This is a genomic window from Mesorhizobium shangrilense, assembly GCF_040537815.1.
Lineage (GTDB): Bacteria > Pseudomonadota > Alphaproteobacteria > Rhizobiales > Rhizobiaceae > Mesorhizobium > Mesorhizobium shangrilense.
In genome coordinates this window covers 775,776-888,192 of record NZ_JBEWSZ010000001.1, presented here as the reverse complement: position 1 = coordinate 888,192, position 112,417 = coordinate 775,776, and the positions used below count along the sequence as shown (strand labels likewise).

General features: G+C 63.0%; 110 protein-coding genes, 2 tRNA genes, 1 pseudogene and 1 riboswitch (2 of these 114 only partly in view). Of the genes and pseudogenes, 46 read left to right on the top strand and 67 right to left on the bottom strand.

The features are described from left to right. Positions 1-871 carry the 3' portion of a GcvT family protein gene (locus ABVQ20_RS04625; protein WP_354458334.1) on the top strand. 1,580 nt of this gene lie to the left of the window's left edge, so 871 of the gene's 2,451 nt are visible here — the last part of the coding sequence; the start codon falls outside the window, past its left edge; its stop codon occupies positions 869-871. Between the two features lie 42 nt (positions 872-913). Here ABVQ20_RS04625 and ABVQ20_RS04620 read toward each other — a convergent pair whose 3' ends face one another. Genes ABVQ20_RS04620 through ABVQ20_RS04590 form a run of 7 tightly spaced genes read right to left on the bottom strand, consistent with a single transcriptional unit; the run spans position 914 to position 7,473 of the window. Beyond that, on the bottom strand, positions 914-1,501 hold the full coding sequence (locus ABVQ20_RS04620; protein ID WP_354458333.1) for an NAD(P)H-dependent oxidoreductase: 588 nt from the start codon (positions 1,499-1,501) through the stop codon (positions 914-916). Beyond that, positions 1,501-2,082, bottom strand: a complete 582-nt coding sequence (locus ABVQ20_RS04615; RefSeq protein WP_354458331.1) for an NAD(P)H-dependent oxidoreductase — start codon at positions 2,080-2,082, stop codon at positions 1,501-1,503. The genes ABVQ20_RS04620 and ABVQ20_RS04615 overlap by 1 nt, the downstream gene beginning before the upstream one ends. Then, positions 2,082-3,485, bottom strand: a complete 1,404-nt coding sequence (locus ABVQ20_RS04610) for an FAD-binding oxidoreductase (RefSeq protein ID WP_354462123.1) — start codon at positions 3,483-3,485, stop codon at positions 2,082-2,084. Before ABVQ20_RS04610 ends, ABVQ20_RS04615 begins: the two co-directional genes overlap by 1 nt. Beyond that, a complete protein-coding gene (locus tag ABVQ20_RS04605; protein ID WP_354458330.1) occupies positions 3,485-4,786 on the bottom strand; it encodes a cytosine deaminase in 1,302 nt (433 codons plus the stop codon). Before ABVQ20_RS04605 ends, ABVQ20_RS04610 begins: the two co-directional genes overlap by 1 nt. Positions 4,787-4,790: 4 nt before the next feature. Then, complete coding sequence (locus tag ABVQ20_RS04600) at positions 4,791-5,642, bottom strand: ABC transporter permease (protein ID WP_354458329.1); 852 nt, start codon at positions 5,640-5,642, stop codon at positions 4,791-4,793. After that, positions 5,629-6,456 (bottom strand): ABC transporter ATP-binding protein, encoded by an 828-nt coding sequence (locus ABVQ20_RS04595; RefSeq protein WP_354458328.1) that lies wholly within the window; start codon positions 6,454-6,456, stop codon positions 5,629-5,631. The genes ABVQ20_RS04600 and ABVQ20_RS04595 overlap by 14 nt, the downstream gene beginning before the upstream one ends. Positions 6,457-6,468: 12 nt before the next feature. Beyond that, complete coding sequence (locus ABVQ20_RS04590) at positions 6,469-7,473, bottom strand: ABC transporter substrate-binding protein (RefSeq protein ID WP_354458327.1); 1,005 nt, start codon at positions 7,471-7,473, stop codon at positions 6,469-6,471. Positions 7,474-7,738: 265 nt separating this feature from the next. Between ABVQ20_RS04590 and ABVQ20_RS04585 the strand changes: the two genes are divergently transcribed. Continuing rightward, complete coding sequence (locus ABVQ20_RS04585; protein WP_354458325.1) at positions 7,739-8,122, top strand: RidA family protein; 384 nt, start codon at positions 7,739-7,741, stop codon at positions 8,120-8,122. A 55-nt stretch (positions 8,123-8,177) separates the two neighbouring features. After that, entirely contained in the window at positions 8,178-8,981 is an 804-nt protein-coding gene (locus ABVQ20_RS04580) for a creatininase family protein (protein WP_354458323.1), read from the top strand. Here ABVQ20_RS04580 and ABVQ20_RS04575 read toward each other — a convergent pair. Then, a complete protein-coding gene (locus ABVQ20_RS04575) occupies positions 8,978-9,487 on the bottom strand; it encodes a tyrosine phosphatase family protein (RefSeq protein ID WP_354458322.1) in 510 nt (169 codons plus the stop codon). The two genes, ABVQ20_RS04580 and ABVQ20_RS04575, sit on opposite strands and share 4 nt — an antisense overlap. Further along, positions 9,484-10,539, bottom strand: a complete 1,056-nt coding sequence (gene cobD, locus ABVQ20_RS04570; RefSeq protein ID WP_354458320.1) for a threonine-phosphate decarboxylase CobD — start codon at positions 10,537-10,539, stop codon at positions 9,484-9,486. Before cobD ends, ABVQ20_RS04575 begins: the two co-directional genes overlap by 4 nt. Between cobD and cbiB the strand changes: the two genes are divergently transcribed. After that, positions 10,538-11,509, top strand: coding sequence for an adenosylcobinamide-phosphate synthase CbiB (gene cbiB, locus ABVQ20_RS04565; protein ID WP_354458319.1), 972 nt, complete (start codon positions 10,538-10,540; stop codon positions 11,507-11,509). The two genes, cobD and cbiB, sit on opposite strands and share 2 nt — an antisense overlap. Positions 11,510-11,521: 12 nt before the next feature. Here the strand turns inward: cbiB and cobO are convergent, their stop codons facing one another. Next, on the bottom strand, positions 11,522-12,151 hold the full coding sequence (cobO, locus tag ABVQ20_RS04560; protein ID WP_354458317.1) for a cob(I)yrinic acid a,c-diamide adenosyltransferase: 630 nt from the start codon (positions 12,149-12,151) through the stop codon (positions 11,522-11,524). A 1-nt stretch (position 12,152) separates the two neighbouring features. Beyond that, entirely contained in the window at positions 12,153-12,680 is a 528-nt protein-coding gene (gene cobU, locus ABVQ20_RS04555; RefSeq protein WP_354458316.1) for a bifunctional adenosylcobinamide kinase/adenosylcobinamide-phosphate guanylyltransferase, read from the bottom strand. A gap of 209 nt (positions 12,681-12,889) precedes the next feature. On the opposite strand from cobU, the gene ABVQ20_RS04550 reads away from it, so the two are divergent. Then, a complete protein-coding gene (locus tag ABVQ20_RS04550) occupies positions 12,890-14,071 on the top strand; it encodes an aromatic ring-hydroxylating oxygenase subunit alpha (RefSeq protein ID WP_354458314.1) in 1,182 nt (393 codons plus the stop codon). Positions 14,072-14,074: 3 nt separating this feature from the next. Here the strand turns inward: ABVQ20_RS04550 and ABVQ20_RS04545 are convergent, their stop codons facing one another. Further along, complete coding sequence (locus ABVQ20_RS04545; RefSeq protein ID WP_354458313.1) at positions 14,075-15,274, bottom strand: MFS transporter; 1,200 nt, start codon at positions 15,272-15,274, stop codon at positions 14,075-14,077. 284 nt (positions 15,275-15,558) lie between these two features. Between ABVQ20_RS04545 and ABVQ20_RS04540 the strand changes: the two genes are divergently transcribed. After that, positions 15,559-16,557: an acetyltransferase domain-containing protein gene (locus ABVQ20_RS04540; protein WP_354458312.1), complete on the top strand. Its 999-nt coding sequence runs from the start codon at positions 15,559-15,561 to the stop codon at positions 16,555-16,557. After that, positions 16,554-17,030: a methyltransferase family protein gene (locus ABVQ20_RS04535; protein ID WP_354458311.1), complete on the top strand. Its 477-nt coding sequence runs from the start codon at positions 16,554-16,556 to the stop codon at positions 17,028-17,030. Before ABVQ20_RS04540 ends, ABVQ20_RS04535 begins: the two co-directional genes overlap by 4 nt. Positions 17,031-17,131: 101 nt before the next feature. On the opposite strand, the gene ABVQ20_RS04530 is transcribed toward ABVQ20_RS04535, so the two are convergent. Continuing rightward, on the bottom strand, positions 17,132-17,518 hold the full coding sequence (locus ABVQ20_RS04530) for a MerR family transcriptional regulator (RefSeq protein WP_006203215.1): 387 nt from the start codon (positions 17,516-17,518) through the stop codon (positions 17,132-17,134). 285 nt (positions 17,519-17,803) lie between these two features. Here ABVQ20_RS04530 and ABVQ20_RS04525 point away from each other — a divergent pair, with 285 nt between their 5' ends. The 5 genes from ABVQ20_RS04525 (at position 17,804) to sucD (ending at position 22,863) form a co-directional block, all read left to right on the top strand. Then, complete coding sequence (locus ABVQ20_RS04525; RefSeq protein ID WP_354458309.1) at positions 17,804-18,457, top strand: LuxR C-terminal-related transcriptional regulator; 654 nt, start codon at positions 17,804-17,806, stop codon at positions 18,455-18,457. A gap of 127 nt (positions 18,458-18,584) precedes the next feature. After that, positions 18,585-19,775, top strand: a complete 1,191-nt coding sequence (locus ABVQ20_RS04520; RefSeq protein ID WP_354458308.1) for an aminotransferase class V-fold PLP-dependent enzyme — start codon at positions 18,585-18,587, stop codon at positions 19,773-19,775. A 10-nt stretch (positions 19,776-19,785) separates the two neighbouring features. Then, positions 19,786-20,748 (top strand): HpcH/HpaI aldolase/citrate lyase family protein, encoded by a 963-nt coding sequence (locus ABVQ20_RS04515; RefSeq protein WP_354458306.1) that lies wholly within the window; start codon positions 19,786-19,788, stop codon positions 20,746-20,748. An 18-nt stretch (positions 20,749-20,766) separates the two neighbouring features. Continuing rightward, positions 20,767-21,951: a malate--CoA ligase subunit beta gene (locus ABVQ20_RS04510; protein ID WP_354458304.1), complete on the top strand. Its 1,185-nt coding sequence runs from the start codon at positions 20,767-20,769 to the stop codon at positions 21,949-21,951. Between the two features lie 12 nt (positions 21,952-21,963). Continuing rightward, on the top strand, positions 21,964-22,863 hold the full coding sequence (sucD, locus tag ABVQ20_RS04505) for a succinate--CoA ligase subunit alpha (protein ID WP_354458302.1): 900 nt from the start codon (positions 21,964-21,966) through the stop codon (positions 22,861-22,863). A 346-nt stretch (positions 22,864-23,209) separates the two neighbouring features. Here sucD and ABVQ20_RS04500 read toward each other — a convergent pair whose 3' ends face one another. Both ABVQ20_RS04500 and ABVQ20_RS04490 read right to left on the bottom strand, forming a co-directional pair. Further along, the gene (locus ABVQ20_RS04500) at positions 23,210-23,878 is read right to left on the bottom strand and encodes an outer membrane protein (RefSeq protein ID WP_354458301.1); all 669 of its coding nucleotides are present in this window, start codon (positions 23,876-23,878) and stop codon (positions 23,210-23,212) included. Between the two features lie 490 nt (positions 23,879-24,368). Continuing rightward, positions 24,369-24,453: transfer RNA gene (locus ABVQ20_RS04490), tRNA-Leu, on the bottom strand. A 267-nt stretch (positions 24,454-24,720) separates the two neighbouring features. Between ABVQ20_RS04490 and lipB the strand changes: the two genes are divergently transcribed. Next, positions 24,721-25,464, top strand: coding sequence for a lipoyl(octanoyl) transferase LipB (lipB, locus tag ABVQ20_RS04485; RefSeq protein ID WP_354458300.1), 744 nt, complete (start codon positions 24,721-24,723; stop codon positions 25,462-25,464). Positions 25,465-25,482: 18 nt separating this feature from the next. Here lipB and ABVQ20_RS04480 read toward each other — a convergent pair whose 3' ends face one another. Next, complete coding sequence (locus tag ABVQ20_RS04480) at positions 25,483-26,733, bottom strand: site-2 protease family protein (RefSeq protein WP_354458298.1); 1,251 nt, start codon at positions 26,731-26,733, stop codon at positions 25,483-25,485. Positions 26,734-27,157: 424 nt separating this feature from the next. After that, a complete protein-coding gene (locus ABVQ20_RS04475; RefSeq protein ID WP_354458297.1) occupies positions 27,158-27,556 on the bottom strand; it encodes a nuclear transport factor 2 family protein in 399 nt (132 codons plus the stop codon). Between the two features lie 693 nt (positions 27,557-28,249). Between ABVQ20_RS04475 and ABVQ20_RS04470 the strand changes: the two genes are divergently transcribed. Beyond that, on the top strand, positions 28,250-29,020 hold the full coding sequence (locus tag ABVQ20_RS04470) for a tetratricopeptide repeat protein (protein ID WP_354458296.1): 771 nt from the start codon (positions 28,250-28,252) through the stop codon (positions 29,018-29,020). 75 nt (positions 29,021-29,095) lie between these two features. On the opposite strand, the gene ABVQ20_RS04465 is transcribed toward ABVQ20_RS04470, so the two are convergent. The 23 genes from ABVQ20_RS04465 to ABVQ20_RS04355 form a co-directional block, all read right to left on the bottom strand. Then, on the bottom strand, positions 29,096-29,788 hold the full coding sequence (locus ABVQ20_RS04465; RefSeq protein ID WP_354458295.1) for an ABC transporter ATP-binding protein: 693 nt from the start codon (positions 29,786-29,788) through the stop codon (positions 29,096-29,098). Beyond that, positions 29,785-31,071 carry a lipoprotein-releasing ABC transporter permease subunit gene (locus ABVQ20_RS04460; RefSeq protein ID WP_354458294.1) on the bottom strand — a complete coding sequence of 429 codons (1,287 nt, stop codon included), beginning with the start codon at positions 31,069-31,071 and terminating at the stop codon, positions 29,785-29,787. The genes ABVQ20_RS04465 and ABVQ20_RS04460 overlap by 4 nt, the downstream gene beginning before the upstream one ends. Beyond that, positions 31,068-32,396 carry a proline--tRNA ligase gene (gene proS, locus ABVQ20_RS04455; protein WP_354458293.1) on the bottom strand — a complete coding sequence of 443 codons (1,329 nt, stop codon included), beginning with the start codon at positions 32,394-32,396 and terminating at the stop codon, positions 31,068-31,070. Before proS ends, ABVQ20_RS04460 begins: the two co-directional genes overlap by 4 nt. A 631-nt stretch (positions 32,397-33,027) precedes the next feature. Further along, positions 33,028-33,312, bottom strand: a complete 285-nt coding sequence (locus ABVQ20_RS04450; protein WP_354458292.1) for a DUF1467 family protein — start codon at positions 33,310-33,312, stop codon at positions 33,028-33,030. Next, the gene (mce, locus tag ABVQ20_RS04445; protein WP_354458291.1) at positions 33,309-33,713 is read right to left on the bottom strand and encodes a methylmalonyl-CoA epimerase; all 405 of its coding nucleotides are present in this window, start codon (positions 33,711-33,713) and stop codon (positions 33,309-33,311) included. The genes ABVQ20_RS04450 and mce overlap by 4 nt, the downstream gene beginning before the upstream one ends. A gap of 158 nt (positions 33,714-33,871) precedes the next feature. Next, complete coding sequence (locus tag ABVQ20_RS04440; RefSeq protein WP_354458290.1) at positions 33,872-35,542, bottom strand: ribonuclease J; 1,671 nt, start codon at positions 35,540-35,542, stop codon at positions 33,872-33,874. Between the two features lie 48 nt (positions 35,543-35,590). Continuing rightward, positions 35,591-36,412, bottom strand: coding sequence for a biotin--[acetyl-CoA-carboxylase] ligase (locus tag ABVQ20_RS04435; protein ID WP_354458289.1), 822 nt, complete (start codon positions 36,410-36,412; stop codon positions 35,591-35,593). Between the two features lie 4 nt (positions 36,413-36,416). Continuing rightward, a complete protein-coding gene (gene nuoN, locus ABVQ20_RS04430) occupies positions 36,417-37,853 on the bottom strand; it encodes an NADH-quinone oxidoreductase subunit NuoN (RefSeq protein ID WP_354458287.1) in 1,437 nt (478 codons plus the stop codon). 18 nt (positions 37,854-37,871) lie between these two features. Beyond that, positions 37,872-39,377: an NADH-quinone oxidoreductase subunit M gene (locus ABVQ20_RS04425; RefSeq protein WP_354458286.1), complete on the bottom strand. Its 1,506-nt coding sequence runs from the start codon at positions 39,375-39,377 to the stop codon at positions 37,872-37,874. Beyond that, the gene (gene nuoL, locus ABVQ20_RS04420; protein WP_354458284.1) at positions 39,377-41,350 is read right to left on the bottom strand and encodes an NADH-quinone oxidoreductase subunit L; all 1,974 of its coding nucleotides are present in this window, start codon (positions 41,348-41,350) and stop codon (positions 39,377-39,379) included. Before nuoL ends, ABVQ20_RS04425 begins: the two co-directional genes overlap by 1 nt. A 10-nt stretch (positions 41,351-41,360) precedes the next feature. Further along, the gene (nuoK, locus tag ABVQ20_RS04415; RefSeq protein ID WP_227346766.1) at positions 41,361-41,669 is read right to left on the bottom strand and encodes an NADH-quinone oxidoreductase subunit NuoK; all 309 of its coding nucleotides are present in this window, start codon (positions 41,667-41,669) and stop codon (positions 41,361-41,363) included. Position 41,670: 1 nt separating this feature from the next. After that, positions 41,671-42,291, bottom strand: coding sequence for an NADH-quinone oxidoreductase subunit J (locus tag ABVQ20_RS04410; RefSeq protein WP_354458283.1), 621 nt, complete (start codon positions 42,289-42,291; stop codon positions 41,671-41,673). A 219-nt stretch (positions 42,292-42,510) separates the two neighbouring features. After that, on the bottom strand, positions 42,511-43,002 hold the full coding sequence (gene nuoI / locus ABVQ20_RS04405; RefSeq protein ID WP_354458282.1) for an NADH-quinone oxidoreductase subunit NuoI: 492 nt from the start codon (positions 43,000-43,002) through the stop codon (positions 42,511-42,513). After that, positions 43,002-44,045, bottom strand: a complete 1,044-nt coding sequence (nuoH, locus tag ABVQ20_RS04400) for an NADH-quinone oxidoreductase subunit NuoH (RefSeq protein WP_354458280.1) — start codon at positions 44,043-44,045, stop codon at positions 43,002-43,004. The genes nuoI and nuoH overlap by 1 nt, the downstream gene beginning before the upstream one ends. Before the next feature lie 2 nt (positions 44,046-44,047). Further along, positions 44,048-46,129, bottom strand: coding sequence for an NADH-quinone oxidoreductase subunit NuoG (gene nuoG, locus ABVQ20_RS04395; RefSeq protein ID WP_354458278.1), 2,082 nt, complete (start codon positions 46,127-46,129; stop codon positions 44,048-44,050). Beyond that, the gene (locus tag ABVQ20_RS04390; RefSeq protein ID WP_354458277.1) at positions 46,129-46,440 is read right to left on the bottom strand and encodes a pentapeptide repeat-containing protein; all 312 of its coding nucleotides are present in this window, start codon (positions 46,438-46,440) and stop codon (positions 46,129-46,131) included. Before ABVQ20_RS04390 ends, nuoG begins: the two co-directional genes overlap by 1 nt. Positions 46,441-46,449: 9 nt before the next feature. Then, complete coding sequence (locus ABVQ20_RS04385) at positions 46,450-47,163, bottom strand: helix-hairpin-helix domain-containing protein (protein WP_354458276.1); 714 nt, start codon at positions 47,161-47,163, stop codon at positions 46,450-46,452. Positions 47,164-47,240: 77 nt separating this feature from the next. Continuing rightward, positions 47,241-48,545 carry an NADH-quinone oxidoreductase subunit NuoF gene (gene nuoF / locus ABVQ20_RS04380; protein ID WP_354458274.1) on the bottom strand — a complete coding sequence of 435 codons (1,305 nt, stop codon included), beginning with the start codon at positions 48,543-48,545 and terminating at the stop codon, positions 47,241-47,243. A gap of 10 nt (positions 48,546-48,555) precedes the next feature. Further along, a complete protein-coding gene (gene nuoE, locus ABVQ20_RS04375; protein WP_354458272.1) occupies positions 48,556-49,635 on the bottom strand; it encodes an NADH-quinone oxidoreductase subunit NuoE in 1,080 nt (359 codons plus the stop codon). Then, complete coding sequence (locus ABVQ20_RS04370; RefSeq protein WP_354458271.1) at positions 49,636-50,826, bottom strand: NADH-quinone oxidoreductase subunit D; 1,191 nt, start codon at positions 50,824-50,826, stop codon at positions 49,636-49,638. A 9-nt stretch (positions 50,827-50,835) separates the two neighbouring features. Further along, complete coding sequence (locus ABVQ20_RS04365; protein WP_354458270.1) at positions 50,836-51,441, bottom strand: NADH-quinone oxidoreductase subunit C; 606 nt, start codon at positions 51,439-51,441, stop codon at positions 50,836-50,838. A 4-nt stretch (positions 51,442-51,445) separates the two neighbouring features. Next, positions 51,446-52,027 (bottom strand): NuoB/complex I 20 kDa subunit family protein, encoded by a 582-nt coding sequence (locus ABVQ20_RS04360; RefSeq protein WP_354458269.1) that lies wholly within the window; start codon positions 52,025-52,027, stop codon positions 51,446-51,448. Further along, the gene (locus tag ABVQ20_RS04355) at positions 52,018-52,383 is read right to left on the bottom strand and encodes an NADH-quinone oxidoreductase subunit A (RefSeq protein WP_095087214.1); all 366 of its coding nucleotides are present in this window, start codon (positions 52,381-52,383) and stop codon (positions 52,018-52,020) included. Before ABVQ20_RS04355 ends, ABVQ20_RS04360 begins: the two co-directional genes overlap by 10 nt. A gap of 332 nt (positions 52,384-52,715) precedes the next feature. On the opposite strand from ABVQ20_RS04355, the gene ABVQ20_RS04350 reads away from it, so the two are divergent. The 8 genes from ABVQ20_RS04350 (at position 52,716) to ABVQ20_RS04315 (ending at position 62,945) form a co-directional block, all read left to right on the top strand. Further along, a complete protein-coding gene (locus tag ABVQ20_RS04350; RefSeq protein ID WP_354458267.1) occupies positions 52,716-53,915 on the top strand; it encodes a winged helix-turn-helix domain-containing protein in 1,200 nt (399 codons plus the stop codon). A 29-nt stretch (positions 53,916-53,944) separates the two neighbouring features. Further along, positions 53,945-54,151, top strand: a riboswitch (cobalamin riboswitch). A 38-nt stretch (positions 54,152-54,189) separates the two neighbouring features. After that, complete coding sequence (locus ABVQ20_RS04345; RefSeq protein WP_354458265.1) at positions 54,190-54,618, top strand: DUF1636 family protein; 429 nt, start codon at positions 54,190-54,192, stop codon at positions 54,616-54,618. Positions 54,619-54,620: 2 nt separating this feature from the next. Continuing rightward, complete coding sequence (cobW, locus tag ABVQ20_RS04340; protein ID WP_354458264.1) at positions 54,621-55,658, top strand: cobalamin biosynthesis protein CobW; 1,038 nt, start codon at positions 54,621-54,623, stop codon at positions 55,656-55,658. Positions 55,659-55,677: 19 nt separating this feature from the next. Continuing rightward, entirely contained in the window at positions 55,678-59,316 is a 3,639-nt protein-coding gene (locus ABVQ20_RS04335; RefSeq protein WP_354458263.1) for a cobaltochelatase subunit CobN, read from the top strand. Next, positions 59,313-60,791 (top strand): precorrin-3B synthase, encoded by a 1,479-nt coding sequence (gene cobG, locus ABVQ20_RS04330; RefSeq protein WP_435528321.1) that lies wholly within the window; start codon positions 59,313-59,315, stop codon positions 60,789-60,791. The genes ABVQ20_RS04335 and cobG overlap by 4 nt, the downstream gene beginning before the upstream one ends. 2 nt (positions 60,792-60,793) lie before the next feature. Continuing rightward, a complete protein-coding gene (locus ABVQ20_RS04325; RefSeq protein ID WP_354458261.1) occupies positions 60,794-61,426 on the top strand; it encodes a precorrin-8X methylmutase in 633 nt (210 codons plus the stop codon). Beyond that, complete coding sequence (locus ABVQ20_RS04320) at positions 61,423-62,184, top strand: precorrin-2 C(20)-methyltransferase (RefSeq protein WP_354458259.1); 762 nt, start codon at positions 61,423-61,425, stop codon at positions 62,182-62,184. The genes ABVQ20_RS04325 and ABVQ20_RS04320 overlap by 4 nt, the downstream gene beginning before the upstream one ends. Next, a complete protein-coding gene (locus ABVQ20_RS04315; protein ID WP_354458258.1) occupies positions 62,181-62,945 on the top strand; it encodes a precorrin-3B C(17)-methyltransferase in 765 nt (254 codons plus the stop codon). The genes ABVQ20_RS04320 and ABVQ20_RS04315 overlap by 4 nt, the downstream gene beginning before the upstream one ends. On the opposite strand, the gene ABVQ20_RS04310 is transcribed toward ABVQ20_RS04315, so the two are convergent. After that, positions 62,909-63,688 (bottom strand): cobalt-precorrin-6A reductase, encoded by a 780-nt coding sequence (locus ABVQ20_RS04310; RefSeq protein ID WP_354458256.1) that lies wholly within the window; start codon positions 63,686-63,688, stop codon positions 62,909-62,911. The two genes, ABVQ20_RS04315 and ABVQ20_RS04310, sit on opposite strands and share 37 nt — an antisense overlap. Positions 63,689-63,800: 112 nt before the next feature. Between ABVQ20_RS04310 and cbiE the strand changes: the two genes are divergently transcribed. The 9 genes from cbiE to ABVQ20_RS04265 all read left to right on the top strand — a co-directional run bounded on the left by cbiE (position 63,801) and on the right by ABVQ20_RS04265 (position 71,012). After that, positions 63,801-65,030, top strand: coding sequence for a precorrin-6y C5,15-methyltransferase (decarboxylating) subunit CbiE (gene cbiE, locus ABVQ20_RS04305; RefSeq protein ID WP_354458255.1), 1,230 nt, complete (start codon positions 63,801-63,803; stop codon positions 65,028-65,030). Further along, entirely contained in the window at positions 65,027-65,413 is a 387-nt protein-coding gene (locus ABVQ20_RS04300) for a cobalamin biosynthesis protein (protein WP_354458254.1), read from the top strand. The genes cbiE and ABVQ20_RS04300 overlap by 4 nt, the downstream gene beginning before the upstream one ends. After that, positions 65,410-66,174: a precorrin-4 C(11)-methyltransferase gene (cobM, locus tag ABVQ20_RS04295; protein WP_354458253.1), complete on the top strand. Its 765-nt coding sequence runs from the start codon at positions 65,410-65,412 to the stop codon at positions 66,172-66,174. The genes ABVQ20_RS04300 and cobM overlap by 4 nt, the downstream gene beginning before the upstream one ends. After that, complete coding sequence (gene cobA, locus ABVQ20_RS04290; protein WP_354458251.1) at positions 66,171-66,983, top strand: uroporphyrinogen-III C-methyltransferase; 813 nt, start codon at positions 66,171-66,173, stop codon at positions 66,981-66,983. Before cobM ends, cobA begins: the two co-directional genes overlap by 4 nt. Beyond that, positions 66,980-68,290: a cobyrinic acid a,c-diamide synthase CobB gene (locus tag ABVQ20_RS04285; protein ID WP_354458250.1), complete on the top strand. Its 1,311-nt coding sequence runs from the start codon at positions 66,980-66,982 to the stop codon at positions 68,288-68,290. Before cobA ends, ABVQ20_RS04285 begins: the two co-directional genes overlap by 4 nt. Positions 68,291-68,332: 42 nt before the next feature. Further along, entirely contained in the window at positions 68,333-69,112 is a 780-nt protein-coding gene (locus ABVQ20_RS04280; RefSeq protein WP_354458249.1) for an adenosylcobinamide-GDP ribazoletransferase, read from the top strand. A gap of 37 nt (positions 69,113-69,149) precedes the next feature. After that, positions 69,150-70,160 carry a nicotinate-nucleotide--dimethylbenzimidazole phosphoribosyltransferase gene (gene cobT / locus ABVQ20_RS04275; protein ID WP_354458248.1) on the top strand — a complete coding sequence of 337 codons (1,011 nt, stop codon included), beginning with the start codon at positions 69,150-69,152 and terminating at the stop codon, positions 70,158-70,160. Positions 70,161-70,207: 47 nt separating this feature from the next. Then, positions 70,208-70,549: a hypothetical protein gene (locus ABVQ20_RS04270; RefSeq protein WP_354458247.1), complete on the top strand. Its 342-nt coding sequence runs from the start codon at positions 70,208-70,210 to the stop codon at positions 70,547-70,549. 70 nt (positions 70,550-70,619) lie between these two features. Then, positions 70,620-71,012, top strand: a complete 393-nt coding sequence (locus tag ABVQ20_RS04265; RefSeq protein ID WP_354458246.1) for a hypothetical protein — start codon at positions 70,620-70,622, stop codon at positions 71,010-71,012. 126 nt (positions 71,013-71,138) lie between these two features. Here ABVQ20_RS04265 and ABVQ20_RS04260 read toward each other — a convergent pair. Beyond that, positions 71,139-71,214, bottom strand: a tRNA-Lys gene (locus tag ABVQ20_RS04260). Between the two features lie 106 nt (positions 71,215-71,320). Next, positions 71,321-72,232: a PhzF family phenazine biosynthesis protein gene (locus tag ABVQ20_RS04255; protein ID WP_354458245.1), complete on the bottom strand. Its 912-nt coding sequence runs from the start codon at positions 72,230-72,232 to the stop codon at positions 71,321-71,323. 113 nt (positions 72,233-72,345) lie between these two features. On the opposite strand from ABVQ20_RS04255, the gene ABVQ20_RS04250 reads away from it, so the two are divergent. Genes ABVQ20_RS04250 through ABVQ20_RS04240 form a run of 3 tightly spaced genes read left to right on the top strand, consistent with a single transcriptional unit; the run spans position 72,346 to position 75,564 of the window. Beyond that, the gene (locus ABVQ20_RS04250) at positions 72,346-73,635 is read left to right on the top strand and encodes an efflux RND transporter periplasmic adaptor subunit (RefSeq protein ID WP_354458244.1); all 1,290 of its coding nucleotides are present in this window, start codon (positions 72,346-72,348) and stop codon (positions 73,633-73,635) included. A gap of 4 nt (positions 73,636-73,639) precedes the next feature. Then, on the top strand, positions 73,640-74,350 hold the full coding sequence (locus tag ABVQ20_RS04245; RefSeq protein WP_354458243.1) for an ABC transporter ATP-binding protein: 711 nt from the start codon (positions 73,640-73,642) through the stop codon (positions 74,348-74,350). Next, complete coding sequence (locus ABVQ20_RS04240; RefSeq protein WP_354458242.1) at positions 74,347-75,564, top strand: ABC transporter permease; 1,218 nt, start codon at positions 74,347-74,349, stop codon at positions 75,562-75,564. Before ABVQ20_RS04245 ends, ABVQ20_RS04240 begins: the two co-directional genes overlap by 4 nt. A gap of 57 nt (positions 75,565-75,621) precedes the next feature. Here the strand turns inward: ABVQ20_RS04240 and ABVQ20_RS04235 are convergent, their stop codons facing one another. From ABVQ20_RS04235 to ABVQ20_RS04225, 3 genes are all read right to left on the bottom strand, one after another. After that, positions 75,622-76,650, bottom strand: coding sequence for a DMT family transporter (locus tag ABVQ20_RS04235; RefSeq protein ID WP_354458241.1), 1,029 nt, complete (start codon positions 76,648-76,650; stop codon positions 75,622-75,624). 86 nt (positions 76,651-76,736) lie between these two features. Further along, entirely contained in the window at positions 76,737-77,453 is a 717-nt protein-coding gene (locus ABVQ20_RS04230) for a hypothetical protein (RefSeq protein WP_354458240.1), read from the bottom strand. A 20-nt stretch (positions 77,454-77,473) separates the two neighbouring features. Continuing rightward, positions 77,474-78,586 carry an endonuclease/exonuclease/phosphatase family protein gene (locus ABVQ20_RS04225; protein WP_354458239.1) on the bottom strand — a complete coding sequence of 371 codons (1,113 nt, stop codon included), beginning with the start codon at positions 78,584-78,586 and terminating at the stop codon, positions 77,474-77,476. Positions 78,587-78,781: 195 nt separating this feature from the next. Here ABVQ20_RS04225 and ABVQ20_RS04220 point away from each other — a divergent pair, with 195 nt between their 5' ends. From ABVQ20_RS04220 to ABVQ20_RS04210, 3 genes are read left to right on the top strand one after another with little or no spacing between them, the layout of a single operon-like run. Further along, a complete protein-coding gene (locus ABVQ20_RS04220) occupies positions 78,782-79,321 on the top strand; it encodes a BA14K family protein (protein ID WP_354458238.1) in 540 nt (179 codons plus the stop codon). Positions 79,322-79,330: 9 nt separating this feature from the next. Beyond that, a complete protein-coding gene (locus tag ABVQ20_RS04215; protein ID WP_354458237.1) occupies positions 79,331-79,507 on the top strand; it encodes a hypothetical protein in 177 nt (58 codons plus the stop codon). Continuing rightward, positions 79,497-79,781 (top strand): PilZ domain-containing protein, encoded by a 285-nt coding sequence (locus ABVQ20_RS04210; RefSeq protein WP_354458235.1) that lies wholly within the window; start codon positions 79,497-79,499, stop codon positions 79,779-79,781. The genes ABVQ20_RS04215 and ABVQ20_RS04210 overlap by 11 nt, the downstream gene beginning before the upstream one ends. A gap of 52 nt (positions 79,782-79,833) precedes the next feature. On the opposite strand, the gene ilvC is transcribed toward ABVQ20_RS04210, so the two are convergent. Then, positions 79,834-80,853 (bottom strand): ketol-acid reductoisomerase, encoded by a 1,020-nt coding sequence (ilvC, locus tag ABVQ20_RS04205; protein WP_354458234.1) that lies wholly within the window; start codon positions 80,851-80,853, stop codon positions 79,834-79,836. Between the two features lie 99 nt (positions 80,854-80,952). Continuing rightward, a complete protein-coding gene (locus ABVQ20_RS04200; protein ID WP_435528320.1) occupies positions 80,953-81,675 on the bottom strand; it encodes a TetR/AcrR family transcriptional regulator in 723 nt (240 codons plus the stop codon). A 165-nt stretch (positions 81,676-81,840) separates the two neighbouring features. Here ABVQ20_RS04200 and ABVQ20_RS04195 point away from each other — a divergent pair, with 165 nt between their 5' ends. From ABVQ20_RS04195 to ABVQ20_RS04185, 3 genes and pseudogenes are all read left to right on the top strand, one after another. Further along, complete coding sequence (locus ABVQ20_RS04195) at positions 81,841-82,410, top strand: DJ-1/PfpI family protein (RefSeq protein ID WP_354458233.1); 570 nt, start codon at positions 81,841-81,843, stop codon at positions 82,408-82,410. A gap of 47 nt (positions 82,411-82,457) precedes the next feature. Beyond that, positions 82,458-82,805 (top strand): annotated as a pseudogene (locus tag ABVQ20_RS04190) (ribbon-helix-helix domain-containing protein); the annotation flags it as partial. 284 nt (positions 82,806-83,089) lie between these two features. Further along, positions 83,090-83,770, top strand: coding sequence for a hypothetical protein (locus ABVQ20_RS04185; RefSeq protein WP_354458232.1), 681 nt, complete (start codon positions 83,090-83,092; stop codon positions 83,768-83,770). A 34-nt stretch (positions 83,771-83,804) separates the two neighbouring features. On the opposite strand, the gene ABVQ20_RS04180 is transcribed toward ABVQ20_RS04185, so the two are convergent. After that, the gene (locus ABVQ20_RS04180; RefSeq protein WP_354458231.1) at positions 83,805-85,076 is read right to left on the bottom strand and encodes an FAD-dependent oxidoreductase; all 1,272 of its coding nucleotides are present in this window, start codon (positions 85,074-85,076) and stop codon (positions 83,805-83,807) included. Between the two features lie 49 nt (positions 85,077-85,125). Further along, entirely contained in the window at positions 85,126-85,509 is a 384-nt protein-coding gene (locus tag ABVQ20_RS04175) for a winged helix-turn-helix transcriptional regulator (RefSeq protein WP_354458230.1), read from the bottom strand. 163 nt (positions 85,510-85,672) lie between these two features. Between ABVQ20_RS04175 and ABVQ20_RS04170 the strand changes: the two genes are divergently transcribed. Continuing rightward, a complete protein-coding gene (locus ABVQ20_RS04170) occupies positions 85,673-86,563 on the top strand; it encodes an SDR family oxidoreductase (protein ID WP_354458229.1) in 891 nt (296 codons plus the stop codon). Between the two features lie 42 nt (positions 86,564-86,605). Here ABVQ20_RS04170 and ABVQ20_RS04165 read toward each other — a convergent pair whose 3' ends face one another. From ABVQ20_RS04165 to ABVQ20_RS04155, 3 genes are all read right to left on the bottom strand, one after another. Then, positions 86,606-87,646, bottom strand: coding sequence for an SDR family oxidoreductase (locus ABVQ20_RS04165; protein WP_354458228.1), 1,041 nt, complete (start codon positions 87,644-87,646; stop codon positions 86,606-86,608). 31 nt (positions 87,647-87,677) lie between these two features. Then, positions 87,678-89,597: a potassium transporter Kup gene (locus tag ABVQ20_RS04160; protein WP_354458227.1), complete on the bottom strand. Its 1,920-nt coding sequence runs from the start codon at positions 89,595-89,597 to the stop codon at positions 87,678-87,680. A 103-nt stretch (positions 89,598-89,700) separates the two neighbouring features. After that, positions 89,701-90,441 carry a pyridoxine 5'-phosphate synthase gene (locus ABVQ20_RS04155; RefSeq protein ID WP_354458225.1) on the bottom strand — a complete coding sequence of 247 codons (741 nt, stop codon included), beginning with the start codon at positions 90,439-90,441 and terminating at the stop codon, positions 89,701-89,703. Positions 90,442-90,554: 113 nt separating this feature from the next. On the opposite strand from ABVQ20_RS04155, the gene ABVQ20_RS04150 reads away from it, so the two are divergent. Next, complete coding sequence (locus ABVQ20_RS04150) at positions 90,555-90,962, top strand: SpoIIAA family protein (RefSeq protein WP_354458224.1); 408 nt, start codon at positions 90,555-90,557, stop codon at positions 90,960-90,962. 6 nt (positions 90,963-90,968) lie between these two features. On the opposite strand, the gene ABVQ20_RS04145 is transcribed toward ABVQ20_RS04150, so the two are convergent. Continuing rightward, positions 90,969-92,096 carry an ATP-dependent DNA helicase gene (locus ABVQ20_RS04145; RefSeq protein ID WP_354462121.1) on the bottom strand — a complete coding sequence of 376 codons (1,128 nt, stop codon included), beginning with the start codon at positions 92,094-92,096 and terminating at the stop codon, positions 90,969-90,971. Between the two features lie 271 nt (positions 92,097-92,367). Here ABVQ20_RS04145 and ABVQ20_RS04140 point away from each other — a divergent pair, with 271 nt between their 5' ends. After that, complete coding sequence (locus tag ABVQ20_RS04140; RefSeq protein ID WP_354458223.1) at positions 92,368-92,919, top strand: GNAT family N-acetyltransferase; 552 nt, start codon at positions 92,368-92,370, stop codon at positions 92,917-92,919. 149 nt (positions 92,920-93,068) lie between these two features. Here ABVQ20_RS04140 and ABVQ20_RS04135 read toward each other — a convergent pair whose 3' ends face one another. The 8 genes from ABVQ20_RS04135 to ABVQ20_RS04100 all read right to left on the bottom strand — a co-directional run bounded on the left by ABVQ20_RS04135 (position 93,069) and on the right by ABVQ20_RS04100 (position 102,627). Beyond that, positions 93,069-93,425: a nitrile hydratase accessory protein gene (locus ABVQ20_RS04135; protein WP_354462120.1), complete on the bottom strand. Its 357-nt coding sequence runs from the start codon at positions 93,423-93,425 to the stop codon at positions 93,069-93,071. A 1-nt stretch (position 93,426) separates the two neighbouring features. Further along, positions 93,427-94,086: a nitrile hydratase subunit beta gene (nthB, locus tag ABVQ20_RS04130; protein ID WP_354458222.1), complete on the bottom strand. Its 660-nt coding sequence runs from the start codon at positions 94,084-94,086 to the stop codon at positions 93,427-93,429. Next, complete coding sequence (nthA, locus tag ABVQ20_RS04125; RefSeq protein ID WP_354462119.1) at positions 94,083-94,685, bottom strand: nitrile hydratase subunit alpha; 603 nt, start codon at positions 94,683-94,685, stop codon at positions 94,083-94,085. Before nthA ends, nthB begins: the two co-directional genes overlap by 4 nt. 79 nt (positions 94,686-94,764) lie before the next feature. Further along, positions 94,765-97,917: an efflux RND transporter permease subunit gene (locus tag ABVQ20_RS04120; RefSeq protein ID WP_354458221.1), complete on the bottom strand. Its 3,153-nt coding sequence runs from the start codon at positions 97,915-97,917 to the stop codon at positions 94,765-94,767. After that, positions 97,914-99,182: an efflux RND transporter periplasmic adaptor subunit gene (locus tag ABVQ20_RS04115; RefSeq protein ID WP_354458220.1), complete on the bottom strand. Its 1,269-nt coding sequence runs from the start codon at positions 99,180-99,182 to the stop codon at positions 97,914-97,916. The genes ABVQ20_RS04120 and ABVQ20_RS04115 overlap by 4 nt, the downstream gene beginning before the upstream one ends. Positions 99,183-99,482: 300 nt before the next feature. Next, complete coding sequence (locus ABVQ20_RS04110; RefSeq protein ID WP_354458219.1) at positions 99,483-100,079, bottom strand: LysE family translocator; 597 nt, start codon at positions 100,077-100,079, stop codon at positions 99,483-99,485. Positions 100,080-100,188: 109 nt separating this feature from the next. Continuing rightward, entirely contained in the window at positions 100,189-100,761 is a 573-nt protein-coding gene (gene ilvN / locus ABVQ20_RS04105; RefSeq protein ID WP_023668352.1) for an acetolactate synthase small subunit, read from the bottom strand. Between the two features lie 84 nt (positions 100,762-100,845). Further along, positions 100,846-102,627, bottom strand: a complete 1,782-nt coding sequence (locus ABVQ20_RS04100; protein WP_354458218.1) for an acetolactate synthase 3 large subunit — start codon at positions 102,625-102,627, stop codon at positions 100,846-100,848. Between the two features lie 347 nt (positions 102,628-102,974). On the opposite strand from ABVQ20_RS04100, the gene ABVQ20_RS04095 reads away from it, so the two are divergent. Continuing rightward, positions 102,975-104,897 (top strand): sigma-54-dependent Fis family transcriptional regulator, encoded by a 1,923-nt coding sequence (locus ABVQ20_RS04095; protein ID WP_354458217.1) that lies wholly within the window; start codon positions 102,975-102,977, stop codon positions 104,895-104,897. A gap of 200 nt (positions 104,898-105,097) precedes the next feature. After that, a complete protein-coding gene (locus ABVQ20_RS04090) occupies positions 105,098-106,906 on the top strand; it encodes an NAD(P)-binding domain-containing protein (RefSeq protein ID WP_354458216.1) in 1,809 nt (602 codons plus the stop codon). Positions 106,907-106,986: 80 nt separating this feature from the next. Here ABVQ20_RS04090 and ABVQ20_RS04085 read toward each other — a convergent pair whose 3' ends face one another. From ABVQ20_RS04085 to tmpA, 3 genes are all read right to left on the bottom strand, one after another. Beyond that, on the bottom strand, positions 106,987-108,147 hold the full coding sequence (locus ABVQ20_RS04085; RefSeq protein ID WP_354458215.1) for a PcfJ domain-containing protein: 1,161 nt from the start codon (positions 108,145-108,147) through the stop codon (positions 106,987-106,989). A gap of 738 nt (positions 108,148-108,885) precedes the next feature. After that, positions 108,886-109,476 carry a (R)-1-hydroxy-2-trimethylaminoethylphosphonate oxygenase gene (tmpB, locus tag ABVQ20_RS04080; protein WP_354458214.1) on the bottom strand — a complete coding sequence of 197 codons (591 nt, stop codon included), beginning with the start codon at positions 109,474-109,476 and terminating at the stop codon, positions 108,886-108,888. Next, entirely contained in the window at positions 109,473-110,624 is a 1,152-nt protein-coding gene (gene tmpA / locus ABVQ20_RS04075; RefSeq protein WP_354458213.1) for a 2-trimethylaminoethylphosphonate dioxygenase, read from the bottom strand. The genes tmpB and tmpA overlap by 4 nt, the downstream gene beginning before the upstream one ends. A 118-nt stretch (positions 110,625-110,742) precedes the next feature. On the opposite strand from tmpA, the gene ABVQ20_RS04070 reads away from it, so the two are divergent. Next, positions 110,743-111,630: a LysR family transcriptional regulator gene (locus tag ABVQ20_RS04070; RefSeq protein WP_354458212.1), complete on the top strand. Its 888-nt coding sequence runs from the start codon at positions 110,743-110,745 to the stop codon at positions 111,628-111,630. Between the two features lie 5 nt (positions 111,631-111,635). Here ABVQ20_RS04070 and ABVQ20_RS04065 read toward each other — a convergent pair whose 3' ends face one another. Together ABVQ20_RS04065 and ABVQ20_RS04060 are read right to left on the bottom strand one after the other, a co-directional pair. Beyond that, the gene (locus ABVQ20_RS04065; protein WP_354458211.1) at positions 111,636-112,160 is read right to left on the bottom strand and encodes a GNAT family N-acetyltransferase; all 525 of its coding nucleotides are present in this window, start codon (positions 112,158-112,160) and stop codon (positions 111,636-111,638) included. A gap of 55 nt (positions 112,161-112,215) precedes the next feature. After that, positions 112,216-112,417: the 3' portion of a hypothetical protein gene (locus ABVQ20_RS04060; protein ID WP_354458210.1), read on the bottom strand. 107 nt of this gene lie beyond the right edge of the window; only the last 202 of its 309 coding nucleotides appear in the window; its start codon lies off the right edge, out of view; the stop codon is at positions 112,216-112,218.

The following is a 112,417-nucleotide window of genomic DNA, read 5'->3' as shown; positions in this document are numbered from 1 at the left end:
GATGCTCAACCAGCGCGGCGGCATCGAGAGCGACCTCACCGTCTCGCGCCTGTCACAAACCGCCTACTTTCTCGTCGTCCCCGGCGCCACGCTGCAGCGCGATCTGGCCTGGCTGCGCAAGCATCTGACCGACGAATTCGTCGTCATCACCGACGTGACGGCCGCCGAAAGCGTGCTCTGCCTGATGGGGCCGGACGCCCGCAAACTCATCCAGAAGGTGAGCCCGAACGATTTCTCCAACGAAGCCCACCCATTCGGCACGTTCCAGGAGATCGAGATCGGCATGGGCCTGGCTCGCGCCCACCGCGTCACCTATGTCGGCGAACTCGGTTGGGAGCTCTATGTCTCGAGCGACCAGACAGCCCATGTCTTCGAGGCAATCGAGGAGGCCGGCGCCGATGTCGGCCTGAAACTCTGCGGCCTGCACACGCTGGATTCCTGCCGCATCGAAAAGGCCTTCCGGCATTTCGGCCACGACATCACCGACGAGGACAATGTCTTGGAAGCCGGCCTTGGTTTCGCGGTGAAGACCGCCAAGGGCGACTTCATCGGCCGCGACGCTGTGTTGAAGAAGAAGGAAGCTGGCCTGTCACGCCGTCTCGTGCAGTTCCGGCTGAAGAACCCGCAGCCCCTGCTCTTCCATAACGAGGCGATTCTGCGCGACGGCAAGATCGTCGGCCCGGTCACGTCAGGCAATTATGGCCATCATCTCGGCGGCGCCGTCGGGCTTGGCTATGTGCCGTGTGAGGGCGAAAGCGAGGCGGATGTGCTGGCCTCATCCTACGAGATCGAGATCGCCGGTGAACGTTTTGCGGCCGAAGCGTCGCTGAAGCCGATGTATGACCCGAAATCAGAGCGGACAAGGATGTAGCGCCGCTTCCTTCTCCCCAAGGGGAGAAGGAAAGGCCTGCGTTCAAAACCGCTCCAGCTTCGCACGCACCTTCGCCAGAAACGCCGCCCGGCTCTTTGGCGTCGAAGCGTCCATCAGATAATGCGCCAGGTAGAATGTCCGGCACCTGGTCGCGCACAACGCCCGCATGCCGCGCAGCAGGGTTTTCCGTCCGGGCTGGCCGACGACGACGCTCCACCATGTCGGCGCGCCGCAGGTGGTGATGACGCCGACCTTGGTCACATGCGTCATCAGCGACTTGATCCGCCCCTTGCCCGCCGGCAATTTGAAGGCGACGTCCGTTGCCCAGACCCGGTCGAGCCAGCCCTTCAGCATCGCCGGCAGCCCGTACCACCAGGTCGGATAGACGAACAGGATCGCTTCGGCCCAGCTGAGAAGCTCGAAATGCGGCTTCAATGCCGGGTCCTGCGGCGCCCGGTCATTGTAGGAGCGTCGCTCGTCGCAACCCATCACCGGGTTGAAATTCTCGGCATAGAGGTCGAGCAGCCGCACCTCCCAGCCTCCCGCCTTCAACACCTCGATGGCACTGTCCCGGATCGAAGCGCAGAAGCTTTCGGGCACCGGATGACAGTAGACCACCAGGACCCGCATCAGAACGCATCCATCCTGGCCGCGACCTTCGCCATGAAAGCCCTGCGCGTTTCATCGGTCGACAGGTTCATCGAATATTCAGCGATATAGGCCACCGGCGCGCCAGGTTTTACGGTGGCGCGCAGCATTCGCTTGATCAGCTTGCGCGGCGGATCGCCCATCAGTATGGCGCGGAACCGGCTGCCGCCATAGGTGGTGACCGCCGCGATCTTGCGGATGTTGTGCAGCGACGGCTGCACCTTGCCGTCGACCAGCTTGAACGACACACCGGGCAGGAAGACGCGATCGAAGAAACCCTTCAGGATCGCCGGAAAGCCGTAGTTCCAGACCGGATAGGAAAGCACCAGCGCATCGGCGCGCAGCAGGCGTTCGACATAGGGCGCCACGGCATCTTCGTCGCCGCGTTCGTTGTGGTAGCCGAGCCGTTCGGCTCGCGTCAGCCGGGGATCGAAACCCTCGGCGTAAAGGTCGCAGTCATCGACCGTATGGCCTCCCGTCGCCAGCCGCTCGACGATCATCCGGTGCAGGCCGGCGTTGAAGCTGTTCTCGACCGGATGGGCGTAGAGCACGAGGATGTTCATCAGCCTGCCTTTTGCAGCCCCTTGAACAGGAAAGTCCGGCCCGAACGGTAGTCATAGTCCGGGTTTTCCCAGGCGATCATCTTGCCGGGGTTGAGCAGCCCTTGCGGATCGGTCTCGCGCTTGAAGGCAAGTTGCACCGCGTCCGTCTGCTTCATGCCGCCCTCCTCCAGCGTGTAGCGGTGCGGGTTGAAGATCGGGCACCCATTGTCCTCGTGCAGGCGCACGATCTCGTCGAGCCGCGCTTCGGTGGTGAACTTCACCAGCGGCAGGCCGAAGCAGGTGATGTTGCCATCCAGCCGTACGAATTCGAGATGCGAAAAGACCTCGCCGGGAAACATTGCATCCATCTTCTCGACCAGCGCCAGCTGGTTGGGAAAGGGATAGAGCGACTGCAGATAGGTGATCGAAGGATCGACTCGCAGCGCCCGCAGCGTCGTGTGGTTCCAGGCAAGCTCATAGGCAGGCGGCAGACCCTTTTTCTCGTCCGGCGTCGCTGTCGCGGCATTGAAGATCACCTCGCCGCCGGCGCGGCGGGTGAAGGCAAGGAAAGCGTCGAGCCCGTGCGGCGCCACCATGACGACGCAGATGCTCTGCCCGTCCTTCAGGAATTTCTGGTGCCGCTTGAAATAGAGCTGCGGCACGGGGGCTGCGATCGGCGTGATCAGCTTGGTGAGGATGCCATCCTGGCAAGCCAGCGCATTGCCATAGCGGGCGGCATCCATGAAGGCATCGAAGCCGACGATGACGTCGACCCATTCATACGCGGCGGTCAATGGCATCTCGACTTCGGTGATGATGCCGTTGGTGCCATAGGCGTGGGTGACCTTATGCAGATCCTCGCCGGTGAGTTCGAGCACCTTCGGCTCGGCTTCCATGGTCACCACGCGCAGCCGCAGCACATTGCCGAAATCGCGCAGGCCACCGAAATTGATCGAGCCGACCCCGCCCGAACCACCGGCAATGAAGCCACCGATCGAGGCCGTATTGTAGGTGGAGGGCGACAGCCGCAGCTCCTGGCCCGAATGCGCCCGCGTCGCCTTGTCGATGTCAGCGAGAATCGCGCCCGGTCCGGTCACCACACGCCCTGGCGCGATCGACTTGATCTCGTTCATGTCGGCAAGGTTGAGCACCACGCCGCCCGAGAGCGGCATCGCCTGCCCGTAATTGCCGGTGCCGCTGCCGCGTGGCGTCACCGGGATGCCGTGCCGGTGGCAGGCGGCCAGCACGCGGATCACCTCGGCCTCGTTCCTGGGCGTCACGATCAGATCGCCAGTGACACGGTCGAGCTGCTGCTTCAGCACCGGGCTGTACCAGTAGAAGTCGCGGCTCTTCTGCTGGACGATGGCAGGATTGTCGTCGAGTTTTATCCCGTCGAGATCGCGTTTGAGCGCGGCGATATCCATCATTTCACCATCAGCTCGTCGAGTTCGGCATAATCAGGCAATTGCCGGTCGATCGCACGCCCTCCGCGCACGACGATGCGATCCGATTCGGGCCGCGACAGCAATTCCGTCCAGCTTCGACCTTTGAACAGGATGAAGTCGGCAGGCCCGCCGGCAGCAAGGATGCCGACACCATCGAGCCGCATCACCCTGGCCGGTGTCGCTGTCACCGCTTGCGGCCAGTCGGCGACCGGATGATCGAAATGCAGGATGCGCGTCGCCATGCGGTAGACTTCCAGCATGTCGAGATCGCCATAGGCATAGAACGGATCGCGCGTGTTGTCGGAGGCGACGGCAACCGGAATGCCCCGCGCCTTCATCTCGTGCAGCAACGTCACGCCGCGCCAGCGCGGCGTGGTGTGGTCAGCGCGCCGATCCTGAAGGTAGAGATTGCACATCGGCAGCGACACTACCGCCAGTCCGGCCTTGGCAACCTTGTCCAGCGTGGCGTGTACGTCGAGGTCGGGCTGGCGCGCCAGCGAGCAGCAATGGCCGACGAGGATATTGCCCTCGAAGCCATTCCAGAGCGCGGCCTCCGCGATCTTCTTCAGCGAGATCGCGGCGATGTCGTCGGTCTCGTCGGCATGGAAATCGAGATCGAGGCCGTGCTTGATCGCTTGCGCGAACACCTGGTCAAGAAGCGCCTCCAGGTCCGGCACCATATAGGTGACGACACCAAGCACGCCCTTGGCGGCCGCCACTCGGTTAGCCAGGCCCTCGAACCATGCCTTTTCGCGCACGCCTTCGATACCGATCAGGCAGGCCGCCTGCAGTTCGATGCGCCCACGCCATGTTTCGCGCATCGTCTCGAACACCGGCCAGGAGATTTCTTCCTGCGGCGCCACGCTGTCGAGATGGGTCCGCAACGCCTTCGTACCGTGCGCGTAGGCGCAGCGCAGCGAGAAATCCATGCGTCGAGCGACATCCTCCGCGCTCCAGCGCGCGGCGCGGTCAGCGCCGGTGGCGTTCAGCGCGCCCATGAACGTGCCGTCGGGATTGGGTTTTCTCGGCCAGATATGGCCCTTGTCGATATGGGTATGGCAGTCGACGAAGCACGGCAGCACGATGCGGCCGGCAAGGTCGACGGCGCCGGCCGGCGCCGCTGTGCGACTATGCGCCGAGAGACTGGAAATCCTGCCGTCAGCGACGGTGATATCGGCCAGCGCAAAGCCGTCGCCATCGAATGTCGCTGCAAGGCCTGGTGTCACGGACGCATGAAGCCGGACATTGGTGAGCCGGTATGAACCAGAATTGGGAATCAAGGACTTACCGCTCCTGCTTCAGTGCGCTTTCGTGCCAGCGCCTGAGAATGAAATGCGAAATCAGCGACAGCACAAGGAAGATCAGGATGCCGGTGAGCGAAATCAGGATCAGCGCCGCGAACAGGCGCGGCGCGTTGAGCCGGTAGCCGGCCTCGATGATGCGCGAGGCAAGCCCTGATGACTGCCCCTGCGCGCCGGCCACAAACTCCGCCACGACCGCACCGATCAGCGACAGGCCGCCGGCGATCTTCAATCCACCGAGGAAATAGGGCATCGCCGCCGGCAGCCGGAGGTAGCGCAACTGTTGCCATCGCGTCGCGCCGTTGAGCTTGAACATGTCCAGCAGGTTGCGGTCGACGGAATTGAGGCCAAGCGTGGTGTTGGACAGGATCGGGAAGAAGGCGACGATCCAGGCGCAGAGCAGCAGCTTGGTCGTCTGGTTGCCGACATAGATGTTGATCAGCGGGAAGATGGCGACGATCGGCGTCACCTGCAGGACGATGGCGAACGGGAAGAACGACATCTCAACCCATTTCGACTGCGCGAACAACACCGACAGTCCGACCCCGCCGATGACGGCGAGCGCAAGGCTGAGGAAGGTGATCCTGAGCGTCACCAACAGCGAGGAGAACAAGAGCCCGGCATCATCATGCAGCGTCTGCAGCACCACGCCGGGGCGCGGCAGGATGTATTTCGGGATGTCGTTCCAGACGCAGATGCGATCCCACAGCCAGATGGCCAGGATCATGATCGCCAGTGGCAGCACCCATCGACCTATGCGCTCCAGCCGGTCCTCGCGTACGCGGCGCGCCTCTTCGGGATCGAGCTTCACCGCACCGTCTTCAATGGCCGTCATGATGCGACCCCGCGGTTGAATTGATGGCGTTGACCAAAACGTCGGAGGCCTGGCGGCAGAGCGCTGCATAGTCGGGCGAGGTACGAAAGATCTCGTCGCGCGGATAGGCCGCCTCTACCGTGAGTTCATCGAACACCCTGCCCGGCCGCGCCGCCATGACGACGATCCGGTTGGACAGGAAAACGCTTTCGAACACGCTGTGGGTGACGAAGACGACGGTGAAGCGCTCGTCCTGCCACAGTTCCAAGAGATCGTTGTTCAGCTTGAAGCGGGTGATCTCGTCCAGCGCCGCGAACGGCTCATCCATCAAGAGCACGCGCGGCTTGGTTACCATGGCGCGGGCGATCGAGACGCGCATCTTCATGCCGCCGGAAAGCTCGCGCGGCACCGCCTTTTCAAAGCCCGTCAGGTGGACCCGCGCCAACATCTCGTTGACCGCCGGCGCCGCCTGTGTCCGCGAAATACCCTTGAGCCGCAGCGGCAGCCAGACATTGTCGAAGACATCGGCCCAGGGCAGCAGTGTCGGTTCCTGGAAGACGAAGCCGATGTTGGAGCGGTCAAGCGAGCCGCCGCCACGCCAGTCGAGCAGGCCGGAAGTCGGCGTCGACAGGCCGGCAATCAGCCGCAGCGCCGTCGACTTGCCGCATCCGGAAGGACCGAGAAGGCTGAGAAAATCGCCGTCCCGGATCGTCAGGTCGACATTGTCGAGCGCCGTCACGCCGTTGGAAAACACCTTGCCGACGCCGCGCAAGGCCAGCAACGTCGGGCGAGTTCCCCAGGCCGTTGGCGCTTGCGCCAATTTTTCCTGCATCATCAGCGACCCGGCCTATTTCTTCAGGTCGAGCCCGACACCCTTGTTGATGAAGGCCAGCGTGTAGGCCTTCTTGATATCGATGCCCGCGGGCGTGACCTTGGCCTTGACCATCTTGTCATAAAAACTCTGGATGCGCGCATCGGTCATGGCGCCAATGCCCAGCTTCTCGCTATCGCCGGAATCAACGATGCCGAATTTCTTCAGCTGTTCGATCGAGAAGGCGATCTGCTCATCCGTCATGTCCGGATTGTCCTTCTTGATCATGTCGTTGGCGGCCTTGTTGTCGCCGTAGAGATATTTGTACCAGCCCTTGGCCGAGCCATCGACGAAGCACTGGACGACCTCCGGGCGCTTGTCGATCGTGTCCTGCATGACCTCGACCGTCGTCGCGTAGGTGTCCCAACCATAGTCGGCCAGCAGGAACTGGTCGGGCATGAAACCGCCCGCCTTCTTGACCGCGAACGGCTCGGAGGTGACGTAGCCCTGCTGGATCGACTTCTTGTTGGCGATGAACGGCGCCGGATTGAAGGTGTAGGGCACGCGCTTGGTGGCGTCGAAGCCGAGATCGGTGATCATCCACTGGAAAAATGTCTGCGCGCCCTCGTCGCCCAGTATGTACTGGTCGGCGTTCTTCAGGTCGTCCCATGTGTCGAGCCCCTGGCCGGGCTGCGACATCATCACCTGCGGGTCCTTCTGGAAATCGGCGGCCACCACGCGCATCGGAATGCCCTGCTGCACGGCGTCGAAAGCCGAAAGCAGGTTGCCGCCCATGTAGAAGTCGATCTTTCCGGCAAGCAGCATCGGCCTGCCGCTGACCTGCGGACCGCCCTGCATGATGGTGACGTCGAGGCCACAGGCGGCATAGGTTCCGTCGGCAATGGCCTGATAGTATCCGCCATGCTCCGGCTCGGCCAGCCAGTTGGTGCCGAAGGTGACCTTCTCATTGGCGGCCGCTCCAAACGTGCTGGCCGCGAGCAGCGCGATCGCGCCCGCCGAAATCTTCCGTCTTCCGTACATCGAGACCACCCTCTGTTTGCTCCGGCACGTTCCACGCCGGGCTCGACACCATTGGTTCAAGAAGCAAGACACATGCCACCGGCCCCTCGTGCCGGGACCGCCCGCTTGCATCGCAGTCACGCGTCAAGGGCGAACGGGTCATGCTGTACGAAAGGCATCGTGCCTATTTTTTGAACTGCTGTCCACAATCGCGCCGACGACATGAACCGCCATCTTGAAGATGTCACCGCTACCGCCTTAGGCTGGCCTCGAAACGGAGATTGCCATGTTCAAATTCCTCACACCGAAGTCGATCAAGCCGCCCTTCGCCCACTACAGCCACGGCGTCGAGGTTCCCGCCGGCAAGCGGCTGGTGCTGTGTTCGGGCCAGGTCGCCATCACAGCGGATGACCGGATCCCCGAGGATGCCGGCGCTCAGGCCGAGCTTTGCTTTCAAAACATCGCCGCGGTTCTGGGCGAGGCTGGCCTCGGGCTTTCAGATATCGTGCGCATCAACGCCTATGTCACCGACCGGGCGCATCTGCGGCCCTATATGGACGTCCGCGACAGGCTGTTCTCCAGCCCCGCGCCGGCCTCGACGCTGATGATCGTCTCCGGCTTTGCCCGGCCGGAATTCAAGGTCGAGGTCGAGGCCATCGCGGCGGGGTGATCGACAGGCCGCGCTTCCCGCGCTAGGTCTGCCCCGACCATTCAAGAGGCACGATATGACTGTTGCGAAGAGACGCGTGTGGTGGGGCGACTACCGGACCACCGAATATGCCTCGATCGATCCCGAGGCGACCATCGCCGTGCTGCCGGTGGCGGCGATCGAACAGCACGGTCCGCACCTCCCCGTCTCGACCGACACATCGATCATGAACGGCATGCTCGACACGGTCATCGCCCGCTTGCCCGATGATCTCGACATCCGCATCCTGCCGGTGCAGGCGATCGGCAAGTCGAACGAGCACCTGCATGCGCCGGGCACCCTCACCTTGCCTGCAACGACATTGGTCGAGGCCTGGACGGAGCTTGGCCTGTCGATCGCGCGGGCCGGCGTGCGCAAGCTCATCGTCGTCAACTCGCATGGTGGCAATGAGGAGATCATGGGCATCATCACCCGCGAGTTGCGCGTGCGCGAAAGGATGCTGGCGGTGAAGACCAGCTGGCAGCGCTTCGGCCGGCCGGCCGGCATGTACACCGAACTCGAGGACCGCCACGGCATCCACGGCGGCGATGTCGAGACCTCGCTGATGCTGCATTTCCGGCCCGACCTCGTCGACATGGGCAAGGCCGACAATTTCGTCTCCAATGTCGCCAAGGCCGAAAAGGAATTCTCGCTGCTGCGCCACACCGGCACGCATGCCTTCGCCTGGATCGCAGGCGATCTCAACCCGAACGGCGTCGTCGGCGATGCCAGCATCGCCACGGCGGAAAAAGGCCGGCTGACCGCCGAGCATCAGGCCGATGGTTTCATCAGCCTGCTGAGGGATGTGCGCAAGGCAAAGCTCGCCGACTGGCTGAGCTAACCTTCGATCTTCAGTTCGAAAGGCGTGCCCTCGAAGGCATCGGCGCCACGGCCTATCGCCTGGATCGCCTCGACCATGCGGCCCTTGCGATCGAGCAGCGCGTCGGCGACCGCGATCAGGCGCGGATTGGGCGTCGCCGATGGCGATAATTGGCGCAGCGTCCTCGCCAGTTCCACCTCGTCGCGCTGCGGTGCCAGCGCGGCGGCGATAATGTAGGCCGAGGCTGTCGAACGGCTGATGCCCGCATAGCAATGTATGACCAGCGGTCGTGTGCGATCCCACTGGCGGCCAAAGTCGAGCATGTCGAGCACATGCTCTTCGCCCGGCATGGTCATGCCGTCCTGCGCCACCGCGATGTCATGCATGACAAGATGCAGGTGGTTTTCCCTGGCGATCGATGCCGGGCGCGTCACCTCCGTGCCGGCGGACAACAGCGAAAGCAACCGGGCGGCGCCGGTCCTTGCCACCGTCTCCTCGACCTTCGCCAGTGAACAGACATGGATCATCGTATCTTTTCCCTTGGCGGATCGTCGCGCCGTGACGCCCATTCGGCAAGAGCCGATTCGAGCCGCAGCCATTCCTCCTGACATCCCGGCAAACCAGCGCGCAGCACATGCGGACGGTCAGTGAAATGACGAAGCAGGATGCCGCGCTCACCGAGTGCTGAAAACAGCCCGGCGGCGTCCGTCAGGCGAAGATAGCGAAACAAGGTGGTGCCACCGGCGACGGAAACGCCGAAGCCGCCAAACAAGCCGTCCAGCCGTGCAGCGGCATCGGCCAGCGACGCTCGCATATCATCCTGCCAGCCGATGTCGGCGAGCGCCTTGATGCCATATTCCAGCGCCGGCCCGGCAACCGCCCAGGGGCCAAGCTGTGTCTCCAGCCGTTCGACCGTCAGGGCATCGGAGATCGCAAAACCCAGCCGCAGGCCGGCCAGGCCGAAGAACTTGCCGAAAGAGCGCAGCACTACGATGCCGCCCTGCCCAACATCTCCCGCTAGGCTCTCGGCGCGCGGGCCGACATCCATGAACGCCTCATCGACAACCAGCAACCCGCCCTTGGCGCGCAATACTGCGGCAAGCTCCAGCAGCTTCGCACGCGAGACGACGCGACCGTCCGGATTGTTGGGGTTGACGATCACGGCAAGGTCGGCCGCCGCAAGAACCTCGAAATCCTCGACCTCCGTCACCGCGTGACCTGCGATCGCTGCTGCCCGCGCATGCTCCGCATAGGTCGGCCCCAGCACCAACGCTCTGCCGGGCCTGACCAGGGAGGCAACGCGCGGCAACAGAATCTGCGTTCCCGGCCCCGCCGCGACATGCGCCGCGGAAGGCGCGCCATAGGCGCCCGCCGCGACTTCGGCCAGTTCACGCGCGCGCGTCTTTTCCGGCAGACGCCACAGGGCGGTGGCGGGCAGGTCGAAAAGCGGATAGGAGTGCGGATTGATCCCCGTCGAGAGATCAACGAAAGGCTGCGGTGCGTTGGGAAAGAGCGCCCTCGCCCGGCCAAGACTGCCGCCGTGATCCACTGTCGCAATCGCTCCATCAAGAAGCTTCATGTCCGTCCTGATCGCTTTCCTGTCCCTGGCCATCGAACTCGCACTGGGCTATCCGGACTGGCTCTTCCGCGCCATCGGCCATCCCGTGACGTGGTTTGGCAGGCTGATATCCTTTCTCGACCTCAGGCTCAACCGCGCCGCTGATTCCGACGTGCAGCGTCGCCGGCGAGGTGTTGTCGCGCTGCTGATCATTGTCCTGCTGCCTGCTGTGATCGCGCTTGGCATCGAAATCGCGCTCTGGCGGATGCTGCCCGCCGGATTGGTGATCACAGCGATCCTGGCAACCGCGCTGCTGTCGCAAAAGAGCCTGTACGAGCACGTCGAGGCCGTGGCCGACGCGCTCGAGACCGGCGGCCTGGCGATGGGCCGCATCGCCGTCTCGCAGATCGTTGGCCGCGACCCGGAAAGGCTCGACAAGGCCGGCGTCGGCCGCGCGGCGATCGAAAGCCTGGCCGAGAATTTTTCTGACGGCATCGTCGCACCCGCCTTCTGGATCGGCGTTGGCGGCCTGCCCGGCGGCGTCGCCTACAAGGCCGCCAACACCGCCGATTCGATGATCGGCCACCGCACACCGCGTCACGAGGCCTTCGGCTGGGCCGCCGCGCGTTTCGATGACCTGATCAACCTGCCGGCGTCGAGGCTGACAGCGCTGCTCATTGTGCTGGCGGCCTTCCTCGTCAGGGATGCGGACGCAGGCAACGCCTGGCGCGCCGTCTGGCGTGACGCCAGGAAGCATCGCTCGCCCAATGCCGGCTGGCCGGAAGCGGCCATGGCCGGAGCGCTCGGCCTCGCGCTTGCCGGCCCGCGCAGCTACGGCGGCGTCATGGTCGACGACGTGTTCATGGGCGAAGGCGGCCGCCGCGAAGTCGACAGCCTCGACATAAGGCGCGCCCTGAAACTCTATCGGGTCGCCGACTACCTGCTGATCGGGCTGTTCGGTCTGGTCGCGGTCGTCGTCATCGTCGCATGACGGGATCGGCGTTCAGAACTCGATCCCCTGCTGCGCTTTCACCCCAGCCGAAAAATGGTGCTTGGTCACGCCCATTTCGGTGACCAGATCGGCGGCCTCGACCAGCGCCGGCTTGGCATTGCGGCCGGTGACGACGACATGCAGCCCTTCGCGCCGCGCCTTCAGCGCGTTGACCACTTTTTCGAGATCGAGATAGTCGTAGCGCAAGGCGATATTCAACTCGTCGAGCACCAGCAGGCTGATCGACGGATCAGCCATCAGTTCGAGCACCTTGGCCCACGCAGCTTCAGCCGCCGCGATATCGCGCTTCAGGTCCTGCGTTTCCCAGGTAAACCCTTCGCCCATCGTGTGCCAGACGACGCGGTCGCCGAAGGCGGCGAAGGCGTCCTTCTCGCCGGTATGCCATTTGCCCTTGATGAACTGGACGACGCCGACGCGCTTCCCGTAGCCGAGCATCCGCAAGGCCAGACCGAAAGCGGCTGTGGTCTTGCCCTTGCCGGGTCCTGTGTTGACGATCAAAAGCCCCTTCTCGACCGTCTTGGCGGCCACCTCGGCGTCCTGCACCGCCTTGCGCTTGGCCATCTTGGCACGGTGGCGTTCCTCGTCCCTGTCGTCGACGATCTTGTGCTCGATATCGGTCATGTCACTTCACCTTCAGCGGCAGCCCCGCCACCATCAGCAACACTGTTTCGGCGACTGCCGCAACCTGCTGGTTGAGCCGGCCGGCGGCATCGCGAAAACGGCGAGCCAGCGCATTGTCAGGCACGATGCCCTGGCCGACCTCGTTGGAAACCACGAACCACGGCCCCCGCGGCCGCGACAGCACATCCGCCAATCGCCGGCATTCGGCCTCCACATCATGTTCGGCCAGCATATGGTTGGTCAGCCACAAGGTCAGGCAGTCTACCAGCAGCGGCCGGCCATCCGGCAGCGTCTCGATCGCACCGGCAAGGTCGAGCGGTGCGTCGATGGTCGCCCAGCCCTCGCCTCGGCGCGAGCGGTGCAAGGCGATACGCTCGCGCATCTCGTCGTCATAGGCTTGCGCGGTGGCAATGTAGGTCCACGGCGCCGGATGAGCGGTCGTCAGCACCTCGGCATGGCGGCTCTTGCCGGAGCGTGCGCCGCCGATGAGAAAGGTCAGCGTACCCTCATGTGCAACGGGATCAGCCATCAGTCAGATCAAGCGCCACGGAAGAAATCGGTTTTCATCCTATTGCCTCCAACCAGCAGGGTTGCAAGCCGGTTCTTGCTGCCCCTTGCCGGAATCGCCGCTGGCCAAGGAAAATCCTTCGCCTCGAAAGGCCGCCGGACCGGTGCGCCAATTGACAATTCTCATGGGTAGGTATTGGCTGAACGTTCAGCCAACTTAGGGAGCCAGCCATGCAACCCGACCCTAGCAAGCGCGCCACCTACAACGGACTGACCCGGGCTGAAGCGACGCTGCCGTCATCGGCCTATTGGGATATGTCGGCCTATCAGTGCGACCTCGACGCCATCTGGTATCGAAGCTGGCTGCTCGTCTGCCGCGAGACCGACCTCGCCGAGCCGCTGGCATTCAGGACGTTCAGGGTCGGCACGCAGGAAATCGTGGTGCTGCGCGACGAGACAGGCGTTCTCCGCGCGTTCCACAACACTTGCCGGCATCGCGGCTCGCAACTGTGCCAGGAAAGCGAGGGCCGGCTGAAGGCTCGGCTCCTCACCTGCCCCTATCATGCCTGGTCCTATTCGCTGCGCGGCGATCTTGTGCGCGTGCCGTCGAAATCGCTGCCCGAAGGTTTCGACAAGGCCGATCATCCGCTCTACCAGGTAGCGCTCTCGGTGTGGCGCGGCTTTGTTTTCATCAACCTGCGGGAAGACGCCGAAGGCTCAGCCGAAAACTCGTTCGATCCCGCATCCGGCAATCTCGGCAACTGGCCGCTGGAAACACTGGTGACCGGCCATGTGCTGCGCAAGGTGATGAACTGCAACTGGAAGATTTTTTGGGAAAACTTCAACGAGTGCCTGCACTGCCCGGGCGTCCACAAGGACCTGTCGCGACTGGTGCCGATCTACGGTCGTGGCCTGATGGGCCGGCATGACGACCCCGAATGGGCGCGCCATGCCGACAATGACGCGCCGGAATTTTCAGGCGGCCTGAGAAATGGAGCCGAAACATGGTCGAGCGACGGGCGCGCGCATGGGCCGGTCTTCGTCGGCCTGACGCCGGCCGAACGCTCCGCCGGTCAGACCTATGCCACCAACCTGCCGTCCATGTTCGTCGTCGGCCATGTCGACTATGTCCGCACCGTACGGCTTGCGCCGCTGGGTCCGGAGCAGACCGAACTGACCGCCGAATGGCTGTTTGCGCCGGAAGCCTTGAAGGCACCTCAAGCCGACATCGACAACATCGTCGCCTTCGGCAAGCAGGTGCTGGAGGAAGATGCGGCGATCTGCGAGGTCAATCAGAAAGGCCTGCACTCGATGCGCCACGAGGTCGGCGTTCTCATGCCCGAGGAGTATGAGCTGCACCGCTTCCACAACTGGATACGCGAGCGCCACGCAGCGGTTTCGCCCACGCCCTGAGGATCAGAGAGACTTCGGCAGGTACCGCCACGTCACGAAGCCGCAGATCGCGGCCAGGATGCCGAGCGTGGCGAAGACCGCCCCAAGGCCGAAAAACGCCAGCACCACGGAATAGACCAGCGGCGGCGTCAGCTCGGAAAAGTCGAGATAGGTGCGATAGACAGCCGCCATCTGCGCTCGCTCGTAGGAGCGCACCGAGCGCATGAAGGCGGTCGAGCCCAGCGCGTCGAGCGCGATGGTGAAGAAGGCGCCGCAAAGCAGGAAGGCGCCGGTCAGAAGCGGCACGGTCTCGCCAACGGCGCCAGCCGCCAGAAGCGTTGCCGACATGGCGAAATATGCAAATGTCATGGTGCGGCGGCCACCGAAGCGTTTTCCGGCCTTGCCCCAGAAGATCGCCATGAACAGAAGCGCATTGCCGGCGGAAACCAGCAGGCCGCCGGCCATGTCGCCTTGCCCGGTGATCACCATGAACAGCGGCCCATAGACGAAGAAGGTCGTCCAGAAGCATGAGCGGCCGAAGGCGATGAGCCAGGCCAGCCGCAGCCTCGGCTGGGCGATGAAGCGGCCGATATTGGCGAGCGGATTGGCTGGCCGCGTCTTGCCCGGGCGGATCAATTGGTTGTCGCTGAGCCGGTAGAACCAGAACAGCGCCAGCAGGATCATGGCGAAGACGGCGACCGCGCCATGCGCCGCATAGATGCCGAAACGCGTGTAGAGGAAGATGCCAAGCGTCGGACCTCCGGTCCACGCCACCATCGACCACGCCATGCGCAGCGATTCGGCCTGCATGAAATCGGTCTTGCGGATGTGATCCATGATGTAGAGGTTGAGCGTGATGCCCAGCGCGCTGGCGCCCATGACGCGGCACAGCATACCTGTCAATTGCCCGGCAAGCGTGTGCGTGACGAAGAACAGCGAGCCGATGGCGAGCAGGCAGGCGCCGGCGGTGTAGACCCAGCGCCGGGCAAAACGCCGGATCAGCATCGGCATGAACAGTGTCACCGACAGGCCGAGCATCGCCACGATGGTGTAGAGAATCGAGACGATCTGCTCATTGTGCAGGATCTCATAGGCCTGGATCGGGATGACGCTCGACACGATGGCGCGGGCGAAGGATTCGACCGCATAGAGCGAGGCAAAAGTGCGCGCATCCGCGGCCTTGAGGGCCGGAAGCCAGATCGGATGACGCACATGGGTGGACATCGCTTCCCCTGAAGCAGAATCGCAGACCCAAATCTGCAGGGAGCCTTCCCGGGCGAGTAACAGGAAACCGACGCATTCCCCGCAAAAGCGAAGCCGGCCAAAGGCTTTCCGGTGCTGGCCTAAAGCAGATCCTGATGCGATGCCGATCCAATACTCCATGGGGCAACAAGAGGCAGAATGTGCCCGTCGCCGCTAATCCACATTGAAGTCGCGCGTGGCCAGCTTCTTTTGTCCGGGGCAACCGTGATAGTCGTCTTGCAGGGGCCGATTCAGATCGCGAGACCATGAGCATCCATACGCCGACCGCACCCGTTCAGGATCAACCAAGGCGCATCGTCAGCATCGACGTGCTCCGTGGCATCGCGCTGCTTGCCATGGCGAGCTACCATTTCACCTGGGATCTCGAGTTCTTCGGCTATACCGATCCCGGCCTGACCGCCTTTGGCTGGTGGAAGATCTATGCGCGTTGCATCGCTTCGACCTTCCTGTTCCTGGTCGGCGTCAGCCTGTTCCTGGCCCATGGCAAGAAAATCCGCTGGAACGGCTTCTGGAAGCGCTTCGCCATGGTTGCCGTGGCGGCACTCGCCATATCGATCGTCACCCGGATCGCCACGCCGGACGGCTTCATCTTCTTCGGCATCCTGCATGAGATCGCACTGGCAAGCCTGCTCGGGCTGCTGTTCCTGCGGTTGCCGGCGTTGCTGATGCTTATCATCGCGGCGCTCGTCATTGCTGCGCCCTTTTACCTGCGTTCCGAGATTTTCGACCATCCTGCCCTATGGTGGGTCGGCCTGTCGGCGAACAATCCGCGCTCCAACGACTACGTTCCGCTGTTTCCATGGTTCGGTGCCGTGCTTGTGGGCATTGGCGTGACCAAGCTTGCCGCTGCCTCCGGCATCCTGACGCGCCTGGCCAGTGTCACGCCTGGACGCTGGGCAAACCCGCTGGTCTTCATCGGCCGCCACAGCCTGGCCTTCTACCTGATCCACCAACCCCTGCTTATCTCCTGCGTCTGGCTGTTTGCGCAGATTATGCCGGCGCCGGTCGAAACCAAGCAGGTCAATTTCCTGAAAGCCTGCCAGGTCTCTTGCGAGCAGCAGCGCGACAAGGCGTTCTGTACAGCCTATTGTGGGTGCATGCTCGATGCGCTGGAGAGCGAGACCACGCTCGACCGGCTCTACAGCAACGACCAGACCGCCGAATGGAAAGCGCATCTGGGCGACCTCGCCGACACCTGCACCGCCAAGGCCGAGGACAAGATGATGGAGGGAGGGGCGCAATGACCGACAACCAGCCAAAGCCGGGAATCATACCGTGGCCGCCGCTGATCTATATCGCGGCCATCGCCGTCAGCGTCGTGCTCGGGCTTCTCTATCCGTTGCCCTGGATCGGCGACCTGTTGGGCGACATCCTGTTCGCGGCCGGCTGGGTGGCGCTGCTCGGCGTCGCCGCGCTCTGGTTCACGGCGATCCGCACCATGATGCGGGCCAAGACCACGCTCAATCCCAATGCCGTGCCCGACCATCTGGTAACGAGCGGCCCGTTCGGCATTACCCGCAATCCAATGTACCTGGCCAACACGCTGCTGCTGATCGGCGTGGCCTTTGTCTCGGGAATAGCCTGGTTCCTGCCGCTGGCTTTCATCGCCGCCTTCGTTACGCAAAAAGTCGCGATCGAAGGCGAGGAGAAAATCCTTGCGGCCAAGTTCGGCAAGAAATACCGGGACTACGCAAAAAGAGTGCGGCGCTGGATTTAAGCCGCCGAAACGCTGGCAGCCGGGCAGTCGCTTCAAGCCAATGACAGTTTCCGACGTGTTGTCGATGTCGGCGCCCGGAAGCGATTGTGTTGAGAAGACCCTTACGTATTCACGCCAAGCTCCACGAGCCGCTCAACGCATGATTCCTCGGCCTGGTCGAGCTCAGCTAGCGTCTCTTCGAGGTCGCGCCGTTTCTGCCTGAGATCCTCGCGCTTCTCCTCGATGCGCTTGATCATCAGCTTGAGTTGGCCGACCTCGCCAGGCGGCTCCTTGTACATCTGGATGATTTCGCGGATCTCGTTGATCGAGAAGCCGAGCCTCTTTCCGCGCATGATCTGGCGGATGAGATGCCGGTCCGACGGACGGAACAGGCGGGTACGGCCGCGCCGCACCGGCTGCACCAGCCCCTCATCCTCGTAAAAGCGCAGCGTCCGCGTCGAAACGTCGAATTCGCGGGTCAGTTCGGTGATCGAATAATATTCCCGCATTGCCACTCCACATGCCGGGACCGGACACCCCTGCCGATTATCGGCCCCTTCCGTCCCACGCCGACCCATCTGGAATCGGCATGTTGCCCCAACACGCCGAGCCTCGCACGGCATTTACGTAAAAGTCAATTGAGGGCATGTGCCGGGTTCAAGCGACGCGACAGTGTATGTCGCTGGGGAAAGAGCACCCATTCGCGGATGGGACAAAATTGCCGTAGCGTGAGGTGAACAGAAACAACAGGATCGGCCTATACCCTCAAATCGGTCCAGAACAACCGGGAACCCTTGAACATCCAGTCGGAGAGAACAGACCAGGCAATTGAACAGCGCGTTCGCGTTCTCGTCGCCGAACGCAACCCGCTGGTGTTGTCGGCCCTGCGTGAAATGCTGGAATGCGACGGGCGTTTCGAGTTTTTCGGCTCGGTGCGCAGCGGCAAGCATTTCCTGGAACTCGCAACGGCGTCGCAATTCGATGTCGCCGTCATCGGCTGGAAACTCGTCGACATGGACGGCGCCGACCTCCTGGCGGAGATACAGAACCGCAAGCTCAACGTGCGCGTTACTGTCTTTTCGAACGAACACGATATCGGAATCCTGAAGCAATGCGTGCGCCTCGGGGCCCATGGCTACTGTTTCCAGTTCGACGAGCCCCAGATCATCTTCGAGACGATCCTCGCGGTCGCGCACGGCCGCATCTGCATCCCTTACATCGACATCAACAAGGTCAACGACACGCCGCTGTCGCGGCTCACGGTGCGGGAGCGGGAACTTCTGGCGGTGCTTGCCGACGGCTGGACCAACCTGCAGATCGCGACACGCACCGGTATCTCCGAGAATACCGTGAAGTATCATCTCAAGAATCTCTACGACAAGCTTGCCGTCCGCAATCGGGCAATGGCGGTCGCACTCTATTCGAGTGAGAAGCGTCGCGGCTCCTAGGTAGCCTTTCGGGTAGGCCTGGCCTACCCACACGCGGTGATATCTTACCCGCAAAGGTGTTGTTGCGAGCCGTCATCGAAACGAGACTTCCTCCACGATTGCTTCACGCATCAGAGGAGTTCGCACCATGGCTGGGTTCACCCATCTTTTCATTCCGGGGCCTACCAACATCCCCGAACAGGTCCGGCAAGCCATGAACCTTCCGATGGAGGACATGCGCGCGGGATCGTTCCCTGATTTCACATTGCCGCTGTTCGAGGATATCAAGCGCGTCTTCAAGAACGAAACCGGCCGCGTCTTCATCTACCCATCGTCCGGCACGGGCGCCTGGGAGGCGGCAATGACCAACGTGCTCAGCCCGGGCGATCGCGTGCTGATGTCGCGCTTTGGCCAGTTCTCGCATCTTTGGGTCGACATGGCCGAGCGCCTGGGCTTCGATGTCGAGGTGATCGACTGCGAGTGGGGAACCGGTGTCCCGCTCGACCTCTATGCGGAGCGGCTCAAGGCCGACAAGGCACACCGCATCAAGGCGATCTTCTGCACCCAGAACGAGACCGCGACCGGCGTCACCAGCGACGTCGCCGGCTGTCGTGCCGCGCTCGATGCGTCGAACCACCCTGCCCTGCTCTTCGTCGACGGCGTGTCGTCGATAGGGTCGATCGATTTCCGGCAGGAAGAATGGGGCGTCGACTGCGCCGTCAGCGGCTCGCAGAAAGGCTTCATGCTTCCGGCCGGTCTCGGCTTCCTGTCGGTCAGCAAGAAGGCGCTGGCCGCTTCGAGGACCGCGACCCACCGGCGCTGCTTCTTCTCGTTCGAGGACATGATCCGCGCCAACGACGCCGGCTATTTCCCCTACACGCCGGCGACGCAACTCCTGCGCGGCCTGCGCGCCTCGCTCGACCTGATTGCCGAAGAAGGGCTCGACGCCATCTTCGCCCGTCACCATCGCTTGGGCGAAGGCGTGCGCAAGGCCGTCGACGCCTGGGGCCTGAAGCTGTGCGCCAAGGCTCCGGAATGGCACTCCGACACGGTCAGCGCCATCCTTGTGCCGGAAGGCATCGACAGCGGCGATGTCGTCAAGCGTGCCTACCAGAAATACCAGACGTCGCTTGGCGGCGGTCTCAACAAGGTGTTCGGCAAGGTTTTCCGCATCGGCCACCTCGGCTGGCTGAACGAAGTGATGGTCTGCGCCTCGCTGTCGGCGGCGGAAATGGCGCTGCTCGACTGCGGCGTCCGGCTCGCGCCGGGGGCGGGCGTGGGTGCGGCGATGAAGCACTTCCGGGACTCGGGCGAAATGCTCGTCGCCAAGGCAGCGTGAGGACCGAACCATGAGCCACACCATCAACCATCTCAGGAAACTCCGCCTGCAACGCAGCGAACTGGCCGTTCCCGGTTCGAGCCCGGAAATGATCGACAAGGCGGCCAACAGCGCCGCCGACTTTGTCTTTCTCGATATCGAGGACGCGGTCGCCCCGCCCGACAAGGAGCGTGCACGCAAGAACATCATCCAGGCTCTCAATGACATCGACTGGCGCGCCAAGGGCAAGACCGTCTCGGTGCGCATCAATGGCCTCGACACGCATTACATGTACCGCGACGTCGTCGACGTGATGGAACAGGCCGGCGACCGGCTGGACACCATCCTGGTGCCGAAGGTCGGCGTTCCCGCCGATCTCTATATGGTCGAGGCCATGATCAACCAGATCGAGATGGCCAAGGGATATCAAACCCGCGTCGGTCTCGAAGCGCTGATCGAGACGGCGCTGGGCATGGCCAATGTCGAGGCGATCGCGGCTTTCCCCGGACGACTGGAGGCAATGCATTTCGGGGTCGCCGACTATGCCGCCAGTTGCAAGGCGCGCACCGTCAACATTGGCGGCCTCAACCCCGACTATCCTGGTGACCAGTGGCATTTTGCCTTGTCACGGATGACGGTCGCCTGCCGGGCCTATGGCCTGAGGGCCATCGATGGACCGTTCGGCGATTTCTCCGACCCGGAGGGCTATATCGCGGGCGCAAGGCGCGCGGCGGCACTCGGGATTGAAGGCAAATGGGCGATACACCCGTCGCAGATCGAGCTTGCCAACACCGTGTTCTCACCCCCGGAAAAAGAGGTCACCCGGGCCAGGCGCATCCTGGAGGTGCTCAAGGAGGCCGAGGCGCAGGGCAAGGGAGCGGCGGCGCTGGACGGCAAGATGATCGACGCGGCGTCGGAGCGCATGGCGCGCAACGTGCTGGTGGTCAACGAGGCAATCGAACGCGCAGGTCATGCGCGCGCCGCCGCGCATTGACGATACAGGGAGGACAAAATGGATATCCACGAATATCAGGCCAAGGAACTGCTGGCACGCCACGGGGTCCATGTCCCGCGCGGCGGGCTGGCCTACAGCCCTGAGCAGGCGACCTACCGCGCCCGCGAGATCGGCGGCGGCAAATGGGTCGTCAAGGCGCAGGTTCACTCCGGCGCGCGTGGCAAGGCTGGCGGTATCAAGCTCTGCGTCAATGACGAGGAAATCTCAAACGCCGCCGAGGCCATGCTGGGGCGCAAGCTGGTGACCCAGCAGACCGGGCCGCGCGGCAAGCTTGTATCGAGGCTCTATCTCGAGGAAGCCGTCGACATCGCACAGGAGCTGTATGTCGGCTTCGTCCTCGACCGCAAGGAAGAGCGCGTCATGATCGTCGCGTCCGCCGCCGGCGGCATGGAGATCGAGGACATCGTCCAGGACGCTCCCGATTCCATCATCCGGACCACGGTCGATCCCGGCGTCGGCATGCAGCGGTTCCAGGCGCGCGAGATCGCCTTCGGCCTCGGCCTGGATCAGAACCTGATCGGCAAGGCGACCGAAACAATCCTCGGCTGTTACCAGGTGTTCCGCGACTACGATGCCTCGATGCTCGAGATCAATCCGCTGGTGGTAACGCGCGACGGCAATCTCGTCGCGCTCGACGCCAAGATGTCGTTCGACGAGAACGCGCTGTTTCGCCGACCGGAAATCTCCGAATTGCGCGACAAGAGCCAGGAGGACCCGCGCGAGACCTTTGCCAGCGACCGTGGCCTTTCCTATGTCGGCCTCGACGGCAATATCGGCTGCATCATCAATGGCGCCGGCCTCGCCATGGCGACGATGGACATGATCAAGATCGCCGGGGGCGAGCCGGCCAACTTCCTCGACATCGGCGGTGGCGCCTCGCCCGAGCGGGTCGCGAAATCGTTCCGAGCCGTGCTTGGCGACAAGAATGTCGAGACCATCCTCGTCAACATTTTCGCCGGCATCAACCGCTGCGACTGGGTCGCCGAGGGTGTCGTCAAGGCGATCCGCGAAGTCGGCGTCAACGTGCCGTTGGTGGTACGGCTCGCCGGCACAAAGGTCGAGGAAGGACGTCGCATACTCGCCGATTCCGGCGAAGCGGTGATCGTTGCCGACACGCTGGCCGAAGCCGCCGAAAAAGCCGTCGCCGCCTGGCGCTCGGTGTCATTGAAAAAAGCAAGCTGAGGGAGCTCAAAAATGGCAATCCTGCTCAACCGCAGCACACGAGTTATCGTTCAGGGGTTCACCGGCAAGATCGGCAGCTTCCACGCCGAGGACATGAAGCGCTATGGCACCAAGCTCGTCGGCGGCGTGACGCCCGGCAAGGGCGGGCAGACGCATCTCGGCCTGCCGATCTTCAACACGGTGAAGGGCGCCGTGCGCGAGACCCGCGCGGAGGCCAGCATCGTTTTCGTGCCGCCGCCGTTTGCCGCTGACTCGATCATGGAAGCCGCGGATGCCGGCATAAAGCTCTGCGTCTGCATCACCGACGGCATTCCTTCGCAGGACATGATGCAGGTCAAGCGTTACATGCGCCGCTATCGCTTCGAGGACCGCATGCGGCTGATCGGACCGAACTGCGCCGGGGTCATCACCCCCGGACAGGCACTTATGGGCATCATGCCGGGCAGCATCTACCTTCCCGGCCGCGTCGGCATCGTCGGGCGCTCGGGCACGCTTGGCTACGAAGCCGCCTCGCAGATGAAGGCCCATGGCATCGGCGTGTCGACCAGCGTCGGCATCGGCGGCGATCCGATCAACGGTTCGTCGTTCAAGGACATGCTGAAGCTGTTCGAGCATGACGACGATACCGACGCCGTGGTGATGATCGGCGAGATCGGCGGCCCCCAGGAAGCCGAAGCCGCGATCTGGGCGCGCGACAACATGCGCAAGCCGCTGATCGCCTATATTGCCGGGCTTTCCGCTCCAAAAGGCAGGCGCATGGGCCATGCCGGCGCGATCATTTCTGCCTTTGGCGAGTCGGCGCAGGAAAAAGTCGAGATCCTCAAGGAAGCCGGCGTCGTCATCGTGCCGACACCCGCGTCCTTTGGTGAGGTCGTTGCCGATACGCTGGCCCGGATGAAGAAGGCGGCGTGATCGGCAAAGTCAAAGACAACGAGTAACGGCTGTAACGAATGCGGCGCGGTCTCTATCAGGCGGCGCCGCATTCATTTCCGATCGCAGGGATGTTTTGGTGCGGTCGAGAATTGTGCCACAATGAGGCCGCGCAAGGACTTGAGCAAGGTGCGGGCCAGGACCGACCTTTGATCTGACTGGTGCAGCGGATAGGCTGGATCTAGGCTACTCGTCCCACCAGATCACGCGACGCACAACGCGGATTTGAGCCAGGCGGCGATTGCGAACCTGGGACGACCTTCCAGATACTCCAACAACAAAAAGCCCTGGACGATGCCAGGGCCAAGAAATTCCATGGTGAAGCAGGTCAGAACTTGTAGTTCACACCGATTATAGCAGTGTGAATTTGTGTCTTCGCGCGAACAAACTCCCCATCGGTGAAGTAATCAGCTCTGCCGAGGTCAAAATATTTGTACTCACCCTTGACCGTCCAATGCTGATCAAGCGCATATTCAATGCCTGCTCCGGCCGTCCATCCCGCCCTTGTCTTCTTGGTTCCGAACACAGTTCCCGAAGAATTCACATCGGAGATATCTACCGTTCCATAGCCAAGGCCGCCAGTGCCATAGACCAACAACCTGTCCGCCGTCCATCCGAGGCGACCCCGCACAGAGCCGAGCATGCTCACCTTGGAATCGCACGAGAAAGTCGGGTTGGGGCATGCAGTTCCACCATGGATGTCCGCGGCGGAAATATCGGCCTCGATGCCGTAGACGATGTTATTGTTCTGAAAATTATACCCAATCTGCAAGCCGCCCAAAACGCCACTGCCGCTGTGGTTGGCAGGGTTTAGGGATGGCAGAAACGCCCAGTCGACATGGCTCCAGCCGCCGCCAATGTTCGCACCAGCGTAGAACCCACTCCAGTTGTACGTCGCAGCAACCGGTGCGGGCTCGGAAGCCACAACGTCGGCGGCCATTGCTCCTGTGGAGGTCAGAGCGGCGAGAACCGCAGCGGCAAGAAGCGTAGGTTTCATAACAAGCCCCTCATGAACTGCATGAGGTATAGAGGCAGCTTCTAATATTAGAAATGTCGCAGCGTGTTCCTTGGAAGGATTTCAATTTTATGTTGTAGTCTAGCAACAGGCGGATCGTCTGATGCGCGTATGGCCCCACCTGTTGCTGCTTCGACACGCCGGACTGTTCGCCGGCCGCCTGTCTACCCAGTCGAATGAATGTGGTCGCCCACACCTATCAATGCAGCCGGCGTGAAGGAGTTGGCACACGGAGTTCGCAAGATCGACGCGACAAAGGCGGCCGAATCCGGTGTCACTGTTGCAGAGCTTGAGGCTTTATTCGGCGGGACGAGAGGAACGATGGCGAGCCTCCACACGAAATCAGCCGATCGAAAGCGGCTGCAAAACAGGCTTCCGAAAAGATCGAGAACACCCAACGCCTGCACCATGAGATACGCGATGCGAGGGAAATCCGAGAAATCACAATGATTTCAATGGTCCGAAATTTGAATGGTGCGGTCGAGAAGACTCGAACTTCCACGGGTTGCCCCACAGCGACCTCAACGCTGCGCGTCTACCAATTCCGCCACGACCGCACGTGGTAGGAGCCGGAACCAACCGGCTCGCGGCGTGTAGCAAATCGTTTCCGGGGAAACAAGTGCGCGGCACGCAATAATCGCCAGTGATTTTGGCATAGTGGTCGAGAAGGTTGAAACGCGCTGTGAACTGGACGTTTTGGCCGATTGCCGCCATATGAAGGAATGTCGCCCAAGGCGCCGAGCGTTTGGGATCGTGACATGGACAAGACAAACACCCAGGGCGTGTCGTGCATTTGAAATGACGAGCCGTGGACGAGACCCGTGATGACAGAACGCAGCCAGATAGCCACGTCGTTCCTGCCCCTGCCCGGTTCCGCGCCGGTCGAATGGCGGATCGAACCCGGCCTCACCGCCTATCCCGATGCGCTTGCCTTCATGGAGGCGCGCGCCGAAGCGATCCGAAGCGGCGCTGCCGGCGAAATGGTCTGGCTGGTCGAGCATCCGCCGCTCTACACCGCCGGCACTTCCGCCCGAATCGAAGACCTCATCGAGCCGGACCGCTTCCCGGTGTTCGCGGCCGGACGCGGTGGCGAATACACCTATCACGGGCCGGGCCAGCGGGTTGCCTATGTCATGCTCGACCTGAAGCGCCGACGCGAGGATGTGCGCGCCTTCGTCGCCGCGCTCGAACAGTGGATCATCGGCACGCTTGCCGCCTTCAATGTGCTGGGCGAACGGCGTGAGGACCGCGTCGGCGTCTGGGTGGTGCGGCCGGATCGTCCCGCACTGCCGGACGGCTCACCCGCCGAGGACAAGATTGCCGCGATTGGCATAAGGCTGCGGCGCTGGGTGAGCTTTCACGGCATCGCCATCAATGTCGAGCCGGATCTCGCGCATTTCGGCGGCATCGTGCCCTGCGGCGTTCAGGACCACGGCGTCACCAGTCTTGTCGATCTCGGCCTGCCGGTGACGATGGCCGACCTCGACCATGCCTTGAAGTCGGCATTCGAGGATGTGTTCGGACCGGCGACCGCCCTGCAGGCGGAAGCCACGCGCAAGGCTGGCTGATTCTCTCTGGCAACCGGCTCAGATCAGCCGTGCCGAAGCCCACAACACCCCGTAGCCGTGGATGGCGAACACCGCCAGCAGCGCCGCCGCCATGACGAATCGGTCGAAGGTGCGGATCGGCTTCAGTTCATGGCGTGGTTTCACGCCACTGCGCATCGTCAGCAGGCTGAGGATTGCAAAGACGGCGCCGGTGCCAAGCAGGAAGTTGGATGAAAAGCCGGCGCGCGACCCGAGCGCCAGAAAGGCGGACAGCAGCGAAAACGAGGCCAGCGCCAGCACGATCGGGCCTGGACAGATCTGGCGCAACACCTGGCCACCATCGAACTTCCACACCGGCACCAGATTGGCGATGTTGAACAGCGCCGCGCAGCCGGCAAGCGTCGTCAGCAACGCTGCCGCGAGCCGATGCCCCTCGCCGCCGGCAAGGATGCTGGCAGCCATCAGCAACGGCACCAGGAAGGCTGAAAAGCCCGCGCCCATCAACGCCACGAACGCCACTTCGAAACGGCTGTCATAGGGCCGCCCGCCAATGGCGATGCCGCCCAGCAGCGGAATGAAGATCATCCGTGCCTTGCGATGTCCTGTCAGTCGGAACGCCGCCATGTGGCCGAGTTCGTGCAGGGCGACCACCGATGTCAGGATCGCGGCCAGTGCCAGGCCACCAAGGTTCAATCCGAAGAACGGCCACAGGATGAGTGCCGAAAGAATGGCAAAACCGACCTGGCTGAGCGGATGCTCGAACCAGCCGCCCTTGCGATACGCGCCGGTCCTGGCCCAGATCTCCAACTTGCCAAGCTCACGGCGCATGGCGAAGTAGCGGAAAACCAGAAAGGCCATGCCGCGGTAACGATCGGTCTGGCTGAGAATCACCCGCGTCCCAGCACCCTCGGAGACCAATTCGGTGGTTTCGCGATAGTCCGCCCAGAAGGACGAATCCAAAGCCGTGTCTTCGATAACGCGCATCGAGAAGCGGCTGTACTCCTCCACATCCTCGAGCATCACCGTGCGCTCGATGGGTTGGCCGTCGCGCCCCTCCCAGGAAAGTCTTATCCGGACCATGCCGCCAGCACCCAGCGATTCGGCGGAAAGGATCTCGCCGGACCAGCCGGCGTCGCTCCCAAGCGGCCACAGCGCCTGCCAGAGGCGTTGCCGGTCCATCTTCACCAGGCGGCTGATCCTGACCGTGCGCAAACCGAGCGGCACGGTCATCAGCAGAAAAATCAGCCCGAGATTGGCGGCCACGAGAATGGCCGTGACGATGGGCGACACCTAGTGCTACTCCCTGTCTTCAGGGCACCCTAGCGTCATGGCGGCAAGAAAGGCTTAACAGCGCAGCCTCCTCGCCAGCAGAAAACATCAGCGACGAGGCGCTGTTCCTCACATCGCTCCGATCCACATCGCCATGGAAATCAGAAACGCACTCATGCACACCAGAGACACAACATCCTGAACAAGATCGGTCATAACGCTCTCCTGTTGTCGATATGTTGCTAATTTGTTCTAATTTTGTTCTAAAGTCAATGACCGAATGGGTATGGAGATAGCCGCAGAAAACAGCTCGGTTAGCGAAAGGTTAACCGGGTCCCTGTCAAACGGCGTTGAAGATTGCCCCTTATCGGTGTGTAATATTCTCTGAGCACGCGGCCAAACCCAAGACCTCGTCAGGCCTCCACCATGGGGAAGCCATCCGCCATCATTCGGCCACGGTGTCGCCATGACGGTGGACGACTCTCCACTGGCCGTCCTCCCGGCGATAGACCTGAGTGACGCGCAACGTGTATGTGCGCGGCTTACCGTCGACCGAAACGGACGTGCGCTCCAGCCCAGCTGTGTAGGCCATGTCGCCGATTACTTCGTACGCCTGCACCTCGAAGACGAATGACGTGCAGTTCGAGAAGCTCTTTCCCAGATGGGCGAAGAGGTCATCAACCTCGGCTTGACCGTTGGCGTTGCGCCACGCACCGAGAACGCTGACCGGCTCACGATGGGACCAGAGCGCCCGGCGTGGCGCCGGGTCACCGTTGTGGAGGGCAAGCTCGGCTTGGTACAGCGAGGTCTTCACCCACGCCAGGAAGTCTTCCCGGTCCGTCATCTTCCTAGCGTCCTCCTTGTGCTGCGCCTTGTCACCATCCAGTAGATTGAATTTCGAAGCTCTTGGGCGTTCAGGATGATCGAGCCGCTATTCAGGCGCTCACGGATTCGAACTTCATATTAGGATGTAATCCTATCTAGATCAGAATGACCCTGAAGGGTCCTCATCCTGAATGGGAGGGGCCGGGTGAAGCTGCCATTGCCTACGCGAGATTCCAGGCCGTTCGCGACAGGAGCGCCGCGAAAGCTACGATTGCGGGCAGCCACAGACTTCCCGATTGAAGCCCTGCACGCACCGGTATGAACCGCCATGCGGGCAACCGAAGATCAAGGAATAGACGGTCGCCAGGATGGCCACCAAGAATAGCAACGCCCCAACCCCGAGAATGATCCTTTTCACGGTGGCCTCCGACCAGCGAGTGCCCAGGATCGTATCACACCGAAACGGTTCCGCGATCACGCCATTTCGCGAGTGCCTGGCCGGTTGCCAGGGTTTGGTGCAGTGGACCTGCTCTGCACCATGGCGGCCGTCCAACCCCAACGCCCCCGCCCGACGAGAGCGCCGGCCTTTACCTTGGTCGCTTGGTCATTTCCCAGGCGACTTTGGGGGTACGACGCATCCTTCTCATCAAGGCACCCTCGTCATCGGCAAATTTCTCGTGATACTTCGCCTGTGGCTGTGGGGAGTGTTGTGATGGCTTGGCGGTTTCTTGGAATTTTGGCGATAGGCCTGATCCCAGTCGCTTTCGTTAGTGGCATTTCGGACGCCGCCAACGCCGACGTGGAGCGCTGCATTCATTCGAAGACACCGAACGACAAGGTCTATTATTGCTCAATTGCATTGAGGGGTAGATCTGGCGGTGAGATGACGGACCGCCTTCTTCTTCGAAGGGGCAATGCGCTCATGCAACTCGGAATATTTTCCGAAGCTGTCAAAGATTTCTCACGTCTCATCGCAGCGAATCCGACTGTGGCTGGCTATGTTGACAATCGCATGGCCGCCCTACGATCCCTCGGCCTTCTTCAAGAGGCTCTCGCGGACGCCAATCACGCAGTAGACATGGCGCCGCACAAAGCCTTTGTCTATCACAGGCGTGGCCTTGTTTTTGAAGACCTGAAACAGTTTCCTGCGGCTTTGAGCGATTTCAACCAAGCAATCTCCCTCGACCCCAACAACGCGGGATTCATGGTTGAACGAGCAAGAATCAAAGTGGAAGCCGGCCGTACAAATGAGGCTATCGAGGACCTTTCTCGCGCCATTGCCCAAGACCCCGGCAATTTGGCCGCCCTCAAGCAGCGCGGTATGGCGCACCTCGCCCTTGGTGATCTCGACTCTGCGGCAAACGATCTTCTGGCCTACAGTCGGGCCGTTCCCGGTGATCCGGACGTCGCAACTGCGATTGCGACCATCAAGCCCGCTATGGGCAAGCCTTCAAGGCAGCTTGATGTCAGTCGCGGCGACTAGCCGGGACGGCATGGACGCCTGACGCAGCCACTACAGCTGCTCGAACGACCGGCTGCCCCTAGCCAAGATCTGAGGTCAGCCCGAGCCGAGAGGCACCACCTTGCCGTCTGCCAGCGTAACACGGCGGTCCATGCGCGAGGCCAGTTCGTGATTGTGGGTGGCGATCAGTGCCGCAAGGCCCGATTGCTTGACCAGCGCACCCAGCGCCTCGAACACATACAAAGCAGTGACAGGGTCGAGATTGCCTGTCGGCTCGTCGGCGAACAGGACCAGCGGCGCATTGGCAACCGCGCGTGCAATGGCGACGCGCTGTTGCTCGCCGCCGGACAATTCGGACGGGCGGTGCAGCGCGCGCTTGCCGATCTGCATATAGTCGAGCAGTTGCGCCGCGCGTTCAGAGGCTTCCTTGCGCGACAGCCCCTTGATCAGCTGCGGCATCATGATGTTTTCGAGCGCCGAGAATTCCGGCAGCAGATGATGGAACTGGTAGACGAAACCAATATCGTTGCGGCGGATCGCGGTACGCTCATCGTCGGAAAGACGCCCGCAGGCGCGGCCGGCCAGGATGACGTCGCCGGCATCGGGTCGCTCCAGCAAGCCGGCGGTGTGCAGGAGCGTCGACTTGCCGGTGCCGGATGGCGCCACCAGCGCCACCATCTCTCCGCGCTTCAGCGAAAAATCGACCCCGTTGAGGATGGTGAGCTTGCGCGGCCCCTGGACATAGTGCCGCTCGACGCTCTTCAACTCGATAATGGCCTCGGCCATCATTCGTACCTCAGGGCTTCGACAGGATCGAGCCTGGCCGCGCGCCACGCCGGAAACAGGGTTGCCAAGAACGACAGCACCAGCGCCATGATCACCACCGAGATCGTCTCGCTGGCGTCCATGCGGGCGGGCAGCTGGCTCAGGAAATAGAGTTCCGGATTGAACAGCACCGTGCCCGAGACCCAGGAGAAGAATTCGCGGATCCGCTCGATGTTGAGACAGATGACGACGCCAAGCAAAACGCCGGCGATGGTGCCGACCACGCCGATGGCGGCCCCCGTCATCAGGAAGATACGCAGGATGGCTCCTCGCGAAGCCCCCATCGTCCTCAGGATGGCGATGTCGTGGCCCTTGTCCTTCACCAGCATGATCAGGCCGGAAATGATGTTGAGGGCGGCCACCAGCACGATCAGCGTCAGGATCATGAACATCACGTTGCGTTCGACCTGGAGGGCGGAGAAGAACGTCTGGTTGCGCTCGCGCCAGTCGGTCAGGAAGACCGGCCGCTGCGCCGCCTCTTCCACCTTCGGCTTCAGCGCGTCGACATCATCGGGATTGTCGACATAGATCTCGATCGTCTGCGCTTGCCTGTCCATGTTGAAATAGAGCTGTGCTTCTGGAAACGGCATATAGACGATGGAACTGTCATACTCGGACATGCCGACTTCGAAGATGGCGTTGACCTTGTAGCCCTTCATGCGCGGCGTCGTGCCGAGCGGCGTCACGTCGCCGTTGGGCGAAATCAGCGTGATGGTGTCGCCGAGCGCGAGGCCGAGATTCTCCGCCATGCGGCTGCCGATGGCGACACCGTCGCTGGCGTCGAAATTGGCGATCGTGCCCTGCTTGATATTGCTGGCGACGATCGAGATCTTGCTGAGATCTTCACCGCGTATGCCACGCACCAGCGCGCCGGCGCCGCCGCCGACACTGCCTTGCGCCAGCACCTGTCCGTCGATCAGTGGAATGGCATATTTGACGCCGGCCACGCCGTTGATACGGCCGGCGACCTGCGCATAGTCTTCCAGCGGCGTGTCGATCGGCTGCACGATCAGGTGGCCGTTGACGCCGAGGATGCGCGTCAAAAGTTCAGCGCGAAACCCGTTCATGACCGCCATGACGACGATCAGCGTGGCCACCCCCAGCATGATGCCGAGGAAAGAGATCGAGGCGATGACGGAGATCACCGTCTCTTTGCGCCGCGAGCGCAAATAGCGCCACGCCACCATGCGCTCGAAGACGGAAAAAGGGCCGGCGCCCGCTGATCTCGCTACCGCGGCCTCGCTCATGCGGCGGCACCGAATCGCTTCTTCGCTTCGGCCAGGGGCAGCGTCTCGCGCTCGCCTGTCTTGCGGTTCTTGATCTCGATCTCGCCCGCGGCCACGCCGCGCGGTCCCACGATCACCTGCCAAGGCAAGCCGATCAGGTCGGCGGTGGCGAACTTGCCGCCCGGCCGCTGGTCGGTGTCATCATAGAGCACGTCCTTGCCGGCAGCGACGAAGGCCGCATGAAGCTCGCCGCAGACGCGGTCGCATTCGGCGTCGCCCACCTTCATGTTGATCAGGCCGATATCGAAGGGCGCGACCGCCTCGGGCCAGATGATGCCGTTGTCGTCATGGCTGGCCTCGATGATCGCCGCGACGAGCCGCGACGGCCCGATGCCGTAGGAACCTCCCGACACGAAGTGATCCTTGCCGTCAGGCCCGGTCACCTTGGCGCCCATCGGCTTTGAGTATTTGTCGCCGAAATGGAAGATGTGGCCAACCTCGATGCCGCGTGCCGAGACCCTGTCGCTTTCGCCGACTTTTGCCCAGGCCGCCTCGTCGTGCATTTCGTCGGTGGCGGCGTAAGGCGTCGTCCATGTCTTGACGATGTCGGCGATCTCGGTGTCATCGGAGAAGTTGGTGTCCGCGCCCGGCACGGGCAGCGAAAGGTACTCACGCTCGCAGTAGACCTGGCTCTCGCCGGTTTCGGCCAAGATGATGAATTCGTGGCTGAGGTCACCGCCGATAGGGCCGGTATCCGCCCGCATCGGAATCGCCTGCAGGCCCATGCGCGTGAACGTTCTGAGATAGGACACGAACATGCGGTTGTAGGCCGCCTTGGCGCCCTCGAAGTCGAGATCGAAGGAATAGGCGTCCTTCATCAGGAATTCGCGCGAGCGCATCACGCCGAAGCGGGGCCGCACCTCGTCGCGGAATTTCCACTGGATGTGGTAGAGATTGAGCGGCAGGTCCTTGTAGGACTTCACATAGGCGCGCACGATCTCGGTGACCACTTCCTCATTGGTCGGACCATAGAGCATGTCGCGGTCCTGGCGGTCCTTGATGCGCAGCATCTCCTTGCCATAGTCGTCATAGCGGCCGCTTTCGCGCCACAACTCGGCGGACTGGATCGTCGGCATCAGGATTTCGAGCGCACCGGCGCGGTCCTGCTCCTCGCGAATGATCTGGCAGACCTTGTCCAGCACCCGCTTGCCCAGTGGCAGCCAGGAAAAGCTGCCTTGCCCCTGCTGGCGGATCATGCCGGCACGCAGCATCAGCCGGTGCGAGACGATTTCGGCCTCGCGAGGATTTTCTTTGAGGATGGGCAGGAAATAGCGCGACAAACGCATGGACTGGTCCGTGAGTGAGGAGACCGCGCAGGAATCGCACGGCACTGGCTTGCTTGCCCCGGCTTCATAGCCATTTCATGGCCGGATGGAAACCCGGCCCGCCGCATCGGTCCGAAATCGGAAATCGATCGTCGCACCGCTCGATGTGCAACTTCAACGTGCCTGGGTATCCCTTGCGCCTCCGACGGACGCGGCGCTCTCGGTGAACAATAGTTCACCCACATAGCTTACTGTTCTTTTTGCAAGCAAAGGCTGCCGCACTATTGTGCAGTGCAGCACGAGATTGCCCGTTTCAGGGCAAAATTCTTCGTGACATTTTCATCTGCCTTAGGCTAGTGTGCCCCGATAACCGAGAGGGCAGAGAAAAATCTGCTCTCCTACGCGGTCAAAGTCTTGGGAGGATGCGATCTAGGCGCGGTTACTCGCTGCCGCCGGAAACCGGAAACAGATCGGACGCGTTTAAATTGCAAGGCCTCGTGCCTTGCATTTTTTTTGTGCAAACATCTGCTTAGCGCCAAGAGCTCTCAAACCGCATGACCTCGCGTCAGCGCGAGGCTCAATGCCACAGCCCGGCCATTCGACCGGACTGGCGCTTCACCCAGGGACACCCCAGGCTGCTTTGCCGACGAACCTATTTTGCAGGTGCCTGCGACGCTTCCGGGATGATGTGCGGGATCTCGTCGAGACTGTACCCAAGTCCGTGCGTCAGGCCATAGAAAATGCCCATGACAACCGCCGTCGCGAGGGTGGTGCGGATGATGGCGCGCAGCATATGCGGCCCGCGCGGCGCACTCGGAACCGTGCCCAGCGTCACGTCATGATCGTCGTCCTGCGTCCTGACGCTGAACGGCAGCACGGCGAACAACACAACCCACCAGGTTGCGAAGAACAGCGCGGTGAACGAAACCCAGCTCATGATTGTTCCAGTTCGATCAGAGTGCCGAAGAAATCCTTGGGATGCAGGAACAGCACCGGCTTGCCATGCGCACCGAGCTTCGGGTTTCCGTCACCCAACACACGCGCACCGGCGGCCTTGAGCTGATCTCGAGCAGCCAGGATGTCCTCCACTTCGTAGCACAGATGATGCATGCCGCCGGAAGGGCTCTTCTCGAGGAACGCAGCGATCGGCGACCCCTCGCCCAGCGGCTCCAGCAATTCGATCTTGGTGTTGCCGACATCGACAAACACCACGGTGACGCCATGTTCGGGCAGCGCCAGAGGCTCGGCCACGTGGGCGCCCAGCGTATTGCGATAGGCGGCAACAGCGGCAGTCAGGTCCGGTACGGCAAGCGCCACATGGTTCAGGCGTCCGAGCATTTGAGCTCCGTGATGGGTTAGGGGAGTAGGGCAATAAGGCAGTATGGCAGTATGGCAGTAGGGAAAACGGGCTGAAGGTCGAGCGCGACGCTACTTGCCTTCCCTATTGCCCTATTGCCCTATTGCCTTACTGCCCTACTCCCTTATTCCCCTATTCTTCACCTTGTGACAAACACCGTCACCAGCGGCTTCTTGCCCCAGGCTTCGTTGGCGGCGCCGCGCACGGCGCGACGCACCGCCTCCTGCACTAGGTCGAGGTCTTTCCGGCGCTGACGGGGAATTGAGTCCACCGCGCCGACCGCCGCATCGATCATCAGGTCCTCGAGCGTCTCGCCGCTGGCATCGGCTTCGGCGACGCCAATCGCGACCAGATCGGGGTCGCCGGCCAGTTCGTACTTGTCGTCCAGCACGACGTTGACCGCAACATGGCCGGCAAAGGACAGCTTGCGCCGGTCACGAATGCCCATCGCCTGGTCGGTGCCGATCAGCCTGCCGTCCTTGTAGACACGGCCGAATGGTACCTGGTCGATGATGGTGGCGGCGCCAGGAGCAAGCCGCAGCATGTCGCCGTCGCGCACCTGCGCCACCTGGCCGATGCCGGACATCGACATCAGCGATCCCTGCGCGACCAGATGCGCGGCCTCGCCATGGACGGGAACGCCGATCTGAGGACGCACCCATTCATACATCTTGCGCAATTCGCTGCGGCGCGGATGGCCGGAAACATGCACCAGCGCATCGCCATCCTCGATGATCTTGATGCCAAGGTCGATGAGCCGGTTCTTGATTTCGAGGATCGCCTTCTCATTGCCGGGAATGGTGCGCGATGAAAACACCACGGTATCGCCGGCCGTCAGCGACACCGACTTCATCTCCTCACGCGACAGTTTCGCAAGTGCCGCCAGCGGCTCGCCCTGGCTGCCGGTGCAGATGATGACCAGGTTCTCGCGCGGGATGAAGCCGTAATCCTCCTCGCCGATGAATTCGGGCAGGCCGTCCATGTAGCCGAGCTCGCCGGCCACATCGATGACGCGCTTGAGCGAGCGGCCCAGCACCAGGCACTGGCGGCCGGCATCGCGCGCCGCCCGGGCGATGGAAACGATACGTCCCACATTGGAGGAGAATGTAGTGACGGCGACGCGGCCCTTGGCGCTCTGGATAACGCCTTTGAGGCCTTCTCCAACCGCCACTTCCGAGGGAGACTCGCCTTCCCGCAGCGCATTGGTCGAATCGCAGATCAGTGCCAGAACACCCTTCTCGCCGTAAGCGCGAAAACGCGCTTCGTCGGTCTTGGGTCCAATCGTCGGTTCCGGATCGATCTTCCAGTCGCCGGTGTGAATGACCGTGCCGAGCGGGGTGGTGATGGCCAGCGACATCGGTTCTGGAATCGAATGCGCGACCGGGATCGCCTCGATCTGGAACGGACCGACGGTGAACGTCTCGCCCGCCTTGTAGATTGTCACCGGGATTTTCGGCGCGCCCTGTTCGCCCTGGCGCTTGGCTTCCAGCAAGCCGGCGCTGAACGGCGTCATCCAGACCGGCGCCTTGATCTTCGGCCAGGTGTCGAGCAACGCACCATAATGGTCTTCATGCGCATGGGTGATGATGATGCCGCGCAGATTGGCGAGGTTCTCCTCGATGAAGCGCGTGTCGGGCAGCACCAGGTCGACGCCCGGCAGGCTGGCATCGGGAAAGGTCACGCCGACATCGATGACGATCCATTCGCGCGCATTGGCCGGACCGTAGCCATAGAGTGCGAAGTTCATGCCGATCTCGCCGACGCCGCCGAGTGGCACGAAGACGAGTTCAGCGTTTTCCGCTTTCGCCATGATATTCCCTTCCTGGCCGGTCAAGCCAAGCCCATCAAACCAAGCCCATCAAACACGGGCCGACGCAACCGCGCCGAAATGGACGTCGCCGGCGGCGATCGTCAGAACCGAGCCCTGATCGTCGCGGATCACGAAACGGCAGTCCTCGTCAATGGTTTCGAATGTACCGCGCACCACATTACCGTCAATTCTGACAGCAACCTGCCCACCAAGCCCCGCGGCACGCTTCAGCCAACGCTGCCTGATCGCGGAAAGCCCGCGTCCGTCATTCCACAGCCGGGCATTCTCGCTCCAGGCATCCGACAGCGCCAGGAACAGCGTTTCCGCATCGCATGTCGCCCCCAACGCGCCAAGCGATGTCGCCGGATAAGGCAGATCGTCGGGAAAAGCCACAACATTGACGCCGATGCCGACCGCAACGCCGAAACGGCCGCCTTCCAGCACCGCCGATTCCAGCAGTATGCCGGCAAGCTTGGCGCCGGAGGCCAACACATCATTGGGCCATTTCAGTTCGAAGCGATTTCGGCCTTCGCTGGCGCCGTCGAGTCCTACAGCGATCCGGCCCTTCGGCACGACAGCATCCAATGCATCGGAGAGAGCCAGGCCAGCGACAAAACCGAGTGTCGCCGCGAGCCTGAGCTCGGCCTTGGTGATGACAAGCAGCGTCGCCGCCAGATTGCCCTCGGGCGACAACCAGGCACGGCCACGCCGGCCACGCCCGTTTTCCTGCTTCTTGGAGACGACCCATAAATTGCCGGGGTCACCTGCCCTTGCATGGTCGAGCGCCACCGCATTGGTGGAGCCGACGCTGTCATGCGCCTCGAGCCGGAACCCTTCCGACGCCGAGGTTGGAGCCAGCCGAAATGCCATCCCGTCAGAAAAATGTCTTGGCGGCGGCTTCGGCGTAAGTGCTGATCGGCCCGCCGATCAGCACGTAGAACAGCACGAAGGCGCCGGAGACGCCGAGCACGAGGCGCAGTTCACTGCCCATCGGCACGAAGCCGCCGACCGGTTCATCGAACCACATGATCTTGATGATGCGCAGGTAGTAATAGGCGCCCACCACGGAAGCCAGAACGCCGATGATCGCCAACGCGTAGAGGTGGGCGTTGATGGCGGCGAGGAAGACGTACCACTTCCCCCAGAACCCGGCGAGCGGCGGGATGCCGGCCAGCGAGAACATCAGGATGGTCAGGATGGTCGCCATGATCGGATTGGTCGACGACAGGCCGGCCAGATCGCTGATCCGCTCGACATTGCCTTCCTTGCGCCGCATGGCGAGGATGAAGGCGAAGGTGCCCAGAGTCATCACCAGATAGATCAGCATGTAGATGGCGACGCCGCGCACGCCGTCCTGGCTGTTGGCGGCAAGGCCGACCAGCGCATAGCCCATATGGCCGATGGACGAATAGGCCATCAGCCGCTTGATGTTGGTCTGGCCGATCGCGGCGAAGGCGCCGAGCACCATCGAGGCGATCGAGATGAAGACGATGATCTGCTGCCAGTCGGAAGCGATCGGCTTGAACGCGCCCATGGTGACGCGCACCAAGAGCGCCATTGCCGCCATCTTCGGCGCCGCCGCCAGGAATGCCGTCACCGGCGTCGGCGCACCTTCATAGACGTCGGGCGTCCACATATGGAACGGCACCGCCGAGATCTTGAAGGCAAGGCCTGCCAGCACGAAGACCAGGCCGAAGACGAGGCCGAGTTGACGCTCGCCGCTGCCCAGTGCGGTGGCGATCTCCTGGAAGCCGGTGTTGCCGGTGTAGCCATAGACCAGGCTGATGCCATAGAGCAGCATGCCTGACGACAGCGCGCCAAGGACGAAATACTTCAGGCCGGCTTCGGTCGAGCGCAGATTGTCGCGGTTGATCGCGGCCAGCACGTAGATCGCCAGCGACTGCAGTTCGAGGCCGAGATAGAGCCCGATCATGCTGTTTGCCGAGATCATCAGCATCATGCCGAGCGTGCACAGCAGGATCAGCACCGGATATTCGAACTTGTCGAAATGCTCGGCCTTGGCAAAGCGCACCGACATGACCAGCGTCACCGCCGAGCCGACCAGCGCCAGCACCTTCATGAAGCGAGCGAAGGAATCCTGGATGAAGGCGCCGCCATAGGCATTGCCCTGCCCGGTGGAGAAGATCATCCATCCGCCGGCAATCACCAGCACGATAACGGCAAGGCCGGTCACCAGGGTGCTGGTGTTTCCGCGCGAATAGGCGCCAACCATCAAGAGCACGAGGGCGCCGATGGCGAGGATGAGCTCTGGCGTCGAGAGCGACAGGCTGGAGATAAGGTCCGGCGTCATGGTTCGCAAAACCCCTGGTCAGTTCGCCGCCGCGGTCTGCGCGGTGCCGATGGATGCGGTGACATTGGTGACGAGCGCTTTGACCGATTGGGCCGTCGCGTCGAAGACGGGTGCCGGATAGACGCCGAAGAAGATGATCAGCACGACCAGCGGGTAGATGATCACCTTCTCGCGCAACGACAGGTCGAGCAGGCCCTTCAGGCTGTCCTTGGTCAGCGCGCCGAAGATGACCCGGCGGTAGAGCCAGAGCGCATAGGCGGCCGACAGGATGACGCCGGTGGCGGCGAAGAACGCCACCCAGGTGTTGACCTTGAACACGCCGAGCATGGTCAGGAACTCACCAACGAAGCCGCTGGTGCCGGGCAGGCCGACATTGGCCATGGTGAAGATCAGGAACACTGTGGCGTATTTCGGCATGTTGTTGACCAGGCCGCCATAGGCGTCGATCTCGCGTGTGTGCATGCGGTCATAGATGACGCCGACGCAGAGGAACAGCGCACCGGACACAAGGCCGTGGCTGAGCATCTGGAAGATCGAGCCCTGGATGCCTTCCTGGTTCATCGCGAAGATGCCCATGGTGACGAAGCCCATGTGCGCGACCGACGAATAGGCGATCAGCTTCTTCATGTCCGCCTGCATCAGCGCCACCAGCGAAGTGTAGATGATGGCGACGACGGAGAGCGTGAAGACCAGCGGCGCGAACATCTCGGACGCCAGCGGGAACATCGGCAGCGAGAAGCGCAGGAAGCCGTACCCGCCCATCTTCAGGAGGATGCCGGCCAGGATCACCGAACCCGCGGTTGGCGCCTCGACGTGTGCATCGGGCAGCCAGGTGTGCACCGGCCACATCGGCATCTTCACCGCGAAGGAGGCGAAGAAGGCCAGCCATAGCCATGTCTGCATGTTGGCCGGGAAGTTGTGCGTCAAAAGCGTCGGGATGTCGGTGGTGCCGGACTGGTAGAACATCGCCATGATGGCGAGCAGCATCAGCACCGAGCCGGCCAGCGTGTAGAGGAAGAACTTGAACGAGGCGTAGACGCGCCGCTTGCCGCCCCACACGCCGATGATGATGAACATCGGGATCAGGCCGGCTTCGAAGAAGACGTAGAACAGCACGATGTCAAGCGCGCAGAACACGCCGATCATCAGCGTTTCCAAGAGCAGGAAGGCGATCATGTAGGCCTTGACGCGCTTTTCGATCGATTCCCACGACGCCAGGATGCAGAGCGGCATCAGGAAGGTGGTGAGGATGACGAACAGCATGGAAATGCCGTCGACGCCCATATGGTAGGAGATGCCGGAGTCGAGCCAGGCAACCTTCTCGACGAACTGGAAGCCCGCCTGCGAATTGTCGAAGCCGGTCCAGATGAACAGCGAGATCAGAAAGGTGAAGGTCGTCGTCAACAGCGCGATGGCGCGGATGTTGCGGCGTGCGTTCTCGCTGTCATCGTTGATGAACAGGATAAGCAGCACACCAACCAGCGGCAGGAAGGTGACCAGCGACAGAATGGGCCAGGCGGTCATCAGAGCATCATCCAGGTGACGAGTGCGGCAACGCCGATCAGCATGGCGAAGGCATAGTGATAGAGGTAGCCGGTCTGCAGCTTGACGACCCGGTTGGTGACGTCGACGACGCGCGCTGAAATACCGTCGGGGCCGAGACCGTCGATGATGGTGCCGTCACCGGTCTTCCACAGGAAGGTACCGAGGCGCTTCGCCGGCCGCACGAACAGGAAGTCGTAGAGCTCGTCGAAATACCACTTGTTGAGCAGGAAGGCATAGAGCCCGCGATGCTGCGCAGCCAGGTTCACCGGCATTTCCGGCGAGCGGATGTAGAATTTCCAGGCCAGCGCGAAGCCGATGACCATGGCGATGAAGGGCGACAACTCGACCCACAGCGGCAGTTCATGGATCTCGTGCAGGATGTGGTTGTCCGGCAGCGTGAACAGCGACGCCTTCCAGAACTCGGCATAGCCCTCACCGATGAAGGCGCCGTGGAAGATGATGCCCGCGAACAATGCGCCAGCGGCCAGGATGAACAGCGGCACCAGCATGACCGGCGGCGATTCATGGACGTGATGCATGACGTCATGGCTCGCCCGCGGCTTGCCGTGGAAGGTCATGAAGATCAGGCGCCAGGAATAGAAGGAGGTGAAGCAGGCGGCGATGACCAGCAGTATGAAGGCAAGGCTAGCGACCGAATTGTGTCCGGCAAAGGCACTCTCGATGATCGCGTCCTTGGAGAAGAAGCCGGCGGTGCCAATGACCGTCACCGGAATGCCGACGCCGGTCAGCGCCAGCGTGCCGATCACCATCATCCAGTAGGTGGTGGGGATCAGCTTCCGCAGCCCGCCCATCTTGCGCATGTCCTGCTCGTCGGAGACGGCATGGATGACCGAGCCCGAGCCGAGGAACAGCAGCGCCTTGAAGAAAGCATGCGTGAACAGGTGGAAGATCGCGGCACCGTAGGCGCCGACGCCCAGCGCCACGAACATGTAACCGAGCTGTGAGCAGGTCGAATAGGCGATGACGCGCTTGATATCGTTCTGGACGAGGCCGACCGTCGCCGCGAAGAAGGCGGTGAAGGCGCCGATGAAGGTGACCACGGTCAGCGCCGAATGCGACAGTTCGAACAGCGGCGACAGGCGCGCCAGCATGAACACGCCGGCCGTCACCATGGTGGCGGCATGGATCAGCGCGGAAACCGGCGTCGGGCCTTCCATGGCGTCTGGCAGCCAGGTGTGCAGTGGCACCTGCGCGGACTTGCCCATGGCGCCCATGAACAGCAGCAGACACACGATGGTCATGGCCGCCTGCTTGTCCAGCGCATGGCCAAGGAAGGTCAGCACGGCGGCTCCTTGCGGTGCGCCTTCGGCCGGAATGTAGGTCGCCGCATTGGCGAAGATGGTGCCCAGATTGACCGAGCCGAACAGCACGAACACGCCGAAGATGCCGAGCGCGAAGCCGAAATCGCCGACACGGTTGACGACGAAGGCCTTGATGGCGGCGGCGTTAGCCGACGGCTTCTTGTACCAGAAGCCGATCAGCAGATAGGAAGCCAGGCCCACCCCTTCCCAACCGAAGAACATCTGCACGAGATTATCGGCCGTCACCAGCATCAGCATGGCGAAGGTGAACAGCGAAAGATAGGCGAAGAAACGCGGCCGGTTCGGATCGTGGTGCATGTAGCCGATCGAGTAGATGTGGACCAGCGCCGAGACAGTGTTGACCACCACCAGCATCACCACCGTCAGCGTGTCGATGCGCAGCGCCCAGGACGCCTCGAGCCCACCCGACTGGATCCAGCGCAGCACCGGCACAGTGAACACTTCGCCATGGCCGAAGCCGACGGCGAAGAAGGCGACCCATGACAGCACGGCCGATATCACCAGGAAGCCCGAGGTGATGTATTCGGATGCCTTGGCGCCGAGCGAATTGCCGAACAGGCCGACGATCAGGAAGCCAAGCAGGGGAAGGAAGACGATCGCTTGATACATAATAGCCCCGTCAACCCTTCATCATGTTCACGTCTTCGACCGCGATCGAGCCGCGGTTGCGGAAGAAGACGACGAGAATCGCCAGTCCGATGGCGGCCTCAGCCGCCGCGACCGTCAGCACGAACAGCGCGAACACCTGGCCGACCAGATCGCCGAGCACCGCCGAGAAGGCGACGAAATTGATGTTGACCGCCAGCAGGATCAGCTCGATCGACATCAGGATGACGATGATGTTCTTGCGGTTCAGGAAGATGCCGAACACGCCCAGCGTGAACAGGATCGCCGATACGGTGAGGTAGTGCGCGATGCCGACGACCATCTCAGAGTCCCTCGCCTGTCTTGACCTTGCGGATTTCCATTCCGGTGGCCGGCGTGCGGCCGACCTGGGCTGCGATCGACTGTCGCTTGACGCCCGGCTTGTGGCGCAGCGTCAGCACGATGGCGCCGATCATGGCCACCAGCAGGATGAGCCCCGAAACCTGGAAGTAGTAGAGGTAGTCCGTATAGAGGATGTCGCCGAGCGCCGCTGTGTTCGTGCGCGTCGCGAGATCCGGAATGGGCTTGGACACCGTCGCGGCGAGCTTCGGCGCGAATGTATAGCCCCCGAGCACGACGATCAGTTCCGCCGCCAGGATCAGCCCGACCAGCGCGCCGATCGGTGCGTATTGCAGGGCGCCCTCTTTCATTTCAGCGAAGTCGACGTCGAGCATCATGACGACGAACAGGAACAACACCATCACCGCGCCGACGTAGACGACGATCAGGATCAGCGCCAGGAACTCGGCCCCGGTCAGCATGAACAGGCCGGCGGCGTTGAAGAAGGTCAGGATCAGGAACAGCACCGAATGCACCGGGTTGCGCGATGAAATAACCATGAACGCCGACGCCACCGCGACAAAGGCGAAGAGGTAGAAAAAGGCCGCCTCTAGTCCACTCAGCATGGGGTTCCCCCGGGTTCCTGTCCGGACTGGCTCACGCCCTGTCCGTATCTATGGCTTCGTTCCGCCTCCGGTGCCGAAGCCGCGTTGTCCTAGCCCATGTTCCGATCGGGTTGAAAGGCCCGACCGAAAGAAACATGGGCAACTCTGTCGTTCCGAAGGATGATCTTGCCCGAAACGCCGGGATCATCCCCTCAGGCGAGGCCCCTCGCCCCGTCCAATTCAGCGATAGGGCGAGTCCAGCGCGATGTTGCGCGCCAGTTCGCGCTCCCACCGGTCGCCGTTCGCCAGCAGCCTGTCCTTGTCGTAGTAGAGTTCCTCGCGCGTCTCCGTCGCGAATTCGAAATTCGGCCCCTCGACGATGGCGTCGACCGGGCAGGCTTCCTGGCAGAAGCCGCAATAGATGCACTTCACCATATCGATGTCATAGCGCACGGTGCGGCGCGTGCCGTCATTGCGCCGCGGACCGGCTTCGATGGTGATGGCCTGCGCCGGGCAGATTGCCTCGCACAATTTGCAGGCGATGCAGCGTTCCTCGCCATTGGGATAGCGACGCAGCGCGTGCTCGCCACGGAAGCGCGGGCTGGTCGGCCCCTTCTCGTGCGGATAGTTGATCGTCTCCTTCGGCGCGAAGAACTGACGCATCGAGAGGAAGAAGGCGCTGACGAAATCCTGCAGCAGCAGCGATTTTGCGGCCTGGGAAAGAGCGGACATCACGCAAACCCCGTGATCTTGAGGAAGGCTGCGGTGGCGACCACCATGAACAGCGAGATCGGCAGGAACACCTTCCAGCCGAGACGCATCAGCTGGTCGTACCGGTAGCGCGGCACGAACGCCTTCACCATCGAGATGCCGAAGAACACGAAGCAGACCTTCAGCACGAACCAGATGACGCCGGGCACCCAGGTGAAGGGCGCGAAGTCGAACGGAGGCAGCCAGCCGCCAAGGAACAGGATGGTTGCCAGCGCGCACATCAGCACGATCGCGACATATTCGCCGAGGAAGAACAGCAGGAACGGGGTCGACGAATATTCGACCATGTGGCCGGCGACCAGTTCCGATTCGGCCTCGACAAGGTCGAAGGGCGGCCGGTTCGTCTCAGCCAGCGCCGAGATGAAGAAGATGATGAACATCGGGAACAGCGCCAGCCAGTTCCAGTCGAGGAAGGTGTTGGGCAACCCAAGCCGCGTGCCAATGCCATCATGCTGCGACAGCACGATATCGGTCAGGTTGAGCGAGCCGGCGGTGAGCAGCACCGTGACGATGACGAAGCCGATCGAGACTTCGTAGGACACCATCTGGGCCGCCGAACGCAGGGCGCCGAGGAACGGATATTTCGAGTTGGACGCCCAGCCGCCCATGATCACGCCATACACTTCGAGCGAGGAGATGGCGAAGACATAGAGGATGCCGACGTTGACGTTGGCGACGGCCCAGCCCTCGTTGACCGGAATGACCGCCCAGGCAGAGATCGCCAACACCGCCGACACCAGTGGCGCCAGCAGGAACACGCCCTTGTTGGCGCCTGACGGGATCACCGGCTCCTTGAACACAAACTTCAACAGGTCAGCGAAGGCCTGCAGCGTGCCCCAGGGTCCAACCACGTTCGGGCCACGGCGCAACTGCACCGCCGCCCAGATCTTGCGGTCGGCATAGAGGATATAGGCCACGAAGATCAGCAGCACGACGATCAGCACGACCGACTTCAGAAGAATGATCAGCGCCGGCAGCACGTAGAAGGAGAAGAAGGTTTCCATGCTTATTCCGCCGCCTGCTTGAAGCCGCTCTTGGCCAGTGCCGAGCATTCCGCCATGACAGCGGACGCCCGCGCTATCGGGTTGGTCAGGTAGAAGTCTTTCACCGGCGAGGTGAACGTGCCCTTGTTCAGCCTGCCGCCGAGCTTCGCCACGTTGGCGATATCATCGGCATTGCCGGCCGCGACCTGATCGATGCGGGCAAGATGCGGGTATTCGCCATAGAGTTTCGCGCGCAGCTGCGGCAGCGAATCGAAGGGCAGCTTCTTGCCCAGCACATCCGACAGCGCTCTCAGAATCGCCCAATCCTCGCGTGCGTCGCCCGGCGCGAAACCAGCGCGGTTGGTCTGCTGCACACGGCCTTCCGTGTTGACATAGGTGCCCGACTTTTCGGTGTAGGCAGCCGCCGGCAGGATGACATTGGCGCGGTGCGCGCCCTGGTCACCATGTGTGCCGATATAGACGACGAACGCGCCGCCGGTCTTGGCCATGTCGATCTCGTCGGCGCCGAGCAGGAACAGGACTTCCGTCTCGCCAAGCATGCCCGCGACATCCTTGCCGCCCTCGCCCGGCACGAAGCCGACATCGAGGCCTCCGACGCGCCCAGCCGCATTGTGCAGCACCGCAAAGCCGTTCCAGTCGGCACGGGAAGCATTGACGGCCGCGGCGAGTTTCGCTGCCTGGCCCAGCACAGCCGCGCCATCGGCACGCGCCAGCGCGCCCTGGCCGACGATGATCAGCGGATGCGTTGCCTTCTTCAGAACCTCAAAGAACTTGCCGTTGCCATCAGCCAGATCCTTCAGCGAATCCGGCCCGGCGCCCAGCTGTTCGTAATCGTAGCGCGTGTCGCCGATCTCGCCGATGACGCCGACCGGCAGATTGCCGATCCGCCAGCGCTTGCGGATACGGGCATTGAGCACCGAGGCCTCAAAACGCGGGTTGGCGCCGATGATCAGCACTGCGTCGGCCTGTTCGATACCCTCGATGGTCGGATTGAAGATGTAGCTGGCCCGGCCGAGTGACGGATCAAGCGCGGCGCCATCCTGGCGGCAGTCGACATTCTTCGAGCCGAGCGAGGCCATCAGCAGCTTCAACGCATAGATTTCCTCGACGGCGGCGAGATCGCCGGCAATGGCGCCGATCTTGTCGGGTGCTGCCTTCGACACCGCATCCTTGATCGCGGCGAACGCGTCGGCCCAGCTCGCCGGAACCAGCTTGCCGTCCTTGCGCACATACGGACGGTCGAGGCGTTGCGTGCGCAATCCGTCCCAGATGAAGCGGGTCTTGTCGGAGATCCACTCCTCGTTCACCTGCTCGTTGACGCGCGGCAGGATGCGCATCACTTCGCGACCACGGCTGTCAATGCGGATCGCCGAGCCGACAGCGTCCATCACGTCGATGGATTCGGTCTTGGTCAGTTCCCACGGCCGCGCCTGGAAGGCGAAGGGCTTGGAGGTCAGCGCGCCGACCGGGCAGAGATCGATGACATTGCCCTGCAGTTCGGAGGTCATCGCGCTTTCGAGATAAGTGGTGATCTCGGCATCCTCGCCACGGCCGATCAGGCCGAGTTCGGAAATGCCGGCGACTTCGGTGGTGAAGCGGACGCAGCGCGTGCAGTGGATGCAGCGGTTCATCACCGTCTTGACCAGCGGGCCGATATACTTGTCTTCAACCGCGCGCTTGTTCTCGTGATAGCGCGAGGAATCGACGCCGAACGCCATCGCCTGGTCCTGCAGGTCGCATTCGCCGCCCTGGTCGCAGATAGGGCAATCCAGCGGATGGTTGATCAGCAGGAATTCCATCACGCCTTCGCGGGCCTTCTTGACCATCGGCGTGTTGGTGAAGATTTCCGGCGGCTCGCCGTTCGGGCCAGGACGCAGGTCGCGCACGCCCATGGCGCAGGATGCCTGCGGCTTGGGCGGCCCGCCCTTCACCTCGATCAGGCACATGCGGCAATTGCCGGCGATCGACAGCCGCTCATGGAAGCAGAAGCGCGGCACTTCCGCGCCCGCGTCCTCAGCCGCCTGCAGCAGCGTATAGTGGTCGGGTACAGTGATTTCTTTCCCGTCGACCTTGAGCTTTGCCATCAATTGCCCCCGGCGGTTTTCGCCGTCTCATATGCTTTCAACAGATCGCCGAGACTGATGCCGTTGATCATCATCCCGGCGACCTCAGCGTTTTCTATCTTCACGTTGCTCATGTTCACATTGGTGAAATGCGCGTTCGAGAGGTTCACGTCTTCCACCTTGGCGTTGCTCAGGTTGGCGCGCAGGATGGTGGACACCGACAGGTTCACATTGTGAAACCGCGTGTTCGACATGTTCACGTCGTCAAAGCTCGAATTGCTGACGATCGCACTGCGCACGTCGAGAACATCGCGTCTGTCGTGAAGCTCCATCCCCAGCCCCTACCTCTTGGCCTTGGTAGCCAGCACAAGTGCTGCCGCCTGCCGGGTCCAGTCGTCACGGCCGATGCGTCCCTTGAGCGACAGGTAATCATCGACCCAGGCGATCTCTTCCGGCGTCCAGGCGGCGATCTGGCCAAACGTCCAGATCCCCAGCCCGTTGAGCACCTTCTCCAGCTTCGGCCCGACACCCGAAATCCTCTTCAGGTCTTCCGACAGCGCCGGACGGTCCATCGACTTGGGTTGGCGAAAATCCTCAGGCAGCAAGCCGGTCGGCGCATTGTCAACGGCTGCCGGTGTCGCCTCGGCAGCGTCCCGTACATCGTCCACGGCGGGCGTGGCGATGTCGGTCACGTCTCGTGCAAAGGATTGCGCCTCGGCGATCAAGGTGATGGTGGCCGCGCGCGCCTTGATGGACGAGCTGTCGTCGATATCGGAAAAGCGCCCCGTCGCTGCCTCGAAATCATCGATGATCGGCTGCAGCAGCCTTTGCGAGGCTTCGGCAGCACCCGAAAGCGCGCCCAGCCACACGCCGAAGGCGTGGTTGGCCAGCCCGATGCCCAGCGCCGACATCGCCGCCGCGCCCGCGACAGGGTGCGCGAAAAGGTTGACGGCGCTGGCCATCTCCTTCGGCATCATCCTGGTCAGGTCCTGGTTCATCTTCTCGAGCTGGTCCAAATTGGGCATCAGTGGGTAGGGTGTCGAATACGGCGCCATAGATATCTCCTGGTCGATTCTTCGTTTCGCCCCGCCCCGTTTATTCGCTTCGGGCTTTCGCCCATTCACAAATTCTTCTATTCCGCCGCCACCATCACCGGCTCGGCCCGGTGCGCGTTGCGCGAAAACTCGTCGATGCGCCGCTCCACCTCGCCGCGGAAATGCCGCATCAGGCCCTGGATCGGCCATGCCGCCGCGTCGCCCAGCGCGCAGATCGTGTGGCCTTCGACCTGCTTGGTCACGTCGAGCAGCATGTCGATCTCGCGCTTCTGCGCCTCGCCGCGCACCAGCCGCTCCATCACCCGCCACATCCAGCCCGTGCCTTCGCGGCACGGCGTGCACTGGCCGCAGCTCTCATGCTTGTAGAAATAAGAGAGCCGCGCGATCGCCTTCACGATATCGGTCGACTTGTCCATGACGATGACAGCCGCGGTGCCCAAGCCCGACTTCAGGTCGCGCAGCGCGTCGAAATCCATCGGCGCGTCGATGATCTGCGCGGCCGGCACCAACGGCACCGAAGCGCCGCCCGGAATGACCGCCAGCAGATTGTCCCAGCCGCCACGAATGCCGCCGCAATGCGTCTCGATCAGCTCACGGAACGGGATCGACATCGCTTCTTCGACGGTACACGGATTGTTGACGTGGCCGGAGATGCAGAACAGCTTGGTGCCGACATTGTTGGGCCGGCCAAAGGACGAGAACCAGGCCGCGCCCCGACGCAGGATGGTCGGCGCAACCGCGATCGATTCGACATTGTTGACGGTCGTCGGGCAGCCATAGAGGCCAACATTGGCCGGGAATGGCGGCTTCAGCCGCGGCTGGCCCTTCTTGCCTTCGAGGCTTTCGAGCAGCGCCGTTTCCTCGCCGCAGATATAGGCGCCGGCGCCGTGGTGCATGTAGACATCGAAATCGTAGCCGGACGTGTTGCCCTTGCCGATCAGTTTGGCCTCATAGGCCTCGTCGATGGCGCGCTGCAGCGCCTCGCGCTCGCGGATGAACTCGCCGCGCACATAGATGTAGGCGGCGACCGCCCCCATGGCGAAGCCAGCAATCAGGCAGCCCTCGACCAGCGTGTGCGGGTCGTTGCGCAGGATGTCGCGGTCCTTGCAGGTGCCGGGCTCAGATTCGTCGGCGTTGACGACCAGATAGCTTGGGCGGCCGTCGCTCTGCTTGGGCATGAACGACCATTTCAGGCCCGTCGGGAAGCCGGCGCCGCCACGACCACGCAGGCCTGACGCCTTCATCTCGTTGACGATCCAGTCGCGCCCCTTGGCGACGATGCCGGGTGTGCCGTCCCAGGCGCCGCGCGACATCGCGCCGGCCAGCGACTTGTCGAAGAGGCCGTAGATGTTGTTGAAGATACGGTCTTTGTCCTGAAGCATTTTTCGTCCCTCAGACCGGCTTCTTGCCGAAGACGCGGATGTATTCGGCGACGCCACCCTTGGCGAGCGCCTTGGCCTGCTTGACCCAGTCGTCGCGGTCGATGCGGCCGTGGAAGCTCAGATAGCCATCAACCCACTCGCGCTCGGCCTTCTTCCACGACGCGACCTGCGCGAAGGTGAAGATGCCCAGTGAATGCAGGATGCCCTCGATCTTCGGGCCGACGCCCGAGATCAGCTTGAGATCGTCGACCAGCGCTGGCCTGTCGATGCCGGCCGGGCGGTTCTTGTCCTCCAGCGACGGCTTTGCTGGCTTGGCCTCGGCTTTCACGGCTGGCGCCTGCGCTACCGGAGCAGCCGGTGCTTGTGCCGGAGCAGCTGGCGCGGTTGCCGCTGGAGCGGCGACAGCGGCTGGCGCCGCTTCCTTGGCGGCCTTGGAAGCAGCCTTTGCTTCCCTGTCGCGGGTCGACTTGAGGATCGCCTTTTCGTTGGTCAGCGTCGTCAGGCCGGAGGCCGGCTCCGAGCCGGTGCGGCCGTTCTGCGGCCCCGGCATCACCGAGGCGCCCTTGCCCGCATCATAAAGATCGATGATCTCGGCAAGCCGCTCCGGCGTCAGGTCCTCGAAAGTGTCCTTGAAGACCATGACCATCGGCGCGTTGACGCAGGCACCCAGGCATTCGACCTCTTCCCACGACAAAGTGCCCTTGTCGTTGGTGTGGAACTGGTCGTGATGGATCTTGGAGCGGCACACGTCCATCAGCGCTTCCGAGCCGCGCAGCATGCAGGGCGTGGTGCCGCAGACCTGGATGTGGGCACGCGTGCCGACCGGGTTCAGCTGGTACTGCGTGTAGAAGGTCGCGACCTCGAGTCCGCGGATGCGGGGCATGCCGAGCATGTCGGAAATCGTCTCGATCGCCGCCTTCGTCACCCAGCCTTCCTGTTCCTGCGCAATCATCAGCAGCGGGATGATCGCGGACTGTTCGCGGCCCTTCGGATACTTCTTGATCCATTGCTTCGCCGCTGCGGCGTTCGCCCGGTTGAAGGCGAAGGATGCTGGCTGGACGCTGGCTTCTGCGAGACGGCGGACTGACATTTAGCGATCGACCTCACCAAACACGATGTCGAGGGAGCCGAGAACGGCGGTGACGTCGGCCAGCATGTGGCCACGGCACAGGAAATCCATGGCCTGGAGATGCGCGAAACCGGGCGCGCGCAGCTTGCAGCGATAGGGCTTGTTGGAGCCGTCGGAGACCAGATAGACGCCGAACTCGCCCTTCGGCGCCTCGACGGCCGCATAGACCTCGCCGGCCGGCACGCGGTAACCCTCGGTGTAGAGCTTGAAATGGTGGATGAGCGCTTCCATCGAGCGCTTCATCGCCTGGCGCTTCGGCGGCACGATCTTGCCGTCGAGGGTCGAAACCGGTCCGGTGAGTTCCTTGCCGAGCAGCAGATCGACGCACTGGCGCATGATCTTGGCCGACTGGCGCATCTCTTCCATGCGCAACAGGTAGCGGTCGAAACAGTCGCCATTCTTGCCGATCGGAATGTCGAAATCCATCTCGGCATAGCATTCGTAGGGCTGCGACTTGCGCAGGTCCCAGGCAGCACCCGAGCCGCGCACCATGACGCCCGAAAAGCCCCAGGCCCAGGCATCGGCCAGCGAAACAATGCCGATGTCGACATTGCGCTGCTTGAAGATGCGGTTGCCGGTCAGCAGCGCATCGAGGTCATCGATCGATTTCAGAAATGGATCGATCCACTTGCCGATGTCCTCGACCAACTTCTGCGGCAGGTCCTGATGAACGCCACCGGGACGGAAATAGGCGGCATGCATGCGCGAGCCGGAAGCCCGCTCGTAGAATACCATCAGCTTTTCGCGTTCGACGAAACCCCACAGCGGCGGCGTCAGCGCGCCGACGTCCATCGCCTGCGTCGTCACATTCAGGATGTGCGACATGATGCGTCCCATCTCTGAATAGAGCACGCGGATGAGCTGGCCGCGCTTCGGCACCTCGATGCCGAGCAGCCGTTCGACCGCAAGCGCGAAAGCATGCTCCTGGTTCATCGGCGCGCAATAGTCGAGCCGGTCGAGATAAGGCACCGCCTGCAGATAGGTCTTGGCCTCGATCAGCTTTTCGGTGCCGCGATGCAGCAGTCCGATATGCGGGTCGACGCGATCGACCACCTCGCCGTCCAACTCCAGCACAAGGCGCAGAACGCCGTGCGCTGCCGGATGCTGCGGGCCGAAATTGATGTTGAAATTGCGGACGGAGGTCTCAGCCATTGTGGCGCCTCAATTCGTCTTGGCTTTTTCGTCGCCCGGCAGGACGTAATCAGTCCCTTCCCATGGCGAGAGAAAATCGAAATTGCGGAATTCCTGCTTCAATTCCACCGGCTCGTAGATGACGCGCTTGGCTTCGTCGTCGTAGCGCACCTCGACGAAGCCGGTCAGCGGAAAATCCTTGCGCAGCGGATGGCCTTCGAAACCGTAGTCGGTCAGCAGGCGGCGCAGGTCCGGGTGCCCCGAGAACAGCACGCCATAGAGATCGTAGGTCTCGCGCTCGAACCAGTCGGCGCCGGGATAAACGCCGGTAATTGAAGGCACCATCGTCTCTTCGTCGGCCTGCACCTTGATGCGGATGCGGACGTTCTGCTTCGGCGACAGGAGATGATAGACGACATCGAAGCGCCTGGCGCGCGACGGATAGTCGGCGCCGCAGACATCGATAATCGAGATGAACTGGCAGCGTGCGTCGTCACGCAGGAAGGTCACCACTTCGATGATAGCATTCGGCTCGACATGCAAGGTGAGTTCGCCATAGGCGAGCACCGCGTCCGAGACGCGGCCGCTCAGTTTCTCGCCGAGATAAGTCGACAGTTCGCTTAAGGATGCGGCCATGGATTTACCGTTCGATCGTGCCGGTGCGGCGAATCTTCTTCTGCAGCAGAAGAATGCCGTAGAGCAGCGCCTCGGCGCTCGGCGGACAGCCGGGCACATAGATGTCAACCGGCACGACGCGATCGCAGCCGCGCACCACCGAATAGGAATAGTGATAGTAGCCGCCGCCATTGGCGCACGAGCCCATCGAGATGACGTAGCGCGGCTCCGGCATCTGGTCATAGACCTTGCGCAGCGCGGGCGCCATCTTGTTGGTCAGCGTACCCGCCACGATCATGATGTCGGACTGGCGCGGAGACGCGCGCGGCGCGACGCCGAAGCGCTCCGAGTCATAGCGCGGCATCGAGGTGTGGATCATCTCGACCGCGCAGCAGGCGAGGCCGAAGGTCATGAACATCAGCGAGCCGCTGCGTGCCCAGGTGATCAGCGCTTCCGTCGAGGTGACGAGAAAACCCTTGTCGGCCAACTCATTGTTGATTTCGAGGAAGAAGGGATCGTCCTCCCCCACCGGCCTGCCGGTGTTGGGATCGATGAGACCCTTGGGCTTCGGCGCGACGAGCGTGCCGGAACTGTCGCTCAATCCCATTCCAGCGCTCCTTTTTTCCATTCATAGGCAAAGCCGATGGTCAGCACCGCCAGGAAGACCATCATCGACCAGAAGCCGAGCATGCCGATCTTCGAGAAAGACACCGCCCATGGGAACAGGAAGGCAACTTCCAGATCGAAGATGATGAACAGGATCGACACCAGGTAGAAGCGGATGTCGAATTTCATGCGGGCGTCGTCGAACGAGTTGAAACCGCACTCGTAAGCGGAAAGCTTTTCGGGATCGGGGTTGCGGTAGGCCACCAGGAAGGGCGCCGCCAGCAGCGCAAGGCCGACCACAAGTGCCACGCCGATGAACAGGACGATGGGCAGGTATGAACCTAGAAGTGCGTTCATGCTCGGCTTTCCGTTGGCGCCAATCCACTTTGATTACAGCACCAGACCCACTTGCGGAAGCGTGACAGTTTAACCGCTGAACCGTTTTAGGGGCTCTATGCTGCAACGCGGCGAGGGTTAGCGCAGCGCTTTCGGCGAAGCAAGTCAAACCTTGTTCAAAACACCGACCTGGACGGCATATACGGGGAAACTGGTCCGATACGCTCCTGTTTGATTTCCTTCACTTTTTACTCCACTTTTCTCTCCTGACATATATCCCGCCAAAACCCTGCTAGCATTCCGCGGAATCACGATCTTACTCCATCCCGAACCCCCATCAGAGTCGCACCCGCATGAAGGAAAAAATCTCGCTTCCCATGGCCCGGCGCATCGCTCTTGCCGCCCAGGGTTTCATGGACGCCAGACCGGCCGGCACGCCCGATCGACGCCATCTCGGTCGCGTGCTCGCCCGTACCGGCCTGCTGCAGATCGATTCCGTCAGCGCGGTGGTGCGCGCTCATTATATGCCGCTCTATTCGCGGCTTGGCCCCTACCCGCTCGCTTTGCTCGACAACGCCGCGGTGACGCGCAAGCGCACGGTGTTCGAATACTGGGCCCACGAAGCCTCCTTCCTGCCGGTCGAAACCTACCCGCTGATGCGCTGGCGGATGGAACGGGCCGAGCGTGGCGATGAAATGTATACCGGGCTGGCCAAATGGGGGCGTGAACATGCCGCCTATGTCGAAGAGATCTACCGGCACGTCGTTGATCGGGGCCCGATCGCGGCTTCCGCGCTGGAAGGTCAGAAAGGCTCGGGCGGCTGGTGGGGCTGGAGCCATGCCAAGCACGCCTTCGAATGGCTGTTCTGGGCCGGGCGCATCACCACGGCGCACCGTCGCGGTTTCGAGCGATTCTACGATCTGCCAGAGCGCGTACTGCCGCAGGCGATCCTAGATCTGCCGGTGCCCGCCGCCGAGGACGCGCACCGCGAATTGCTGCGAATCTCCGCCCGCGCCCACGGCGTGGCGACGGCCGGCGACCTGCGCGACTATTTCCGCCTCTCCCCCGCCGACATGAAGGGGCGGCTCGAGGAACTGATCGATCTCGGCGAGTTGATGCCGGTGCGCGTCGAGGGCTGGGACAAGCCGGCTTACCTTCACAAGGACGCGCGCCTGCCACGAAAAATCGAGGCCCGCGCCCTGCTGGCGCCTTTCGATCCGGTCGTCTTCGAACGATCGCGCTCGGAGCGCCTGTTCGATTTCCGCTACCGCATCGAGATCTATACGCCGGCTGACAAGCGGCAATACGGCTATTACGTCCTGCCGTTCCTGCTCGGTGACAGGATCGTCGCGCGCGTCGACCTCAAGGCCGACCGCCCGGCGAGCGTGCTGCGCGTCCATGCCGCCTATGCCGAACCCGGCGCGCCGCCTGAAACCGCCGCCCAGCTCTTCGAGGAATTGAAGCAGATGCAAGGCTGGCTCGGGCTTGAACGCATTGAAGTGACGCCGGCTGGTGATCTGGGTCCGGCGCTGGCCGACATCGCCGTGTCGTAAGCTCGCGTTGACACCGCTGCCCGCAAAAGCCTAAATCCGCTCCAGACGGTCTCTTCTCTTCAAAGGGAGGAGCCAAGAGGGAATGCGGTGCGGGATCGAAAATCCCAAATCCGCGGCTGTCCCCGCAACTGTAAGCGACGAGCCGAAGCCGAAAACCACTGGGATGTTCCCGGGAAGGCGGCTACCCAAGGCGATGACCCGCGAGCCAGGAGACCTGCCGTCTGCGACAAGAAGAATCCGATCGCCCGGCGGGTTTCCGGGCAAGGAGCAAGATTTGGATCACGACAGCAGTCTTTCGGCTGGAAGAGCGGATTTTTCATCCGGCCATGACAATGCCCTCGAAAAGGTCACCGTCATCGTCTGCGCATCATGCCGCGACGAAACCGGCTCCGACGCCCATCCCCGCGCCGGCGAACTGCTGGCCGAAGATACGCGCCGCGCCGCATCCGGCGAAGATATCCGCATCCGCAGCGTCGAATGTCTCGGTAACTGCAAGCGCCGGCTCAGCGCGGCCATCCTGCGCGATGGCTGCTGGAGCTACGTCTTCGGCGACCTGACCGCGACCAGCGGCGCCGATCTGGTCACCGGCGCAAAACTCTTCGCCACCTCGACCGATGGCCTCATTCCGTGGCGTGGCCGTCCCGATAGCCTCAAGCGCGGCCTTGTTGCCCGCATCCCTCCCCTCGACATGTTGAAGGACTGACCATGACCGCTTCCGTCTCTCGTGTTCCCTGCACCGTCATCACCGGCTTCCTCGGCGCCGGCAAGACGACGCTGGTCCGCCATCTCCTGGAAAACGCCGGCGGCAAGCGTATTGCGATCATCGTCAACGAATTCGGCGACATCGGCATCGACGGCGAAATCCTCAAGGGCTGCGGCATCGACACCTGCCCGGAGGAAAACATCGTCGAACTGGCCAATGGCTGCATCTGCTGCACCGTCGCCGACGACTTCGTGCCGGCGCTCGACCAGATCCTGTCGCTGACGCCAAAGGTCGACCACATACTTATAGAGACGTCGGGCCTCGCTCTGCCCAAGCCGCTGGTTCAGGCCTTTCAGTGGCCGACAGTGAAGAGCCGGGTAACGGTCGATGGCGTTATCGCCGTGGTGGACGGCCCGGCGCTGGCCGAAGGCCGTGTTGCCAACGATATGGAAGCCCTGCAGGCGCAGCGCGTTGAGGACGAGACGCTCGACCACGACGATCCGGTCGAGGAAGTGTTCGAGGACCAGATCGCTTGCGCCGACCTGATCATCCTGTCGAAGAGCGACCTGATGGACGCCGCCGGTTCGGCCCGCGCCAACGCCATCATCAACGAACACTCCGCCCGTGCCGTGAAGATCGTGCCGACGTCTCACGGCAAGGTCGATCCCTCCGTGCTGCTTGGGCTTGGTCTCGCCGTCGAGGACGACATCGAGAACCGCAAATCCCATCATGACGGCGCATTCGACCACGAGCATGACGACTTCGACACGTTCATTGTCGACATTGCCTCGATCGCCAATCCCGACGAACTGGCAAAGCGCGTCGCCACCGTAGCCGAAGAAGAGAACGTGCTGCGCGTGAAGGGCTTCGTGGAGGTCGGCGGCAAGCCGATGCGGCTTTTGCTGCAGGCCGTCGGCCCGCGCGTCAACCATTACTACGACCGCGCCTGGACCCCCGAGGACGACCGTCGTTCGCGTCTCGTCGTCATTGGCCTCAAGGGGCTGAACCGTCCGGCGATCGAGCGTATACTCGCCGGCTGATTTTCAGACACGGGCCGCGATGCACATCCTCACCACGACATCCGCCTCGCTCGACGATCTCGCCGAGCCCGTCGATCTGCGGCAGACGCCGGCGGATATCGTGGCCCTGTCCTTCACCGACAGCGATCTCGCCGGACTGGCGGCGGCCTGGAAAGCCGATGCCGGCCGCCTGCCCTCGATGCGGCTGGCGGCGCTGCGTGACCTGCGCCATCCCATGTCCGTCGACCTCTGGGTCGACAGCGTCGCCCGCCATGCCAAGATCATCCTGGTGCGCATCCTCGGCGGCTACGACTGGTGGCGCTACGGCTGCGACCAGCTTGCCTCGACCGCCCGCGCACGCGGCATAAAACTGGCGCTGCTGCCCGGCGAATGCCGCGACGAGGATCTGCGCCTGATCGAAGCCTCGACGCTGCCGCGCGAGGAGCTCGACGGCCTGCTCGACTATTTTCGCGAGGGTGGCCCGGCGAATATGAGCGCGCTGGTGCGGCGACTGGCTGGGTTGGCAGGGTTGCAGGCAGAAGTTGTCGAGCCAGTCACAGTCCCCAAAGCCGGCTACTACGAACCGGATCGCGGTGTGGTTCCCCTCCCCCTCGAGGGGAGGGTCCAGCCGCAGGCCGGGGGTGGGGTCGCTGCGGCAGTGCGCCGACTTCAAGATAAGCCGAGCCCGGTCGCATCGACCCCACCCGACCCTGCCGGCCACCCTTCCCTCGAGGGGGAGGGAAAGGTCGTGCCTATCCTGTTCTACCGATCAATGCTGCTGGCCGCTGATGTCGCACCGATCGACGCTCTATTTGAAGCGCTCAGCCAGCGCGGCATGCTCCCGGTCCCCATTTTCGTCTCCAGCCTGAAAGACCCAACGTCACTCGCCTTCGTCGAGACCGCGTTTGCCGCGCTAAAGCCGGCCGCCATCATAACCGCGACCGCTTTCGCCTCCGGTGCTGAACCCGGCGTCGAAACCCTGTTCGACCGTGCCGGCGTGCCGGTCTTCCAGGTCATCGTCGCCACGACCCGCCGCGACGTTTGGGAAAACAACCAGCGCGGCCTGGCGCCCGCCGATCTCGCCATGCATGTCGTGCTGCCCGAGCTCGACGGCCGTATCCTCGCAGGCGCGATTTCCTTCAAGGACGAAAGCGATGTCGATCCGGCACTTGGCCATCGCGCATTTGCCAACCGGCCTGAATCCGACCGCGTGGCGCAGGTGGCGAGCCGTATCGAGGCTTTCATCCGCTTGCAGCGCGCGTCATGTGCCGAGCGTAAACTCGCCATCCTGATCCCCGACTACCCGAGCGCACCCGGCCGCACCGGCTATGCCGTCGGCCTCGACGTGCCCTCCAGCGTACTCGCCATGCTGCATGACCTGAAGGAACAGGGTTATGTGGTTGATGGGATTCCGCAAACGCCGCGTGAATTGCTGGATCTGCTGGAAGCGGGTGAGCACGGGTTGGCCTTGCAGGATTACCTATCCTTCTCGGCTGGATTGCCGACAGCAGCAATTGCTGCTGTCGAAGGCGCTTGGGGCACGGCTGAAGATGAGACAGGTTTGTGCGAGGCACCCCCCTCTGTCCTGCCGGACATCTCCCCCTCAAGGGGGGAGATTACGCTCTCATCTCCGCCTTCGCTCGTCGTCAGCATCGCAGAAGCGGACGGAGCGCCGAAGCTGCCGATCTCCCCCCTTGAGGGGGAGATGTCCGGCAGGACAGAGGGGGGTGTTCAAGCGCCGGCCACCGCAAGCTTCCCCTTCCGCGCCGCCACATTCGGCAACGTCACCGTGGCCCTCGCTCCCGATCGCGGCCGCTCAGCCGACCGCCGCGCGGACTACCACGACCCGACGCTCCCCCCGCGCCATGCCCTGCTCGCCTTCGGCCTATGGTTGCGCAAATCGCTCGGCGTCCACGCCCTCATCCATGTCGGCGCGCATGGCACGCTGGAATGGCTGCCCGGCAAAACCGTCGCGCTGTCGGAAAACTGCTTTCCCGAAATCGTCACCGGTGCCCTGCCCGTCATCTATCCCTTCATCGTCTCCAACCCCGGCGAGGCGGCACAAGCCAAGCGGCGCATCGCCGCCGTCACGCTCGGCCATTTGCCGCCACCTCTCACCGGCGCCGGCCTCGACGAAAACCAGCACCAGCTCGAACGCCTGGTCGACGAATATGCCCAGGCCGACGGCCTAGACCGCCGCCGCCGCGACCGCTTGGCAAAACTGATCGTCGATACCGCCCAAAAGACCGGCCTCGCCTCCGAAGCCGGCGTCGCCAAGACGGACGCACCGGACGAAGCGTTGCGCCGCATCGATGCCTGGCTCTGCGATCTCAAGGATTTCGCCATCAAGGACGGGCTGCATATCTATGGCCGCGCGCCGGAGGGTGAACTCGACGCGATGCGTCAGGAGAGCGCAAGGGCCGAGAAGACAGCGCTGCTCGCCGCTCTCGATGGCCGCCATGTCAAGGCAGGTCCGGCCGGCGCGCCAGCGCGTGGACGCAGCGACGTGCTGCCCACCGGCCGCAACCTGTTTACATCGGACCCGCGCACCATGCCGACGCCGACGGCCTATGACCTGGGCAAGGCGGCGGCGGAGGAAGTGGTGCGCGGCTACATGCAATCGCATGGCGACTGGCCACGCTCGCTGGTCATCGATCTCTGGGGCTCGGCCTCGCTGCGCACCGGCGGCGAGGAGATCGCACAAGGCCTGGCGCTGATGGGTTGCCGGCCGCAATGGGATTCCGCGACTGGCCGCATCACCGGCATCGAGGTGCTGCCGCCGGCCACGCTCGGCCGCCCGCGCGTCGATGTCACATGGCGCATTTCCGGCCTGTTCCGTGACATGTTCCCGACGCAGATCGCGCTGATCGATGCCGCTGCCAACGCCGTTGCCGGGCGCGACGAAGAGGATTCGGAAAACCCGCTCGCGGCAAGGAGCCGTGCGGACGGCAAGATCACCCCACGCATTTTTGGCACATCACCAGGCACCTATGGCGCCGGCGTCGAGGATCTTTTGTCCAGCGGCGATTGGGCCGCGCGCGAAGAAATCGGCCGCGCCTATCTCGACGCCACCTCGCATGCCTATGGCGGCGCTGATGGCGAAGGTGTCTCCTCGCCAGGCGCCTTTGAAACCCGTATCGCCGAAGCCGATCTTCTCGTCCATACCGGCGACGATCCCGGCCGCGATATCCTGGAGGGTTCCGCTGACGTCGCCTTTATCGGCGGTTTTTCGGCGGCGCTCGCGGCACTGGGCAGGAACGCCGATGTCATCGTGCTCGACACCACCGATCCGCAAAAGCCGAAGCCGCGCTCGGTTGGTGAGGCCGTATCGCGGGTGGTGCGCGCCCGCGCGGTCAATCCCCGTTTCATCGCCGGGCAGATGCGCCACGGCCCGCGCGGCGCCTCGGAATTCGCTGAGACGGTCGACCGTCTCGTCGGCTTCGCCGAAACCACCCACGCTATATCGGGTGCGCTGATCGAGGCGGTGCATGATGCCTATGTCGGCGATCCCCTGGTTCGCGCCTTCATCCTGCGCGAGAATCCGGCGGCCGCGAAAGTCATCGCCGAGCGTTTCCTTTCGGCGCGCCGGCGTGGTCTGTGGCACCCCTTGCGCAATTCCATCGATGACGATCTCACGGCATTGATCACCGAGGCCCAGGCGCTCGGGGTGGCGGCATGAACGCCTTCTCGCGCCGGGGCGCCTGTCCCGCACTGTCCGCGCCGATGCAGACCGGCGATGGCCTTTTGGTGCGGCTCAACCCTGTCGCTGGAGGATTATCGCCGAAGCTGTTGATAGGACTCGCTGAATCCGCCCTGCGCCATGGCAACGGCATCATGGAGGTCACCGCGCGCGGCAGCCTGCAGACACGCGGCCTGACGTCGGCAAGCGCGCCTTTGCTGGCGGCGGAGGTCGATGCACTGGGCATCGCGGTGCGCACCGGCGTGCCCGTCGAGACCGGGGCACTGGCAGGTATCGATCCACGGGAAATCGCCGATCCGCGCCCGCTGGCTGAACGGATCAGGGCGGCGGTTGAAGACGCCGGGCTGACGCAGCGGTTGGGGCCGAAGGTTTCGGTCGTCGTCGACGGCGGCGGGCAACTGACGCTGGATGCGGTCACGGCCGATGTGCGGCTGGTGGCAACGCGGATCGATGGCGAGATTCGCTGGCAGGTGTCTGCCGCGGGTGACGGACAAAATGCGAGGCCACTCGTCCTTGCCGATGAAAGTGCAGCCCGCGACATCACCGTCGCTTCTCTCAGAATGATCGCCGAAAAAGGCCGCGAGGCTCATGCAAAGGATTTGACGGAGAGGCAGCTAAGATCGCTCGCAAGCTGGCATTCCTTCGCGCCCCCCTCTGTCCTGTCGGACATCTCCCTCACGAGGGGGGAGATTGCGCTGTCATCACCGCTTTCGCCAATCACCAGTGTTGCAGCAGCCCTTGTTGAAAAGGGAGAGCCGGCGCCCGAACTGCCTATCTCCCCACCTGTGGGGGAGATGTCCGGCAGGACAGAGGGGGGCGCGAAGGAACTCCGACCCATCGGAATTTTCGATCTGGCCACACCCGGCCTCGCCCTCGGCATCGGCCTGCCCTATGGCAGCATGCCGGCAGACAAGATCATCGATCTCGTACAACGCGCCCTCACCCTGGGAACAACCGAAATCCGCCTCGCGCCGGGCCGCGCTCTGCTTTTCCTCGGCCAATCAGCAGCCGCATGCGCCGCACTTCAGAACGCAGCCGCCACCCTCGGCTTCATCACCTCCCCAACCGACCCGCGCACACGCATTGCCGCCTGCCCCGGCACGCCAGCCTGCGCCTCCGGCCGCATCGCGACCCGCGACATTGCCGAGACAATCGCCGCTGAAAACCCCGATATTCTCGACTTCACACTGCACATTTCCGGCTGCGCCAAGGGTTGCGCTCACCCAGGCCCGGCCACACTCACTTTGGTCGGCGGCGAAAACGGAGCCGGACTTGTCGTGAACGCGACGGCAAAGGCTCTTCCTGCCGGCTACAGGCCGCGCTATGACGCCGCGCGCGGCATCGGCCGCGTGGCGGCAACCGTCCGTAGCGCACGACTTCCCGGCGAGACCGCCGCCGCCTGCCTGACACGGCTTGGCGCGATGGGCATCACCGAGGCTTACCGACAGGAATGACCATGCCCGCCTACGACTACATCCATGACGGCACGGCGATCTACGAGCGCTCCTTCGCCATCATTCGCGCCGAGGCCGACCTCACGCGCTTTTCCGACGCCGAGGCAGATGTCGCGATCCGCATGATTCATGCCTGCGGGCAGGTCGAAGCCGCCAGCCATTTTGTCTTCTCGAAGGACTTCGTTGCCGCCGCGCGTTCCGCATTAAGCGCCGGCGCGCCGATCTTCTGCGACGCAGAAATGGTCTCCCACGGCGTCACCCGTGCCCGCCTGCCGGCCGGCAACGAGGTCATCTGCACCTTGCGTGACCCGCGCACACACGAAATCGCCAAGGAGATCGGCAACACCCGCTCGGCCGCAGCCATCGACCTGTGGGGCGAGCGCATGGCGGGTTCGGTCGTCGCCATCGGCAATGCGCCGACAGCACTCTTCTACCTGCTGGAGAAACTACGCGACGGCGCGCCGAAGCCGGCGGCCATCATCGGCATGCCCGTGGGTTTCGTCGGTGCGGCCGAATCGAAGGATGCGCTGGCCGAGAATTCCTATGGCGTGCCCTACGCCATCGTGCGCGGCAGGCTGGGCGGCAGCGCCATGACCGCCGCCGCGCTCAATTCCCTGGCGAGGCCCGGCCTGTGAACGCCATTGCAAAAGGCCGCCTCGTCGGCGTCGGCACCGGTCCCGGCGACCCCGAACTGCTGACGCTGAAGGCCGCGCGTGCTCTGGCCGAGGCCGATGTCGTCGCCTATTTCGCCAAACGCGGCAACAACAGCAATGCGCGGACCATCGTCGAAGCGCGCTTCCGACCGGATATGGTTGAACTGCCGCTGCTCTATCCCGTGACCACCGAAATCGACAAGGATCACGACGACTATCGTTCGCAGATCACGGGCTTCTATGAAGAATCGGCAGAGAAGGTGGCCGAACACCTTCAGGCAGGCCGCATGGTTGCCGTGCTATCCGAGGGCGACCCGCTGTTCTACGGCTCCTACATGCATCTGCATGTGCGCCTGGCGCATCGCTTCCCGACCGAAGTCATTCCCGGCATCACCGCCATGTCCGGCTGCTGGTCGGCCAACGGCCTGCCGATCGTCCAGGGCGACGACGTGCTGACCGTGCTTCCCGGTACCATGAGCGAATTCGAACTGACGCGCCGTCTCGCCGACACCGATGCCGCCGTCATCATGAAGGTCGGCCGCAACCTGCCCAAGATCAGGCGGGCACTGGAAGCCACCGGCAAGCTGGCGCGCGCCGTCTATGTCGAGCGCGGCACCATGGCCGGAAGCGTTTCCATGAAGCTTGCAGACAAGCCGGACGACAAGGCGCCCTATTTCGCCATCGTGCTGGTCGCCGGCTGGTGCGGCAGACCCGACGCATCCCTGGAGGCTGGCGCATGAGCGGCCGTCTCACTGTCATCGGCCTTGGGCCGGGCAATAGCGACCAGGTCACGCCCGAGGCAAGCCGCGCCGTCGCCGAAGCAAAGTTCTTCTACGGCTACAAGCCCTATCTCGACCGACTGGAGCTGCGCCCGGACCAGACCCGCGTCGCCTCCGACAATCGCGAGGAACTCGCCCGGTCGAAGGACGCGCTGGCAAAGGCCGCCGAGGGCCATGACGTCGCCGTCGTCTCCGGCGGCGATCCCGGCGTCTTCGCCATGGCCGCCGCCGTCTGCGAAGCGATCGAGGCCGGCCCCGCCGAATGGCGTGCCGTCGATGTCGCCATGGTGCCGGGCATCACCGCCATGCTCGCCGTCGCCGCGCGCATCGGCGCGCCGCTCGGCCATGATTTCTGCGCCATCTCGCTGTCCGACAATCTGAAGCCGTGGGACCTGATCGAACTGCGCCTGCTGGCTGCCGCCGGCGCCGGCTTCGTCATCGCGCTCTACAATCCGATCAGCAAGGCCCGGCCCTGGCAGCTTGGCCGCGCCTTCGAATGCCTCACCGCGATCCTGCCGGGAACAACGCCGGTCATCTTCGGCCGCGCTGCCGGACGGCCGGACGAACGCATCGAAGTGTGCCTGCTCGCCGACGCGGATGCCGCCAAGGCCGACATGTCGACCTGCATCATCATCGGCTCGCCGGAAACCAGGATCATCAAGCGCGGCGACAAGCCGGCGCTGGTCTACACGCCGCGTTCGTCCACGGGACGGGCAAGATGATCGACCCCAAACTGGTCAACAATCGCGGCCAGCGCTTCGGCGGTTTCAGCCGACGGAACGTCCGGCAGAGCCGGCCTGCGGACCATGACCACCTCTATCCCCAGCGCGCGCGCCGCGGCGATCTTGCCGTAGGTGGCCCCGCCGCCACTGTTCTTGGATACGATGGCGTCGATGCGGTGGTTCCGAAGCAACACGCCCTCATCCGCTTCCCGGAACGGCCCGCGCGCCAGAAGATAGTCGGCATCGGGCACGGCAAGTTTCGGTTCGACCGGATCGACGCTGCGGATGAGGTAGTGGTGCTGGGGCGCGGCCTCGAAGGCCGCGACCTCTTGCCGTCCGAGCGCCAGGAAGACGCGGCGCGGCGCCAAGCCCAGCGCTGTCACAGCGTCCGTGACACTGTCGACCAGCACCCAGCGATCGCCTTTGACGGGCTGCCAGCCCGGACGCCGCAAAGCGAAGATCGGCACGCCGGTCTTGCGCGCGGCCGCCGCCGCATTGGCGGAGATACGCGCTGCATAGGGATGCGTGGCGTCGATCAGCAGATCGATGCGCATTTCCTCGAGATAGGCAGCCAATCCATCCGCGCCGCCAAATCCCCCGATTCGCACAGGCACGCCTTGTGCAACCGGGCTTTCGGTGCGACCAGCCAGCGACAGCGTGATCGAAAGGTCCGCGCGAGCGCTCAGTATGCCGGCCAGTTGCCGGGCTTCCGTGGTTCCGCCCAAGATCAGAATCTTCTTCATTGGCACCATGATGGGTCGCGCCTAATAAGGCCGTCAGCGTTGCAGCCAGTTCCCTTCTCCCCGTCACTATACGGGGAGAAGGTGCCGGCAGGCGGATGAGGGGCGGCGCGGCATGTCAAAAATCAAGCAGCCAACGCCCCAGTGGCTCACCATCATCGGCATCGGCGAGGACGGTTTAGCGGGTCTCGGTGACGAGGCCAAGCGGCTGATCACCGAGGCCGAAGTCATCTTCGGCGGCAAGCGCCACCTAGCCTTGGTCGCGTCCTTCGCCAAGGGCGAGGCCCGCCCATGGCCTGTCCCCTTCGACGCCGAGATGCACGACGTGCTGGCGCTGGCCGGCAGGCGCGTCTGCGTTCTCGCTTCCGGCGATCCTTTCTTCCATGGCGTTGGCGCCACCCTGGCCCGCAAGGTCGAGGCGCGGGACATGCACGTCATCCCCGCACCGTCAGCCGTTTCGCTGGCGGCTGCCCGCCTCGGCTGGGCGCTGCAGGACATCGACACCGTCTCGTTGCACGGCCGCCCGCTCGACCTGATCCGGCCGCTGCTGCAGCCGAACGCGCGCATTTTGGCGCTGACGTCGGATGGCGATGCGCCGGCGGAGATCGCGCGCGTGCTCACCGAACTCGATTTCGGCGCCTCGCGACTGACGGTTCTGGAAGCATTGGGCGGTCCGAACGAGAACCGACGCTCGACCCGCGCCGACACCTTCGACCTCGAAAACATCAATCCCCTCAATGTGCTGGCAATCGAGCTTGATTCAAATCCGCAGGCACGCATCCTGCCGCTGACGGTCGGCCTCGCCGATCATCTGTTCGAGCATGACGGCCAGATCACCAAGCGCGAGGTGCGCGCCATCACGCTGTCGGCGTTGGCACCCAGGCGTGGCGAGTTGCTGTGGGACATCGGCGCGGGATCGGGATCGATTGGCATCGAATGGATGCTGGCCCATCCGTCGATGCGCACTATTGCCATAGAAGCCGACCCGACCCGCGCCGTCCGCATCCGCCGCAACGCCGCCCATTGCGGCGTGCCCGGCCTCGTCATTGCGGAAGGATCGGCGCCACATGCGCTCGCCGGCCTGGAGACGCCCGACGCGATTTTCATTGGTGGCGGCGGCAGCGACGAAGGTGTGCTCGACGCTGCTACTGACGCCCTGCCCGCCGGTGGCCGTCTCGTCGCCAATGCCGTGACGCTGGAGATGGAAACACTGCTGCTCGCCCGCCACGCGATGCTAGGCGGCGATCTCACGCGTATCGCCATATCGCGCGCTTCGCCCGTCGGTTCCATGCAGGCATGGCGGCCGGCGATGCCGGTCACACAATGGGTTTGGATAAAGCCATGATCATCGCAGGCATAGGCAGCCGCAAGGGCGTGAGTGTCGAGGACGTGCTTGCCGCGATCGAAACCGCTGTCGAAGCGCATGGGCTGGCGATGTCGGCGCTTTCAGCCCTAGCCACCGCAACGCTCAAACAGGATGAGGAAGCGATCCCCGCCACTGGCCGCGCGTTGAGCGTCCCGGTCATCATCGTCGATGACGCCACCCTTCAGGCCGCGTCACCGGGCACGCTCAGCAAATCCGACCTGTCGCAGGCACTGGCCGGCACGCCGTCGGTTTCTGAAGCCGCTGCCCTCGCCGCCGCAGGGAAGGGCGCAAGACTACTCGGGCCGCGCACCGTCGTCGGCCCGGTCACCTGTGCCCTTGCCATCAGTGGAGATCAGGCGTGACCGTCCACTTCATCGGCGCCGGTCCCGGTGCCGCCGACCTCATTACACTGCGCGGCGCCAGGCTGCTGGCAAGCTGCCCGGTCTGCCTTTATGCCGGCTCCATTGTCGCGCCCGAATTGCTGCAGCATTGCGCGCCGGGAACGAAGCTTATCGATACGGCACCGATGTCGCTGGACGAGATCGAAGCCGCCTATCTCGAAGCGCACAAGGCCGGTCACGACGTCTCGCGCCTGCATTCCGGCGATCTGTCGGTGTGGAGCGCCGTCGCCGAGCAGATCCGCCGCTTGGAGAAGCATGGCATTCCCTACACGCTGACGCCGGGCGTCCCCTCCTTCGCAGCAGCCGCCGCAGCACTTCGCCGCGAACTGACCATTCCCGAAGTCGCGCAAAGCCTGGTGCTGACCCGCATTTCCGGCCGCGCCTCAAAAATGCCGCCCGGCGAAACGCTGGCCGGTTTTGGCCGCACTGGCGCCACGCTCGCCATCCATCTTGCCATTCATGCGATTGACCGAGTCGTCGCCGAGCTGACGCCCTACTATGGCGGCGATTGCCCGGTGGCGGTGGTCTTCCGCGCCTCCTGGCCCGACGAGCGCGTGCTGACCGGCACGCTAGCGACCATCGAGGCGCAGCTGGCTGAAGACCCGATGGAGCGCACGGCGCTCATCTTCGTCGGCCAGTCCCTGGCTGCGGAAGGTTTTGGCGAGAGTTCACTTTATGACGCCCACTACCAGCGGCGTTTTCGCGGACGGGATGGATTGTGAGCGGCAGCGCCAAAGACAGAAATACCACGGTCGGACAGGCATTGGCACGACTGAACCTCAAGCCGCGCCAGCTGGAGCCCGGCCATGTCTGGCTGGCCGGCGCCGGCCCCGGCGATCCCGGCTGCCTGACGCTGGACGTGCTGGCCGCCTTGGGGCAGTGCGATGCGCTGGTCTATGACGCGCTGGTGTCGCCCGAGATCGTCGCGGTCGCCGAGGACGCGGAACTGTTCTATGCCGGCAAGCGCGGCGGCCAGCCATCGATGAAGCAGGACGACATCACCGCCTTGCTGGTCCGGCTGGCCCGCGAGGGACGCCGCGTGATCCGGCTGAAGGGCGGCGATCCCTACATTTTTGGTCGCGGCGGCGAAGAGGCGTTGGCGCTGGCGCGCGAAAACATTCCGTTCCACGTGCTGCCGGGCCTCACATCGGGCCTCAGCGCGCTTGCCGCCACCGGCATCCCCGCCACCATGCGCGGCATCAACAAGGCGGTGATCCTGGCCACCGGCCATGCCGCCGGCACCGATGACGATCTCGACTGGGCGGCGATCGCCCGCACCGGCCAGCCGGTGGTCATCTACATGGGAATGGCCAATCTGCCGACTATCACCGCCTCGCTGCTGGAAGGTGGGCTGGCGCCGTCGACGCCTGCCGCCGTGATCGTCGCCGCCACAACACCGCAGGAACGCATTGTCGTCGCCACGCTTGCAACCCTTGCGGAGCAAGCCGCAGCCGCCGGCCTCGCCTCGCCGGCGTTGATTGTCGTCGGCGGCATCGTCGCCATGCGCGCGGCCCTGGCGGGCGGACAATGACCCGCGCCATCATCATCGGCGCGCCGCGTTCCGGCTCGGGCAAGACCAGCGTCACGATCGGCATCCTGCGCGCGCTGGCGCGGCGCGGCATCAAGGTGCGTGGCGCCAAGTCCGGCCCGGACTATATCGATCCCGGCTTCCACACGGCCGCCACCGGGCTTTCCGGCGTCAATCTCGACAGCTGGGCGATGTCGCCTGCCCTCCTCAACGCACTGGCTGGTAACGCAACCGACGATGCCGAGTTCGTCTTCCTCGAAAGCGCCATGGGCCTGTTCGACGGCATTCCTTCGGCGCAAGGTCGTACCGGCTCGGCGGCCGATCTCGCCCGGCTCTATGGCCTGCCGGTGCTGCTGGTGCTCGACGTTTCCGGCCAGTCGACCACGGCGGCGGCCGTGGCCAAGGGTTTTGCCACCTACGATCCCGATGTGCGCATGGCCGGCGTGGTGCTCAACCGGCTGGGCAGCGAGCGTCACCGCCGGCTTTGCGGCGAGGCAATAGAGGCCATCGGCCTGCCCGTGGTCGGCGCCATCATGCGCGATCCCAGCCTGAACCTGCCCGAGCGCCATCTCGGCCTCGTCCAGGCAGGCGAATATGAGAACCTGATGGCGCATCTCGACCGGCTGGCCGACATGGTCGAAAGCTCGCTCGACCTCGACGCCATCATGGCGCTGGCAAAGCCGTTCTCGCCCGCACCCGGCGATTTTGGCGACGCGTTGCAGCCGCCCGGCCAGCGCATCGCGCTGGCCGAGGACGCCGCCTTCACCTTTCTCTATCCGCATGTCGCCGCCTATTGGCGCAAGGCCGGCGCCGAGATCGTCCCCTTCTCGCCGCTCGCCGATGAAGCGCCCGCCGGGGATTGCGACGTCTGCTGGCTGCCTGGCGGCTATCCCGAACTCCACGCCGGCCGGCTCGCCGCCGCCGCGAACTTTCGCGCCGGGATGGCGCGTTTCGCCGAGATGAAGCCGGTTCACGGCGAGTGTGGCGGCTTCATGGTGCTGGGCGAAGCGCTGGAGGATGCTTCCGGCGAAACACATGCCATGCTCGGCCTGCTCGGCCATTCCACCAGCTTCGCCAGGCGGAAGATGAATCTCGGCTACCGCGAGGCGCGGCTGCGCGCCGATTGTCCCTTGGGAGCGCGGGGCGCGGCGATTCGTGGTCATGAATTCCACTATGCGCAGATGTTAGCTACCGGTAATGACGAGCCGCTGGCCGACCTCGCCGATGGTCTCGGTAACCCGCTGGGGGCTTCCGGCTACCGGCGCGGCAATGTCAGCGGCACGTTCTTCCATGCCATTGCGAAGGGCTAGAGCATGATTCCGAAAAATGGGAGCCGGTTTTCGGAAAGGATCATGCTCAAGATCCGGAGCACGGCTCCATCGCCCCGGCAGATCCTCGACGACATCGCACTCTGCCTGGTCTTCTTCACCCGTCTGCCGCTGCCGGTCATCGAATTTCGCGGCCGCAGCCTTGCCGCCGCGATCTGGGCCGCGCCCGTCGCCGGCCTTGCCGTCGGCCTGATCGGCGCGATCGTCTTTGCCACCGCGGAACGGTTTGGCCTGGCCATGGGTCCGGCGGCGGCACTCGCGCTTTCGGCAACGATACTCAGCACCGGCTGCCTGCATGAGGACGGGCTTTCCGATGTCGCGGATGGTTTAGGCGGCGGCAAGTCGCGTGGCCGAAAACTGGAGATCATGCGCGACAGTCGCATCGGCGCCTATGGTGCTTCGGCGCTGGCTCTGTCGCTGCTGACCCGCTGGAGCGTGCTGTCGCAGGTCGTTGATCCTACACAGGCCCTGTTCACCCTCCTGGCGGCACATGCGGCCTCGCGCGGCGTTCTCGGCGCTTTCATGCATCTCCTACCCCCCGCGCGCGCCGAAGGGCTCTCTGCCGGTGCCGGGACAGTCTCGGCTCAAACCGCTGTAGTTGGCGCGGTGCTCGGCGCCGTCCCTCTGCTGCTGCTCGGGCTCGGCGGCGCCATTGTCGCGCTCATCCTGCTTGGCCTGCTGTTTACCGCCTTCCGTGCTCTCTGCCTCAACCAGATCAGCGGCCAGACCGGCGACACGGTCGGTGCGCTGCAGCAGCTGAGCGAAATCACCGTGCTTCTCGTCGCTTCCGTTGCCCTCTCCTGATTCCCCAGCCTGATTCCCTTTTGGAGACTTTGCCCCCATGTCCTTCAAATCACTCGATGAACTGCGCGCCGCCTGCCTCGACCTGCCAGCCGGCAGCGACTCTTCTGCCAATGCCGTCGCCCGCCGCCAGGACACGCTGACCAAGCCGCAGGGCAGCCTCGGCCGGCTGGAAACCATTGCCGCATGGCTGGCGCGCTGGCAAGGCCGCGACATGCCGAAGCTCGACCGCGTGAAGGTCTTCGTCTTCGCCGGCAACCACGGCGTCACCGCGCAAGGCGTGTCGGCCTTCCCATCGGAAGTCACCGTGCAGATGGTGGCGAATTTCGCCGGCGGCGGCGCCGCCATCAACCAGCTCGCCCGCATCGCCGGCGCGGAACTCGACGTCATTGCGCTCGACCTCGACCATCCCACCGGCGACTTCACGCAAATGCCTGCCATGGACGACGCGGCATTCCTGGCCGCCGTTTCGACCGGCTATAATGCGGTGACGAAGGACCTCGACCTGGTCTGCTTCGGCGAAATGGGCATCGGCAACACCACGCCGGCCGCCGCCATTTCGGCAGCCTTGTTCGGTGGCGGCGCGGAAAAATGGACCGGGCGCGGCACCGGCGTCGACGACGCCGGCCTGAAGCGCAAGGTGACCGCGATCGAGGCTGGTCTCAAGCGTCATGCAGCAGCTCTTTCCGACCCGCTGGGGGTTGCAGCCGCGCTTGGCGGCCGCGAACTGGCCGCCATCTTTGGTGCGACGCTGGCCGCCCGCCATCTGGGCATACCCGTATTGCTCGACGGCTTCGTCTGCACTGCCGCCGCCGCGCCGCTGGCAAAGCTGCACCCGACAGGCCTCGCCCACACCATCGCCGCCCACGTCTCGGCGGAGTCGGGCCATCGCGGCTTGCTCGAAGCACTCGGCCTGCCGCCGCTGCTCGATCTCGGCATGAGGCTCGGCGAAGGTTCCGGCGCCTGCCTCGCCGTCAACATCGTCCGCTCGGCACTGGAATGTCACGCCCGTATGGCAAGCTTTGCCGAGGCCGGCGTGTCGGAGAAATAATCTGCCGCACCGTTGGGCCGGGCCTATGAAGCACCGTCGCAAAGACAATGTCTTCCAGTGACAGTGATTCTCGAGTAAAACCGCAGGGGATGAAGAAGCTTCATCCTGCCGCCGCTGCTGCCGCTCTGGCTTTCACACTTGGTATAGTGCTTTCGCGCAGCGGCTACAGAAGTCACGGCCCGGTCGACACCGCCATTTTCATTGCTTTCCTGGTTTTCTTCTGGTGGCTCATCAGCGATTTCTCAGGCGGGAAAGCCGGCAAGAGCGTGGAGAATAGTATTGCCTTCCGATTCGGCAGATTGCTGAGCCGCGTCTTCCGGCGCGACAGTCGTGACCTTTTACCAAGCGGGGCTGTCTCCAGAGACAGATCAATCAAAATTTCAACGTGATTGAGGCAAAATAATAACGCCATTTTGATTGTTCATGTGAAATGAGCAAGCCTCACATGGAGATCAAACGATGTATTTGAAGGCAGCAATTGTCACTGCATTGCTTTGCGGCACAGTCGCGCCGGCGTTTTCCCAGATGGTTGATGGCCGTCCGCTGCGCCCAGGCGAAGATGGATTCGCCAGGGTGCAGTCCAGCATTACAATCGGCATTCCAGTCAAGGACGATGAGGATATCGCTGTGCAGCAGCAGGCCGGTCTTCGCTCCTTCTACAAGGTCGCCGCCGGTAGTTGCGCAATGGTGATCGAGACCATCGCCGACACATGCGAGGTCACCAGCGTCACCACGAATGTCAACGCCCGTGACCGCAACATGGGCGGCATCGGTGGATCGCAGATCACGGTGACCGGCCAGATCGCCATGAAGGTCAAGTTCAAGGCCAGCATCGGCAAGTCGGTGCCGTGAGGTTCGAGCGAGGCAGCCCAGCCTGAACCTCCGTTCAAACTTCGAACAAAGCCTCACTTGCCGGGGCACGAGGCGCTTCAACGCGCCTCGTCGTCCAAGGTCTTTCCACCAACTCTTTGAAGAATTTGGTGGGTGCGCACAGGATTGAACTGTGGACCCGCTGATTAAGAGTCAGCTGCTCTACCAACTGAGCTACGCACCCACTCGGCCGGCAAAAACCGGCGTTGGCGGGCATATAGCCGCCACCATCCGTCATGTCTAGCCCTGCCAGAGTCATTTCCCGACAAATCGCTTTCAGCCCATCGCGTTCAGACGAAAAGCCTGCCTTCGGCCACCTTCACGGCGTTGCCGCCGATGCGCGCGGAGGCCAGTTTTGCGCCTTCCACGTTCAATTCGAGGCGGATTCGCGACGGTCGGCCCATCTCCAGCCCCTGTTCGATCCACAGCTGCGACACACCGTCCGTGGGGCCGTCGAAATGCATGATCGCGCCGGCAAAGGCAGCCGCCGCCGAGCCGGTCGCCGGGTCTTCGTAGGAAGGCGTGCCCGGAACGACCATGCGCACATGGAAAGCGCTTTCGTGATTCACCGTCTGGCGGCAGTAGACATACGGGCTGGCGAACGCCCAGTCACTCTTGCGCGGCGCAAGTTCCGACCACGCCTGGTTGTCCAGCCTGATGCGTGAAGCAACCTCCAGGTCGGCAACGGGTATGGTCACGTAGGGTACGCCGGCCGACCAGAACGATACCTGGTGATTCTCGAAGCCGATCTCATGCGGCGCCAGCCCGAGTGCGGCGCCGATTCGCACCGGGTCGGCGGACAGTTCCAACTGCTCCGGCAGCTTCGCCAGATCGAACTCGGCAAAGGTCGCGCCATCGTTGCGGCTGACGGCGCAACGCACCGGGCCAATATTCTCCTCGAGCACAAAAATACCGGCCGCACCGTCGTCCTCGCTCATTTCGGCAAGCGCGATTGCCGCCCCCACCGTCGGATGGCCGGCAAACGGCATCTCATAGTCGGGCGTGAAAATGCGGATGCGGGCTCGGTGCTTCGGGTTTTCCGGCGGCAGCACGAAGACCGATTCGGACAGGTTGAATTCGCGCGCGATGGTTTGCATCGCGGCCGTGTCCAATCCCTCGCAATCCAGCACGACGGCCAGCGGGTTGCCGGCCAGCCGATCGCGCGTAAAGACGTCATAGAGCAAGTAATTGCGCGGCTGCATCTGCGATGTCCTCTGCATGAATCCCAACATGGGTGAAATTTAATTTGAAATTACGGTCCCGAGGCCTGATGTGTCAGGGCATTGGGACATAACGCATATTATAGGGGTCCGGCATGGACCAGATTGTCAATCCGCCAAGGGCGGAATCGGATTCAACCATAGAGAAGGCACTGGGGCTCGACCGCAAAGGCCTGAACCGGAAGCGGCGGCGCGGCTGGCTTTACGCCGTGCTGGCGCTTGCCGTCATGATCGCGGGCGTCGCCGGCTACCAGTGGTACGCGGCGTCTCCCTCCAGGATCGATTATACCACGATTTCGGCCTCGGTCGCCGACCTGACGGTCGAGGTATCCGCCACGGGAACGCTGCAGCCCCTCACCCAGGTCGATATTTCCAGCGAACTGTCCGGCGTCGTTCGCTCGGTCTCGGCCAAGGAGAACCAGCAGGTCAGGAAGGGCGACGTGCTGGCAGCCCTCGATACGTCCAAGCTCGAGGTGCAGATCGAGCGCGCCGAGGCCTCCGCCAAGGCGGCAGCCGCCAATCTCGAGGACGCCACGGTCACGCTGAAGGAAAACGAGGCGGCACTGGTGCGCGCCACCGAGCTCACCAGGCGCGGCATGGCGACCAACCAGTCGCTTGAAGCGGCGACCGCCACGCGCGACCGCGCCAAGGCGGCGCTCGACAGCGCCGAGGCCAGCCTGGCCATCGCCAGGGCCGACCTGAAGGCGCAGCAGACCGACTTCGCCAAGAGCACCATCTATGCGCCCATCGACGGCATCGTGCTGACACGCTCGGTCGATCCTGGCCAGACGGTGGCCTCCTCGCTGCAGGCACCCGTGCTGTTCATCATCGCCGCCGATCTCAGGAACATGGAACTGAAAGCGGCGGTCGACGAGGCCGATATCGGCGCGGTCAAGCCTGGCCAGCATGCGCGCTTCACCGTCGATGCCTTCCCGGAACGGCCATTCAACGCGGAGATCCGCGACATTTCCTATGCATCGGTCACCACCGACGGCGTCGTTACCTATGATGCCCGGTTCGACGTCGACAATGGCGAGCTTCTGTTGCGGCCCGGCATGACCGCCACCGTTTCGGTGGTGACGAAGCAGGCCAAGGGCGTGCTCACCGTGCCGGCCTCGGCGTTTCGCTACCGGCCGGCGCAGCAGGCGGCACGCGGCTGGAGCCTGAGCGACCTGTTCACCGGCGGCATGAGACGGCCCGGCGGCAACCGGCCACCCCAGACGAAGGCGCCAACCGACGGATCGCGGACGCTCTACGTACTGGAGGGCGGGAAACCCCGCCCGGTCAGCGTCAAGATCGGCTCCACGGATGGCGAATTGACCGAGATCACCTCCGGTCTCGACGAGGGCGCGCAGGTCATCACCGCGTCCCAGCTGAGAAGCTGACATCGTGACCGATCCCGTGCTCATCACCTTCGACAGGGTCTGGAAGAGCTATGGCCAGGGCGAGGCCCGTGTCCATGCGCTGGCCGGCGTCAATCTTGCCATCCGCCGCAGCGAGTTCGTGGCCATCATGGGCCCGTCCGGCTCGGGCAAATCGACGGCGATGAACATCATCGGCTGCCTCGACACGCCAACCGCCGGAACCTACAGCTTCATGGGACTGGATGCCGGCCGGCTGGACCGCAATCGCCGCGCCATGCTGCGCAACCTCTACATCGGCTTCGTCTTCCAGGGCTACAACCTCCTGCCGCGCACAACGGCGGCTGAAAATGTCGAACTGCCGCTGATCTATCGCGGCGTCCCGGCCGCCGAGCGACGCGCGCTTGCCATGAAAGCACTGGCGGAGGTCGGTCTTGTCGGCCGCGAGCACCATACGCCCGCCGAGCTTTCCGGCGGCCAGCAGCAGCGCGTGGCGATCGCGCGCGCCATCGTCACCCGCCCGACCCTTCTGGTCGCCGACGAGCCGACCGGCAACCTCGACACAGCACGCACGCATGAGATCATGGAATTGCTGACGCGGCTGAACCGGGAACTGGGCCTGACCATCGCCATGGTCACGCACGAGCCTGACGTCGCCGAATATGCCGGGCGCACGATCCGCTTCCTCGACGGCCATGTCGCCTCCGACATCAGGCATATGGAGGAGGCCCAACCATGATCTGGGAAACCGTCCGCCTCTCCCTGCGCTCCGTTCGCCGCAACGTGCTGCGCTCTTTCCTGACCCTGCTTGGCATCGTCATCGGCGTCGCCGCCGTCATTGCCATGCTGACCATCGGCTCCGGCACCACCGAGAAGGTCAAGGCCGACATCTCCAAGCTCGGCAGCAACCTGCTGGTGATCCGCGCCGGTCGCCCCGCCGGCCCGGGCGGGCCGGGAGGGCTCGACCAGGTGGTGCGGCCGCTCGCAGAGAAGGACGTGACGGCACTTGTCACGCATCTCACCGGCGCACGCGCCATCGCTCCGGCCTCGCAAAAGCAGGTCCGCGTCATCTTCGGCACGGAAAGCCTGACATCCGGCGTCACCGGCACAACCAGTGCCTATCTCGATGCCCGCGACTGGAAGCTCGTCTCGGGCCGGCCGTTCAGCGATTCGGAAACCCGCTCGGGCACGGGCGTCTGCCTGATCGGCGAAACGGTGCGCCAGCAATTCTTCGGCGCCGGCGACCCGGAAGGCGAGATCATCCGCGTCAACCGCACCTCCTGCAAGATCATCGGCCTGCTCGAGCCGAAGGGCTATACCGGCTTCGGCCAGGACCAGGACAACATCGTGCTGATGCCACTCGCCGCCTATCAGCGCCGCGTCGCCGGCAACCGCAACATCGACAGCATCTATGTCGCCGCCGACGATCAGACCCCGACGACGGAGTTGCAGCCACGCGTCGAGGACATATTGCGCGATATCAGACGCGTCACGCCCGACCGCGAGAGCGATTTCGCCATTCGTGACATGACCCAGATCGCCGACGCCATGGCCAGCGCCACCACCACCATGACCGGCATGCTGGGCGCCGTCGCCGGCGTCAGCCTGCTCGTCGGCGGCATCGGCATCATGAACATCATGCTTGTGTCCGTCACCGAGCGCACGCGCGAGATCGGCATCAGGCTCGCCATCGGCGCGCATGAAAAGCACATCCTCATCCAGTTTCTGGTCGAGGCCACGGTGCTGTCGCTGCTCGGCGGCATCATCGGCATCCTGATCGGCCTGTCACTGGCTGGGCTGGCCTCGCTGACGCTGTCTATACCCTTCGCGCCGAGCCCGGCGGTCATCGTGCTCGCAGTCGGCTTTTCGGCGCTGATCGGCATGGTGTTCGGCTTCTTCCCGGCGCTGCGCGGCGCCCGCCTCGATCCAATCGACGCGTTGCGGCACGAGTGAGCAAGCGTCGACGGGCGCAACCAAACGAGCCGCCGGCCCCTAGCGAGGACCAGCCGCTCAGGATTCCTGCGGCGGCGCGATCTTGCGCGCCGAGATGAAAAAGAACGGCCACCCAAGGTTAACGGCAAGTCCCGCAAGCAGGATAAGGACCAGCCCGGCGCCTTGCATGGCTGTTATCGAACGGCCGAACACGAAAAAATCGGACAACAGGGCAACTACGGGATTCAAGAAAGATCCCGCCGCGATGACCGCGATCGGAAGCTTGGGATAGGACGAATAGAGCAGTACATACACGACGCCGGTATGGATGACGCCAAGGCCGACAAGCCAGACCCACATGACATTGTCGCCGCCTTGAAGCGCCGGCAGATTGACGAACGGCGCGAAAACGACGACGCCGATCAGACAATGAATGGCACTGAGAACTCCCGGGTCGACCGACTTGACGGCTCGGGTTGTCAAGGTCGTGGCCGCATAAAACAGCGACGCAGCAAGCGCGAGGCCGACGCCGATCAGCCAATCATGATCCGCTCGCATCATACCCAGTTTCGGAACGATCGTGAGAACGAGGCCGAGGAACGCAATGCATATCCATCCCAATTTGTGCCGAGACAATCCCTCCTTGAGCAGCAATGCCCCAGCCAGCACGATCCAGAATGGCTGCAGATGATAGATGATCGTCGCAAATCCGATCGACGTCATTTTGAAGGCTTGAAACAGGGCAAGCCAATTCAGCACGAGGCAAATCCCGCTCACCAGCACAAGCGGCCACAGCGACCTCTGAGTGATGAATAGGCTCTTCCATCCCTTGCGTAGCGATGCCCACCCAACGAGGGCGATTGCACCAAAGAGGCAACGGAAAAAGACGACGTTGAATGTAGGTTGACCGGACTGAATGGAAAAAAGACCTGCCGTCCCAGACAGGGCCATTCCAGCGGAGAGCATGATTGTGGCGCGTGTCAGCCCCGGTCTGACGTCCATTGTTGTTCCATTCAATTCCGCGAGATCTTGTCCGGGCGCGTTCCCGCTCTCCCACATTAGTTCCGGCGCCACCAAATTCAGGAAGAGCCACTCGCGAAATGCCACTCGACCAGCAGCCCAGGGTGCGCCATGAGTGTCAGCCAGGCCTTGTCGCCACCTGGAACGATCGCAAGGCGATCAGGGGCAGGATTCTAATCGCCGCCCGCGAAATGCCACTCGATCAGCGGCTTCATATGCCCCATCAGCCCCTCCGGCAGGTCGGCGGCATCGCGGATGATTACAGGACCTTCGATCTCCGGCTGTTCCTCGGTCGCGACGAAGGCGCTGATGCGGCTTGCGATCTCGTCGGCGGAGGCCGTCTTGCGATAACGCCGGAAAATCACCGTGCCGCTGCTGGTCGACATGGCGTGGTAGCGCTTGCCGCGCTCCGCAACTGACAGGTCTAACCCGGTCTCTTCGCCTACCTCGCGGATCATGTTGAAGTCGACATCGACCAACCCGTCGCGAAAATCGATCGGCTCGAACGAGCCGGCGGCGAAATAGACGCGGCCGGCATTGACCGTATGCGCGGCCATGCGGATCGCCACCAGCGCATTGTCGCCGGCGACCAGCATCGCGTGGGCATAGGCATGCTCGGCGCCCGAATTCTCACGCCGCTTACGCCACAGCATGAACGTCGCGTAGTTGACCGCATGACAGCGGCCGACAAGGCGATTGTCCCGGTAGCCGAGTTCCGAGAGCAGCACCACCGTGCCGTCGAACAGCGCCGGATTGGCTGATATCTCGCGCCGCCAGTTGTCGGCGATGGCTTGTTCGTTGGCGAGCGCGAACGGATGCGGGCGGGGATCGAGCCGGACGTCGACGACATCGACGGGAAAAATGACATTGCGCGGCAGGTCGAAGCTCATGGGCACCTTCTGTCCGACGATCAGGCCATGTCCAGGCCGATCACCACCGGACAATGGTCCGACGCCTTCGGCCGGTCCCAGCCGGCGCGTGGAAAGCGGTCGACCTCCTGGCCCGCCGGGAAGATGGTGCGCCATGGCTGGCCGTTGCGGATGATGTCGGGAACGGCGGTCGTATTCCTGGCGGCCAGCCCCTTCGACAGCAGGATGTAGTCGAGCTGGCACAGATGCCGCTCTTCCGGGCCACGCGTATGGTAGAAGGTCCAGCGGTTCATTTCGGGCCGTCGTTCGACCACGTTTTCGCAGAAGCCGCCGGCGGTGAGCACATTGATGCAGGACTGGTTCTCATCGACCACCTCGAAGCGGTAACCATCGATGGAATCACCGGCGATCTTCACGCGCTGCCGATAGTCGTTCATGTCGCCGCAGATCGCCCAGCGCTTGTCGGCGGCGTGCTCCTTGCCAAAGCGGTCCTCGATGATGCGGCGTACGGCCTGCGCCTCGGCGATGCGCACAGGCATCGTCGCCTCGCGCCCGTCGAGCCCGTTGCGGGGCGGCCCCATCGACTTGAAATGCACGAGATAGAGCGTCAGCGGCGCGCCGCCGACTGTCACGTCGATCTCCAGGCAGTCGCGCCGGAAGATGCGCTCATTGGCCTGGTTGCCTAGGGCCTCAAGCTCCGGCGTCTGCAGGCCGAACTGCTCGTAGGTGACATAGGCATGGCTGGTCATGCGCACGAATTCGATCGGCTGGCCCTGCACTGTCTCGTTGCGCATCATGATGGCGACGTCGATTCCGCGAGAGTCATTGCCAGCGGTGGTGTATTTCTGGCGGTAACCTTGCCCCACCATCTTGAACAGATAGCCATATTCGAAGGCCTTCAGCGCCTCGATGTTGTCGACCTCCTGCATGCAGATGATGTCGGCGCGGGTGGCCGCGATCGCCAGCGCCGTCAGTTGCCGCGTGTCGTCGGACTGGGCGATGGCGCGGGCCTGCTCCAGCATCCTGTATTCGGCCTCGCTCTGGATATCGAAAAGCGCCAGCGTGCGGTCTTCGTTGAGCTGGTTGCGGTATCCGGAAAAATCGAACCTGTTCATCAGGTTCTCGACATTGAAAGTGGCAAGGCGCAGCGACATGGCGAGGAGCTTTGCCCGCAAGCGAAGCGGAAAACAAGTGCACGGGACCAGTCCGACAGCATCGATTGGTCCTGACGGTTTTCCCGTCATGGTTGACGGAACCTTTCCGTTCATCCTCCGTTCAGATGTAAACGTCCACTTTCATGGCCCTTCCCAGGGTAGGCGTGGGGCCTGTATATTTCTTGGAGAGTTGCAATGACTTCGCTCTTTTCTTCAACTGTCAGATCGGGGCTTTTGGCCCTGGGTGTCATATCAGGCCTGTCCGCGCCGTCGATGGCCGGCCCCATCATCCAACCTAATGTTCCTCTTCCGACCGCGAACGCGGCGCCCGAAATCATACCGGTCCGGGACGGGTGGGCTGGTGGCAACAACAACGGCGCATGGCAGTGGCGGCACAATAACGGCCGACATTGGAACGGCGGCGGAAACTGGAACGGCGGCGGAAACTGGAACGGTCGCCGGCACTGGCGCAATCACGGCCGCTACTATGGCGGCGGCTACTATGACGACGGTGGGGCAGCGATCCTCGGCCTGGGATTGGGTCTAGGCCTCGGTGCCGCCCTCAACAATGGCTACTACGATGCGCCGCCACCTCGCCGCTACTATCGCGCAGGGCGGCTCTCCAGCGCACACGTCCAATGGTGCTATAATCGTTATCGGTCGTATCGCGCCTATGACAACAGCTTCCAGCCCTACAATGGCCCGCGCCAGCAGTGCTATTCACCCTATAGCTGAGCAGGCTTCATGAATGCCAACGGCGCCGCGCAAATGCGGCGCCGTCTTTGTTTGGCTCCGCTGGCAGGACGAGATTTCTTCGTCGCCATCGGCGATAACGCTCTGTTTATCTGGCAGGCCTATGCATCTTGTGGATCAAGCCAGCTGACTGCGACGATCGCCTGGGATTTGTGCGTTGGCCGATGACGAAAACAGAGACAAGCGCAGGCAGCGCGTCCTCAAGGGCGCGACGATCCTCACCGGCATCACCAATTCCGAAGTCAAATGCACGGTGCGCAACATGCATGCCGGCGGCGCGGAACTGAAAGTGTCGATCGACGCCCGCGTGCCCGACGAATTCCTGCTCTACGTTCCGACCGACGGCATAGGCTACAAGGCGGTGGTGCGCTGGCGCCGCGAGGACCGTGTCGGCGTGGAGTTCACCGGCACCGAACCAAAGCCGCACTGGCACTACGGCTGATGCACAAGCCGGCGGATCGCTCCGCCGGCTTGTGCTGTCCCAGGTTTGCCGATCAGTTCTTGGCCTTGTCGACAAGCTTGTTCTTGGAAATCCACGGCATCATCGCGCGCAGCTTGGCGCCGACTTCCTCGATCTGATGGCTGTCGTTCATACGGCGGATGCCCTTGAAGCGCGACATGCCGGCGCGGTATTCCTGCATCCATTCCGAGGTGAACTTGCCGGTCTGGATGTCCTTCAGCACGCGCTTCATCTCGGCCTTGGTCTCGGCGGTGATGATGCGCGGACCCGAGACGTACTCGCCCCACTCGGCGGTGTTCGAGATCGAGTAGTTCATGTTGGCGATGCCGCCCTCATAGATCAGGTCGACGATCAGCTTCACTTCGTGCAGGCACTCGAAATAGGCCATTTCCGGCGCATAGCCGGCTTCCACCAGCGTTTCGAAACCGGCGCGGATCAGTTCGACGAGGCCACCGCACAGCACGACCTGCTCGCCGAACAGGTCGGTCTCGCATTCCTCGCGGAAGTTGGTCTCGATGATGCCCGAACGGCCACCACCGACGCCGCAGGCGTAGGACAAAGCGAGGTCAAGCGCGTTGCCGGACGCGTCCTGGTTGACGGCGACAAGGCACGGCACGCCGCCGCCCTTCTGATATTCGCCGCGCACCGTGTGGCCGGGGCCTTTCGGCGCGATCATGACGACGTCGACGGTCGACTTCGGCTCGATGAGGCCGAAATGCACGTTGAGGCCGTGAGCGAAAGCGATCGCCGCACCGTCGCGGATGTTCGGCGCGATTTCGTTCTTGTAGATGTCGGCCTGCAGCTCGTCAGGCGTCGCCATCATCATCAGGTCGGCCCACTTGGCGGCATCGGCCACGCTCATCACCTTGAGGCCGTCGGCCTCGACCTTCTTGGCGGTCGCCGAGCCAGCCTTGAGACCGATGACGATCTCCTTGGCGCCCGAATCCTTGAGGTTGAGCGCATGCGCCCGGCCCTGGCTGCCATAGCCGATGATGGCGACCTTCTTGCCCTTGATCAGATTGAGATCGGCATCGCGATCGTAATAGACACGCATTTTGTCTTCCTTCCCGTTTTTAATCAGAGCATGATGCCGAAAAGTGTGAAGCGGTTTTCGGACGACATCATGCTCTATCTCTTTGATTTAGAGCCGGATTCAGATTTCAGGTCGACTTGACCTGAAATCATCCGGCTCTAGGGGGCCTTGTGGCCCGGTTTTTGCTCCATGAAGAGCGAGAAACTGCTGCGTCGCCCGGGCGGCGTCGCCGCCGATTGTCGCATCAGTCAATTCCAGCCGGTCGCCGAGCAGCAGACGGATCTGCACGTCGCGGGCGACCAGCCCGAAGAAAGTCCGGAACGCCGTCTCGGCGTCCGGAAAATCGAGGAACCCTGCCTGCCGGCCGGCTTCCAGCACCGGCTTCAGCCGCTTGGCCAGCGCGAAGCGGCCATTCTCCAGCACGACGGCGCCAAGATTGTCCTTGCCGGAACCGGCATGACCGACGGCCACACGGTTGAGCGCGATCGAGGTATCGCTCGAGATGACGCTCAGCCAATCCGACGCGAAGCGCTCCAGGCTCGCGGTCAGCGAAGCAAGGTCCAGCCCCCGGCCATCGACGGGCGCCACGCGCACCTTGGACGCCTGCCATTGCACGGTTGCCGTCAGCAGCCCGTCGCGGTCGCCGAACCATTTGTACAGCGTTTCCTTGGAGCAGCTTGCCCGCCGGGCCACGGCGGTCATCGTCAGATGATCGCCCTCCTCGACCAGCAGCCGCAAGGCCGCATCCAGAACGGCCTTCTGCCGCTCCGTCAGCCCCTCGCTGTTGTCGATGTCGGCGTTCGCCTGCAACACGGTTTCTTCCTGCTCAACGACGGATCGCATGCGGCCTCATATGCCGTACCGTACGTTACGGTTCGGCATATTGCGCAATCCGGCTCGATGCGCAAGGGGGCGATGCGGAAAAAGACCGAGGTAGTAGACGCATAATACCTGCCCGGCGTGCCTCTGCGCTAGGGTTTGGCAGCTTTGTTGTCGGGAGGAAACAAGATGCCGGATACCAGAATTCTGATGATCACGGGCGACTACGCCGAGGACTACGAGACCATGGTCCCGTTCCAGACCTTGCTTGCCTGCGGCTACACCGTGCATGCCGTCTGCCCGGGCAAAAAGGCAGGCGACAGCATCGCCACGTCGATCCACGATTTTGAAGGTGCACAGACCTATTCGGAAAAACGCGGCCATAACTTCACGCTCAACGCCACCTTCGACGACATCCACGTCGAAACCTATGGCGCGCTGGTCATCCCCGGCGGTCGGGCGCCGGAATATCTGCGCCTCGATCCAAAGGTGCTGGCCATGGTCCGGCACTTTTTCGATGCCGACAAGCCGGTTGCCGCTGTCTGCCACGCCGCGCAGCTGCTGGCCGCGAGCGGTGTCCTGAAAGGGCGTACATGCTCGGCCTATCCCGCTTGTCGTCCCGACGTTGAACTTGCCGGCGGCATCTATGCCGACATCGCCATCGATGATGCCGTGACCGATGGCAAGCTGGTCACGGCCCCGGCATGGCCCGCGCACCCGGCATGGCTGCGTCAGTTCATGGCGGTTCTGGCGGCGTAGGCGCTTCCGCTCTACCATGAGCTCGCCAGACGGCCGGGAGGACCAGCATGTGTGAACTGTTCATCAAGGCCAATGTGAGCCTTTGGGAAAGCACGACGCGCTCCCTGCGCATCGACGGCATGGTCACGAGCGTGCGGCTGGAGAACTTCTTCTGGTCGCGGCTGGAAGAGATCGCCCGCCGCGACGGCATGAATGTCGTGCAGCTCATCACCAAGCTCTATCACGAATCGATCGACGCCGGTCACGATCTCGGCAACTTCACCTCGTTCCTTCGGGTATGCTGCGGCCGCTATCTCGATCTGCAGCTCACGGGCGACATTCCAACCGATCCGTCCCAGCCGATTGCGAGCCTCAATGCAGACTCCATCCTCGGCCGCGAGCGCGGCAGATGCCATCAAGCCGACGCCTTCGGCGGGAAGCCAGACGTGTCTTCCTGCGAAGGGTTCGCCCTTCAACCTTTGGCCGTCAACCATGAAGGCGATCAGGCCAGACCGCCTCGCTCAGCCCGATCTGCTTGAACGGATCGATCACGGTGCCGGCCACCATCGAGGCGAGGAACTGTGGTGCCGACGGGGTTGTTGTTGGGAAAGGCGCAGTATCTGAAAAACCATGGAACGGAAACGTTTATCATTTTCGTTCTATGAAGATGATCTTTGACTGAGCGAAGCTGGAAATCCCAATGGAAACATCCCTCGATACGAATGACGTTATCCTCATTCCGGGGATAACAACATTTCGAAAATCTATTGTTCCGCCGCTATCCATTCGGCTTCCGATTGCAGCACACGCTAGACGCGGCATGTATGTCTTGATGGGCCTTTTTTGGTCATTTTGCGTCCTATTAATGCTGATCGTCGTGCTGACTTTCTTTTTCAGCGATCCCGAAAACGATCGGACTCTCCTTGAGAAGGCTGCAATGGCGCTGCTGCAATTGTTCGCGCTCTACTGGACCCCGTTTCTATCTGCGTCAGCGGCATTTTCTTTCCTGGACGCGGGCCTCGGCAAGCCAGCCTTGATTCTTGCTAAGGATGGCTTGCTCGACAATCGTTCTGGTCTGTCGGTTGAATGGACCAACATTTTAACTGCAAAACCGATAATGGCTCGAGCTGGTTATTGGGGGGTAGCCTTGCAAATGCGCGAACCGACCCTCTTGCCGAAATCTTTTCGACTTGGCTATCCACTGTTGCGGCGCCGAAAATTCGGAGAAACCCATATACAGTGCAATTTTCTAAGCGTTCCGGCTCACGTAGTTTTAAATTCGATGCTCACACTCGTGCATAGTAGCGGCGGCCAACTCCTGCCTGTGCATTCTATTCTTTGGAGCTCTGTTCCGCCCATTGTTCCTCAACAGCAAGCCTAGCGCGATATAGGTAACTAACTCACTAGAGGATTATCTACGCATCCCGATGTCCGTCGCTTGGCCACCGCGCTTCCACCAAGCCAATCCGCCTGAACGGATCGATCACGGTGCCGGCCACCATCGAGGCGAGGAATTGCGGCGCCGGCGGGATCCTGGCAATCGTCGCCACAAGCCTGTCGCGGATGAAGGGCAGAGCCACGGAATCTGACTGGTAGAACGGCGTGAACGCCAGCGACAGCGCCTGGAAGACACGGACATGCCAGCGCCGTGCCCTCGCGTAGACCTCAAGTGCTGCCTCGACGCTGCCCGTCCGAGCCAGCGCATGGCTGAGCGCCGCCGCATCCAGCAGCGCCATGTTCGCCCCTTGCCCGAGCTGCGGGCTGGTCGAATGCGCCGCATCGCCGATGACTGCAAGCCGCCGTCCTGCCGGCAGCTTCAACGTGTGATGACCGTAGCGCGCCAGTGAAAGCTGGTCGAAGCTGTCGATCTGGCTGGTGAAAGCCTCGCATTGCGGCCACAGCCCAACCACCCTCTCCTTCCAGGCGTCGAGACCTGCCGCCCACACCTGTTCGGCATCCGCCGGCTTCAGGCTCCAGAAAAAGGCGGCCATCTTTTCCGCGCCCGGTTCGGGCTTGCCGATCGGCAGCACGCCGATCATCACGCTGGCCCTGTCGTAGCGCTGCAGCAGCGCGTGTTCGTCAAAACCCCCGCCGCGCCAGCCGAGAGACGCCCAGAACGCGCCATAGGTGAGCGGCTTGGGCTGGCTCGGATTGTTCATACCTTGCCGCAGCTTCGAGCGCGAACCGCTGGCGTCGACGATAAGGTCGAACGGCCCCGCCCTTCGCCCCCCGGAGCAGATCAGCGTCGCCCGTTCGCCAACCTCCAGCGCCTCGATCTCCACGCCTGTCTCGATGGAGATAGCCTCGCGCCGCGCGGCGCGGAAGAGCACGCCGAACAAGGCCGCCCGATGCACCGCCAGCCCGAAACGGCCGCCACGCCTGGCGTCATAGCGCACGTCAAGCACCGTGCGGCCGGTCGTGGCATCGGCGCCATGCAGACGGTCGATGCGGCTGCCCAGCGCAAGGATGTCGTCGAGCAGGCCGAGATCGGCAAGTACGGTCAGACCGGTCGGCTGCATGATCAGCCCGGAGCCAACCGGCCTGGGTTGGTCAAAGCGCTCGAACACAGTGATCCGATGTCCGGCACGTTGCAAATAGAGCGCAACGGCAAGCCCTGCCGGACCAGCGCCAGCAATTGCGATGTCGTAAGAAATGCCAATCCCCCAAAAACGAATTGGCCGGAACAATCCTCCTACAGCTCTGCCAAATCAAGCCGCCGCCGGCATCGCCGCTGGTTCAGGCTTCGGCGGCGTCGAAAACAGCACGCGCGCTGCGGACTGCCGCGTGATTGAGCTCGGCCCAAAGCAGCAACTGATGCAGGGGACCAAACATTGAACGCCCAAGATCGGTGAGGCTGTATTCGACGCTCGGCGGCTTGGTCGGAAATACCTTCCGATGGACATAGCCGTCGCGCTGCAGATCATGCAGCGTCTGGGTCAGCATGCGCTGCGAGATGTCAGGCACCAGCCGCCGCAACTCGCCGAAGCGATAAGGCTTCTCGGCCAGCGCCGACATCAACAGCGTGTTCCATTTGCCGCTGATGCCCTGGATGACATCGCGGACCGGGCAATCAGCAAGGTTACCCCCACCGCTTTCCGCGCGATAAATCTCGAGTTTCATTTTTAGATCGACAACCTTGCTGTCCACGGCTGGTTCCCTGCGTGTGCCTACCTCCCGAAAAACTGCCTTCTTTACGTCGGCCGGTCAATTCCTATTTTAGTGCTGGTCTCTTTTTGAGACCAATATAGGCACCAGCCATACCGGCACAACGTCAGGATCCTCCATGACCGATACCCTTCTCGTCACCGGCGCCTCCGGCCAGCTCGGCCGCATCGTCATCAACCACCTGCTGGACACCTTCAAGGTTCCGGCGGCGCGGATCATCGCCACCACCCGCACGCCCGCGAACCTTGCCGATCTGGCCGCGCGCGGCGTCGATGTCCGGGAAGCAGATTTCGACGATCACGCATCTCTTGCCAAAGCCTTCAAAGGCGCCGACCGGGTGCTCGTCATCTCGACCAACGAACTTGCGATCCAGGGAAAGCGGCGCGAACAGCAGCTCGCCGCGGTCGCTGCGGCCAAACAGGCCGGCGTCGCCCATCTGCTCTACACTTCGATGCCCAATCCCGAGCCAGGTTCGCCGATCGTCTTCGCGCCCGACCATTACGAAACCGAACAGGCGATCAAGACGACAGGCATTCCCTACACGATCCTGCGCAACAGCTGGTATGACGAGAACCTGTTCATGTCGCTGCCGCAGACCCTGGCCTCGGGACACTGGTATACGTCGGCGGGCGATGGCCGCATTTCCTACAGCGCGCGCGACGACATGGCGGCGGCGATCGCTGGCGCCCTGGCTTCCGGCGCCAAGGAAAGCACGACCTACACGCTGACCGGCCCGAAAGCCTACACCGTCGCCGAGGTCGCAGCCCTCGTCACCGACGTCACTGGCAAACCGATCCAGGTCGTACAGCTCTCCGATGACGCGTTGACCGAAGGGATGAAAGCAGCTGGCCTGCCCGAGCCGATCGCCCGGCTGCTCGTGTCCTTCGATGCCGCCACGCGTGTCGGCGGCCTCGGCATGGTGACCGATTCCGTCGAGAAACTGTCCGGCCGCAAGTCCGTGTCGCTGAAGCAGTTCCTCGAGACGAACAAGGCCAAGCTGGGCGGTTGAAATCCGCGCGGCGGGACCCCCTGATCTCGGCTTCCCGCCGCGCTATTTCGATGTTTTGAGCAGCTTGAGCCGGATCAGGCTCTCTCCTGTCGCGATAACAGCATCCTCCCTCGACCGGGGCGCCCAACCGAGCATGCCGATAGCCTTCTTGCTCGTGGCATTCTTGACCTTGCCGAGTTCAGGAGCCACCTGGGCCGCTTCCGCGCTGAACAGTCCGGCGATCCGCACCAGCCAGTCGGGGAGCGTTCTCGTCGAGACGCGTGCCGCCGCTTTGCCCAGCCGCGCCTTCAGGGTTTGCGCGATCGCCTGCAGCGTCATGAAATCACCGGCGACCGCCAGGAAGCGTTGACCACGGGCCTCCGGCCTGGTCATGGCGCGCAGATGCAGGTCCGCCACATCGCGCACATCGACGACGCCGAAGGACATGCGCGGCAGCCCGGGCAGCGCGCCATCCATCAACCGCTGGACAAACAGGGTCGAGGTCGAATGATCCGCACCAAGAACCGGCCCGAAGATCCCGACGGGATTGACGGTGGCCAGCTCCAGGGCGCCGCCCTCGGTGGCGATGAAATCCCAGGCCGCGCGCTCGGCCAGGGTTTTCGATTTCACATAGGCGCTGACGCGCCCCGTGGGATCGGTCCAGTTCTCTTCTGTAAAGGGGACGCCGGCAGGCTGCGGCTTGCCGTAGCCAACCGCTGCGAAGGACGAGGTCAGCACGACACGCCTGACGCCTGCATCGCGAGCCGCCCGCAACACGCGCAGAGCGCCTTCGCGGGCGGGAACGATCAGATCATCCTCATGTTTCGGCGCGCCGGCCGGAAACGGCGAGGCGACGTGAAGGACATAGGCGCATCCGGCCATGGCTTCCGGCCAGCCCTTGTCCGCCATGAGATCGGCAACGGCAAAGGAGAGCGCATCGCCCGGTTCGGCGCCGCCGACCTTGAGCATGGCGAGAACGTCGGCTTTGCGCGAGGCGGAACGCACTGTCGTGCGCACGCGATAGCCTTCCTTCAGCAGTGCCAGGATGCAATGAGCGCCGAGGAAGCCGGATCCGCCGGTAACGACAACCAATTCGCCGCTCATACCCGCCTCCTCTGCCTAAGCGTTCAACACCTCAAATGGCGACCTGCGTGCCGATTTCCACCACTCGCCCGGTCGGAATCTGGAAATATTCCGTTGCGTCCGCCGCGGTCCGCGCCAGGCCGATGAACAGACGGTCCTGCCAGACCGGCATGCCGGAATTGGGCGACGCCTTGAGCGAGCGCCGCGACAGGAAGAAGGATGTCGTCATGATGTCGAACTTCCAGCCCTGCTTTCGGCATATGGCCAGCGCGCGCGGAATGTTGGGCTGCTCCATATAGCCGAAGGTCAGTGTCACCCGCATGAACAGCTCGTTGACCGTCTCCATCTTGACCCGGTCGCTGTCGGGCACCACCGGCTGCGGCGCGGTCACCACGGAAAGGATGACGTTTTGCTCGTGCAGCACCTTGTAGTGCTTCAGGCTGTGCATCAGCGCGGTCGGCGCGCTCAAGGGATCGCTGGTCAGGAACACGGCCGTGCCTGACACCAGCTGAGGCTTCTTCTTCAACAGATTGCCGGCGAGGAAATCGAGTGGAATCTCGTTGCGGCGAGTTTTTTCAAACAGATAGCGGCTGCCGCGCACCCAGGTCCACATGGCCAGCACAATCGTGAAGGCCACGGCCAGCGAGGCCCAGCCGCCTTCGAACACCTTGACGATATTGGAGGCAAAGAAGCCGATATCGATGAAGGCGAACAGCACCGTCAGCGGGATCGCCAAAGATAGCTTCCACTTCCAGATGCGGGTCATGACCACATACAGCAGCACCGTCGTCACCAGCATGTTGCCGGTCACCGAGATGCCGTAGGCCGAGGCCAGCTTGCTGGATTCGCCGAAGCCGACCACCAGCAGCATCACCACCAGCGCCAGCAGGAGATTGACGCGTGGCATGTAGATCTGGCCGGACTGCTTGTCGGATGTATGCAGGATTTCCAGACGCGGCAGCATGTTGAGCTGCACCGCCTGCCGGGTCAGCGAGAAAGCGCCGGAGATCACCGCTTGGCTCGCGATCACCGTCGCCGCGGTTGCCAGCACGACCATCGGAATCAACGTCCAGCCCTCGTTCATTTCGAAGAACGGATGGCCGACCACGCCACCATTGGCCAGCACGAAAGCACCCTGCCCGGCATAATTGAGCAGCAGGCAGGGAAATACGATCGACAACCAGGCAAGCACGATCGGCCTGCGGCCGAAGTGACCGAGATCGGCATAGAGCGCTTCCGCACCGGTAACTGCGAGGAAAATGGCGCCGATCGTCACGAAAGCGACGTCGGGCGAATGGATGAGGAAGGCAACGATGTAGTGCGGGCTGATCGCCCACAGGATTTCCGGATCCGCGATGATGTGGTTGAGGCCGGAGAGGCCGATGGCCAGGAACCATACCGCGGTCACCGGACCGAAGACCAGTCCCACGCCACCGGTGCCGAAACGCTGCACCGCGAACACCATGGCGAGGATGACCAATGTCAACGGCACGACATAGGGCTGGAAGGCGGGCGTGACGACATTCATGCCCTCGACCGCCGAAAGCACCGAAATCGCCGGCGTGATGACCGCATCGCCGAAAAACAACGAAGCTCCTACGATGCCGATACCCAGGATCACCGCCGAGCGCTTCGGGAAACTACCCCGCGCCAATGCCATCAGCGACAGCACGCCGCCCTCGCCGCGATTGTCGGCGCGCAGCACGAACATGATGTATTTGATGGTGACGATAATCGTCAGCGACCAGATGATCAGCGACAGCACGCCCAATATATCGCCGCGATCCGCGACGGTGCCGTGGGACGACGCCACCAGAGCCTCGCGGAACGCGTAGATGGGGCTGGTGCCGATATCACCATAGACAACACCGAGCGCGCCCAGCATCAGAACCTTGGTGCTGTGCTGCTCGACCTCAGAATGGCTAGATTGTTCGACGGGTTCTGCCTCACTACCAGTATTGGCAAGGGCCATGGACGACACTCCGATAAGCGCGCGGTGCTCTACGCTTGCTGCGATGCAATATCAAGTGCCCCAGCGTGATGGCTGCCATGCCAGCGACGCGACGCTCTCGAATCTACCACCCGCAGGCCTTCAGAAAGCGCCCCACAGTACCGGCCATGCCATACTCCAACGCATCGGCTGTCAACCCATGTCCGATCGACACTTCGGCCAATGCCGGAATTCGCCTTACCAGCGCCGGCAGATTGTCGACCACCAGATCGTGCCCGGCATTGACCTGCAGTCCGGCGGCAAGGGCGGCATCGGCGGTTTTCCCCAGTCTTTCCAGCTCCTTCGCCGCCTTGGCGGAATCGGAATGATAGCCGCCATAGGGGCCGGTATAGAGTTCGATCCTGTCGGCGCCGGTGTCGAGCGCGGCGGAAACGCCCGCCGGATCGGGATCGGAAAACAGTGAAACGCGGAAGCCCCCCTTCTTTAGACGCCTGACGATGGGTGTCAGGAAAGCGGCCTGCCCGGCAAAGTCCCAGCCATGGTCCGAGGTCGCCTGGGCCGGATCGTCGGGCACCAGCGTCACCTGTTCCGGCTGGTGCTTTTCCACAAGCGCGAGAAACTCCCCGGTCGGGTACCCCTCGATGTTGAATTCCGCCTTGGGAAACTCGTCGTCGATCAATGCCCTGATTTCCGGCAGGTCGGAATGCCGCGTGTGCCGCTCGTCGGGCCGCGGATGCACGGTCAGGCCGTGCGCGCCCGCCGCAAGCGCGATGCGGCCTATTCCCGTCACACTCGGCCATGGCAGGTCGCGCCGGTTGCGCAGCATGGCGATGGCGTTGAGGTTGACGGAGAGCTTTGCGGGCATGGTCGGGGCATCCTGCTGCATTGTCGGCGGCATCTATACCGTCTTTGACGGGAACAGACAGGGGTTTCGGGTGTTCCAGTAACGACAGCAATATCCAGGAGAAGGAAGTGCTCGTGAATTTTCTCGACTCAGTACCGGCGATCCGCCGTATCGAGACCAGCCGCGACGACCTTTTCGCCATTGATGTCGTCGGTCACGTCTCATCCGCCGACGCGGAAAACCTGTTCGGCCTGCTGGAAGCCGCCTATGCGCTGCATCCAAGGATAGACGTCCTCGTGCGCCTGATCGACCACGACGGCGTCGACTGGACCGACATATCCGCCGAGACGCTAAAGCAGGGCGAAGCCAACGCAAAACAGCACATTGCCCGATGCGCATCGATCGGCGAACCCAACTGGATACCGGGCGTGCAAGGCTGGTTTGCGGCGCCATTGCCGATAGAGCTCAGGCATTTCAAGGCCGAGGACGAGGCGGCGGCCTGGCAATGGGTGGGCGCCACGCCCATCGAAGCTTCCGTCTGACGCTTGCTATCTCACGATCGTCAGCCGCTCGGCCGCCCGGGTGATGGCGGTGTAGAGCCATCGCTGGCGTGTTTCCTTGAACGCCCAGCTCTCGTCGAACAGCACGATCTCGTTCCACTGCGAGCCCTGCGCCTTGTGCACGGTCAGCGCGTAGCCATAATCGAAATCGTCAAAACGCTTCTTCTGCTGCCAGGGGATGTCGGCGTCCGGATCCTCGAACGCCGCCTTGAGCAGCTTGATCTTGGCCACGCCGCGATCCGGATCGTCCTCTTCCGGCGACACCAGCAGGTTGATGCCGGGCTTCACCGTTTCGCGTGACGAGGTCATCACCTTCCACAGCGAGCCGTTGAGCAAGCCCTTGGCGGGGTCATTGCGCAGGCAGACCAGCTTGTCGCCGGCCTGCGGATAGTCGGCATTGAAGCCTTTGAGCTCGCGCAGGCGCTGATTGTAGCGCCGCCGGGTGCGGTTGGTGCCGACCAGTACCTGGTCCGCCTTCAGTACGAGGTCCTGGGTGACGTCTTCCTTGCCGATCACCTGCGCGGTGCCATAGTCGCCGCGCATAAATTCACGGCCTTCGCGCACATCCAGCGCCAGGCGCAGGATCGGGTTGTCGCGCGCCTGCCGGTGGATTTCGGTGAGCAGGAAGTCCGGCTCGTGATCGGTGAAGTAGCCGCCGCCCGAGATCGGCGGCAACTGGCCGGGGTCGCCGAGGACGAGAATCGGCGTGCCGAAGCTCTGGAGGTCGCGGCCCAGCTGCTCGTCGACCATCGAGCATTCGTCGATGATGACCAGCTTGGCCTTCGAGATCGGGCTCTGCCGGTTGAGGGAAAAGGTCGGCGACATCGAGGTCTTGCCGGTCACCTCGTCCGAGACCGATTCCTCGCCCTTGGGCCGATAGATCAGCGAATGGATGGTGCGGGCGTTGGTCGCGCCCTTGGAGCGCAGCACCTGTGCGGCCTTGCCGGTGAAGGCGGCGAACTGCACCTGACCGTCGACATGCTCGGCGAAATAGCGCGCCAGCGTCGTCTTGCCGGTGCCGGCATAGCCGAACAGCCGGAAGACCTGCGGCCTCCCGGTCTTGAGCCACTCGGCGACCGCCTTTAGCGCGTCGTCCTGCTGCGGTGAAAAATCCATCAGCGCGAGAGACCGGATTCGCAAGGGAAAGACAAGGTCGCGTGCCGCCATCAATGCTGTCGGCGGCAACCGACACCTCCGATAACGCAAGTTATCAAGACCGGGCAAGAACGTAAAGAGAACGTACAGACATCGATGTCGCCGTCTGAAGTTGGACACGGACTCGTTCCGAGCCGCCGGCAGCGACAGCAGGCAATAGGCCTGCAACGTCTCGTGACACGCAGGTTTACCTAGATGTATGGTGATGTCCGCTGAATGCCGGGGGACATTCATGGCACGCTGTACCAACTCCGATCATATCATTCTGCGTAGGGCAACCATCTCCGATGCGAGCTCGCTCTCCAGCTTTGCCGCACACTGCTTTCAGGAAACCTTTGGTCCTGAAAGCAAGCCGAGCGACATGGAGGCATATCTCGCCAAGGCGTTCAGCCCAGCGGCTCAGGCCGCCGAGATCGCCGACAGCGCGGCGATCGTGATCCTGGCCCTGGATGACGGAACCTCTGATGGCCAGTTCGCCGGTTACGCGCATCTGATCAAACACAACACCGATATGGAGCTCAAGCGTCTCTATGTGGATGCGGCGTGGAAGGGTCATGGGCTCGCTGCGCGGCTCATGGGTCGAATCTATGAGGAATGCCGCCGGTGCGGAGCAGATCGGCTTTGGCTCACTGTATGGACGCAAAATCATCGAGCGATAGCGTTCTACGACAAGGTCGGCTTTCGCGTGTCTGGATCGGAGACGTTCATGCTCGGTGAGGGTGCCCAAACGGATCATGTCATGGAGATGGCGGTTCCACAGGTCGTCACACAGATTTCAAACTGAGACATGCCCCGCCAAACCGCGTGGCTGGAAACCAGCCAACTGGTCGATCGAAAGAATCTCTGCCAGATACATTCAGGTCTCTGAGCGATGTCGGAGGTGTGCGAGCGGGCGCTCGCAAGGTGGCTGGGGCGGCGCGAGGGCGCGCTCCCTCAAGCGTCGGACCGAAACTCCGGATCGTTCTCCAGCAGGATCGGCTTGCCGTGCGGCGTGGCATGTGCCGCGCGCGCCCAGGCCCCAGCCATCGCGTCGACGTCCGCCGTGGCGGCCAACCCCTTCGACGCGAGCACATTTTCCAGCGCCGCCAGCCAGTGTTCGTAGTAGTCGTGGCCATCCGCCGCCGCGCCGGGCTTCTTCACCTGCGCCGACAGCGCCTGCGCCCACTCAGCCCATGAAAACAGGCCCTTGTCGTGCAGCGCCACGGTCATGGCAAAGGCCTCGGCCTGCCAGGGTTCGTCGAAAACCGGCGCATCGACGCCCGGCGGCAATTCGGCAGCGTCCGCGTTCATCTCAAGCCCGCTCAAGGTAGCTCTCCCAGGCATCGATCGAGACCGACAGTGTCGGGTCGGCGCCCTCGCCCCAGATCTCCGTGCCGTCGAAGACCACCGTATAGACCCATTGCGGGTTTTCGCCCTGCCAGTGCCCATTGGAGTCGGGAAAGACGAAGCCGTCGCGCACCGCCTCGATCACGCCCCGCCTGCCGCGCGCATAGCGCGGCAGCCTTGTATGGCCGGCCGGATTGAAATTCTTCGTCCGCACGCGGTCGCCGACCTTGAAGCGCGCGGGCGTGACGACCGGACGATCGCAGGGCGCGCCCTTGGCAAGCACCGCCGGCACGTTTTCGGCCTTCAATACCCTTTTGGGCGTCGCCGCCGGATCGACAGCAATGCCCGCCGCCAGGTCGCGCTCGCTGATGAAACCATGGCGCTTGAGCAGTACCTCCAGCGCCTTGATCCAGATCTCGTAATAGCTCGAAGCGTAATAGTCAGCGGGATGCAGCGATTCCCGCGCGTGGCGGCTCTCGTCGATGTTCCATGCACCCATCGCACCGGAGCACAGCGTGACGCCCAGCGCTCGCTTTTCCCATGCTGCATGGAAATACGGCTCGTCCTTTTCGGGCGCGACTGGCCCGAACCCCATCTGGCCGCCAAGATCATGCGGTCCGTTCATGCCGGCTGCCTCGCCAGCCCGGTGCCGATCATCGCGTCGCGGCTTACCAGATCGGCCAGCCGATCCTCACCCCAGCCTTCGGTGCCGCCGGGCCGCATCGGCACGACAAGATAGCGCAGCTCAGCTGTCGAATCCCAGACGCGGATTTTGGTCGCCGGCAGCGTCAGCCCAAATTCTTCCAGTACGCCACGTGGATCGATCACCGCGCGCGACCGATAGGGCGGCGCCTTGTACCAGACCGGCGGCAGGCCAAGCACCGACCACGGATAACAGGAGCACAGCGTGCAGACGACGAGGTTGTGCGTATCCTCAGTGTTGAACACCGCCTGCATGTGCTCACCCTGCCGGCCGGTATAGCCGAGCGAACCGATCGCCGCTGTCGCATCGCGCTCCAGCCAGGCCGCGAATTCCGGGTCGGCCCAGGCCTTCGCCACCACTCTGGCGCCATTGCGCGGACCGATCCTTGTCTCATAGGTATCGACAATGACGTCGATCGCCCCCGGATCGATCAGCCCCTTGTGGGTGAGGATCGTCTCCAGCGCGCGCACCCGCGCGGCAAAAGGGTCGAATTCGTTGTCGTGGTCATGATCATGGGACATGGCCGCAAAATACGACCCTGCATTGCTGGCCGCAAGGACGACGCCTTGGGCCAGCAATGCCATTTCGCCTCGGCTGCTATTATTCCGCGGCCGCCTTCTGCTCCTGCGTTTCGCCGTCGAACAGCGAGCCCTGATCGCCGCCCTTGACCAGATGCAATTCGCTCTTGCGCTTCGGCATCAGACCGATAAGCCAGCCGGAGAAATTCTCCATGTAGACATAGATGACCGGCGTGACGAACAACGTCAGCGCCTGCGAAGCGACGAGGCCACCGACCACCGCCACGCCGAGCGGCTGGCGAAGTTCGGCACTGGCCCCGGCGCCCAGCGCGATCGGGATCGTGCCCATCAGCGCCGCCAGCGTCGTCATCATGATCGGGCGGAAGCGCATCAAGCAGGCCTTGTGGATGGACTCGGTCGCCGACATGCCTTCTCGTCGCAATTCGAGCGCGACGTCAATCATCATGATGCCGTTCTTCTTGACGATGCCGATCAGCATCAGGATGCCGATGACGGCAATGACCGAAAGATCCATTCCCGCAAGCCGCAGCGCGATCAGGGCGCCAAGCACTGCCGACGGGAGACCCGTCAGAATGGTGAGCGGATGGATGAAGCTCTCATAGAGGATGCCGAGCACGATATAGATGGTCAGGATCGCGCCACCGATCAGCAGGCCCTGGTTGGCGAGTGAATCCTGGAACGTCTTGGCCGTACCGGCGAAGGTCGTCGAGATCGCCTTGGGCAATCCGATCTTGTCCTTCAGCGCATTGATTGCCGTCACGCTGTCGCCAAGTGCCACGCCCTGCGGCAGATTGTACGAAATCGTCACGGCCGGAAGCTGGCCGAGCTGGTTGACGGTCAGCGCGCCCGCGGTGCGGTCGACACGCGCGAAAGCGCCGAGCGGCACGAGGCTGCCGCTGGCCGTCCGCACCTGGATGGCAAGCATCCTCTCGGGCGACCAGGCGATCTTCGGGTCAAGCTCCATGACAACCTCGTAGCTGTCTGCGGAACCGAAGATGGTCGAGACCTGCTCGGTGCCGAAGCCGCCATAAAGGCTGGAGCGCAACGTATCGGTATCGATCCCCAGATTTGACGCCTTGTCGCGATCAATGACCAGCGATGCCTGCAAGGCATTGTTCTGCAGATCATTTGTGACATCGGCGAAGGCCTTGGGATCCGCGGCCATCTCGTCGGAGAGCTTTTGCGCCCAGATATCGGTCTGACCGGTGTCCAGGCCCTGGACGACCAACTGATAGGCGCTGGCGGACTGTCGCGATCCCAGACGCAAGTTCTGCACGGGCTGCATGTAGGTCTCGATACCCGGCACCGTCGAAAGCTGACGCCTCAGATCCGAAAGTACCTTCTCGATGTTGGGCCGCTGGTCCTTGCCCTTCAACTGCACGAAAAGCTGACCCTGGTTGAGCGCATTGTTTCCGTTACCTGCCGACCATGCCACGTGATCAACGTAGGGAGAGTGGGAAAAGACATCTGCCACCTGACCCTGCAGCTTCGCCATGGCATCAAACGAGATGTCCTGGCGCGCGATCGTGGTCACGGAAACCTGACCGATATCCTCCTGTGGGAAGAAGCCCTTCGGCGAGATCTGTATCAGCCAGACCGATGCTGCCGCCGTTCCGACAAAGACGAGAAAGACCAGGAATGTGTGGCGCAGGCAGAAGCTCAGCATCCAGTCATAGCCACGCACGAAGAAATTGGGCTTTTGCGTATGGTCGTGCGCCGCCTTCCGTTCGGCAGCCGATACCGACAGAAGCCGTGAGCATAGCATCGGCGTCAGGGTGAGCGAGACGAACATCGACGCCAGGATAGCGACCGTCACCACCACGGCGAATTCGTTGAAGATGCGTCCGATGACACCTCCCATCAACAGCACGGGAATGAACACCGCCACCAGCGAGATCGAGATCGAAATGATGGTAAACCCGATTTCGCGCGCGCCCTTCAGCGCCGCCTCCATGGCCGAGAGCCCATCCTCCTCCATGTGCCGGAAGATGTTCTCGAGCATGACGATGGCGTCGTCGACGACCAGGCCGACGGCCAGCGTCAGCCCCATCAGCGAGATGTTGTCGATGGAAAAGCCGAACAGGAACATCGCACCCAAGGTCGCGATCAGTGAGATCGGCACCGCCACGGCCGGGATGATCGTCGCTGTCACGCGGCGCAGGAACACGAAGATGACCAGCACCACCAGAGCGATCGTAAGCAGCAGCGTGAACTGGACGTCGTCGACGGCAGAGCGAATCGAAGTCGAACGGTCGTTGAGCAGCTTGATGCTGGCCGCGGCCGGCATCTGGTCCTGGAAGGACGGCAGCATAGCCTTGACCCGGTCGACCACATCGACCGTGTTGGCATCGGGCTGGCGCTGCACGGCCATGATGATGGCACGCGTCCCGTCGTACCAGCTTGCCGTCGTCGTCGTCTGAACGGAATCGACGACACGGGTCACCTCGCCCAGCCGAACGGGGTGGCCGTTCTTGGTGGCGATGATGATGTTGGAGAAGTCGGCGGCGTTCATCAGCTGCGTGTTGGCGGTGATCGTCAGCTGCTGCTTGTTGTTCTGCAGCACGCCAAGCGGCGTATTGCTGTTGGCCGAGGCGACGGCGGCCTGCAACTGGTCGATCGAGATGCCGCGAGCGGCGAGCGCCGTCGGATCGATCTGAATGCGCACCGCGTATTTCTGTTGGCCGAAGATCGAAACCTGCGCAACGCCGTCGATGGTCGACAGCGATGGCGAGATCACATTCTCGGCAAAGGCGTCGAGATCCGTCAGAGGAACCGTGTCGCTGACCAGCGACATCAGCAGGATCGGTGCATCCGCCGGATTGACCTTGCGATAGCTAGGCGGGCTCGTCATCTCCGGCGGCAGTGACTTCTGCGTTCGCGCGATCGCCGCCTGCACGTCGGCGGCGGCGGCATCGATATTCCGGTTGAGCACGAACTGGATGGCGATCGAGGTCGTGCCGAGCGAGTTGGTGGTCGAGATCGAATCGATGCCGGCAATGGTGGCGAACTGCTTGATCAGCGGCGTCGCCACCGATGTCGCCATGGTCTCCGGCGAGGCGCCCGGCAGCGAGGCCGAGACGTTGACCACCGGGAATTCCGCGCTCGGAAGTGCGGCCACCGGCAGGAACTTGTAGGCAAAAAGTCCGCCCAGAATGAGGGCGAACGACATCAGCAGCGTGGCGACGGGCCTGCGTATGCAGAATTCGGAGATCATTGCTTTGCCTCGCCCGGCTTGTCCGCTTCGGCGACCTTCGGAACGGCCTGGTCACCGGCAGCGGCGGTCGCGTTGCCTTCATGAACCGCAGCACCATTCTTCAGCTTCGTCTGACCTTCGACGACCACACGCTCGCCGCTCTTCAGCCCCTGGCTGACGGCGCTGTTGTCACCCGCGGTCAGCGCCACCTGGACGGGCCGCATCTCCACCGTGTTGTCCGGCTTGACGACATAGACGAAGGGGCCCTTCTGGCTCGGCTGCACGGCAACCGTGGGGATGGATGTCATCTGCGGCATGGTGCCGGCGTTGACGGTCACATTCACATACTGGCCCGGCCACAGCGTAAGATTCGGGTTTGGCAGGCTTGCCCGCGTCGCGATCGTGCCGGAGGCGGTGTCGACGCTGGAGTCCACGAAATCGAGCGTCCCTTTGCCGACGGGGGTTGGATCGCCATCCTTGGTGAGGGTCACAGCACCTTCCTGGGGCTGCACCAACGCCTTGTGCAGAAGGGCAAGATCGCTTTCGGGCAAGTTGAAATTGACCTGCAGCGGATCCATCTGGGTAATGGTGACGAGCGGCGTCGATGTGCTGCTGCCATTGCCGGTGTTCACCAAGTTGCCGATGGCGGTGTTGACGACTCCAAGCTTACCGGAGATTGGCGCCGAGATCGTGGCGTAGCCAAGCTGGATTGTATCGGCATCGATCGTTGCCTTGTCGGCGTCGACGGTGGCCGCGGCCGCCTTCTGTGCCGCGACGGCCTGATCGTAGGTCTGCTGTGTGCCGGCCTGCTTTGCGACGAGATCCTTGGCACGTGCCAGATCAGACTGCGAACTGGCGAGAAGCGCCTGATCCTTGGCGAGCGTCGCCTGGTCCTTGGCAAGCTGTGCCTTCAGCGCCCGATCGTCCAGCGTGAACAGAATATCACCGGTCTTGACCATCTGGCCGTCCTTGACCGCGATCGAGACGACCTGGCTGGAAACGCGCGGATTGATGCTGACAACGGCGGGAGAGGAGACGAAACCGATAGCATAGCGCCGGATCGGGAAGTCGGCGGTGGACGCTGTGGCTGAGACGATCGAGGTCGAATGGGCGCCGTTCGCGGCTGCGGCTGGGGCGGCCGGAGTTGCCGGGGCCGCCGCCTGCTGTGGTTGCAACTGCTTTGGCAGCATCTGCTGCAGGTTGCTCATTGTCGCCGGCGAAAAATACAGGACGCCTGCTGCAACGCAGACGACTGCAATCACCCCAAGCACTACTTTTCCACGCATCGTAAAAAGGCCCTCTCCGTCCGACACGCCGCTCTTCGGTGGTCATATCATGGCTGAAATCGCAACTTTCTGCCGCGATTTGGCCAGATAGATAGCGCAGGCCAAAGGCGAAAAAGGGCCAAAACCCGGCATTACGATAATTTAATGTGCAGTGCACAATCGCTATGCATCAGGCCACAATAGCCGATCAGCGCTCGCGGCGACCGAAAACGGAAGCCGACTTCCAACAAAATATCATGTTGAAACAAGAAGATAAAGCCAGACCCGATCAGGCCGGACTCTGCTGGACCGGGAGCTGATCTAGCGCAGCATGGGCCACAGCGTCGCCGCCAGCAGCACGCCCATGGTGATGTTGAACCATTTCAGCCGCACCGGGTTTGACAGAAAACCGCGCAACGCCGTGCCGAACCCCGCCCAGGTCGAGACGCTTGGCAGGTTGACGACGGCAAAGGCGAAAGAGATCAGCAACACGGACAGGAATGGCCGATCCGGATTGGTGTAGACAGCCATGGCGGTGATCGCCATCACCCATGCCTTGGGATTGACCCACTGGAATGCGGCCGCATCGATGAAGCGCATCGGCTGCGCCTTGGCCTCGCCTTTGCCGCCCAGCGAGCGCGACATGGCGATCTTCCAGGCGAGATAGAGCAGGTAGGCACCGCCGGCGATCTTGAGCCCGGTATGCAGCACCGGAAACGCCGTCAGCACCGCCCCAAGCCCGAAGCCGACGGCCAGCAACAGCACGAGGAAGCCGATGCCGATGCCCAGCATATGCGGAATCGTCCGGACAAAGCCGAAATTCACGCCGGAAGCCAAAAGCATGAAATTGTTCGGCCCCGGCGTGATCGATGTCACGAAGGCATAAACCAGCAGGGCAAGGAAGGCTTCAGAGGACATATTTTCCGTCGACAATACGTCAGCACTATTGTCTCATTACTAGAGATGCATAGAGCCGGACCAGTTTTGCGCCTGACCAGTTTTTGCAATGGGCGTATGAATGGAGCGGCTACATCCCCTGCGGGCCGCGATTCATCGCCGCCACGCCGGTGCGGCAAATCTCTACCAGACCGAGCGGCTTCATGATGGCGATGAACTGGTCGAGCTTCGAGCCCTTGCCGGTGATCTCGAAGATGAAGTGCTCGGTGTTGGCGTCGATGACGCTGGCGCGGAAGGCATCGGCCAGCCGCAGCGCCTCGACCCGGGCCTCGCCGGTGCCGGCAACCTTTACAAGCGCCAGTTCCCGCTCCAGCGGCCGCTCCTGGCCGAATTCGTGCGAGCGCACGGTCAGATCGACCACGCGATGCACCGGCACGATGCGCTCGAGTTGGTGCTTGATCTGCTCAAGAACATGCGGCGTGCCGCGCGTCACGATGGTGATGCGCGACAGGTGCTTTTCGTGCTCGGTCTCGGAAACGGTCAGGCTCTCGATGTTGTAGCCACGCCCGGAAAACAGGCCGATGACCCGGGCAAGCACACCCGGCTCGTTGTCGACCAGCACGGAAAGCGTGTGGTTCTCGGGCTTTTCCGTTTCCTTGGCGATGAAGTAGGCGGAGCCGGTCGGTTGTAGCTGTGCGTTCATGACATGAATCTCGATTTCAAACTCTTGATCTAATTATCTGTTTGCGCACGGCTTCTTCCGACAAGCCCTGCCTTGGCTTGTCGGCTACACCAGTTCCCTGCCCTTGGCGTCGATGGCGTTGGCCACCGCTTCGTCGGTTGCCTCGTCCGGCAGGAGCATCTCGTTGTGCGCCTTGCCCGACGGGATCATCGGGAAGCAATTGGCGAGCGTCGCCACGCGGCAGTCGAACAGCACCGGCTTCTTGACCAAGATCATCTCCTTGATCGCGTCGTCCAGCTCGTCCGGCTTCTCGCAGCGAATGCCATGGCCGCCATAGGCTTCCGCCAGCTTGACGAAGTCCGGCATCGCCTCGGTGTAGGAATGCGACAGACGGTTGCCGTGCAGCAGCTGCTGCCACTGCCTGACCATTCCCATATACTGGTTGTTGAGGATGAAGATCTTGATCGGCGCATCGTGCTGCACCGCCGCGCTCATCTCCTGCATGGTCATCTGCACCGAAGCGTCGCCGGCGATATCGATGACCAGCGCATTGGGATGCGCGATCTGCACGCCGAGCGCCGCCGGCAGGCCATAGCCCATCGTGCCCAGCCCGCCGGACGTCATCCAGCGGTTCGGCTTCTCGAAATGATAGTGCTGCGCCGCCCACATCTGGTGCTGGCCCACCTCGGTGGTGATGTACGTGTCCATGTCCTTGGTTAGTTGGTACAGCCGCTCGATCGCATATTGCGGCATGATGACGTCGTTGTTCATCTTGTAGGCCAGCGAGTCGCGCGCGCGCCACTTGGCAATCTGCTCCCACCATGGGTAGAGCGCCTTCTTGTCGGCCTTGGCGCTCGCCCGCCACAGCCGCACCATATCCTCCAGAACACGGCCGACATCGCCGATGATCGGCACTTCCGTGTGAACATTCTTGTTGATCGACGACGGATCGATGTCGATGTGGATCTTGCGCGAGTTCGGCGAGAACGCGGTCAACCGTCCGGTAATGCGGTCGTCGAAGCGCGCGCCGATGCAGATCATCACGTCGCAATCATGCATGGCCATGTTGGCTTCGTAGGTGCCGTGCATGCCCAGCATGCCCATCCAGTTCTTGCCCGACGCCGGATAGGCGCCCAGGCCCATCAGCGTCGAAGTGATCGGGAAACCGGTGAGATCGACCAGTTCGCGCAGCAGGTGGCTGGCTTCCGGGCCGGAATTGATGACGCCGCCGCCGCTATAGATGATCGGCTTCTTGGCGCCGGCCATCAGTTCGACGGCTGCCTTGATCTTCTCCAGGTCGCCCTGGACCTTCGGCTGGTAGCTGGTGCGCGGCGCGATCTGCGGCGGGACGTAAAACCCCTTGGCGAACTGCACGTCCTTCGGGATGTCGACCACGACAGGACCGGGTCGGCCGGTCGTCGCGACATGAAAGGCCTCGTGGATGGTCGCGGCGAGCTCGTTGACGTCCTTCACCAGCCAGTTATGCTTGGTGCAGGGCCGCGTGATGCCGACCGTGTCGCACTCCTGGAAAGCGTCGGAGCCGATCAGCGAGGTCGGCACCTGCCCGGTCAGGCAGACCAGCGGGATCGAATCCATCAGCGCATCCTGCAGCGGCGTCACCGCATTGGTGGCACCCGGGCCCGAGGTCACCAGCATGACCCCGGCCCTTCCGGTCGAGCGTGCGTAGCCTTCAGCCGCATGGCCGGCGCCCTGCTCGTGGCGGACGAGGATGTGCTCGACCTCGTCCTGCTGGAAGATCTCGTCGTAGATCGGAAGTACGGCGCCGCCGGGATAGCCGAAAACATGCTTGACGCCGTTGTCCTTCAGCGCCTGCACCACCATTTCGGCGCCTGTCATCTCGCGCCGCTCGTTCTGTCCGTTGCTCATCGGTCTGGTCCCGTACTGTCGCCCTTTGGGCGTTGCCATTTGGGTGTTACTGGTCGTTTAGTCGTGTTTTGGGCAATAAAAAAGGCCCCCGAGGGAGCCTGTGTGTTGCGCATGGGAGGTTTTCGCCCGGCGGTTACACCGCCTTGCCCACGCGCCTTCCTACGAGAATGAGTGCCTTTTTCATGGTCGCGGACAATAAGGGTGAAATCGCGAACTCGTCAATGGGGGTTCTGTACGAATTCGCTCGCCCGCGAAATCGGCTCCGCTACGCGCTACCATAGTACAGTTGAGCCCGTGCCGCCGAAGCACCACTATGCCGGATAAGGACATGCCTGCGAGGAGGACGCGTGGCTGGCGAACGGGAGCATATCCGCGAGATAGAGCAGGTGCTGTCCGGTGGACAATCGGCCCGCGACCATGTCGTGGTGCAGTCCTGGCTGCGTTGTGTCGACACGCATCGGCTCGACCCGACGCGGCCCACCGAAGCCTATATCGTGCCGGATACCCAGTTGCGCGAACACCGCGAGCAGTCCGAGCGGCTGATCGCCATTGCCCGCAGCGGCCTGGAAACGCTTTTCAGACAGGTGACAGGCCAGAACTACGTGCTGCTGCTGGCAAACGCCAAGGGGGTGACCGTCGACTTCCTCGGCGATCCGCTGTTCATGGACCAGTTGCGCACGGCGGGACTCTATCTCGGCTCCGAATGGTCGGAGAGCCGCACCGGAACCTGCGGCGTGGGCTCCTGCATCGTCACCGGCGAAGCGATGACGATCCACCAGACCGACCATTTCGACACCACCCATACGCCGCTTTCCTGCACCGCCGCACCGATCTTCGACACCAATGGCGAATTGGCTGCCGTGCTGGACATTTCGCTGCTGCGCTCCCCCCAGCCCAAGGTCAGCCAGAATCTGGCGCTGCATCTGGTGACCGCCTCCGCGCGACGCATTGAGCTCGCCAATCTGATGGCGCAGATGCACTCCGAATGGGTGCTGCGCTTTTCCCGTTCGCCGGAGTTCCTGGACGTCGACCCCGAGGCCGCCATCGCCCTCGACGCGTCGGGCCGTATCCTCGGCACGACGCACGGCGGGGCACTGCTGCTGGCGCAAGCTGGAGGGGTCGACTGGAGGCTCTCGCCGTCGCCGGTCGGCCAGCCGATCTCGCGCTATCTTGATATGAGCATCGATGATCTGCCGAGCCTGACGCGCGGGCGTCCGACCGAGGAGCGGCTGGTGTTCGGCCGCAGCGGCAGCGCCCTGTTCGCGCACGCCATCGAGCCGCAGCCGACAATCGGACGCCGCGCCCTCGTCGAAGCGGTGCCGAAGCCGATCAGCGAACTGTCGGGCGGCGATCCGGCGATGGCAGCCTTGCAGGTGCGTGCCGCCAAGCTGGCGCGCACCACCATTCCGATCCTGATCCACGGCGAGACCGGTTCCGGCAAGGAATATCTCGCCCGCGCGATCCACGAGTGCTCGCAACGCGGAGGCCCGTTTGTCGCCATCAATTGCGCGGCCATCCCCGAACACCTGATCGAGAGCGAATTGTTCGGCCATACCGCCGGCGCTTTCACCGGAGCGACAGCCAGGGGACGCAAGGGACTGATCGAGGGCGCCAATGGCGGCACGCTCTTCCTCGACGAGATCGGCGACATGCCCTACCCGCTGCAATCGCGGTTGCTCAGGGTGATCGCCGAGCGCGAACTGATCCCGGTCGGCGGCACCCAGCCGCTGCAGGTTGACATCAAGATCATTTCCGCCTCGCATCATGATCTGCGCAAGCTGGTTGCCGAAGGGCGTTTCCGCGAGGATCTGTTCTACCGGCTGAACGCCGCTTCGCTAACCTTGCCGGCGCTGCGCGAACGCACCGACTTCGAATGGCTTCTGGACCGGCTGCTGGACCAGCACGCGCGCCTTGCCGGTCGCCCGGCAAGGCTGTCGCCGGCGGCGCGGCTGGCGCTGATCCGTCACCGCTGGCCTGGCAACATCCGCGAACTCGCCAACGCCATCGATCTGGCGGTAACGCTTTGCGATGACGAAACGATCCAGCCCACCGACCTGCCGGACTTCGCGCCGCCGCATCTTGCGCCATCTACGCCGCCCGCTCCCTTGGTCGCACTCCGCGCGCCCTCACCCGAGGACGAGCGCACGGCGCTGCTGGATGCTCTGGCGATCTCAGGCTGGAACATCTCCGAGGCCGCGCGGCGTCTCGGCGTCGATCGCACGACGGTACATCGCCGCATGAAGCGGCTGCGGCTGGAGGCTCCGAACTAGTGTTGCGCTCACTGTGGCACGCCATGGCGCGCGCAACACCACTGCCACAGGGCGCAACAATAGAAATCGCTGTATCATACTGATTAAATTGCGATTTCTGCGACAGCGCCATGGTTGGCATGCTGCTTGCTCCTTGTTCCATGTACCCATCTGGAGCCTGGAGGAGCAGCCCATGAAAACGGACAACCGGAGGAGAAACCATGCTTGAAAGAACACCCACCACCAAGGCGCAAGCGCTGCTCGACAAGTTCGGCAAGGCGCTGGAGGCCGGCGACATAGACACCGCGGTCAACTCCTTCCAGGCGGATTGCTACTGGCGCGACCTCGTGACGTTTACGTGGAACCTGAAGACGATGGAGGGCCAGGACCAGGTTCGCGATATGTTGAAGGCAACCCTCGCCGAGACCAAGCCTACAGGCTGGGCGGTGGCCGAAGGCGAGGAAGCGACCGAGGCGGACGGCGTCATCACCGCCTGGATCACCTTCGAGACCATAGTGGCACGAGGCTTCGGCCTGGTGCGTTTCAAGGGCGACCTGATCTGGACCTTGCTCACCACCATGGCCGAACTGAAGGGACATGAGGAAAAATCCGGCTTCACCCGCCCGCTCGGCGCCAAGCATGGGCACGGCAAGGACCGCAAGACATGGCGTGAGGAGCGCGACGACGAGATCGCCGAACTCGGTCACACCAGGCAGCCCTACGTCCTCATCATCGGCGGCGGCCAGGGCGGTATTGCGCTTGGCGCGCGGCTGAAACAGCTGGGCGTGCCGACGATCATCATCGAGAAGAACGAACGCCCGGGCGATTCCTGGCGCAAGCGCTACAAGTCGCTCTGCCTGCATGACCCGGTTTGGTACGACCATCTGCCCTACATCGATTTCCCCAAGAACTGGCCGGTCTTCGCGCCAAAGGACAAGATCGGCGACTGGCTTGAGATGTACACCAACGTGATGGAGCTGAATTACTGGTCCTCCACGTCAGCCAAATCCGCAAAGTACGACGAGAAGGCCGGGGAATGGACAGTCGTCGTTGAGCGCGACGGCAAGGAGATCACCCTCAAGCCCAAGCAGCTGGTGCTGGCCACCGGCATGTCCGGCAAGGCGAACTGGCCGAAATACAAGGGCCAGGACATCTTCACGGGCGAGCAGCAGCATTCCTCGAACCACCCTGGTCCCGACAGATATCGCGGCAAGAAGGTGGTGGTCATCGGCTCCAACAACTCCGCCCACGACATCTGCGCGGCGCTGTGGGAGGGGGGCGCCGACGTCACCATGGTGCAGCGCTCCTCCACCCACATCGTCAAGTCCGATACGCTGATGGATATCGGCCTGGGCGGGCTCTATTCAGAGCAGGCGGTGGAGAACGGCATGACGACGCGCAAGGCCGACCTGATCTTCGCTTCCCTGCCCTACCGCATCCTGCACGAGTTCCAGATCCCGCTTTACGAACAGATGAAGGAACGCGACGCGAAGTTCTATGAAGACCTGGAAAAGGCCGGCTTCCTGCTCGACTGGGGCGATGACGGCTCCGGTCTTTTCATGAAGTATCTGCGCCGGGGTTCGGGCTACTATATCGATGTCGGTGCTTGCGATCTCGTCATCGATGGTTCGATCAAGCTGAAGAGCGGACCGGGCGCGGCGGTACAGGAACTGACCGTGACCGGCGTCAAGTTCGCTGATGGCACCGAATTGCCGGCCGATCTCGTGATCTATGCCACGGGCTACGGCTCGATGAACGGATGGGCCGCGGACCTCATCTCGCAGGACGTGGCGGACAAGGTCGGCAAGGTCTGGGGTCTTGGCTCGAACACCACCAAGGATCCCGGGCCCTGGGAAGGCGAGCAGCGCAACATGTGGAAGCCGACACAGCAGGACGCGCTGTGGTTCCACGGCGGCAATCTTCACCAGTCCAGGCACTATTCGCAGTATCTGTCACTGCAGCTGAAGGCCAGACAGGTCGGCTTGCCCACGCCCGTCTATGGATTGCAGGAGGTCCATCACAAGGGATAGCCGGCGGCCGACAGCAGCAACCAAGGAAGGCGCGGCCCACGCCGCGCCTTCCTTGTCGGTTAAATAGAGTTGTCCTCGGCTCAGTTCACCAGTAGCACGCCCCTCGCCTTGGCCCACCGCTCCAGAATCTTGCGCTCATCCGGCGTATCAAGGCGATTGCTGGGGCCTCGTACCTGGATCGCACGATTTTGCCGATCGAGCTCGATTGTCAGCAGGCGCTCGACCTTGCCGAGCGCCGTGCGCCGCAGCACCCAGATGGACGCGTTGCCGGCGATGCATTTGGCCGCATAGGTCGAGACGCAATGATGCATCGCCCGGCTTTCGGCAACCAGATCCTCGGCTGTCTTCAACTGGCGAACGAAGAACCGCTCGCCATGCACCTTCGCCCCCTTGGTTGGTGGCTGCCATTCCCAGTCCTCCAGAGGGGAGCCATCCCAGGCACGCCCTTGTGCCTGCATTTCCGCAGGTTGCGCAGCCCGTCCGGCCGCGCGGCGGCGCATGGCCTCAATGCGTTCGATCGCCGCAATGTCGTGATGCCACTCCGACATCTGCCGGCGCAGCGAAGCGAGCGTGCGCCCCTTCAGACTGTAGGCTCGATCACGCCGATACATGGCGGCGATGTAGTCGCAGAGATCGTCAATCTCCTCCTTCGACCCTGGCTGTCCGCAAAAGAAACGCACCACCTCGCGCCAGAATGGCAGCTCTGCGCGTGGCGTGCTTGCTATCTTCGTGCGGGCAAGGCGAGCCGCCAGCCCGACATCATCCGCATAGGACCGCGCAATCGCCACCCAAAACGCCTCGTTGAACGAGAAATCGCCCGAGAGGTTCAGGAAACAATGCACTTCCTTGCGCGACAGCCACGCATTGGCACCCGCCTTGTAGAGCGAGTCACCACGCGCAACCGTCACGTACCAGGTCTTGCGAAGCGTAACCTCGTCGACATGCAGCCCCGAACTGTCCAGCCAGATACGCTCGAGCGCGGCCGAGACCGGATAGTGCGCATAAAGATGCCGCGCCGCGGCCAGTTGCAGCCGCGCGGGATCGCGCGTTTTCAGTTGCGGACGCCACGAGGCCCCATCGCGGATCGCCATGCTGGCAAAGCCACGGCGCACCTCCTTGAGCGCCCGCCCAAAGTCCGGAACGGGGCGCGGGGTTGGAGAAACCCGCCGCAGCGTCGCGGCATATGCTTCAATACGTTCGCGCTCGGCCTCTTGCCTGCGCTGGATCATGGACCTGGCCATGGCCGTTCTCCCCGATTGGAACCCTGTCAGCCGCACGCAATTCCAGCGCCGGCACGGAATGTGTCGATCTGGATTGGCGTGACATGGACAGGTCTCCTTCAGGGATGACGGGTTGGAACGGGCCGGTGTCTACGCTCCCGAGAACTTTAGAACAAGAGCCATTCTTTCAATGTTTACAATGGCCTGCAGTAGTGTTGCAAAGTCGCATCTCGGGCATCCGGATAGCCGCCATCACCGGCCGGAAGCATTCGGCTCCCACCGCTTCAACACTCGTGTCGGTCGCATGAACGACGCTGCGGATCGCTTCGGACGTGGCTGCCGCCACGCATCGCAACGGTCCTCGGACTGTCAGGCAATGAGAACCCGCTTTGGCGCGGATCAGCCGTTCGTCCGATCGCGAAGGCGCAACGTGCGTGAACATGATTTCATCGTGGCCTCCATCAAAAATGTCGCGATACGGTGCGGCAACCTTGATGGCTGGCCGCTTGCCGGACGCCGGCTAGTACATTCAATCAGCCGCGACAGCAAGCAGCGGTTGTATTCGGCCCTGTCGCGTTCGGGCGAACCGGGAGTGCCCTGGCGGGCGGCTCGCCACTATAGCATCTGGCCGCGAAGCGGGAGCGCTTGCGACCGGCAAGCGCTCCCGGCAGTCGTCCGGTCGGTAGGCCGCCACCGCGCTTTCGCCGTCAAAGCAGAAACACATGGTCCTCTCCTCTCCGGCGATAGGTTCCGAGTTGGCTATGCCGCCTTATCGGCGGCGAAGCGCGCCACCACGCGTTCCAGCAGCGGCACATAGTCGCGAAACGAACGCGTTTTCATGTCGGCGATCTTGCCGCCCTCGTCCCATATACGGACCCGCACAGCTTCATCATGGAACGGATTCCTGCGGAACTCGGCCACCTCGTCGGCATTCATCGGGCCGCCCTGCAGCGACAGCGTGTGCACCGACGCCTGCGACAGCTTGCCGAAATAGGTCGGATCGGTGGCGCAGAGATAGCGTTTGGCCGAAACATGCAGCCTCACGCATTCGACGATGACCGGCGGGAAGAACGGCGCCAGCACCTCACCGCCGGCCTCGTCATGGTGCTTGTCCTCGACATCGTCAGGCGAATAGGTGCCGAACTCGCTGGTGTAGTGGCCGATGTCGTGCAGCAGTGCCGCCGCCACCAGCTCTTCCGGCGCATCGTCCTGTTCGGCGAGCCACGCGCCCTGCAGCATGTGCTCGGACATGGTGACGGGCTCGCCGAGATAGGATTCCGCACCACGCCTCTCGAAGATATCGGCGATGAACTCGACGATATTGCCCGCGTTCAGATCCGGGTCGCTCATTCCGCCGCCTCCTTGAAACCGTGTTCGATCGCGGCAAGCGTCGAGAGCAAGCCGTCCTTGTCGGCGTAACAGCCCTGCAGCCAGCGCTTGCCTGTCCCGGAAAAGGCCTTGCGAGCATGCATGACGCGGGTGTTGTCGACGATGAAGGCCTGGCCAGGCTCAAGCTTGAACGTCACTTCGAAGGACGGATCCTCGATGAGTTCGGCGAACCGGCGATAGGCCTTGTAATAGGCGTCCATGTCGGCGAAGGGCACGTCGACCGTCGGCGCCAGCGAGCGGTTGTTGAAGCGGATGCAGATCAGCTCGCCATCCGGCCCGAGTTCGATCATCGGGCGCTTGGACTGCAGCCGAACGCCGGACGAGCCGGCATATTCAAAGCGTGCCGAACATGAACTCAGCAGCCGAAAACCCTCCGGGTTTTCGGCCTGCAAGGCGGCTGCGACGGCAAACCCGTCGACGACGCTCGATTCGCCGCCATCGACCGTGTTCTCGATGCATGACAGGATCTGCAGCGTCGGCACCGGATCGCGGTACGGATTGTCGGTGTGCGCCTGAAGGCCGAGATTGGTGTAGGCGAGATTGCTCGGATTGACCTCGGCGCGCACTTCGAACCAGCGGCCGTAATTGGTCTCCCTGATGTACCCGAACAGGTCGGACACTTTGCACAGCGCCCCGGATTCGGTCGGCAGACCGTCCATCACCGCAAAGCCGTAGGCGCGCACCGCCGACAGCCATTCGCGCAGGACGTTGCGGTCGCGGCTGGCGGCGCCATAGCCGGCGCGCGGCACGGAATTCTGCATCGTCGCCTTGGTCCAGCGCCGAATCTCGCCGCCGGTCCAGCCGGATTGGCGGGCCGCGTCGCGATCATAGGCGTTGGCGCTCAACCACGAAGCGGGAAAGCTGACCGTCTTGCCTTCCGGCGCGAAGCTGACCTCCAGCGCACCGCCCTTGATCGAAGCAGCGCCAATGCGTGTATCGGCGGGAATGTCGAGGATGGTGATCAGGCGCTGGCCATTGCCGGCGCTGCGCGTCTTGTCGTCCAGCGCATTGTCGCGCAGCCACATGGCATGGAAGCGGGTGCGTGCCCCATCCTCCCAGTCAAGTTCGATTGTTCTTCCTTCGTCGCCAATAAACGCGTGGGTCAGCATGGATGAGGTCCTGTACCTTGCACCCCACGGTCCGGTCCACAGGGTTTCCATTGCATGCTGACGCTTCCCAAGGCATAACTCAAATTATCATTTTTTGGCCAACGGGGCGAAAATTCTAATGGCTAGTAGACCCCCTGATGCCTTGCCTCCGCTCGACTGGCTGCGCAGCTTCGAAGCCGCGGCGCGGCTGTCCAACTTCACCGCCGCCGCGGGCGAGCTTGGCCTGACGCAAGCGGCCGTCAGCCAGCATATCCGGTTTCTCGAGGAGCGACTGAAGACCCGCCTGTTTTCGCGGCTTGCTCGCGGCGTCGCACTGTCCCCGGAGGGCGCGGCCTATCTGCCGCACATCCAGTCGGCATTCGCCACCATCGGCAACAGCACCACGGAATTGTTCGAACCGCGCGCTGTCCAGACCGTCACCATCCGGGTGCCGATCTCCTTTGCCCTGCTTGTGCTGATGCCCGCCCTGCCCGATCTCACGAAGGCGCTGCCCCAGATCCAGCTCGATGTGGTGACGATCCACCGTCCCACTGACTATGACCAGCCGGGCTCGGTGCTCGACGTACGCTTCGGCAACGGCTCCTTTCCCGGGCGCGAAGCCGACAGGCTGACCGTCGAGCGGCTCGTGCCGGTAGCCGCCCCTGCCCTGGCTGACAATGCCGACTGGACCTCCCTGCCCCTGCTTCTGGTCGCCGGTGCGCGCGAAATGTGGGCGGAATGGTTCGCCGCCGCCGGATTGGCGGGACATGCCAGGCGCTCGCACCGCTTCGACAGTTTCGTTGCCGCGATGGAAGCGGCCAGGGCCGGTGCCGGCATCCTGCTGGGCTCGCGGCCCCTGATCGACGCCGCACTCGCCGGCAGGGCCCTGGTGCCGCTTTCCGACTTCGAACTCTCCAGCAGTTCTGGTCATTTCCTGACCCAGCCTTCGGCAGCACCACTGTCGCGCGCCGAACAGGATTTTCGTCAGTGGCTTCTGTCGCGTCACCCAAGCGCGGTGAGAACATAGATCAATCAAGCAGGGCCGACGCGCTTCCAATAGATCAACGTAGCAGTCAGCCCGCCCAGCGGCTTCAGCGCATAGTCGGGGATTTCGCCTGTCAGCGTGAAGCCCAGTTTTTCGTAGAGGCCGGAAGCCCCCTCCTCGGCAGCAGTGTCCAGCACCAGCAGCGTGCGGCCCTTCTTGACGGCGAGGCGCTCCGCCGCCTGCATCAGGCTGGTTGCCACGCCCTTGCCCCGTTGATCGACTGATGTCATCAGCTTGGCGATCTCGGCCCGGTGCGGCTGGTTGGGCGGAAAGTCGAGCAGCAATGTCACGGTGCCGACCAGAGCGTCGCCATCCCATGCGCCCAGCACCACTCTTTCGCCTCTCGCTGCCGCCTGGAGGGATTTTTCCCAGAAGGCCTCGGCGGCCTCCCGCGCCAGCGGATGTATGAAGCTGACCGATCCGCCGGCGGCAACCGTCTCGATCAGAATCTCGACCAGCATGTCTCGCGCTCGCCCCGCGCCGGTCATAGCCTTGATTTCGATGGACCCCATAAACGATGTCCTTGGTTGAAATGGTTGTCGCGATCATGCGCCTGGCTCGCAGCCGTCAGTCCAGACGGCTGACCCGCCTTCGCTTTCGCGCCGCCTTGATCGCGGCGATGCGATCGGCATCCTTTGGCTGCAGATGTAGCCCGCGCTCCAGGATCTCAAGCGTGTATTCTTCATAGGTGAGTCCTAGCCGTTCGGCCTTTTCCATCCGCAGCAGCATGACCTCGTGGCTCGGCGCTTTCCACGCCTTGGCGTGCGCT

Coding starts and splice junctions, on each gene's coding strand:
- ABVQ20_RS04620 (WP_354458333.1), bottom strand. CDS start 1,501: ATGCGGGTCCTGGTGGTCTACTGTCATCCGGTGCCCGAAAGCTTCTGC.
- ABVQ20_RS04615 (WP_354458331.1), bottom strand. CDS start 2,082: ATGAACATCCTCGTGCTCTACGCCCATCCGGTCGAGAACAGCTTCAAC.
- ABVQ20_RS04610 (WP_354462123.1), bottom strand. CDS start 3,485: ATGGATATCGCCGCGCTCAAACGCGATCTCGACGGGATAAAACTCGAC.
- ABVQ20_RS04600 (WP_354458329.1), bottom strand. CDS start 5,642: ATGACGGCCATTGAAGACGGTGCGGTGAAGCTCGATCCCGAAGAGGCG.
- ABVQ20_RS04595 (WP_354458328.1), bottom strand. CDS start 6,456: ATGATGCAGGAAAAATTGGCGCAAGCGCCAACGGCCTGGGGAACTCGC.
- ABVQ20_RS04590 (WP_354458327.1), bottom strand. CDS start 7,473: ATGTACGGAAGACGGAAGATTTCGGCGGGCGCGATCGCGCTGCTCGCG.
- ABVQ20_RS04585 (WP_354458325.1), top strand. CDS start 7,739: ATGTTCAAATTCCTCACACCGAAGTCGATCAAGCCGCCCTTCGCCCAC.
- ABVQ20_RS04580 (WP_354458323.1), top strand. CDS start 8,178: ATGACTGTTGCGAAGAGACGCGTGTGGTGGGGCGACTACCGGACCACC.
- ABVQ20_RS04575 (WP_354458322.1), bottom strand. CDS start 9,487: ATGATCCATGTCTGTTCACTGGCGAAGGTCGAGGAGACGGTGGCAAGG.
- cbiB (WP_354458319.1), top strand. CDS start 10,538: ATGTCCGTCCTGATCGCTTTCCTGTCCCTGGCCATCGAACTCGCACTG.
- cobD (WP_354458320.1), bottom strand. CDS start 10,539: ATGAAGCTTCTTGATGGAGCGATTGCGACAGTGGATCACGGCGGCAGT.
- cobO (WP_354458317.1), bottom strand. CDS start 12,151: ATGACCGATATCGAGCACAAGATCGTCGACGACAGGGACGAGGAACGC.
- cobU (WP_354458316.1), bottom strand. CDS start 12,680: ATGGCTGATCCCGTTGCACATGAGGGTACGCTGACCTTTCTCATCGGC.
- ABVQ20_RS04550 (WP_354458314.1), top strand. CDS start 12,890: ATGCAACCCGACCCTAGCAAGCGCGCCACCTACAACGGACTGACCCGG.
- ABVQ20_RS04545 (WP_354458313.1), bottom strand. CDS start 15,274: ATGTCCACCCATGTGCGTCATCCGATCTGGCTTCCGGCCCTCAAGGCC.
- ABVQ20_RS04540 (WP_354458312.1), top strand. CDS start 15,559: ATGAGCATCCATACGCCGACCGCACCCGTTCAGGATCAACCAAGGCGC.
- ABVQ20_RS04535 (WP_354458311.1), top strand. CDS start 16,554: ATGACCGACAACCAGCCAAAGCCGGGAATCATACCGTGGCCGCCGCTG.
- ABVQ20_RS04530 (WP_006203215.1), bottom strand. CDS start 17,518: ATGCGGGAATATTATTCGATCACCGAACTGACCCGCGAATTCGACGTT.
- ABVQ20_RS04520 (WP_354458308.1), top strand. CDS start 18,585: ATGGCTGGGTTCACCCATCTTTTCATTCCGGGGCCTACCAACATCCCC.
- ABVQ20_RS04515 (WP_354458306.1), top strand. CDS start 19,786: ATGAGCCACACCATCAACCATCTCAGGAAACTCCGCCTGCAACGCAGC.
- ABVQ20_RS04510 (WP_354458304.1), top strand. CDS start 20,767: ATGGATATCCACGAATATCAGGCCAAGGAACTGCTGGCACGCCACGGG.
- sucD (WP_354458302.1), top strand. CDS start 21,964: ATGGCAATCCTGCTCAACCGCAGCACACGAGTTATCGTTCAGGGGTTC.
- ABVQ20_RS04500 (WP_354458301.1), bottom strand. CDS start 23,878: ATGAAACCTACGCTTCTTGCCGCTGCGGTTCTCGCCGCTCTGACCTCC.
- lipB (WP_354458300.1), top strand. CDS start 24,721: ATGACAGAACGCAGCCAGATAGCCACGTCGTTCCTGCCCCTGCCCGGT.
- ABVQ20_RS04475 (WP_354458297.1), bottom strand. CDS start 27,556: ATGACGGACCGGGAAGACTTCCTGGCGTGGGTGAAGACCTCGCTGTAC.
- ABVQ20_RS04470 (WP_354458296.1), top strand. CDS start 28,250: ATGGCTTGGCGGTTTCTTGGAATTTTGGCGATAGGCCTGATCCCAGTC.
- ABVQ20_RS04465 (WP_354458295.1), bottom strand. CDS start 29,788: ATGATGGCCGAGGCCATTATCGAGTTGAAGAGCGTCGAGCGGCACTAT.
- ABVQ20_RS04460 (WP_354458294.1), bottom strand. CDS start 31,071: ATGAGCGAGGCCGCGGTAGCGAGATCAGCGGGCGCCGGCCCTTTTTCC.
- proS (WP_354458293.1), bottom strand. CDS start 32,396: ATGCGTTTGTCGCGCTATTTCCTGCCCATCCTCAAAGAAAATCCTCGC.
- ABVQ20_RS04450 (WP_354458292.1), bottom strand. CDS start 33,312: ATGAGCTGGGTTTCGTTCACCGCGCTGTTCTTCGCAACCTGGTGGGTT.
- mce (WP_354458291.1), bottom strand. CDS start 33,713: ATGCTCGGACGCCTGAACCATGTGGCGCTTGCCGTACCGGACCTGACT.
- ABVQ20_RS04440 (WP_354458290.1), bottom strand. CDS start 35,542: ATGGCGAAAGCGGAAAACGCTGAACTCGTCTTCGTGCCACTCGGCGGC.
- ABVQ20_RS04435 (WP_354458289.1), bottom strand. CDS start 36,412: ATGGCATTTCGGCTGGCTCCAACCTCGGCGTCGGAAGGGTTCCGGCTC.
- nuoN (WP_354458287.1), bottom strand. CDS start 37,853: ATGACGCCGGACCTTATCTCCAGCCTGTCGCTCTCGACGCCAGAGCTC.
- ABVQ20_RS04425 (WP_354458286.1), bottom strand. CDS start 39,377: ATGACCGCCTGGCCCATTCTGTCGCTGGTCACCTTCCTGCCGCTGGTT.
- nuoL (WP_354458284.1), bottom strand. CDS start 41,350: ATGTATCAAGCGATCGTCTTCCTTCCCCTGCTTGGCTTCCTGATCGTC.
- nuoK (WP_227346766.1), bottom strand. CDS start 41,669: ATGGTCGTCGGCATCGCGCACTACCTCACCGTATCGGCGATCCTGTTC.
- ABVQ20_RS04410 (WP_354458283.1), bottom strand. CDS start 42,291: ATGCTGAGTGGACTAGAGGCGGCCTTTTTCTACCTCTTCGCCTTTGTC.
- nuoI (WP_354458282.1), bottom strand. CDS start 43,002: ATGTCCGCTCTTTCCCAGGCCGCAAAATCGCTGCTGCTGCAGGATTTC.
- nuoH (WP_354458280.1), bottom strand. CDS start 44,045: ATGGAAACCTTCTTCTCCTTCTACGTGCTGCCGGCGCTGATCATTCTT.
- nuoG (WP_354458278.1), bottom strand. CDS start 46,129: ATGGCAAAGCTCAAGGTCGACGGGAAAGAAATCACTGTACCCGACCAC.
- ABVQ20_RS04390 (WP_354458277.1), bottom strand. CDS start 46,440: ATGGAGCTTCACGACAGACGCGATGTTCTCGACGTGCGCAGTGCGATC.
- ABVQ20_RS04385 (WP_354458276.1), bottom strand. CDS start 47,163: ATGGCGCCGTATTCGACACCCTACCCACTGATGCCCAATTTGGACCAG.
- nuoF (WP_354458274.1), bottom strand. CDS start 48,545: ATGCTTCAGGACAAAGACCGTATCTTCAACAACATCTACGGCCTCTTC.
- nuoE (WP_354458272.1), bottom strand. CDS start 49,635: ATGTCAGTCCGCCGTCTCGCAGAAGCCAGCGTCCAGCCAGCATCCTTC.
- ABVQ20_RS04370 (WP_354458271.1), bottom strand. CDS start 50,826: ATGGCTGAGACCTCCGTCCGCAATTTCAACATCAATTTCGGCCCGCAG.
- ABVQ20_RS04365 (WP_354458270.1), bottom strand. CDS start 51,441: ATGGCCGCATCCTTAAGCGAACTGTCGACTTATCTCGGCGAGAAACTG.
- ABVQ20_RS04360 (WP_354458269.1), bottom strand. CDS start 52,027: ATGGGATTGAGCGACAGTTCCGGCACGCTCGTCGCGCCGAAGCCCAAG.
- ABVQ20_RS04355 (WP_095087214.1), bottom strand. CDS start 52,383: ATGAACGCACTTCTAGGTTCATACCTGCCCATCGTCCTGTTCATCGGC.
- ABVQ20_RS04350 (WP_354458267.1), top strand. CDS start 52,716: ATGAAGGAAAAAATCTCGCTTCCCATGGCCCGGCGCATCGCTCTTGCC.
- cobW (WP_354458264.1), top strand. CDS start 54,621: ATGACCGCTTCCGTCTCTCGTGTTCCCTGCACCGTCATCACCGGCTTC.
- ABVQ20_RS04335 (WP_354458263.1), top strand. CDS start 55,678: ATGCACATCCTCACCACGACATCCGCCTCGCTCGACGATCTCGCCGAG.
- cobG (WP_435528321.1), top strand. CDS start 59,313: ATGAACGCCTTCTCGCGCCGGGGCGCCTGTCCCGCACTGTCCGCGCCG.
- ABVQ20_RS04325 (WP_354458261.1), top strand. CDS start 60,794: ATGCCCGCCTACGACTACATCCATGACGGCACGGCGATCTACGAGCGC.
- ABVQ20_RS04315 (WP_354458258.1), top strand. CDS start 62,181: ATGAGCGGCCGTCTCACTGTCATCGGCCTTGGGCCGGGCAATAGCGAC.
- ABVQ20_RS04310 (WP_354458256.1), bottom strand. CDS start 63,688: ATGAAGAAGATTCTGATCTTGGGCGGAACCACGGAAGCCCGGCAACTG.
- cbiE (WP_354458255.1), top strand. CDS start 63,801: ATGTCAAAAATCAAGCAGCCAACGCCCCAGTGGCTCACCATCATCGGC.
- ABVQ20_RS04300 (WP_354458254.1), top strand. CDS start 65,027: ATGATCATCGCAGGCATAGGCAGCCGCAAGGGCGTGAGTGTCGAGGAC.
- ABVQ20_RS04285 (WP_354458250.1), top strand. CDS start 66,980: ATGACCCGCGCCATCATCATCGGCGCGCCGCGTTCCGGCTCGGGCAAG.
- ABVQ20_RS04280 (WP_354458249.1), top strand. CDS start 68,333: ATGCTCAAGATCCGGAGCACGGCTCCATCGCCCCGGCAGATCCTCGAC.
- cobT (WP_354458248.1), top strand. CDS start 69,150: ATGTCCTTCAAATCACTCGATGAACTGCGCGCCGCCTGCCTCGACCTG.
- ABVQ20_RS04270 (WP_354458247.1), top strand. CDS start 70,208: ATGTCTTCCAGTGACAGTGATTCTCGAGTAAAACCGCAGGGGATGAAG.
- ABVQ20_RS04265 (WP_354458246.1), top strand. CDS start 70,620: ATGTATTTGAAGGCAGCAATTGTCACTGCATTGCTTTGCGGCACAGTC.
- ABVQ20_RS04255 (WP_354458245.1), bottom strand. CDS start 72,232: ATGCAGCCGCGCAATTACTTGCTCTATGACGTCTTTACGCGCGATCGG.
- ABVQ20_RS04250 (WP_354458244.1), top strand. CDS start 72,346: ATGGACCAGATTGTCAATCCGCCAAGGGCGGAATCGGATTCAACCATA.
- ABVQ20_RS04240 (WP_354458242.1), top strand. CDS start 74,347: ATGATCTGGGAAACCGTCCGCCTCTCCCTGCGCTCCGTTCGCCGCAAC.
- ABVQ20_RS04230 (WP_354458240.1), bottom strand. CDS start 77,453: ATGAGCTTCGACCTGCCGCGCAATGTCATTTTTCCCGTCGATGTCGTC.
- ABVQ20_RS04225 (WP_354458239.1), bottom strand. CDS start 78,586: ATGTCGCTGCGCCTTGCCACTTTCAATGTCGAGAACCTGATGAACAGG.
- ABVQ20_RS04220 (WP_354458238.1), top strand. CDS start 78,782: ATGACTTCGCTCTTTTCTTCAACTGTCAGATCGGGGCTTTTGGCCCTG.
- ABVQ20_RS04215 (WP_354458237.1), top strand. CDS start 79,331: ATGAATGCCAACGGCGCCGCGCAAATGCGGCGCCGTCTTTGTTTGGCT.
- ilvC (WP_354458234.1), bottom strand. CDS start 80,853: ATGCGTGTCTATTACGATCGCGATGCCGATCTCAATCTGATCAAGGGC.
- ABVQ20_RS04200 (WP_435528320.1), bottom strand. CDS start 81,675: ATGCGATCCGTCGTTGAGCAGGAAGAAACCGTGTTGCAGGCGAACGCC.
- ABVQ20_RS04195 (WP_354458233.1), top strand. CDS start 81,841: ATGCCGGATACCAGAATTCTGATGATCACGGGCGACTACGCCGAGGAC.
- ABVQ20_RS04185 (WP_354458232.1), top strand. CDS start 83,090: ATGGAAACATCCCTCGATACGAATGACGTTATCCTCATTCCGGGGATA.
- ABVQ20_RS04175 (WP_354458230.1), bottom strand. CDS start 85,509: ATGAAACTCGAGATTTATCGCGCGGAAAGCGGTGGGGGTAACCTTGCT.
- ABVQ20_RS04170 (WP_354458229.1), top strand. CDS start 85,673: ATGACCGATACCCTTCTCGTCACCGGCGCCTCCGGCCAGCTCGGCCGC.
- ABVQ20_RS04165 (WP_354458228.1), bottom strand. CDS start 87,646: ATGAGCGGCGAATTGGTTGTCGTTACCGGCGGATCCGGCTTCCTCGGC.
- ABVQ20_RS04160 (WP_354458227.1), bottom strand. CDS start 89,597: ATGGCCCTTGCCAATACTGGTAGTGAGGCAGAACCCGTCGAACAATCT.
- ABVQ20_RS04155 (WP_354458225.1), bottom strand. CDS start 90,441: ATGCCCGCAAAGCTCTCCGTCAACCTCAACGCCATCGCCATGCTGCGC.
- ABVQ20_RS04145 (WP_354462121.1), bottom strand. CDS start 92,096: ATGGATTTTTCACCGCAGCAGGACGACGCGCTAAAGGCGGTCGCCGAG.
- ABVQ20_RS04140 (WP_354458223.1), top strand. CDS start 92,368: ATGGCACGCTGTACCAACTCCGATCATATCATTCTGCGTAGGGCAACC.
- ABVQ20_RS04135 (WP_354462120.1), bottom strand. CDS start 93,425: ATGAACGCGGACGCTGCCGAATTGCCGCCGGGCGTCGATGCGCCGGTT.
- nthB (WP_354458222.1), bottom strand. CDS start 94,086: ATGAACGGACCGCATGATCTTGGCGGCCAGATGGGGTTCGGGCCAGTC.
- nthA (WP_354462119.1), bottom strand. CDS start 94,685: ATGTCCCATGATCATGACCACGACAACGAATTCGACCCTTTTGCCGCG.
- ABVQ20_RS04120 (WP_354458221.1), bottom strand. CDS start 97,917: ATGATCTCCGAATTCTGCATACGCAGGCCCGTCGCCACGCTGCTGATG.
- ABVQ20_RS04115 (WP_354458220.1), bottom strand. CDS start 99,182: ATGCGTGGAAAAGTAGTGCTTGGGGTGATTGCAGTCGTCTGCGTTGCA.
- ABVQ20_RS04110 (WP_354458219.1), bottom strand. CDS start 100,079: ATGTCCTCTGAAGCCTTCCTTGCCCTGCTGGTTTATGCCTTCGTGACA.
- ilvN (WP_023668352.1), bottom strand. CDS start 100,761: ATGAACGCACAGCTACAACCGACCGGCTCCGCCTACTTCATCGCCAAG.
- ABVQ20_RS04100 (WP_354458218.1), bottom strand. CDS start 102,627: ATGAGCAACGGACAGAACGAGCGGCGCGAGATGACAGGCGCCGAAATG.
- ABVQ20_RS04090 (WP_354458216.1), top strand. CDS start 105,098: ATGCTTGAAAGAACACCCACCACCAAGGCGCAAGCGCTGCTCGACAAG.
- ABVQ20_RS04085 (WP_354458215.1), bottom strand. CDS start 108,147: ATGGCCAGGTCCATGATCCAGCGCAGGCAAGAGGCCGAGCGCGAACGT.
- tmpB (WP_354458214.1), bottom strand. CDS start 109,476: ATGAGCGACCCGGATCTGAACGCGGGCAATATCGTCGAGTTCATCGCC.
- tmpA (WP_354458213.1), bottom strand. CDS start 110,624: ATGCTGACCCACGCGTTTATTGGCGACGAAGGAAGAACAATCGAACTT.
- ABVQ20_RS04070 (WP_354458212.1), top strand. CDS start 110,743: ATGGCTAGTAGACCCCCTGATGCCTTGCCTCCGCTCGACTGGCTGCGC.
- ABVQ20_RS04065 (WP_354458211.1), bottom strand. CDS start 112,160: ATGGGGTCCATCGAAATCAAGGCTATGACCGGCGCGGGGCGAGCGCGA.